The organism is Mesorhizobium sp. M8A.F.Ca.ET.218.01.1.1 (assembly GCF_004791165.1).
GTDB lineage: Bacteria > Pseudomonadota > Alphaproteobacteria > Rhizobiales > Rhizobiaceae > Mesorhizobium.
In genome coordinates this window covers 44382-158559 of sequence record NZ_SRUZ01000001.1, presented here as the reverse complement: position 1 = coordinate 158559, position 114178 = coordinate 44382, and the positions used below count along the sequence as shown (strand labels likewise).

109 protein-coding genes and 3 pseudogenes (1 of these 112 running past the window's edge) are annotated in these 114178 nt (G+C 64.0%); 53 read left to right on the top strand and 59 right to left on the bottom strand.

Annotation, left to right across the window (positions count from 1 at the left end; genetic code table 11):
* Both EN861_RS00810 and EN861_RS00805 read right to left on the bottom strand, forming a co-directional pair.
* Positions 1-262 carry the 5' end (the start) of an SDR family oxidoreductase gene (locus EN861_RS00810; RefSeq protein WP_135861855.1) on the bottom strand. Its footprint begins 524 nt before the window's first position, so only the first 262 of its 786 coding nucleotides appear in the window; the start codon lies at positions 260-262; the stop codon falls past the left edge of the window.
* Entirely contained in the window at positions 255-1043 is a 789-nt protein-coding gene (locus EN861_RS00805) for an FCD domain-containing protein (RefSeq protein WP_245511974.1), read from the bottom strand. Before EN861_RS00805 ends, EN861_RS00810 begins: the two co-directional genes overlap by 8 nt.
* 135 nt (positions 1044-1178) lie before the next feature.
* Here EN861_RS00805 and uxuA point away from each other — a divergent pair, with 135 nt between their 5' ends.
* From uxuA to EN861_RS00735, 14 genes are all read left to right on the top strand, one after another.
* The gene (gene uxuA / locus EN861_RS00800; RefSeq protein WP_135861853.1) at positions 1179-2363 is read left to right on the top strand and encodes a mannonate dehydratase; all 1185 of its coding nucleotides are present in this window, start codon (positions 1179-1181) and stop codon (positions 2361-2363) included.
* 118 nt (positions 2364-2481) lie between these two features.
* On the top strand, positions 2482-3624 hold the full coding sequence (locus EN861_RS00795; protein ID WP_135861851.1) for an extracellular solute-binding protein: 1143 nt from the start codon (positions 2482-2484) through the stop codon (positions 3622-3624).
* Positions 3624-4475 (top strand): IclR family transcriptional regulator, encoded by an 852-nt coding sequence (locus EN861_RS00790; protein WP_127278949.1) that lies wholly within the window; start codon positions 3624-3626, stop codon positions 4473-4475. Before EN861_RS00795 ends, EN861_RS00790 begins: the two co-directional genes overlap by 1 nt.
* A gap of 27 nt (positions 4476-4502) precedes the next feature.
* A complete protein-coding gene (locus tag EN861_RS00785) occupies positions 4503-5534 on the top strand; it encodes a sugar ABC transporter substrate-binding protein (protein ID WP_127278950.1) in 1032 nt (343 codons plus the stop codon).
* A 69-nt stretch (positions 5535-5603) separates the two neighbouring features.
* The gene (locus tag EN861_RS00780; RefSeq protein WP_135861849.1) at positions 5604-6587 is read left to right on the top strand and encodes an ABC transporter permease; all 984 of its coding nucleotides are present in this window, start codon (positions 5604-5606) and stop codon (positions 6585-6587) included.
* Positions 6577-8109 carry a sugar ABC transporter ATP-binding protein gene (locus EN861_RS00775; RefSeq protein ID WP_135861847.1) on the top strand — a complete coding sequence of 511 codons (1533 nt, stop codon included), beginning with the start codon at positions 6577-6579 and terminating at the stop codon, positions 8107-8109. Before EN861_RS00780 ends, EN861_RS00775 begins: the two co-directional genes overlap by 11 nt.
* Before the next feature lie 4 nt (positions 8110-8113).
* Complete coding sequence (locus EN861_RS00770; RefSeq protein WP_135861845.1) at positions 8114-9109, top strand: ABC transporter permease; 996 nt, start codon at positions 8114-8116, stop codon at positions 9107-9109.
* 1 nt (position 9110) lies between these two features.
* Positions 9111-9896 carry an SDR family oxidoreductase gene (locus EN861_RS00765; protein WP_135861842.1) on the top strand — a complete coding sequence of 262 codons (786 nt, stop codon included), beginning with the start codon at positions 9111-9113 and terminating at the stop codon, positions 9894-9896.
* Positions 9897-9914: 18 nt separating this feature from the next.
* Positions 9915-11120, top strand: coding sequence for a CaiB/BaiF CoA-transferase family protein (locus tag EN861_RS00760; protein ID WP_135861840.1), 1206 nt, complete (start codon positions 9915-9917; stop codon positions 11118-11120).
* A 2-nt stretch (positions 11121-11122) separates the two neighbouring features.
* The gene (locus EN861_RS00755) at positions 11123-11911 is read left to right on the top strand and encodes an enoyl-CoA hydratase/isomerase family protein (protein ID WP_135861837.1); all 789 of its coding nucleotides are present in this window, start codon (positions 11123-11125) and stop codon (positions 11909-11911) included.
* Positions 11908-12924, top strand: coding sequence for a hypothetical protein (locus EN861_RS00750; protein ID WP_135861835.1), 1017 nt, complete (start codon positions 11908-11910; stop codon positions 12922-12924). The genes EN861_RS00755 and EN861_RS00750 overlap by 4 nt, the downstream gene beginning before the upstream one ends.
* Complete coding sequence (locus EN861_RS00745) at positions 12921-14714, top strand: CoA-transferase (protein WP_245511973.1); 1794 nt, start codon at positions 12921-12923, stop codon at positions 14712-14714. Before EN861_RS00750 ends, EN861_RS00745 begins: the two co-directional genes overlap by 4 nt.
* A 3-nt stretch (positions 14715-14717) precedes the next feature.
* Positions 14718-15563, top strand: a complete 846-nt coding sequence (locus tag EN861_RS00740) for an SMP-30/gluconolactonase/LRE family protein (protein WP_127275906.1) — start codon at positions 14718-14720, stop codon at positions 15561-15563.
* A gap of 237 nt (positions 15564-15800) precedes the next feature.
* Entirely contained in the window at positions 15801-17147 is a 1347-nt protein-coding gene (locus tag EN861_RS00735) for an FAD-binding oxidoreductase (protein ID WP_135861833.1), read from the top strand.
* Between the two features lie 50 nt (positions 17148-17197).
* Here the strand turns inward: EN861_RS00735 and nanR are convergent, their stop codons facing one another.
* Entirely contained in the window at positions 17198-17899 is a 702-nt protein-coding gene (gene nanR / locus EN861_RS00730; protein ID WP_272483020.1) for a transcriptional regulator NanR, read from the bottom strand.
* A gap of 219 nt (positions 17900-18118) precedes the next feature.
* On the opposite strand from nanR, the gene EN861_RS00725 reads away from it, so the two are divergent.
* The 5 genes from EN861_RS00725 (at position 18119) to EN861_RS00705 (ending at position 24649) form a co-directional block, all read left to right on the top strand.
* Positions 18119-19720 carry an ABC transporter substrate-binding protein gene (locus EN861_RS00725; RefSeq protein WP_167531256.1) on the top strand — a complete coding sequence of 534 codons (1602 nt, stop codon included), beginning with the start codon at positions 18119-18121 and terminating at the stop codon, positions 19718-19720.
* Positions 19721-19806: 86 nt separating this feature from the next.
* Positions 19807-20763, top strand: a complete 957-nt coding sequence (locus EN861_RS00720) for an ABC transporter permease (RefSeq protein ID WP_127275910.1) — start codon at positions 19807-19809, stop codon at positions 20761-20763.
* Positions 20756-21655, top strand: coding sequence for an oligopeptide ABC transporter permease (opp4C, locus tag EN861_RS00715; RefSeq protein WP_127275911.1), 900 nt, complete (start codon positions 20756-20758; stop codon positions 21653-21655). Before EN861_RS00720 ends, opp4C begins: the two co-directional genes overlap by 8 nt.
* Complete coding sequence (locus EN861_RS00710; RefSeq protein ID WP_127870910.1) at positions 21652-23727, top strand: ABC transporter ATP-binding protein; 2076 nt, start codon at positions 21652-21654, stop codon at positions 23725-23727. The genes opp4C and EN861_RS00710 overlap by 4 nt, the downstream gene beginning before the upstream one ends.
* 25 nt (positions 23728-23752) lie before the next feature.
* Positions 23753-24649, top strand: a complete 897-nt coding sequence (locus EN861_RS00705; RefSeq protein WP_189343528.1) for a dihydrodipicolinate synthase family protein — start codon at positions 23753-23755, stop codon at positions 24647-24649.
* A gap of 13 nt (positions 24650-24662) precedes the next feature.
* Here the strand turns inward: EN861_RS00705 and EN861_RS00700 are convergent, their stop codons facing one another.
* Genes EN861_RS00700 through EN861_RS00685 form a run of 4 tightly spaced genes read right to left on the bottom strand, consistent with a single transcriptional unit; the run spans position 24663 to position 28370 of the window.
* On the bottom strand, positions 24663-25448 hold the full coding sequence (locus EN861_RS00700) for an N-formylglutamate amidohydrolase (RefSeq protein ID WP_127275913.1): 786 nt from the start codon (positions 25446-25448) through the stop codon (positions 24663-24665).
* A complete protein-coding gene (locus EN861_RS00695) occupies positions 25448-26770 on the bottom strand; it encodes a glutamine synthetase (RefSeq protein WP_127275914.1) in 1323 nt (440 codons plus the stop codon). The genes EN861_RS00700 and EN861_RS00695 overlap by 1 nt, the downstream gene beginning before the upstream one ends.
* Entirely contained in the window at positions 26767-27429 is a 663-nt protein-coding gene (locus EN861_RS00690; protein ID WP_127275915.1) for an isochorismatase family cysteine hydrolase, read from the bottom strand. Before EN861_RS00690 ends, EN861_RS00695 begins: the two co-directional genes overlap by 4 nt.
* Positions 27426-28370: a MurR/RpiR family transcriptional regulator gene (locus EN861_RS00685; protein WP_127275916.1), complete on the bottom strand. Its 945-nt coding sequence runs from the start codon at positions 28368-28370 to the stop codon at positions 27426-27428. The genes EN861_RS00690 and EN861_RS00685 overlap by 4 nt, the downstream gene beginning before the upstream one ends.
* Before the next feature lie 73 nt (positions 28371-28443).
* On the opposite strand from EN861_RS00685, the pseudogene EN861_RS36015 reads away from it, so the two are divergent.
* A pseudogene (locus tag EN861_RS36015) lies at positions 28444-28750 on the top strand (hypothetical protein); the annotation flags it as partial.
* Between the two features lie 55 nt (positions 28751-28805).
* On the opposite strand, the gene EN861_RS00675 reads toward EN861_RS36015, so the two are convergent.
* The 12 genes from EN861_RS00675 to EN861_RS36005 all read right to left on the bottom strand — a co-directional run bounded on the left by EN861_RS00675 (position 28806) and on the right by EN861_RS36005 (position 40007).
* The gene (locus EN861_RS00675; RefSeq protein WP_127275917.1) at positions 28806-29294 is read right to left on the bottom strand and encodes a helix-turn-helix transcriptional regulator; all 489 of its coding nucleotides are present in this window, start codon (positions 29292-29294) and stop codon (positions 28806-28808) included.
* Positions 29295-29472: 178 nt separating this feature from the next.
* Positions 29473-30288, bottom strand: a complete 816-nt coding sequence (locus tag EN861_RS00670; protein WP_127870912.1) for a serine protease — start codon at positions 30286-30288, stop codon at positions 29473-29475.
* Positions 30285-30635 (bottom strand): hypothetical protein, encoded by a 351-nt coding sequence (locus tag EN861_RS36010; protein ID WP_245511642.1) that lies wholly within the window; start codon positions 30633-30635, stop codon positions 30285-30287. Before EN861_RS36010 ends, EN861_RS00670 begins: the two co-directional genes overlap by 4 nt.
* A 16-nt stretch (positions 30636-30651) precedes the next feature.
* Positions 30652-31356 carry a hypothetical protein gene (locus EN861_RS00660; RefSeq protein ID WP_127870913.1) on the bottom strand — a complete coding sequence of 235 codons (705 nt, stop codon included), beginning with the start codon at positions 31354-31356 and terminating at the stop codon, positions 30652-30654.
* Between the two features lie 47 nt (positions 31357-31403).
* Positions 31404-32438, bottom strand: coding sequence for a DUF4438 domain-containing protein (locus EN861_RS00655; RefSeq protein WP_127870914.1), 1035 nt, complete (start codon positions 32436-32438; stop codon positions 31404-31406).
* Entirely contained in the window at positions 32435-33268 is an 834-nt protein-coding gene (locus tag EN861_RS00650; protein WP_127280028.1) for a hypothetical protein, read from the bottom strand. Before EN861_RS00650 ends, EN861_RS00655 begins: the two co-directional genes overlap by 4 nt.
* 73 nt (positions 33269-33341) lie before the next feature.
* Positions 33342-34445 carry a hypothetical protein gene (locus EN861_RS00645; protein WP_127870915.1) on the bottom strand — a complete coding sequence of 368 codons (1104 nt, stop codon included), beginning with the start codon at positions 34443-34445 and terminating at the stop codon, positions 33342-33344.
* 38 nt (positions 34446-34483) lie between these two features.
* The gene (locus EN861_RS00640; protein WP_135861829.1) at positions 34484-35158 is read right to left on the bottom strand and encodes a hypothetical protein; all 675 of its coding nucleotides are present in this window, start codon (positions 35156-35158) and stop codon (positions 34484-34486) included.
* Positions 35159-35181: 23 nt separating this feature from the next.
* Complete coding sequence (locus EN861_RS00635) at positions 35182-36942, bottom strand: hypothetical protein (protein WP_245511643.1); 1761 nt, start codon at positions 36940-36942, stop codon at positions 35182-35184.
* 11 nt (positions 36943-36953) lie between these two features.
* Positions 36954-38246, bottom strand: a complete 1293-nt coding sequence (locus EN861_RS00630) for a hypothetical protein (protein ID WP_135861826.1) — start codon at positions 38244-38246, stop codon at positions 36954-36956.
* 33 nt (positions 38247-38279) lie between these two features.
* Entirely contained in the window at positions 38280-39341 is a 1062-nt protein-coding gene (locus tag EN861_RS00625) for a hypothetical protein (protein WP_135861824.1), read from the bottom strand.
* Positions 39342-39530: 189 nt separating this feature from the next.
* Positions 39531-40007: a hypothetical protein gene (locus EN861_RS36005; protein ID WP_245512002.1), complete on the bottom strand. Its 477-nt coding sequence runs from the start codon at positions 40005-40007 to the stop codon at positions 39531-39533.
* Here EN861_RS36005 and EN861_RS00615 point away from each other — a divergent pair.
* Positions 39900-40901 (top strand): isopenicillin N synthase family oxygenase, encoded by a 1002-nt coding sequence (locus tag EN861_RS00615; RefSeq protein ID WP_245464414.1) that lies wholly within the window; start codon positions 39900-39902, stop codon positions 40899-40901. The genes EN861_RS36005 and EN861_RS00615 overlap by 108 nt on opposite strands.
* A gap of 84 nt (positions 40902-40985) precedes the next feature.
* On the opposite strand, the gene EN861_RS35270 is transcribed toward EN861_RS00615, so the two are convergent.
* On the bottom strand, positions 40986-41153 hold the full coding sequence (locus EN861_RS35270; RefSeq protein ID WP_167531258.1) for a hypothetical protein: 168 nt from the start codon (positions 41151-41153) through the stop codon (positions 40986-40988).
* Between the two features lie 32 nt (positions 41154-41185).
* On the opposite strand from EN861_RS35270, the gene EN861_RS00610 reads away from it, so the two are divergent.
* On the top strand, positions 41186-41875 hold the full coding sequence (locus EN861_RS00610) for an SDR family NAD(P)-dependent oxidoreductase (protein ID WP_135861819.1): 690 nt from the start codon (positions 41186-41188) through the stop codon (positions 41873-41875).
* Positions 41876-42275: 400 nt separating this feature from the next.
* Positions 42276-42527 carry a DUF768 domain-containing protein gene (locus EN861_RS00605; RefSeq protein ID WP_015316487.1) on the top strand — a complete coding sequence of 84 codons (252 nt, stop codon included), beginning with the start codon at positions 42276-42278 and terminating at the stop codon, positions 42525-42527.
* A gap of 55 nt (positions 42528-42582) precedes the next feature.
* On the opposite strand, the gene EN861_RS00600 is transcribed toward EN861_RS00605, so the two are convergent.
* The 3 genes from EN861_RS00600 to EN861_RS00590 all read right to left on the bottom strand — a co-directional run bounded on the left by EN861_RS00600 (position 42583) and on the right by EN861_RS00590 (position 46380).
* A complete protein-coding gene (locus EN861_RS00600) occupies positions 42583-43701 on the bottom strand; it encodes a P1 family peptidase (RefSeq protein ID WP_127279163.1) in 1119 nt (372 codons plus the stop codon).
* A 4-nt stretch (positions 43702-43705) separates the two neighbouring features.
* Positions 43706-45352 carry an exodeoxyribonuclease VII large subunit gene (gene xseA, locus EN861_RS00595; RefSeq protein WP_127870920.1) on the bottom strand — a complete coding sequence of 549 codons (1647 nt, stop codon included), beginning with the start codon at positions 45350-45352 and terminating at the stop codon, positions 43706-43708.
* 71 nt (positions 45353-45423) lie between these two features.
* A complete protein-coding gene (locus tag EN861_RS00590; RefSeq protein WP_127280522.1) occupies positions 45424-46380 on the bottom strand; it encodes a LysR substrate-binding domain-containing protein in 957 nt (318 codons plus the stop codon).
* 177 nt (positions 46381-46557) lie between these two features.
* On the opposite strand from EN861_RS00590, the gene EN861_RS00585 reads away from it, so the two are divergent.
* The gene (locus tag EN861_RS00585; protein ID WP_127280520.1) at positions 46558-46848 is read left to right on the top strand and encodes a DUF1127 domain-containing protein; all 291 of its coding nucleotides are present in this window, start codon (positions 46558-46560) and stop codon (positions 46846-46848) included.
* 171 nt (positions 46849-47019) lie between these two features.
* Here EN861_RS00585 and EN861_RS00580 read toward each other — a convergent pair whose 3' ends face one another.
* From EN861_RS00580 to EN861_RS00565, 4 genes are all read right to left on the bottom strand, one after another.
* Positions 47020-48051: a DUF937 domain-containing protein gene (locus EN861_RS00580; RefSeq protein ID WP_127280519.1), complete on the bottom strand. Its 1032-nt coding sequence runs from the start codon at positions 48049-48051 to the stop codon at positions 47020-47022.
* An 89-nt stretch (positions 48052-48140) separates the two neighbouring features.
* A complete protein-coding gene (locus EN861_RS00575; protein ID WP_135861816.1) occupies positions 48141-49514 on the bottom strand; it encodes a glutamate--cysteine ligase in 1374 nt (457 codons plus the stop codon).
* 145 nt (positions 49515-49659) lie between these two features.
* A complete protein-coding gene (locus tag EN861_RS00570) occupies positions 49660-50394 on the bottom strand; it encodes a 16S rRNA (uracil(1498)-N(3))-methyltransferase (RefSeq protein WP_135861814.1) in 735 nt (244 codons plus the stop codon).
* A 31-nt stretch (positions 50395-50425) separates the two neighbouring features.
* A complete protein-coding gene (locus EN861_RS00565; protein ID WP_127279733.1) occupies positions 50426-51073 on the bottom strand; it encodes a hypothetical protein in 648 nt (215 codons plus the stop codon).
* Positions 51074-51161: 88 nt separating this feature from the next.
* On the opposite strand from EN861_RS00565, the gene EN861_RS00560 reads away from it, so the two are divergent.
* Both EN861_RS00560 and EN861_RS00550 read left to right on the top strand, forming a co-directional pair.
* On the top strand, positions 51162-51860 hold the full coding sequence (locus EN861_RS00560) for a type 1 glutamine amidotransferase (protein ID WP_127279734.1): 699 nt from the start codon (positions 51162-51164) through the stop codon (positions 51858-51860).
* Positions 51861-52264: 404 nt separating this feature from the next.
* Positions 52265-52405, top strand: coding sequence for a hypothetical protein (locus tag EN861_RS00550; protein WP_023782442.1), 141 nt, complete (start codon positions 52265-52267; stop codon positions 52403-52405).
* A 52-nt stretch (positions 52406-52457) separates the two neighbouring features.
* Here EN861_RS00550 and EN861_RS00545 read toward each other — a convergent pair whose 3' ends face one another.
* From EN861_RS00545 to EN861_RS00535, 3 genes are read right to left on the bottom strand one after another with little or no spacing between them, the layout of a single operon-like run.
* The gene (locus EN861_RS00545) at positions 52458-53231 is read right to left on the bottom strand and encodes a metallophosphoesterase (protein WP_127279736.1); all 774 of its coding nucleotides are present in this window, start codon (positions 53229-53231) and stop codon (positions 52458-52460) included.
* 34 nt (positions 53232-53265) lie between these two features.
* Positions 53266-54402 (bottom strand): alpha-hydroxy acid oxidase, encoded by a 1137-nt coding sequence (locus EN861_RS00540; protein WP_127279737.1) that lies wholly within the window; start codon positions 54400-54402, stop codon positions 53266-53268.
* A 25-nt stretch (positions 54403-54427) separates the two neighbouring features.
* On the bottom strand, positions 54428-55231 hold the full coding sequence (locus tag EN861_RS00535) for an FCD domain-containing protein (protein ID WP_127279738.1): 804 nt from the start codon (positions 55229-55231) through the stop codon (positions 54428-54430).
* 207 nt (positions 55232-55438) lie between these two features.
* Between EN861_RS00535 and EN861_RS00530 the strand changes: the two genes are divergently transcribed.
* The 4 genes from EN861_RS00530 to glcF all read left to right on the top strand — a co-directional run bounded on the left by EN861_RS00530 (position 55439) and on the right by glcF (position 61195).
* Positions 55439-56761, top strand: a complete 1323-nt coding sequence (locus tag EN861_RS00530) for a DUF3422 family protein (RefSeq protein ID WP_135861811.1) — start codon at positions 55439-55441, stop codon at positions 56759-56761.
* A gap of 156 nt (positions 56762-56917) precedes the next feature.
* A complete protein-coding gene (locus EN861_RS00525) occupies positions 56918-58414 on the top strand; it encodes an FAD-linked oxidase C-terminal domain-containing protein (RefSeq protein WP_135861808.1) in 1497 nt (498 codons plus the stop codon).
* Between the two features lie 239 nt (positions 58415-58653).
* Complete coding sequence (locus EN861_RS00515; protein ID WP_127278589.1) at positions 58654-59859, top strand: FAD-binding protein; 1206 nt, start codon at positions 58654-58656, stop codon at positions 59857-59859.
* A 10-nt stretch (positions 59860-59869) separates the two neighbouring features.
* Entirely contained in the window at positions 59870-61195 is a 1326-nt protein-coding gene (gene glcF / locus EN861_RS00510) for a glycolate oxidase subunit GlcF (protein ID WP_135861806.1), read from the top strand.
* A gap of 176 nt (positions 61196-61371) precedes the next feature.
* Here the strand turns inward: glcF and EN861_RS00505 are convergent, their stop codons facing one another.
* On the bottom strand, positions 61372-62292 hold the full coding sequence (locus EN861_RS00505) for a bifunctional 5,10-methylenetetrahydrofolate dehydrogenase/5,10-methenyltetrahydrofolate cyclohydrolase (protein WP_127278591.1): 921 nt from the start codon (positions 62290-62292) through the stop codon (positions 61372-61374).
* 289 nt (positions 62293-62581) lie between these two features.
* On the bottom strand, positions 62582-63310 hold the full coding sequence (locus EN861_RS00500; RefSeq protein ID WP_127278592.1) for a L,D-transpeptidase: 729 nt from the start codon (positions 63308-63310) through the stop codon (positions 62582-62584).
* Between the two features lie 212 nt (positions 63311-63522).
* Here EN861_RS00500 and EN861_RS00495 point away from each other — a divergent pair, with 212 nt between their 5' ends.
* Complete coding sequence (locus tag EN861_RS00495) at positions 63523-64161, top strand: DNA-3-methyladenine glycosylase I (RefSeq protein WP_127278593.1); 639 nt, start codon at positions 63523-63525, stop codon at positions 64159-64161.
* Between the two features lie 89 nt (positions 64162-64250).
* On the opposite strand, the gene EN861_RS00490 is transcribed toward EN861_RS00495, so the two are convergent.
* Positions 64251-64640 (bottom strand): hypothetical protein, encoded by a 390-nt coding sequence (locus tag EN861_RS00490; protein WP_127278594.1) that lies wholly within the window; start codon positions 64638-64640, stop codon positions 64251-64253.
* A 51-nt stretch (positions 64641-64691) separates the two neighbouring features.
* Positions 64692-64943 (bottom strand): hypothetical protein, encoded by a 252-nt coding sequence (locus EN861_RS00485; RefSeq protein WP_127278595.1) that lies wholly within the window; start codon positions 64941-64943, stop codon positions 64692-64694.
* A 251-nt stretch (positions 64944-65194) separates the two neighbouring features.
* On the opposite strand from EN861_RS00485, the gene hisS reads away from it, so the two are divergent.
* From hisS to EN861_RS00465, 4 genes are all read left to right on the top strand, one after another.
* Entirely contained in the window at positions 65195-66691 is a 1497-nt protein-coding gene (hisS, locus tag EN861_RS00480) for a histidine--tRNA ligase (RefSeq protein ID WP_127278596.1), read from the top strand.
* Between the two features lie 181 nt (positions 66692-66872).
* Complete coding sequence (locus tag EN861_RS00475) at positions 66873-67994, top strand: ATP phosphoribosyltransferase regulatory subunit (protein ID WP_135861804.1); 1122 nt, start codon at positions 66873-66875, stop codon at positions 67992-67994.
* Positions 67991-68689 (top strand): ATP phosphoribosyltransferase, encoded by a 699-nt coding sequence (gene hisG / locus EN861_RS00470; RefSeq protein WP_127280715.1) that lies wholly within the window; start codon positions 67991-67993, stop codon positions 68687-68689. Before EN861_RS00475 ends, hisG begins: the two co-directional genes overlap by 4 nt.
* Positions 68690-68786: 97 nt before the next feature.
* Positions 68787-70559: an AMP-binding protein gene (locus EN861_RS00465; protein ID WP_127280716.1), complete on the top strand. Its 1773-nt coding sequence runs from the start codon at positions 68787-68789 to the stop codon at positions 70557-70559.
* A 7-nt stretch (positions 70560-70566) separates the two neighbouring features.
* Here the strand turns inward: EN861_RS00465 and EN861_RS00460 are convergent, their stop codons facing one another.
* On the bottom strand, positions 70567-72129 hold the full coding sequence (locus tag EN861_RS00460; protein WP_245511971.1) for an alpha/beta hydrolase: 1563 nt from the start codon (positions 72127-72129) through the stop codon (positions 70567-70569).
* A 192-nt stretch (positions 72130-72321) separates the two neighbouring features.
* On the opposite strand from EN861_RS00460, the gene EN861_RS00455 reads away from it, so the two are divergent.
* Positions 72322-72963 carry a class I SAM-dependent methyltransferase gene (locus tag EN861_RS00455; protein ID WP_127280896.1) on the top strand — a complete coding sequence of 214 codons (642 nt, stop codon included), beginning with the start codon at positions 72322-72324 and terminating at the stop codon, positions 72961-72963.
* 15 nt (positions 72964-72978) lie between these two features.
* Here EN861_RS00455 and EN861_RS00450 read toward each other — a convergent pair whose 3' ends face one another.
* Together EN861_RS00450 and EN861_RS00445 are read right to left on the bottom strand one after the other, a co-directional pair.
* The gene (locus EN861_RS00450) at positions 72979-73653 is read right to left on the bottom strand and encodes a TetR/AcrR family transcriptional regulator (protein WP_127280897.1); all 675 of its coding nucleotides are present in this window, start codon (positions 73651-73653) and stop codon (positions 72979-72981) included.
* A gap of 103 nt (positions 73654-73756) precedes the next feature.
* Positions 73757-74701 carry a nucleoside hydrolase gene (locus EN861_RS00445; RefSeq protein ID WP_135861801.1) on the bottom strand — a complete coding sequence of 315 codons (945 nt, stop codon included), beginning with the start codon at positions 74699-74701 and terminating at the stop codon, positions 73757-73759.
* A gap of 103 nt (positions 74702-74804) precedes the next feature.
* Between EN861_RS00445 and EN861_RS00440 the strand changes: the two genes are divergently transcribed.
* The 4 genes from EN861_RS00440 to EN861_RS00425 all read left to right on the top strand — a co-directional run bounded on the left by EN861_RS00440 (position 74805) and on the right by EN861_RS00425 (position 78574).
* Entirely contained in the window at positions 74805-75818 is a 1014-nt protein-coding gene (locus EN861_RS00440; RefSeq protein WP_127277883.1) for a 2OG-Fe(II) oxygenase family protein, read from the top strand.
* 96 nt (positions 75819-75914) lie between these two features.
* The gene (locus EN861_RS00435) at positions 75915-76772 is read left to right on the top strand and encodes an ABC transporter substrate-binding protein (protein WP_127277882.1); all 858 of its coding nucleotides are present in this window, start codon (positions 75915-75917) and stop codon (positions 76770-76772) included.
* 57 nt (positions 76773-76829) lie between these two features.
* Complete coding sequence (locus EN861_RS00430) at positions 76830-77771, top strand: amino acid ABC transporter permease (protein ID WP_127277881.1); 942 nt, start codon at positions 76830-76832, stop codon at positions 77769-77771.
* A complete protein-coding gene (locus EN861_RS00425) occupies positions 77768-78574 on the top strand; it encodes an amino acid ABC transporter ATP-binding protein (protein ID WP_127870945.1) in 807 nt (268 codons plus the stop codon). Before EN861_RS00430 ends, EN861_RS00425 begins: the two co-directional genes overlap by 4 nt.
* 18 nt (positions 78575-78592) lie before the next feature.
* Here EN861_RS00425 and EN861_RS00420 read toward each other — a convergent pair whose 3' ends face one another.
* Positions 78593-79501 carry a hydrogen peroxide-inducible genes activator gene (locus EN861_RS00420; protein ID WP_135861799.1) on the bottom strand — a complete coding sequence of 303 codons (909 nt, stop codon included), beginning with the start codon at positions 79499-79501 and terminating at the stop codon, positions 78593-78595.
* A 179-nt stretch (positions 79502-79680) separates the two neighbouring features.
* On the opposite strand from EN861_RS00420, the gene katG reads away from it, so the two are divergent.
* Positions 79681-81882 (top strand): catalase/peroxidase HPI, encoded by a 2202-nt coding sequence (gene katG, locus EN861_RS00415; protein WP_135861797.1) that lies wholly within the window; start codon positions 79681-79683, stop codon positions 81880-81882.
* Positions 81883-81951: 69 nt separating this feature from the next.
* Here katG and EN861_RS00410 read toward each other — a convergent pair whose 3' ends face one another.
* Positions 81952-82629 carry an MIP family channel protein gene (locus EN861_RS00410; RefSeq protein ID WP_135861795.1) on the bottom strand — a complete coding sequence of 226 codons (678 nt, stop codon included), beginning with the start codon at positions 82627-82629 and terminating at the stop codon, positions 81952-81954.
* Between the two features lie 323 nt (positions 82630-82952).
* On the opposite strand from EN861_RS00410, the gene EN861_RS00405 reads away from it, so the two are divergent.
* Together EN861_RS00405 and EN861_RS00400 are read left to right on the top strand one after the other, a co-directional pair.
* Entirely contained in the window at positions 82953-84242 is a 1290-nt protein-coding gene (locus EN861_RS00405) for an RsmB/NOP family class I SAM-dependent RNA methyltransferase (protein ID WP_135861792.1), read from the top strand.
* 77 nt (positions 84243-84319) lie between these two features.
* Positions 84320-84415 (top strand): annotated as a pseudogene (locus EN861_RS00400) (tryptophan-rich sensory protein); the annotation flags it as partial.
* Here the strand turns inward: EN861_RS00400 and EN861_RS00395 are convergent.
* Together EN861_RS00395 and EN861_RS35265 are read right to left on the bottom strand one after the other, a co-directional pair.
* Positions 84412-84702 carry a GFA family protein gene (locus tag EN861_RS00395; RefSeq protein WP_245511970.1) on the bottom strand — a complete coding sequence of 97 codons (291 nt, stop codon included), beginning with the start codon at positions 84700-84702 and terminating at the stop codon, positions 84412-84414. The pseudogene EN861_RS00400 and the gene EN861_RS00395 overlap by 4 nt on opposite strands.
* Positions 84699-84956 (bottom strand): hypothetical protein, encoded by a 258-nt coding sequence (locus EN861_RS35265; protein ID WP_189343575.1) that lies wholly within the window; start codon positions 84954-84956, stop codon positions 84699-84701. Before EN861_RS35265 ends, EN861_RS00395 begins: the two co-directional genes overlap by 4 nt.
* A gap of 135 nt (positions 84957-85091) precedes the next feature.
* Here EN861_RS35265 and EN861_RS00390 point away from each other — a divergent pair, with 135 nt between their 5' ends.
* Genes EN861_RS00390 through guaA form a run of 3 tightly spaced genes read left to right on the top strand, consistent with a single transcriptional unit; the run spans position 85092 to position 87838 of the window.
* Positions 85092-85550 carry a PaaI family thioesterase gene (locus tag EN861_RS00390; RefSeq protein WP_023686843.1) on the top strand — a complete coding sequence of 153 codons (459 nt, stop codon included), beginning with the start codon at positions 85092-85094 and terminating at the stop codon, positions 85548-85550.
* Positions 85551-85554: 4 nt separating this feature from the next.
* Positions 85555-86220: a 5'-methylthioadenosine/S-adenosylhomocysteine nucleosidase gene (locus EN861_RS00385; RefSeq protein ID WP_135861788.1), complete on the top strand. Its 666-nt coding sequence runs from the start codon at positions 85555-85557 to the stop codon at positions 86218-86220.
* A gap of 55 nt (positions 86221-86275) precedes the next feature.
* A complete protein-coding gene (gene guaA, locus EN861_RS00380; protein WP_127278505.1) occupies positions 86276-87838 on the top strand; it encodes a glutamine-hydrolyzing GMP synthase in 1563 nt (520 codons plus the stop codon).
* Between the two features lie 1186 nt (positions 87839-89024).
* On the opposite strand, the gene EN861_RS00370 is transcribed toward guaA, so the two are convergent.
* The 3 genes from EN861_RS00370 to EN861_RS00360 form a co-directional block, all read right to left on the bottom strand.
* Positions 89025-89831, bottom strand: a complete 807-nt coding sequence (locus EN861_RS00370; protein WP_127277859.1) for an aspartate/glutamate racemase family protein — start codon at positions 89829-89831, stop codon at positions 89025-89027.
* A gap of 65 nt (positions 89832-89896) precedes the next feature.
* Positions 89897-90868: an oligopeptide/dipeptide ABC transporter ATP-binding protein gene (locus EN861_RS00365; protein WP_135861786.1), complete on the bottom strand. Its 972-nt coding sequence runs from the start codon at positions 90866-90868 to the stop codon at positions 89897-89899.
* Positions 90865-91719 (bottom strand): oligopeptide/dipeptide ABC transporter ATP-binding protein, encoded by an 855-nt coding sequence (locus EN861_RS00360; protein ID WP_135861784.1) that lies wholly within the window; start codon positions 91717-91719, stop codon positions 90865-90867. The genes EN861_RS00365 and EN861_RS00360 overlap by 4 nt, the downstream gene beginning before the upstream one ends.
* A 420-nt stretch (positions 91720-92139) precedes the next feature.
* Here EN861_RS00360 and EN861_RS00355 point away from each other — a divergent pair, with 420 nt between their 5' ends.
* Both EN861_RS00355 and EN861_RS00350 read left to right on the top strand, forming a co-directional pair.
* Positions 92140-94563 carry a phosphoketolase family protein gene (locus EN861_RS00355; RefSeq protein WP_135861782.1) on the top strand — a complete coding sequence of 808 codons (2424 nt, stop codon included), beginning with the start codon at positions 92140-92142 and terminating at the stop codon, positions 94561-94563.
* 51 nt (positions 94564-94614) lie between these two features.
* Positions 94615-95781, top strand: coding sequence for an acetate/propionate family kinase (locus EN861_RS00350; protein WP_127277198.1), 1167 nt, complete (start codon positions 94615-94617; stop codon positions 95779-95781).
* A 39-nt stretch (positions 95782-95820) separates the two neighbouring features.
* On the opposite strand, the gene EN861_RS00345 is transcribed toward EN861_RS00350, so the two are convergent.
* Together EN861_RS00345 and EN861_RS00340 are read right to left on the bottom strand one after the other, a co-directional pair.
* Positions 95821-96336: a GNAT family N-acetyltransferase gene (locus EN861_RS00345; RefSeq protein WP_127277196.1), complete on the bottom strand. Its 516-nt coding sequence runs from the start codon at positions 96334-96336 to the stop codon at positions 95821-95823.
* Positions 96337-96388: 52 nt separating this feature from the next.
* Positions 96389-97036: a helix-turn-helix domain-containing protein gene (locus EN861_RS00340; RefSeq protein ID WP_127277193.1), complete on the bottom strand. Its 648-nt coding sequence runs from the start codon at positions 97034-97036 to the stop codon at positions 96389-96391.
* Between the two features lie 331 nt (positions 97037-97367).
* On the opposite strand from EN861_RS00340, the gene EN861_RS00335 reads away from it, so the two are divergent.
* A complete protein-coding gene (locus EN861_RS00335) occupies positions 97368-97796 on the top strand; it encodes a plastocyanin/azurin family copper-binding protein (RefSeq protein ID WP_245464307.1) in 429 nt (142 codons plus the stop codon).
* 123 nt (positions 97797-97919) lie between these two features.
* Here EN861_RS00335 and EN861_RS00330 read toward each other — a convergent pair whose 3' ends face one another.
* Complete coding sequence (locus EN861_RS00330) at positions 97920-98450, bottom strand: cytochrome b/b6 domain-containing protein (protein WP_127277208.1); 531 nt, start codon at positions 98448-98450, stop codon at positions 97920-97922.
* Between the two features lie 43 nt (positions 98451-98493).
* Positions 98494-98772, bottom strand: coding sequence for a PepSY domain-containing protein (locus EN861_RS00325; protein WP_189343527.1), 279 nt, complete (start codon positions 98770-98772; stop codon positions 98494-98496).
* Between the two features lie 255 nt (positions 98773-99027).
* Between EN861_RS00325 and EN861_RS00320 the strand changes: the two genes are divergently transcribed.
* Together EN861_RS00320 and EN861_RS00315 are read left to right on the top strand one after the other, a co-directional pair.
* Complete coding sequence (locus EN861_RS00320; protein ID WP_127277185.1) at positions 99028-99525, top strand: sulfocyanin-like copper-binding protein; 498 nt, start codon at positions 99028-99030, stop codon at positions 99523-99525.
* Between the two features lie 151 nt (positions 99526-99676).
* Positions 99677-100660 carry a zinc-dependent alcohol dehydrogenase family protein gene (locus EN861_RS00315; protein WP_135861778.1) on the top strand — a complete coding sequence of 328 codons (984 nt, stop codon included), beginning with the start codon at positions 99677-99679 and terminating at the stop codon, positions 100658-100660.
* A gap of 30 nt (positions 100661-100690) precedes the next feature.
* On the opposite strand, the gene EN861_RS00310 is transcribed toward EN861_RS00315, so the two are convergent.
* The 5 genes and pseudogenes from EN861_RS00310 to EN861_RS00290 all read right to left on the bottom strand — a co-directional run bounded on the left by EN861_RS00310 (position 100691) and on the right by EN861_RS00290 (position 105383).
* A complete protein-coding gene (locus EN861_RS00310) occupies positions 100691-101281 on the bottom strand; it encodes an NAD(P)H-dependent oxidoreductase (protein ID WP_135861776.1) in 591 nt (196 codons plus the stop codon).
* A gap of 32 nt (positions 101282-101313) precedes the next feature.
* A complete protein-coding gene (locus tag EN861_RS00305) occupies positions 101314-101700 on the bottom strand; it encodes a hypothetical protein (protein WP_127277177.1) in 387 nt (128 codons plus the stop codon).
* Positions 101701-101785: 85 nt separating this feature from the next.
* Positions 101786-103038 (bottom strand): annotated as a pseudogene (locus EN861_RS00300) (MgtC/SapB family protein).
* Positions 103039-103051: 13 nt separating this feature from the next.
* On the bottom strand, positions 103052-103501 hold the full coding sequence (gene trxC / locus EN861_RS00295; protein ID WP_135861773.1) for a thioredoxin TrxC: 450 nt from the start codon (positions 103499-103501) through the stop codon (positions 103052-103054).
* Positions 103502-103529: 28 nt separating this feature from the next.
* Positions 103530-105383, bottom strand: coding sequence for a heavy metal translocating P-type ATPase (locus EN861_RS00290; RefSeq protein ID WP_135861770.1), 1854 nt, complete (start codon positions 105381-105383; stop codon positions 103530-103532).
* Between the two features lie 165 nt (positions 105384-105548).
* On the opposite strand from EN861_RS00290, the gene EN861_RS00285 reads away from it, so the two are divergent.
* Complete coding sequence (locus EN861_RS00285; RefSeq protein WP_135861768.1) at positions 105549-108230, top strand: bifunctional acetate--CoA ligase family protein/GNAT family N-acetyltransferase; 2682 nt, start codon at positions 105549-105551, stop codon at positions 108228-108230.
* 19 nt (positions 108231-108249) lie between these two features.
* On the opposite strand, the gene EN861_RS00280 is transcribed toward EN861_RS00285, so the two are convergent.
* Positions 108250-109743 carry a bifunctional aminoglycoside phosphotransferase/ATP-binding protein gene (locus tag EN861_RS00280; protein ID WP_245511997.1) on the bottom strand — a complete coding sequence of 498 codons (1494 nt, stop codon included), beginning with the start codon at positions 109741-109743 and terminating at the stop codon, positions 108250-108252.
* Between the two features lie 113 nt (positions 109744-109856).
* Complete coding sequence (locus EN861_RS00275) at positions 109857-110255, bottom strand: cytochrome c (RefSeq protein ID WP_127280173.1); 399 nt, start codon at positions 110253-110255, stop codon at positions 109857-109859.
* A gap of 175 nt (positions 110256-110430) precedes the next feature.
* Here EN861_RS00275 and EN861_RS00270 point away from each other — a divergent pair, with 175 nt between their 5' ends.
* A complete protein-coding gene (locus EN861_RS00270) occupies positions 110431-111267 on the top strand; it encodes a universal stress protein (RefSeq protein ID WP_135861764.1) in 837 nt (278 codons plus the stop codon).
* A 74-nt stretch (positions 111268-111341) separates the two neighbouring features.
* Here EN861_RS00270 and EN861_RS00265 read toward each other — a convergent pair whose 3' ends face one another.
* The 4 genes from EN861_RS00265 to hemA all read right to left on the bottom strand — a co-directional run.
* A complete protein-coding gene (locus tag EN861_RS00265) occupies positions 111342-111788 on the bottom strand; it encodes a pyridoxamine 5'-phosphate oxidase family protein (protein WP_135861761.1) in 447 nt (148 codons plus the stop codon).
* On the bottom strand, positions 111788-112486 hold the full coding sequence (locus tag EN861_RS00260) for a phosphoribosyltransferase (RefSeq protein WP_127871024.1): 699 nt from the start codon (positions 112484-112486) through the stop codon (positions 111788-111790). Before EN861_RS00260 ends, EN861_RS00265 begins: the two co-directional genes overlap by 1 nt.
* Before the next feature lie 3 nt (positions 112487-112489).
* Complete coding sequence (locus EN861_RS00255) at positions 112490-112924, bottom strand: DUF2267 domain-containing protein (RefSeq protein ID WP_127280177.1); 435 nt, start codon at positions 112922-112924, stop codon at positions 112490-112492.
* 184 nt (positions 112925-113108) lie between these two features.
* The coding region (gene hemA / locus EN861_RS00250) for a 5-aminolevulinate synthase (protein WP_135928186.1) at positions 113109-114178 on the bottom strand (1070 nt) is incomplete at its 5' end.

The following is a 114178-nucleotide window of genomic DNA, read 5'->3' as shown; positions in this document are numbered from 1 at the left end:
TGACGATGACATCGATGCCGCCGAATTTCGCGACGCCGGCCGCGACCGCCTCGCGCACCTCGTCGGCAACGGAGACGTCTACGGTTTGCACCAAAGCGCTCGCCCCGGCCTTGGCGAGGCTTTCCTGCATGGCGGCGTTGGCTGCCCTGTCGATGCCGCAAGCGACGATCGAGGCACCACCTTGGGCCAGGCGCCTGGCGGTGGCCAGCGCGATGCCGGTCGTGCCGGTGATCAGCGCAACCTTGTTCTCGAAATCAAGCATGGGGCAAATCCTTGGGAAGTGTTCTGTCTGGCGACGGGGTCACCGGCGCGGTTCGGGCGTTTTCGAGATCGTCGGGAACGAAGCGCAGGCCGAAGTCGAGGTGCCGGCTCATCAGGTAGCTATAGGCGATGCGGTCGCGCGCACGCAGCGCCGCGATGATCTCGCCATGGGCGTGGCGTGTTTCGCTCAGCACCGGCCGGATGGATTTGCCGACGGTCATGATGTGGAGGATGACCGGCGACAGGAACTGGTAGGTCTGCACCAGCATGCGGTTGCCGGCGAGCTTCATCAGCGCCAGGTGGAAATCGAAATCGCGCTGCGCCGCCTCCTGCACATCCCTGGCGGTTTCGATCAGGCCATTGACCTCGTCCAGGGCGTCGAGTTCGGCGATGCCGGCATTGAGGATGATGTGATCGCCGACGCTCACCTCGATGATGCGGCGAAATCCCTGTATGTCGTGAAAGGACGTCTTCGATATGTCCATTTGCGCGGCAAAGAAATTCTGGATCGCGACGCTCTGCCTGTCGGCCAGCACCGCGCCGACACGCGGCTTGGGGTCGATCAGGCCATAGGTGCGGATGGTGCGCAGCGCCTCGCGAATCGTGTTGCGGCTGGCGCCGAACAATTCGCCGAGCTCCCGTTCCGTAGGCAGGACGTCGCCGACGGACAAGGCCCGATTGCGAATGAGGTCGAGGATCTGCCGCACCGTCTGGTCGACGGCCGAACTGCTGATTCCTGCTTCTTCAGACGCTTCCATCGGCTCGCGGCTCGCCTGTTCCAACAGCTAGTTCCTTGCGATTTGTTGGACCAGATTAGAGTTCTGTCGATCAAAAATCAACCTTGAGCGGCAATAAAGGTTCTGTTGACAGGATGGTGGTCCAACAATATGGTCGCCGCCAAACAGTGAGGAGACTTCATGGAACAGTGTTGGCGCTGGTACGGTCCCGATGATCCGGTGACGCTCGAGCATGTCAAACAGGCTGGCGCCACCGGCGTGGTTTCGGCGCTCCACCAGATTTATGACGGCAGGGCCTGGCCCGAGGCCGATGTGCTCGAGCGCAAGCGCATCATCGAGGCCGCTGGGCTGACCTGGTCGGTTGTCGAGAGCATCCCGGTCCACAATTCGTTCAAGATCGGCGCGCCGGAGCGCGAGCGCTATGCCGGCTATTATCGCGACAGCATCCGCGCGCTCGCCAAGGCCGGCATCGCGACGATCTGCTACAATTTCATGCCGGTGGTCGACTGGACCCGTACCGATCTGGCCTACCGGCTGCCGACGACGGGCTACGCCTTGCGTTTCGACGCCATCGACTTTGCCGCCTATGATCTCTTTGTCCTGCAGCGCAAGAATGGCGCGGCAAGCTACACGCCGGCGCGTATCGCCGAGGCCGAGCAACGCCTGAAGGCGCTGACGCCGGAGCAGATCGACCAGATCGAGCGCAACCTGATCGCCGGCCTGCCGGCAACGGAGCGCAGCTATAACAGGGACAGTTTCCGCGAGGCCCTGGCGGAATACGATGCGATCGGGCCGAAGGAACTGCGCGACAACCTCGCCTGGTTCCTGCGCGAGATCATTCCGGCGGCTGAAGAGGCGGGGGTGCGCATGTGCATCCACCCCGACGATCCGCCATTCTCGCTCTATGGCCTGCCGCGCGTCGTTTCCACGGCCGAGGATGCGCGTTTCATCCTCAACGCTGTCGACAGCCCCGCCAATGGCTTGACCTTCTGCACTGGTTCCTACGGCACGCGCGCCGACAACGACATCGTCGCCATGGTCAAGGAATTCGCCGACCGCATCCATTTCGTCCATCTGCGCAACATCACCATCGAGGACGACGGCTCGTTCTATGAGGCCGAGCATCTCGAGGGTGGCACTGACATGGCGCATGTCATCCTCGCTTTGATGCAGGAAGAGGCGCGCCGCCGCGCACAAGGCCGCGCCGACTGGCGAATCCCGATGCGGCCGGATCATGGCCACCTGCTCGCAGACGACATCGGCAAGAAAAAGATCAATCCCGGCTACTCGCTGATCGGTCGGCTGAAGGGCCTCGCCGAGCTGCGCGGCATCATGCGCGCCGTCGAGCGGTTCGGCCTGGCCTGAGGCCATCGGAAGGCGAACTGCCGTTTGCATATGTAAAAGTTACTTGTCTATGTGAAAATACCTGCTACTAGTCGGCGGGCCGGGCAGTCATGCCCGGCTCCAGGGAGGAATGCCTGAAATGACAAGGCTGCGCGGTCTTGCGTGGGATCATCGACGTTGCTGGGGTCCGCTGGACGCCAGCGTCGCGCCCTATTGCGCTGGCAATACCGGCCTCGAAATCGAATGGGACCGCCGCAGCCTGTATGAATTCGGCGAGGGCGCGCTCGGTCCGGTGCTCGGCACTTACGATCTGGTCGTGTTCGACCATCCCTTCATAGGCGACATCGCGCAGGATGAGCTGATGGTGCCGTTCGACGCGCATCTGTCGGCGGAGCAAATACGGTTCTTCGAACACGATTCAGTCGGCGGGTCCTGGCGCTCCTACGAAAGGAACGGACGTCAATGGGCACTGCCGATCGATGCCGCCTGCCAGGTCGCGTCCTATCGCCCTGACCTGCTGGAGCGCTACGGGCCGGTGCCGCGCACGCATGACGAGGTGCTGGAACTCGGCCGGCTTGCGCGCAAGGACGGCAAATGGCTCGGTCTGCCCTCGGTCCCGACGGATGCCATGTGCATGCTTCTGACGCTCGGCCATCCGCAGGAGGCCGGTGAGCAATTCATCGCCAGGCAAAGGGTCGAGCAGGCCATCGCGCAGTTGCGGGAGCTGGCGGCGCTTTCGCATCCGGACTCGTCGAAATGGAACCCGATCCGCTGCTATGACCACATGATCGCGCATGACGACGTGGTCTATGTGCCGTTCGCCTTCGGCTATGTGAATTACGCGGCGAAAACCGACGGGCCATATCTGCGCTTTGCCGACGTGCCGACGCCGGGCTCCGCCGGCGCCTTGCTCGGCGGCGCCGGCATCGGCGTCAGCGCCCAGTCGAAACACAAACAGGCGGCGATCGACTATGCGCTCTTCCTGTGTTCGCCCGACTACCAGCGCGGCGATTATGTGAAGGCGGGCGGACAGCCGGGATCGCTCGCCGCCTGGAAAGACGCCGAGGTCAACGCGCTTTCAGGCGGTTTCTTCAGCGCCACGCTTCGGACCATCACGTCGTCCTATCTGCGTCCGACGCATCCGGGCTTCATCGCCTTCTTCCGCGAATGCGCGCCGCATGCGGCGGCCGCCATCGCCGGCGAGGTATCGGCGGCCGACCTTACTGACCTCGTCAATCGCCTCTACCGCGAAACCAGGCAACCGGAAGGCAGCATTGCGTGATGGCCGCCAGCGTTGCCGATACACTCGACGACGGCGAAGCCGGCCGCAACGGCTATCGCGTGCCGGCGGTGGACAAGGCGCTCGACGTTCTGGAGTTCATGGCCTCGAGTGCCGAGACGCTGACCCAGACCGAGATCGCGGCCGGCTTGGGACGCTCCATCCACGAGATCTACCGCATTCTGCTTCTCCTGGAGAAGCGCGGCTACATCTTCCGCACCCAGTCGGACCGTTTCCGTCTGTCGCTGAAGCTGTTCGAACTGGCGCATATGCATCCGCCGGTAAACCGGCTGGTCGAATGCGCACTGCCGGCAATGCGCGAACTGACCGCCAATGCCGACCAAAGCTGCCACTTGGTGGTGCGCGAAGGACAAAACGCGCTGGTGGTGCTGCAGATCGATTCCCCGCTGCCGATGCGTTACTCGGTGGCGCTGGGGTCGCATTTCCCGATCCTCGAAACCAGTTCGGGCGCCGTGCTGCTTGCCCATTCGAACCGGGCCGAGCGCGACCGGATCGTCGAGCGCATCGTGGCCGCCGGCGAAGGCCAGGGCAGTCGGGCTGAAATCGAGGCGCGGCTGAACGAGGTCGCGAGGCTCGGCTACGAGATGCGCGCCTCGCTGGCGGTCGAAGGCTGCACCAACATCTCGATGCCGGTGCGCGACCACACCGGTGCCGTCATCGCCGCGCTCACCGTTCCGCTGCTGCCGCAAAAGGCGGCGCGGTTCGGCCGCGAAGCCGTTTTCGAACGTACCCAGGCCGCCGCCGAAAAGATATCGGCGGCACTCGGCTGGTCCGACTCCGCCTCTTCTTTACGTGCCGACCCGGAACGGCGGGACTACCCGTTCAGCGACTAACAAAAGCGATAAATCTGGGAGAAGAAAATGCTCTGGTCCAAGTCAATCCTGTTTGCGTCAGCCGCCATGCTGGCGCTCGGCGCCGCCACCGCGCATGCCGAGAACATGCCCAAGCGCATCGGCTACGTCACCAACTACGCCACCCACGAGTGGTATCAGAACGTCATCAAGGGCATGAAGGCTCACGGCAAGGAACTCGGCATCGAAGTCGAGGTGCAGGACGCCAATCTCGACATCGCCAAGCAGGTCGCCGCGGCCGAAGACTTCATCGCCAAGGGTGTCGACGTGCTGATCATCACCCCGGTCAACGAGGAAGGCGTGGTGCCGCTGTTGCGACAGGCCAAGGCAGCCAACGTCCCGGTGGTGCTGGAAGGCAACCCGGTCAAGGGCATGACCACGATGGTCGCCATCTGCGACTACGATACGGGCTACATGTCCGGGGTAGAAGCCGGCAAATACGCCAAGGAAAAGCTTGGCGGCACTGCCAAGGTGATGAATGTCGGCCTGCCGCTGCTGTCGGCCACGGTGCTGCGCTCGCACGGCTTCATGGACGGGCTGAAGACCGTCATTCCTGATGCGGTCATGGTCCACGACCTCGACGGCGGCGGCAACCCCGACCGTGCGCTCGAAGTCTCCTCGGCGGCGCTCGCCAAGAATGCCGACATCAACATCATCTACGGCATCAACGACTCGTCCTCGCTTGGCGGCCTGCAAGCCTGGAAGGCGGCAGGGAAGTCGCAAGACGGCCTGTTGACGGTCGGCACCGGCGGCGAGGGCCTCGCCTTCATCAACGCCATGCAGAACGAACCATCGTACCGCATCGAGGCCGCGATGTTCCCGGAAAAGGAAGGGTTCACCGCCATCGACGCGGCGGTCAAGCTCTTCAACAACGAGGAAGTGCCCGAGCACATCGTCAGCCCGACGGCGCCTATGAACGGCGACGACTGGAAGAAGTACTATGATTATGACGGCACCACCCGCACCATCAAATGGGATGCCGTCAACGCGCTCCAGCCGCCGGCAAAGTGCATGAAGACCTCCGCCGACCTGAAGCAATAAGCCTGATGACGCTGCCCTTCCCTGACGCGGGAAGGGCAGTGTCAGGCAAGTGGTCTGGAATGGACTGAAATGAGCGAGCTTACACACGCCTCCGCACCGAAGCGTTTCATCGGCGGCCAGCTGCTGGGCAGCAGCCAGCTCGTGCTGGGCGTCATCCTGGCTGTGCTGTGCATCGCCATCTCGATCGCGGCGCCGCAATTCCATTCGGAAGCCAACATCATCGCCATCCTGCGCCAATGCGCGCTGGTGCTGGTCGTTGCCTCGGGCATGACCATGCTCATCATCACCGCCGAGGTCGACCTGTCGGTCGGCGCCTCGCTCGCTTTCGTCGGCTGCATCGGCATGGCGGTGCTGAATTCCACCCACAGCCTGGCGCTCGGCATGCTGGCGGCGCTCGCCTTTGCCGGCGGGGTCGGACTGTTCAACGGCCTGGTCGTCACCAGGCTGAGAGTGAACTCGCTGATCGCCACCATCGGCACGATGATGATGCTGCAGGGCGGCGTCTATCTGTTCACGCGCGAGGCGGTGCAGAACCACAATCAGCTGGCAAGCTTCACCGACCTCGGCGCCGGCTATGTCGGGCCTGTGCCTGTGCCTGTCATCCTGGCCGCGCTGATCTTCGTGGTCGCCTATGTCACGCTGCGCTTCACCACGCTCGGCCGCTACCTCTACGCGGTGGGCGCCAATGAAAAGGCGGTGCGCCTGTCCGGCGTACGTTCCGAACGCCTCAAGCTGTTTGCCTTCGTCGTCACCGGCCTATGCGTCGGCGTTGCCGGCATGATCCTTTCGTCGCTGATGAATGCTGGCCAGCCGACCGCCGGCCGTGGTTTCGAACTGACCGTCATCGCCGCCGTCATCCTCGGCGGCACCAGCCTGCTCGGCGGGCGCGGCTCGCTGTTCGGCACCTTGCTCGGCGTGCTGGTGCTGAAGGTGATCGACAACGGCATCATCATCCTCGGCTGGAACCAGGATCTGCAGATGGTGGTGCCGGGCGTCGTCATCATCCTGGCCACCTATCTCGACATCATCCGGAACAGAGCCAATGTCCGTTGATTTTCTGCACCCCGGCGAGGGCGCGGCCATCGATACCGATGTGCCGGCACTGGAATTGCGCGGCATCGACAAGCGCTTCCCGGGTGTCGTGGCGCTCGACAATGTCGACTTCACCCTGAAGCCCGGCAAGATCCATGCCCTGATGGGCGAGAACGGCGCCGGCAAGTCGACGCTGATCAAGATCATGGCCGGCGTCTACGGCAAGGATGCCGGTACCATTCGCATGCGCGGACGCGAGGTCGATATCCAGTCGCCGCGCGACAGCCTGAAAGAGGGCATCAAGGTCGTCTTCCAGGAGATTGCGTTGATCTCCGAATTCACGGTTGCCGAGAACATCTTCCTCGAGGGCTACCCGACCGGCAGGACGGGCTCGATCGACTGGAAGAAAATCCGCGCCGATTCAGCCGCCCTGTTCAACCGTATCGGTTTCAATGTCGATCCGGCTGCGCGCACGGGTTCGCTGCCGGTCAGCCAGCAGCAGATGGTCGAAATCGCCCGCGCGCTCGCTCATGAGGCCCGCGTCGTGGTGATGGACGAGCCGACGTCCTCGCTGACGCCGAACGAGGTGTCGCTGCTGTTCACCGTCATCCGCCGTCTGGCCAGCCTCGGCATCGCGGTGGTCTATGTCAGCCACAAGCTCGACGAGGTGTTCGAGATCGCCGACACGGTGACGGTGCTGCGCGACGGGCGCCACATCTCGACCAAACCGATCGGCGAGCACAGCAACGACACGCTGATCCAGGACATGATCGGACGTCGCATCGACAATCTGTTTCCGCGCCAGCGCGGCGCGGCAGGCGGCAAGGTTGCCTTGTCGGTGGAGAAGCTCAGCACGGCGAGGAAGCTCGACGAGGTGTCTTTCGAGGCACGCACCGGCGAGGTGCTCGGCTTCTTCGGCTTGATGGGCGCGGGCCGCACCGAACTCGCCAAGGCGATCGTCGGCTATGATCCGATCACCGCGGGCACGATCAGCGTCGACGGTCAGCGCCTCACGCCACATGACACGCGCACCGGTGTCAGGCTCGGCATCGGCCTGCTCACCGAGGATCGCAAGAGCGAAGGGCTGATGGGCGAGCTGCCCGTCTACCAGAATGCCAGCCTCGCCTCGCTTGGCGCCTTCGCACGCATGGGCTTCATCGATACGGCGAAGGAGCACCGGGCGGTGCAGGACTATGTCGACCGCTTCCGCATCAAGACCCCCAGCCTGTTCCAGCAGGTGAAGAATCTGTCGGGCGGCAATCAGCAGAAGGTGCTGATCTCGCGCTGGCTGATGCGAGGCCTGAAGGTGATCGTCGTCGACGAGCCGACGCGCGGCATCGATGTCGGCGCCAAGTCGGAGATCTTCGCGCTGATCGACCGGCTCGCCGGCGAAGGCCTGGCGGTCGTCATGATGACATCGGAAATGCCGGAGCTGCTCGGTCTCGCCGACCGGATCGCCGTGATGTGCGAGGGCCGTCTGACCGCGATCATGTCGCGCGATGAAGCCACGCAGGAAAAGATCCTCAATGCGGCGATCGGATAAGACCATGAGCCTTGCCAATATAGCTTCCGCAAAAGCTCAACCCTCCCTGCTGGCGCGGCTCTTTGCCCGGCAGGAACTGGCATTGTTCGTCTGCCTCATCCTGGTACTGGTCTTCTTTTCCGTCACGGTCGAGAATTTCTTCTCCGTGCGCAACATGACCAACGTGCTCGGCCAGGCTTCGCTCGCGCTCACCGCCGGCATTGGCTGCGCCATCGTCTTCATCTCCGGTGAGGTCGATATCTCGATCGGATCGTTGCTCGCGACCATAGCGTTGCCGCTGATCATCATCATGAACGACACCAACTCGCTGCTGCTCGGCGTCAGCGCAGCACTGCTGTTCGGCCTGATCATCGGTGTGGTGAACGGCTATCTCACCGCCTATGCCGGCATCAACTCGCTGATCGTGACCTTGGGCACGATGTTCATCATGCGCGGCGGCGTCTATCTCTACACCGGCCAGCGCGCGATCCCGGACAATGCCAGCCTCGACAGCTTCATCGCGCTCTCGGATGGCCGCCTGTTCAACATCATCCCGTATTCGGCGGTCATTGCGATCGTCCTGCTTGCCGCCTTCGGCTACATGATGCAGCACCGGCCGTTCGGACGGCAGATCTATGCCGTCGGCGGCAATCAGGAAGTGGCGCGGCTTGCCGGCTATGATGTCCGGCGGGTGAAGTTCATCTGCTTTATCATCAGTTCGCTGCTGGCGACGGTTGCCGGCATCATCCTGGCCGCGCGCGTCGGCTCGGCGCAGCACACGGCCGGACTCAATTTCGAATTCCAGGTCGTCGCGGCAACGGTGCTCGGCGGGGTCAGCCTCGCCGGCGGCATCGGCAGCCTGACCGGCATGGCGCTCGGCGTGCTGATCCTCCAGTTTCTGTCCAATGGCCTGCGCGGGCTTGGCCTGCCGACCGAGTGGCAGCTGGTCATCACCGGCATGATCATCATCGCCGCGGTCGCCTTCGACGAGGCGAAGCGCCGGCGCGCGAACGGAGGCTGACATGGCTCGTCTCGAAGCAAAAACCGCCGTCATCACCGGTGCGGCCGACGGCATAGGCCACGCGATTGCCGAGGCGATGGCGCGCGAAGGCGCGCATGTCTTCATCGGTGACATCGCCGACAAAGCAGGCGAGGATTTCGCCGCCGCGCTGCGCGCGGCCGGCCGCCGTGCCGATTATGTGCATTGCGATGTGTCGCAGGAGGCCGATATCTCGGGGCTCATCGACAGTGCCGTCAAGAAGACCGGGCACCTCGACATTCTGGTCAACAATGCCGCCATCGCCATTGGCGGCATGCCGGTGCATGAGATGACCGACGAACAATGGCACCGGCTGATGTCGGTCAACCTGACCAGCGTGTTTCGCGGCTGCAAACACGCGCTGCCGCACATGATCGCGCAGAAATCAGGCTCGATCATCAACATGGCCTCGGCCCAGGGCCATATCGGGCTGGATGGCTGGACCGCCTATGCCGGCGCCAAGGGCGCGGTGATGGCGATGACGCGCCAGATGGCGGTCGAGTTCGGCCCGATGAACATCCGCGTCAATTCGATCTCGCCGGGCACCATCAACACGCCGATGAACGACAAGCTGATCAAGGAGATCGGCGGCAACCTCGCCAAGGCCTGGGTCAAGATGCATCCGCTCGGCCGCATAGGCGAGCCGTCCGAGGTTGCCGAAGCCGCCGTCTATCTCGCCTCCGATGCAGCCGGCTTCACCACCGGCACCGACCTGCGCGTCGATGGCGGCCTGACCGCCGCCGCGCGCTACGTTCCCGAACTGCTTTGAAACACAAAGAGACATGACATGAACAAGGCTCTCGAAGGCGTCCGCATCCTCGACTTCAGCCATCTGCTGCAGGGGCCGTTCGCAACGCAACTGCTGGGCGACATGGGCGCCGATGTCATCAAGATCGAGCGCGCAGGCGCCGGCGACATGTTCCGTGGCATGACATTCTTCGCCAAATGGGTTGGCGGCTCGGAGAGCCCGAACTTCCTCGCGTGGAACCGCAACAAGCGCTCGATCGCGCTGAACCTGAAGAGCCGCAAGGTACATGCCATCATCATGGAGATGGCGAAGAGCGCCGACGTCGTCGTGCAGAATTTCCGTCCCGGCGTGCTGGCCAAGCTCGGCTACGGCTATGAGGACTTCAAGGCTGTCAATCCGCGCGTCATCTACTGCTCCGGGTCGGGCTATGGCGAGGAGGGACCCTATGTCGAGCGCCCCGGTCAGGACATGCTGATCCAGGGGTTGGCAGGGCTGATCGCCAACACCGGCCGCGGCGACCAGGCTCCGGTTCCCGCCGGCGCGGGCCTCGCCGACCAGATCGGCGCCATGAACATGGTCTATGGCATCCTGTCGGCGCTCTATTATCGCGAGAAGACCGGCAAGGGCCAGAAGATCGAGGTCAATCTGCTGGCCGGTCTTTTGGCGCATCTCAACCAGGAATATGTCGCCGTGCTCAATCTCGGCGAGGATTTCGTGCGGCCGAATTCCGGCATCGGCCATCCCGGCATGCAGGCGCCGTTCGGCATCTACGAGACCAGCGACGGCGGCTACATCTCGATCGCCATGAGCCCGTTCAAGACGCTGTACGAGGTGCTGCGGGCGCCACAGCTTGCCGTCTACGACGATCTCAAGACCCTGTTCGACAAGCGCGACGAGGTGTTCGAAAAGGTCAATGCCGAGACCAAAAAGTTTGGCACGCAGGATCTGTTGGCGCGGCTGCTGGCAGCCGACATCTGGTGCGCGGAGGTGAAGGACATCCGCCGCGCGGCCGAGGATCCGCAGGTCACGCATATGGGCATGATCACCAGCTACGATCATCCGCGCGGCGGCAAGGTGCGGGTGGTGGCACCGGCGGTGAAGATGAGCGAGACGCCGGCGACCATCGAGCGGCCCGCGCCGCTGGTCGGCCAGCATGGCCGCGAGATCCTGGCCGAGTTCGGTCTCTCGAAGGATGAGATCGCAGCGCTGGAAGCATCCGGCGACATGACCGTGGATGCGGCCTGACGATGCGCGCCTACCAGACACTCACGGTTGAAATATCAAGCCGCGTCGCGGTCGTCACTTTCCGCCGGGCCGACCAGCTCAACGCCATGAACCGGCTGATGCAAGGTGAGATCACCGAAGCCTTCGAGGCGCTGTCCGGCGACGAGGGCGTCGGTGCGATCGTGGTGACCGGCGAGGGGCGCGGCTTCATGGCCGGCGCCGACATCAAGGAATATGCCGCGCAGACCGGCCCGGAGTTCGACATTTTCCAGGCCGCCGGCACGCGCATGTACGCGGCGATCGAGAACAATGCAAAGCCGGTGATCGCGGCGGTCAACGGCTTCGCGCTGGGCGGCGGCATGGAACTGGTGCTGTGCTGCGACATCGTCATCGCCAACCAGTTCGCCAAGCTCGGCCTGCCGGAGATCAAGCTCGGGCTGATCCCCGGCGGCGGCGGCACGCAGCGCAGCGTCGCCAAGCTCGGCCGCAACCGCGCCAATTTTCTGCTGATGACCGGCGCGATCGTGCCGGCGTCCGAATTCGTCACTGCCGGCCTGGTCAACGAGATCGTCGACGTCGACAGGTTGATGCCGCGCGCGCTGGAACTGGCCGGAATGATCGCCGCCGAACCCGCCGCCGCGATCGAAGGGTTGAAGAGGCTGACGGCGCATGCCGTGGCGGGCGATCTGGCTGCCGGTCTCGCCATGGAGCGCGACATATTAGGCGACCTCTACCGCGGCGAGATCGGCCAGCGGCGCGTCAGGGAGTTCGCCGAGAGGAGCATCGCGAAGGTGAAGAAGGCCGGGCCGTGAAGGGCGGCGACGACTATCGCGGACTGGGTTGGGCGCACGGCGCGCTGACCGTGCAGCGGCTCGGCGCCATGCTGGCGCCGGTTACTTTCATTCTGCAGGACGGCAGGCAGGTCTCGCCGATGCACATCGCGCCGTGGTCGAACGAACCGGACACGGAGGCACTGCCGGGCATCCTGCGCAAGCTGCGCGGCGAATGGCCCTGCGTGCCCTTCGGTTATTCGGTGCCTGCCGAGGGATGGCCCGGGAACTGGGCGGGTGTCATGGGGCCGCCGGCTCCGGACGAGGAAGTCCACGGCCACAGTTCCAACCATGACTGGACCTGGTGCGAGAGCGAGAACGGGTCACTGTCGCTGGCTCTCAACTACCCGCAGGCAAGCCCGGTCGCGCGCGTCGAACGGACGATAATGCCCGAACCATCGGCGCCGGCCATCGACATTGAGTTCAGGATCGTCGTCCGCCGTGCCTGCCGCCTGCCGATCGGCCTGCATCCGGTTTTCCGGCTGCCGTTCGAGACAGGCGCCGCGACGCTGGAGCTCGGCCGCTTCGATGAAGGCCGCACTTACCCGCATGACGTCGAACCCGGGGCGGAACTCTTTGCCCGCGGCAAATCCTTCACCGACCTCACCAGCGTGCCCGCGCGCGCCGGCGGCACGGCCGACGCCTCGCGATTGCCGCTCACCGCCGATACCGAGGAATTGCTGCAGATCGAAGGGCTAGACGGCACCGCGGCGCTTGCCAACCACGCGGAGGGCTATCGCGTAAAACTCTCCTGGCAAAAGGCGCATTTCCCGAGCCTCCTGCTGTGGTACTCCAATCGCGGCCGCAAGGCCGCCCCTTGGAATGGGCGTCATGTCGCCATCGGCTTCGAGCCGATCTGCTCGCCCTTCGGCCTCGGCCCGGCAACCGCCCTGGCCGACAATCCGATCGCGCAATCCGGCATTGCGACGGCGCTGGAATTCTCGCCCGAAAACCCGTTCGTGACCCGCTACCGTATCGAGGCATCCGCGCTGTGAGGAACAGTTCCGAGACGTCCCTAGTCAAACCGAACCGGCCGCACTTCACCAATATCGAGGGATTGGCCGCGATGGTCGGCCATGGCGACTCGCTTGGCGTCGGCGGCCACCATTTCGCCCGGCTGCCGATCGCCTTGCTGCGCGCTGTCGCGCGTTCCGGCGTCAAGGACTTGCACTACGTCTGCTGGGCTGGCGGCTTGCCGCTTGAACTGCTGCTCGAAGCAAATGCCGTTGCGAAAATCGATCTCTGTTTTTCCAGTCTCGACATATTTGGGTTGCCGCCGAGGTTCCGCGCGGCTGCCGAGGCCGGCGCAATCCCTGTTCGCGACTGGACGGCACTCGCCATGATCCAGGCGCTGCGGGCGGCGCAGCAGAACCTGCCGTCGATGCCGTTCCAACTGCCACTGGGATCGGACATGCTGGCGCGTGTGCCGGGCGCGAGCGCCAGGCCTGACCCGGTGACCGGAACAGATACGGGATTTATCCCGCCGCTGCGGCTCGATACGTTCGTCGTCCATGCTCAGCGCGCCGACGAAAGCGGCAATGTGCAGATTATCGGGCCACGTGCCCTGGACTTCGCCATGGCCGGTGCTGCTCGCAAAGTGCTGGTCACGGTCGAGGAAATTGTCCCGGTCGGGGCGCTGCGGCAGGACGGCCGCCAGAGCATCCTCACCCGTAATCAGGTCTCGGCTATAGCGCTCGCGCCAGGCAGCGCTTATCCGGCATCCTGCCTGCCATTCTACGTCACGGACTACCCGGCATTGTCGAAGGCGTTCGCGGCCAAGGACGCAGCCCTGGCGGACAATCTGCGCATGCCTCCGGAAGGCGTGCCGGAGCCGCTCCAACAGGCTGCGAAAGTCAGCGCCGAGACTGTCCTCGCGATGCCTGGTCTCGTGCATGGCGACAGGAAAGCATCCGTCGACGAGATTATCGCCGCAAGAATCGCGGCCGAACTCGACAATGAAAGCTTCGCCAGTGCCGGCGCCGTCTCGCCGCTCGCCAATGTCGCCTACCGGCTGGCCAAGGCAGCGCACGCGCCGGACATGATCATCGCGACGATGAGTTGCGGCCATCTCGACATCGCGCCGAGCCCGATGATCCTGTCGCTGATCGAAAGCCTTGATTGCGAGACGGCGGCGGCGCATGCAGGCGGCGACGATACTTATTCGACCTACTACCAGGCCGGTGCCGTGACGCATGAGATCGTCGGCGCAGCCCAGGTCGACCGGCGCGGCCGCGTCAACACCATCGCGCTGCGCAAGCCAAGCGGCGGACTGATCCGGCTGCCGGGGCAGGGCGGCATGGCCGATGTCGCCAACATGCATCGCGACTATTTGCTCTACGTTCCCCGCCATTCGGCCCAGTCGCTGGTCGAGGGGGTCGAGATCGCCAGTTCCGCACGCGGGCTGCTGACGCCGGCCGAGCGCGAGCCGATGGGCTATCGCACCGGCAAGGCGCTGGTCTTCACCGACCTCTGCATCTTCCGGCTCGACCAGATATCCCGGGAATTGATCGTCATCGAGACAATGCCTGGTACCACGCAGCCGCAGATCCGCGACGCCACCGGATTTGCGGTGACCTTCGATGCCGATTGCCGCGAGGTCCCGCTGCCTTCCAGCGATACGCTCGCCGTCCTGCGCAATCGCATCGATCCGCTCGGCTTGCGCCGCCTGGAATTCGTCAGTGCCAAGGAGCGCGGCGCGCTGATCGCGGAAATCCTCGCCGCGGACCGCGTCATGGTCGAGCGCTGTATAGCAGCAGAGCAGAGGTCGTTCACCGCAAGGAGCTGATTCATGCCAAAGCCGTTGCTCGACATGTCGGCCGCGCGCGTCTTCTTCGACGGCATCTTCACCAGCCCGCGCGTCGCGCATCCTGAGGGCGTGGCGGTCCACCGGGATGGCTCGATCTGGTGCGGCACCGAGACAGGTGACCTCCTGCGGCTGGCCGCCGACGGCGGTTCGGTCGAGCGCATGGGCGGCACGGATGGCTTTCTGCTCGGCATCGCCTTCGATAGCGCGGGCAACTGCTTTGCCTGCGATCTCAGGCATGCCGCGATCTTCCGCCGGGACGCCGCGACAGGTCGCATGGAGCGCTTCGCGCCGTCCGGCATCCGCGTGCCGAACTATCCGATCGTCGATGAGGCCAGGGGCTGGCTCTACGTGTCTGACAGCGTCGGCGAAGACAGTCGTTCGGGCATCTTCCGCTACGACCTCAAGACCGGCGAGGGTGGCCTGTGGTGCCGGGAGGCGATGTCCTTCGCCAACGGCATGGCCATGGCGCCTGATGGTAACGGCCTCTATGTCGTGGAGAGCGACGCGCCCTGCATCAGCCATGTGCCGATCCTCGCCGACGGCACGGCAGGGCCGCGAAAAGTCGTCGTCGAAGGCGTGCACAATGTTCCCGATGGGCTCGCCTTCGCCTCTGACGGCGCGCTGTTCATCTCGTGCTACGAGCCAAGCCGCATCTATCGCTGGCGGCCGGACCGAGGCCTCGAAGTGCTGATCGAGGACCCGGCGGCCACCACACTGGCGCATCCCACCAACATCGCCTTCAAGGGCGACAAACTCTACACGGCGAATCTCGGCCGCTGGCACATCACCGAGATCGATCTGACGGCGCTTCGAGAGTTGGAAAGCTGAACCATCATCCAATTTCGCCACGGCATGGACTGGCGGCCGCGGCTCAGTTCTCGAAGCCTGGCCGCGGCGACGAGAAGCGGCCTCGACGGGTGGTCAACAATTTCATCGAGCTGGCATGCAAATTTTCGAGACCGGTCGTGTAGTGCTCGTTGACGCACGTCGTGCTTGGCTTGCGACTTTCGCGCCACCATGACCAGCCATCGGCGTCGGGCCACGCTTATGAACAAGGATAATCCTTTGACGATCTTCCCTTTGACCGAGGCCAGTCCGGTCCAGTTTCAGGCGCCGCTGCCGAAGACGTCGGATGTGGTCATTGTCGGCGGTGGCATCATCGGCGTGACCGCGGCCTTGTTCCTGGCCCGGCGCAACATACCGGTGACTTTGCTGGAGAAGGGGCGCATCGCCGCGGAACAGTCCTCGCGCAATTGGGGCTGGATCCGCCAGCAGGGCCGCGACGCGGACGAACTGCCCATCGTCATCGAAGCGCAGCGTCTCTGGCGCCAACTGGCCGAGGAGTGCGGCGAGGACATAGGCCTGACGCAGACCGGCGTGACCTATCTTGCGCGCACCGACAAGGAAATGGCTGATTTCGCCAAGTTCCTGAAGGTCGCAGAGGCCCATGGCGTCGACACGCGTCTCCTCGACCAAGGCGAGACCGCCAAGCTGATCCCAGCCATGTCTCGCTCCTTCAAGGGTGCCATGACCACGCCGTCGGACATGCGCGCCGAGCCCTGGGTCGCCGTGCCGGCCCTTGCCCGCCTGGCCGCTCGCCAGGGTGTCACCATCATCGAGAACTGTGCGGCACGCATGCTCGATATCTCCGCGGGGCGTATCAGCGGGGTCTGGACCGAAAAAGGCCGCATCGCCACGTCGAACGTGCTTGTCGCCAGCGGTGCCTGGACGTCGCTGTTCCTGCGCGCGCATGGCGTCTCGATCCCGCAGCTCAGTGTCCGCACGACCGTCGCGGCGACCGCGCCGATGCCGGAAATCCATGCTGGCGCCGCCGCGGACGAACGCATCGCCTTCCGGCGTAGAAAGGACGGTGGATACACGCTGGCGGCGGGAGGCAGCCACCTGCTCTATGTCGGGCCGGATGCATTGCGTCACGCACCGAAATATCTGCCCGCCCTGAAGGCGAACCCTTTCGGTACGCGCTACCTGCCGGCGGCGCCTCGTGCATATCCCGACAGCTGGTCTACCCCGCGCAAATGGGATGCCGACAAGCAAAGCCCGTTCGAACGGATGCGCGTTCTCAATCCTGTGCCGGAGCCCAGGGCGCTTCACGCCATCGATCGTGGGTTCAAGGAGCTCTTCCCGCAATTCGAGGCGGTGCCGCTCAGGGCAAGCTGGGCCGGCATGATCGATGCGATGCCGGATGTCGTGCCGGTGGTCGATCGCGCCGCAGCGGTTCCGGGTCTCGTCATCGCGACCGGGATGAGTGGCCATGGCTTCGGCATAGGGCCCGGCATGGGCCGCGTCCTGTCCGACTTGATCCAGGGCAACGAGGCTGGACACAACCTTCACAGGTTCCGTCTATCCCGGTTCAGCGACGGCAGCCGTATCCTGATGGGGCCATCGCTCTAGACGAGATGGCCCCGACGTTTCACGCGGCGTAGATAGCCGCGATCTTTCTATTAGTCGGGTTTCGACTGGCCCGGATTGAACTTGCGCCGGGCGTTTTCCAGATGCTCCCGCATCGCTTGGCCAGCGGCTTCGGGATCGTGCCGTTCGATAGCTTCGAACACGTTTTTGTGCCCGGCGAAGCTGATGCGGTTTTCGAGCTCGGTATTGGCCATGTGGATGCGCTGGTTGATCAGCCATTCCACCAGCGCCTCGTGCGCGGCGAGAAAAATCGGATTGCCGGGGATCGCGGTCAGCACGCGGTGAAAGGCGACGTCGGTGAGGGCGAAAGCGCGGGCGCGTGAAATGGCGCGTTCATTTTCGGCAAGCGCCGCCGCCAGCGCGTCGATCTGTGAACGTGTCGCCACCTCCGCGGCATGGCGCGCGATCGAGACTTCGAGAAACAGCCGCAACTGCTCGAAATGACCGATGCCGTCCGGCTGGTCCATCAAAAGATGCGCGGTGCCCGTCAGCTGCTCCAGCATGTTCTTCGGCGTCGGTCGCGTCACCTTGGGCCGCTCGCCGCTGTTGATGCGCACGAGGCCCATCTTTTCCAGCGCAAACAACGCCTCGCGCACCGAGGGGCGCCCGACATCGAACATCGACATCAACTCGCGCTCGGACGGCAGCGAAGCGCCGACCGGATAGACCTCGTCCCGGATCATCGCCTCCAGGCGGAGGCGGACTTCATCGGACAATTTTTTTCGAACCGGCATATTGTGCATGGTGTACCTTTTAAGCTATTAGACCAGTCACCGCAAGCGAGCACAGGGCAAGGAGTTGTGGATCGCTGGGGCTTGGCGCGACCGAAGGGTAGGAGGAGGTCGCTGCTTGCAATGAGCGACCGGACGCCAAACCGCGACCAAACGACCGCGAGAAAGCGCGCTCAGACGTCAGCCACGACCGGCCGAGACAATCCAAGGGAGGAGAATTCCATGAGACGATTTCTGATCAGCCTTTTGCCGGCGCTGGCGCTCATGCTTGCTGCGGGTGCCGTGAAGGCCGAAGGAGGCGGCACGTTCCGCTCCGCCATGCGTACCGGCTGCATCGAGATGGGCACGCTGCACACCACCTGCGGCCATCGGCTCGACGAGACCGTGCTGCAGGGCCTCGTCCACATCAAATGGACGGGCGACGGCGTGCAGCCGATGCTGGCCGAGAGCTGGAAGACGGCGGACGGCGGCAAGACCTATGTCTTCAACCTGCGCCATGGTGTCAAATGGCATGACGGCACGCCTTTCACCGCCAAGGACGTGGTGTTCAGCCTCAATCTCTACGCCAATCCGAAGGTTGGTTCGCCCTGGGCGCAGAAGCTTTCCGCCGTGGCCGGATACAAGGCCTTCCAGGATGGCTCGGCCACCTCGCTTGCCGGGGTGAAGGCGTTGGACGACGCGACCGTGCAGATCGAACTCGACAGCGCCAAGCCGCTCTGGGTCGAGCTGCAGCTCATCGCCATCAGCATCTTTCCCGAGCACATCCTGGGCAAGGTCGCGCCCGCCGACGTCAAGGGCAATGCGTTCTGGGTCAATCGGGTCGGCACCGGCCCGTTTATCTGGAAGAAGTATGAGAGCGACCAGTATGTCGAGGTCGACCGCAATCCCGACTATTTCCTCGGCGCGCCCAAGCTCGACCGCATCATCTACCAGATCTACAAGGACGTGCCGCCGATTATCGCCGCGCTCGAGACGCAGGAGGTCGACGCCATGTCCTATGAGGGCGGCGGCGTGCCGATCTCCGAACTGCCCCGCCTGCAGAAGCTCGACTATCTGACGGTGCTGCCGAAATTCTCCGCCGGCTTGCCGACCTATCTGCAGTTCAATCTGGAGAACAAGCGCTTCGCCGATGTGCGCGTGCGCCAGGCGATGCTCTATGCCATCGACCGCAAGGCGATCATCGACACCGTCAAGCAGGGCGCCGGCGAACTGTTGAACACGCTGTTCCCGCAGGATTGGGCGCGCGCCAAGGACCTCGAACCCTACGACTACAATCCCGACAAGGCCAAGCAGTTGCTTACCGACGCGGGCTGGGATGCGAGCCAGCCGGTCGATTTCATCTACTACTATTCCGACCAGATGAACGTCGACACCGTCACCGCCATCCAGAGTTATCTGGCCGCCGTCGGCGTCAACATCCAGCCGCGCCTGCTCGATCCGGCGGCGATCAACCAGGTCTATGCCGACGGCAGCTTCCAGATGGGCTTCTTCGCGCAAGGCATGGGGCTCGACCCCTCGCTCGGCTCGCCCCTGGTGGTCTGCGGCGCCAAGCCGCTCGCCATGGGCTACTGCAACCCCAAGGTCGATGAGCTGTTCAACAAGGGTCTGGAGTCAAACGACCGCGCCACACGCGCCGCGAGCTATCAGGAGGCCTCGCGCATCCTCAACCAGGACCTGCCCAAGGCCTGGCTTTGGAACGAGGTGCGGCCGCTCGCCTTCAACAACCGCATCGTCGGCCTCGCCCAGCACTTCAAGCAACAGCCGCTCGTGATCTTCAACCACCCCGTCTACAACGAAGTCGAGAAATGGGAGGTGGCGAAATAGCCGCGGATAGCCTTGCCGGTCGTGGGGCTCTGACCGAGCCTCCCGATCCGTTGTCTCAAAACCGCCTTCAGCCATAGGAGAGGCCGGTGCTCAGCTATCTCCTGCGCAAACTCTTGCTCAGCATCCCGGTGCTGTTCGGCGTCACCGTGATCGTCTTCGCCATCGCGCATGCCATGCCGGGTGACGCGGTGCTGGCGATGATCACGGCGGAGGCGCCGTCGAGCGAGGAACTGATTGCCATGCGGCGCGGCGAACTCGGCCTCGACCAGCCGGTCTACATCCAGTACCTCCACTGGATCGGCCAGATCCTGCACGGCAATCTCGGCCGCTCCTTCGTCAATGGCCGCAGTGTCGGCGACATCATCGTCGAGCGGTTGCCGATGACGCTGGAACTGATGGGCGTCGCACTGCTCGTCGCTTTCGTCATCGGCACCACGCTGGGCGTGATCTCGGCGCTCAGGCAATACAAGCTCACCGACTATTCGCTGACGCTTGCCGGCTTTGTCGGCGTCTCGATCCCGGACTTCTTCATGGGACTGCTGCTCGTCTACGTCTTTGCCCTGGAGCTGCGCTGGCTGCCGTCGTCGGGCATTTCCACGGCTGGTGAAAACTTCTCGCTCCTCGACAATCTCAGGCACCTCGTCCTGCCCGCAGCCGCACTTGCGTTGTTCCGTGCCGCGATCTTCATGCGCTATGCCCGCGCCGGCATGCTCGAAGTGCTGAACCAGAGCTATATGCGCACCGCCAAGGCCAAGGGCCTCAAGCCCCGCACCATCACGTTGCGCCACGGCCTGCGCAACGCGCTGATCCCGCTGGTTACCGTCTTCGGCCTGGCGCTGCCGACGCTGTTCGGCGGCTCGGTGGTGATCGAGACCATTTTCCAGTGGCCAGGCATCGGCCTGATGTTCATCGATTCCGTGGTGAACAGGGATAGTCCCGTGATCATGGGCTACGTGCTGATCACCGCCATCATCGTCATGCTGGCCAATCTCGGCACCGACCTCGCCTACAGCGTGCTCGACCCCAGGGTGAGCTATGACTGACGCCGCCCTCGACATGACGATCGCCGCCGGCGCATCGCGCGGCCTGTGGGGCGAGGCGGCGCGCCGCTTCCTCAACCACCGCCTGGCAACGCTCGGCCTGATCATGCTCGCCATTATCGTGCTCGCCTGCGTGCTGGCGCCGCTGATCGCCCATTACGGCCCCAACGAAATCGATCTCAGAGGTCACAACCAGCCGCCTGGCGGCATGCACTGGCTGGGCACGGACGGCACCGGCCGCGACATCTTCGCCCGCATCCTCTATGGCGGCCGCATATCGCTGACGGTCGGCTTCGTCGCCGTGGCGATCTCGGCGGCGATCGGCATCTTCATCGGCTGCGTCGCCGGCTATTTCGGCGGCAAGGTGGACCTCCTGCTGATGGGCCTGATCGACATGGTGCTGACCTTCCCGCGCCTGGTCATCATCATTGCCTTCGTCGCGGTCGTCGGGCCCAGCATCTTCAACACCATGGTGGTGATCGGACTGCTCAGCTGGCCTTCCATCGCCCGCCTGACGCGTGGTGAGATCCTGGCCTTGCGCAACCAGGAATTCATCCTGGCCGCGCGCTCGCTCGGCACCTCGCCCCCGGTCATCATCCTAGAACACATCCTGCCCAATATGCTCAGCCCAATCCTGGTGGCGATCACGCTCGACGTGGCGACCGTCATACTGCTCGAAGCTTCGCTCTCCTTCCTCGGCCTTGGCGCGCAGGCGCCGGCCGCCAGTTGGGGCAACATGCTGCGCGACGCCCGCACGCTGTCGATCCTGGAGAGCCAGCCCTGGATGTGGATCCCGCCCGGCGCGATGATCGCCATGGCCGTACTCAGCATCAACTTCGTCGGCGACGGCCTGCGCGATGCGCTCGACCCGCAGCACATCATGGGTGGCAAATGATCGGCGCCGACACGCTTGCCGTCGGCAGGGCCGCGAAGGGGATCGGGCAGCAGGCGGTGCTTTCGGTGCAGGGGCTGAGCGTCGAATTTGGCCCGAGCGGCAATTCCGTCTATGCCGTCAACGACGTCTCCTTCGACCTTGCCGAGGGCGAGTCGCTGGCGATCGTCGGCGAGAGCGGCTCCGGTAAATCGGTCACCGTGCAGACGCTGATGGGCCTGATCCGCAAGCCGCCCGGCCGCGTCACCGCGGGCCGGGCGCTGTTTCGTGGCCGCGATCTCCTGGCCATGCCCGATAGAGAGCTGCGCCAGATACGCGGCCGCGACATCGCCATGATCTTCCAGGATCCGATGTCGTCGCTGAATCCGGTGCTGACCATCGGCCTGCAACTGACCGAGGCGCTGCGCGAGCACCAGGGCCTGAACGACGCCGAGGCCGAACGCCAGGCTCTCGACATGCTGGCGCTGGTCGGCATCGCCAACGCGCCGCAGCGCATGCGCGCCTTTCCGCACCAGTTCTCGGGCGGCCAGTTGCAGCGCATCGGCATCGCCATGGCGCTGGTGTGCAAACCGTCGATCCTGATCGCCGACGAGCCGACGACCGCGCTCGACGTCACCATCCAGGCGCAGATCGTCGAGTTGGTCGTGCGCCTGCAGAAGCAGCTCGGCATGGCAATCATCTGGATCAGCCACGACCTCAGCCTCGTCGCCGGCTTCGTCGATCGCGTCGCGGTGATGTATGCCGGCTCGATCGTCGAAAGCGCGCCGGTCGGCGATTTGTTTTCGGCAACCAAGCATCCCTATACGATCGGCCTGTTGAACTCGATCCCGTCGCTGACGGCGGCCAACACCAGGCTGGTGCCGATCAAGGGCGCGCCGCCCAATGTCACGCTGGCGCCGACCTTCTGCGCCTTCGCGCCGCGCTGCGACCATGCCGAGGCGCGCTGCCGCCAGGCAAGGCCGCCGCTGGAAGCTGCCGGTGCCGATCAGACCGTCGCCTGCTGGCGCTGGCGGGAGGTGGAACGGGGGCCGCGCACGGGCGCCGGCGCCGCTGACAAGCCGGCCGTGACGGCACCGAAGCAGGAAGCGCTGCTCACCGTCACCGATCTCAAGGTGCATTTTCCGATCCGGCGCGGCGTGCTCAGGCGGCAGGTCGGCGCGGTGCATGCCGTCGACGGCGTCAGCTTCGAGGTGATGCGCGGCGAGACGCTGGCGCTGGTCGGCGAAAGCGGCTGCGGCAAATCGACGACCGGCCGCGCCGTGCTGGGCCTTGAGCGCCCCAGCGCCGGCAGCATTGTCTTCGAGGGCAGGAATTATGCGGGCGCGACAGGCGAGGAGCTGAAGCAGCGCCGCCGCGACATGCAGATGGTTTTCCAGAACCCGTTCGGTTCGCTCAACCCGCGCATGACCGTCGGCCGCATTATCGGCGAAGGGTTGCGTGCGCAGAAGATCGGCACCCGCGCCTCGCGCGATGCCCGTGTCAGCGAATTGCTGGCGCTGGTGGGTCTCCGGGAAGCGCTGCGCAACCGCTATCCGTTCGAACTCTCCGGCGGCCAGCGCCAGCGCGTCGGCATTGCCCGCGCGCTTGCCGCCAATCCGAAATTCATCATCGCCGACGAGCCGATCTCGGCACTCGACGTCTCGATCCAGGCGCAGATCGTCAATTTGCTCGACGACCTCAAGCCGCGCCTCGGCCTGACCTATCTGTTCGTCGGGCACGATCTGTCGATGATCCGCTATCTCAGCGACCGCGTCGCGGTGATGTATCTCGGCCGCATCGTCGAGATCGGCACCACGAAAGCGGTGTTCGGCGCACCACTGCATCCCTATACGCGCGCGCTGTTGTCGGCGATCCCGGAGCCCGATCCCAAGGCGGGGGGCACACGCCGCCGCATCGTGCTCGGCGGTGGCGTGCCGGATCCGTCGAAGCCGCCGCCCGGCTGCCATTTCCATCCGCGCTGCCCCCTGGCGACCGAGATCTGCACCAAGGTCGATCCGGCACGGCGCGATTTCGGCTCCGCCGGCACCGGCCAGCATCTCGTCGCCTGCCACCACGCTGGCGAAGCCACATCATGACAAATCTGGAAAACCGAGGATCCCAATGACCAAGCAATTGGCGGGTATGTATGCCGCCCTGATGACCGGACTGAGCGATGCCGGCGAGTTCGATCCGCAACGGCAGCGCAACATCAACGATTATGTGCTGCGCCAGGGTCTGGCAGGCCTCTATGTCGGTGGCAGCAGCGGCGAATCCGGCCTGCTGACGGTGGACGAATTGTTGGCGCAGCAAGAGGTGGTCTTCGCCGGCGCGGTCTCAAGTGGCGTCAAGCTGATCGCCCATGTCGGCATGCCGAACCTGCGTGATTCCATCTGTCTGGCGCGGCAGGCGCGCAAGCTCGGCTATCACGCGCTGTCGGCGTTGCCGCCGCATTCCTACCCGTTCTCCGACGAAGAAGTCTTCGGCTACTACCAGGCGCTGGCGGCGGCGACCGACCTGCCGCTTATCGTCTATGAAATCCCCTTGCGCACCGGCCGGCCGCTGCCGCTTCCCCTGCTGGTCCGGCTGCTCGATCTCAGCAATGTCGTCGGCATCAAGTTCACCTCCACCGACCTGTTCAAATATTCCCTGCTGCGCAAGCGGCAGCCGCAGAAGCTGTTCTACTACGGCTTCGATGAGATCTATGCCGCCGCCGGCATGCTCGGCACCGAGGGTGGTATCGGAACTACCTACAATCTGCTCGGCAGGCTCTACGTGGCGATTGATCAGGCCGTTCGCGGCGGCGATCTGCGCCAGGCGAAGGCGCTGCAGATGGTGTCGCAGGATTTCGTCGAGGCACTGCTGGAAACCGGTGTGCTGCCGGGCATGAAGGCGGCGTTCCGCGTCATCGGCGTCGATTGCGGTCCGACCCGTGCCCCGATGACACTGGCTGTCGCCGACGCCGAGGACCGCATGCGTGCCGTTCTCGCTCGCCCGGCGATCAAGGAGTGGCTGGCGTGAGCCGCGAGATTCTTCACGAAGTTGTCTCCGTCTCGCGGGCGGGCAGCGCCGCCGCCAGCCGGTCCGCCCATTCCTCGATGCCGGACCGTGTCGACAGCAGGTCCTGCCTTATCTCGATGAGGACAGCAGGGATGCCGCGATCATCGCCATGGATGGGCACGGCGTAGTCGGCGTCGCGGCTGATCACATAGGGCACGTTGGCCGCGACGTTGAGCGACGCGTCGGCGCGCAGGCCCGAAAGGATCGCTGCGGCGAGATCGGCGGCATGGTCATGCAGCACGCCCGCATGCCATGGTCTTGCGACGCCAAGGAAGACCGGCGTGAAGGAATGGATCGTCACGATTCGCGTCGGCCTGCCCTCGGCCGCCCGTCGGTCGAGATGTGCGGTCACCCGGTCATGGAACGGCGAAAACATGATCTTGGCGCGTCGGTCCCGTTCCGCCGCGTCGATACCGGCATTACCGGGAATGTCGGTGTCCTCCGACAGCAGGGGGATGCTGCCCGGGCTGTCCAGCGGCCGGTTGAGGTCGATCAGCAGCCGGGAATAGCCGCTGAGGAAGGCCGGCGCATCGAGCCGCGCCGACAACAGGCGCGTCACCTCCGAGGCGCCGATGTCCCAGGCGATGTGGCGCCGCAGGTGGCTGGCATCGAGCCCCAGCTGCCGATATTCGGCCGGCATGTGGTTGGACGCATGCTCGCACAGCAGCACGATGTCGCAGCGGCCGTGCTCGTTGAGAACCTCGACGGCGTCGGGCCAGTCTCCTTGAGCGGGCGTGTTCCTTTCACTCCGTGCGGTCATCAATAGAGCGTCCGGTAGAGATCGCAGATGGCGGCCGGATCGAGGCCGGCCAGGCGCTCGGCTTCATGCTGCTTCAGCCCGACGAAGGTCTCGATGAAGATCGGGGCGAACCATCCCGTGACGGTCTTGTCGGCCAGAAGCGCGTCCAGCGCCGCCGGCAAGGTTTCGGGCAGCCGCACCAGGCCAAGCTTTGCCCGTTCCGCCTCGCTCATCAGCGTCGGGTCGCCGGTGACCAGCGGCGGCGAGGGAAGATCCGCCTTCAGCCCTTCCAGCCCGGCGCGGATGATCGCGGCCAGCGACAAATAAGGATTGCCGGTGGCGTCGGCCGCCCGGTACTCGACATTGTACTGCCGTGCCGGATCGCGTCCGCCGATCGTCACCGTCGGGCAAATGCGCAGCGACGCCTCGCGGTCACGGTCGGCGAGCCAGGTGTAGGACGAACTCCAGCTGTGCGGCTTGAGGCGATAGAAGGATGATACGCTCGACGCCGTCATGGCGGTCATCCCAGGCAGATGGCGCAGCACGCCGGCACAGAAGGCGCCGGCCTTGGCGGAGAGGCCGCCGGGCCGCGCCGCATCGTAAGTCGCCGGCTTGCCGTCTTCGTCGACGAAGCTGAAATGAATGTGCACGCCGTTGCCGACGGCATTGGGGGCGATCTTGGGCGCGAAGCTCGCGCGCCAGCCGGCATTGCGCGCCACTTCGCGCGTGATTTCGCGGATGGCGACGGCGCGATCGGCTGCCGTCAGCGCATCGGCCGGCTCGTGCGTCACTTCGAATTGTTCATTGCCGAATTCGGCGATGACGACTTCGGGGCCGACGCCTGCCTCCTCCAGCGCCGCCATCAGATTGGGGGCGAACGGGTCGGTGCGGCGCAGCGCCGCAAAGGACATCGAATGCGCCGGCGCGAAGCTGCCATCGGCAATGTGGAATTCGTGCTCGAAGGCGGCGATGACGGAAAGGCCGGTCGCAGCCTTCAATTCCGCCAGCGCGTCCCGGAGCATGGTCCGCGTGCAGCCGAGCCACGGGCTGCCGTCGAGCTCGACGATGTCGCCGGCCACCATGTCGAACGGGGTCGCCGATCCCGTCCGTTCGGTGCGGAAGCGTGCCTTGAGATCGGGGATCAGCCGAAGGTCCCCCGACGAGCCCCAGGGGTTGGGATCGACGATCGAATTGAACGGCGTCATCGACAGATTGGCCTGCAGCCAGCCGACACCGGTCGCGGCGGTTTTTTGCAACTTGCCTTCAGTAACGAAGCGGCCCCGCGTAATGGCGGAGAGGTCTGTCGTGACGACGGCAACGAGGGGCTCGACGGTCGATGTCATGCCGTTTTTCCCAGGGCGTTGAAGCGGTCGACGACGGTGTCGGTGTCCGTGACCCAGCAATAGCCGCCGAAGGCCTTCAGCGCGATGTCGTGACGTTGCTGGGTGATGGTGGCGCAGGCATCCGACACGCAGGTGACGAGATAGCCACGGTCGGCTCCGTCGCGCACCGTCATGTCGACGCACTGGTCGGTCAGCACGCCGACCACGACGAGGTAGCGGATGCCAAGGTTTTTCAGGAGGTAGTCGACATTGGTCGAGTTGAAGATGCCGGACGAGGTCTTCGGGAGCATGATCTCGTCGCCGACCGGCGCCAGCGATGCAACCGGCAGGCCTTCGGGCAGCCTGGGCGCGACATGGATCGGCGTCAGCTTGTGGTCGAGCGAACGGTCGCGGCCATCTTCGGTCAGGCTCTGTATGATGGTGTGCAGCACCTCGACGCCATTGGCCCGCGCCGCCGCCAGCAGGCGCTCCTGGTTGGGGATCGTCTGCAAGGCTGTCTGCCGGTAGAAATAATGGTCTGGGCCGCGCTCCGGATGCGAGGGGTCTGCGCCCGGCTCCAGCCAGATGCGCTGCATGTCGACGAGCAGCAGCGCCGTCTCGCCGGCACGGAAGGCTTCGTCTCGCTTGGGTAGGGCCAGCTTGGATAAGGTTTGGGTCATGCCTTGTCGTCCTGCTTTGCTGCTTTGGGTCCAGGTGTCTTGCGTGGTCCAGCTGTTTTTCGGGGGCCAACCGTCTGGCCTTCCGCATCGCTGTCGAGCGTCACCGCATTGGCGTGCCGCACTTTCTCGATTCTCTCGATACGGGCCCGGGCGTCATCGCCCAGCGTCGAAACGATCTGGGCGGTCAACGCCTCCATCTGTGCGATCGCCGGCGCCAGCGTGTCATAGGGTGAGGCGACTTCGAGTGGGCTGACGATCGTGACTTCGGCGAGGTCTGATATCGGCGACAGCCATTGGTCGGTGAACAGAAGAATGCGCACATCGAGCGCGGCCGCCTGGCTTGCATAGGCCATCACGTCGAGCTGATAGCGGCGATAGTCGAAGACGACGAGCACGTCGCGGCGGCCGAGATCGGCCAGCGTGTCGAATGTCTGGGGGGAGAGCACGCCGAGATCGCGGACTCCGCTGCGGAACTGCGCGAGATATCCGGCCAGCATGCCGGCGATGTGGCGGCTGAACCGGCCGCCGACCAGAACGATCTCGCCCTTGGCCTCCATCAAAAGGCGGGCGGCCCGCTCGTAGGTCTGGACCGGTGTCGCGGCGGTGGCTTTCTGCAGGGCCGCGGTGACGGAATCGAGATAGGCGAGCACCGCGCTGTCGCTGGAACCGCTTTGCCGCTTGGTCTCCATCATCAACAGAGGCGAATGCAGCCTGGCCTCGACCTCGGCGAGCAGCTTTGCCTGAAAATCCGGAAACCCCTCATAGCCGAGCTTGACCACCAGCCGGACCACGGTGGGATCGCTGACGCCGGCGCGCCGCGCGAGCGACGAGGCGGTGCCAAGGCCGGAGGTCGGATAGTCCGTCAACAGCAGCCGGACGATCTTTTCCTCCGACGGCGTCAGCGCTAGATCCCCGCGCATCAGAACATCGCGTATCGCCATTGGCCTCCCCGAAATCCACGGTCTCTTGTTTTGTAAAAACTATTACAGATACTTTAAATAGTGTCAAGAATGAAGGGATGTTGACATCGGGCGATCGCCGGCCTTCGGCATCTTCGTCGAATATCCCCAGCAGACCCCCATCGAAGGCGAGATCCAGCAGCATGTGCCCGATAACCTGTGGCAGGTCATATCAGGCGACCAAGGGCCGGCGCGATGCCGCCCAGATCACGCTGTTCGATTCCGTAGGCTTCGCCATAGAGGACTTTTCGGCGCTGGGTTATGTCAGGGATCAGCTGAAGTCGACCAGCCTCTACCAGGAACTCGACATGCTGGCCGACCCCGACGAGCCGCGCGAACTCTTCGGCATGCTGCTCAGGGCTGACCCTTCAGGCAAGGCATCGGCTGACCCATGCTGGTCGCAGGCAGCGCCTCGATCTATCGGACATCATGGCGAAAATCCGTCCATCCGGGCAGCACGCAAGATGCGATTGCCGAGCGGCGGCCGATATTCAGCTTGGCGAAGATCCGCCTGATGTGTTCGCGCACCGTGTAGCCGCTGATGCCGAGCTGGCGTGCGATTTCCTTGTCGAGCTTGCCTTCGGCGATCAGCAGCGCGATCTGCAGCTCGCGCCGCGTCAGTATATCGGCGGCCGTGAGCGGTGTGTCGGCGGTTGCCGGAACATAGACTGCGTCATAGATCAGATAGTGAGTGCCGGCGCATACGATGCGGCCCACGGGGCGCTGATCGCCATGGCCGCTCGGGCCGCCAGGCTCCTCATCTTCGAGATGCCGGATGGCGACCAGCGAATGGCCGTTCACCACAAAACTCGATGTGTCCGTATCGGTGTTCCGCTCATTCCGTGACGCGGAGAGTTCTTCGGCGAACTCCGAAAGCCTCTGCAAGTTCTCGGCATGCCCAATCATGACCGAACGCCTTAGTTGGCAGGAAACTCATTACAATCACAAGCCCTGGCGCCTTAGCAAACGGCCACGCCACCGGACCACGGCGCAACCCGTATGAATGCTGCATTGATGGCCCGAACTATAACACTTCCCGGAATATTAGCATTCCCAAAATCATTTGGGGCCATCAATTTTCAGGTCAGGGTGCGAATCCGGAGTTGATAGAGCGCAACAGGTCCGGCGTTATCCTGACACCGCGGTTGAACAGCCCGGCCGGCGCCAGCGGCACACCCGGCCGGCAGCCCCAGGCGCCGCCCGAATGCGGGCGCGGACCGGCGGTGTGAACGGCGATGATGACCGGCGGGCCGGCTTGCTGGCGCTGGATCCAGACGGGCGCACCGCTGTGCCCCGGGCAGGTGTCGACGCTGTAGAAAAGCTGCCGCTCGGTGATCCGGTCGAGACGCTCGGCATGCTCCCACTGCGTGCCCTCCGGCTTGTCGGCCGGATAGCCTGAAATGTGCAGCAGACGCGAGGCCCGGAGCCTGTCGAGATCCTGCCGGCTCGGCGACCACAGCCGGAAAAAACCCGGCGCCGGCGAGAACGGCCGCTCGAGTTCGATCAGCCCGACATCGTGCAGCGCGGATGGCCGACGGCGGTAGGGCGGATTGACGTGCCAGCGTTTCGCCCATTGCCAGCCGAAGGGGCGCGCGTCGCGGGACGCACGGCCCGGCGTGACCCGGATGCGCACGGCAAGGTTGGGCAGGCCAAGCCGCTGCCGGATCGGGCTGGTGATGCAGTGTGCGGCGGTCAGCAGGCGCGTCGGCGAGATCAGGAAAGCGGTGCAGCCGGTCAGCCTGCCGTCGCCGAAGTCGCGCTCGATATGGCAGACCGCGCTGTGCGGAAAGCGGTTGGTGTGCGCGACTCTGGCGCGGCCGTCGGTCGGCCCGACCACCGCATAATCCGCTTCGTCGGCCAGACGGTCGAGTTCGAAGGGCGCTGGCGAGAACAGCGTCATGTGTCTTGCTCGGCTTGTGGTGGCTCGGCTTGCGGCGGCGCGACATCCGGCGGAGCGACATCGTAGATCCCGCCTCCGCTTTCCACCTCCCGTGGGACGTCGGTCGCGGCCATGTCCGCGTCCGCTGCCGGGCCGAGCATGTCGCGCAGGCGGTCCACTAGAAGATGGGCCTCTTCGCCCCGGCCCTCAAGGTAGGCCGTCGCGCGATCCATGAACTCCTCGTCGGAACCAAATTGTGGTTCCGCCGGGCGCGGCGGGACCGAGCGCAGCGCCTTGACCTCCTGGAGAACGATGGCATCGAGGTCGGCCCATACCGACCTTGCATGAGGTGCGACTTGCCCGTGCATGGAGATCTCCCTTGGTTCAGTTGGTGTACATCAACCCCGCTTCATCGAATGTGGTGCTGTTGGGGTCATAGAGCAGTGGCCGCTCCCGGTCCTGCAGCCAGCCCTCATAGTTCCGGGCCCGCCTTGGATGCATCGCCTGGCGGGTCAGGCGAGCCGCCTGGACCAGGACCTGGCCCGGTTGCAGGTTGCGGATCGCGGTGTTGACCCGGGGGTCGGCGCGGCTCGGCTGCCGGTAATGTTCGACAATCCTCTGCGCGATCGAATTGGTCCCCTTGGTCATGCCGATGCTGAGCGGACGGTCGCGGTCTATGCCGGCGCGGGTGATGCGATAGACCTGCGGCCCCGGCGCCAGGAACGGCCGCAGCAATGGATCGACGGCCTGGCCCCTGCCGGCGGCGGTGCGCGCCGCATCGATGGCGGCCAGCGACACCGGCGGCGTCCAGCCGCGCCAGCCCGGCAGTTGCGAACCCCGAGCCCGTGCCGAGGTCTGGCCGCGCGCCGGCCGCGGAGCACGTCCCCGCCGCACGGTGGCTTCGTCGAAGGAGGTGTCGCCGCCGCAACCGCAGCCGCAGCCACCGCTTGGAAAATGCCGGCGCCTGACCTCCACGGCGCGAAAGCCCTGTTGCCGGCGGCATTGTGCGCAGCCGCATGGCCGGCGGTGGCCGACTGTTTGCGCTGCCTCGTCAACCAGCGCGTCGAGTTGTTCGTCGAGATATGACATGCCGGCTCCCTTTCCTGCGTCCTGTTCAATGCCTGCCCGTTGCCGGGCTACCCCGGACCGGCCGCCACTTTTGCGTCCGCCGCCGTAGCCCGCCGGCGCAGCCGCGCCACGGTTCTTTCCCGCTGTTCGACCGTCGGCAGCGGAAAGGATGGCCGCGCCGGCTGTGGCGGCCTGATATCGAGATAGCTGGCGATGTTGGCGCTCGGATCGAGCTCAAGCTGCAATAGCGAAGCCGGTGCCGAAAGCAGCGAGACGACACCCGGGCCATGACCCGCCACGGTGCTGTCCGAGTGCACAATCACACCCACCGATACATGTCCGCCCAGCCGCGAGCGGCCATAGCGGTTGTCTGCGTCCATGATGCCGACAATGTCGCCGAAACGCAGCGAGCCGAGCTTGTAGCGACGCACCATGCCCGGATCGGACATCTGGATGTCGTAGTCGCCGCGCAGCACATTGTTGCGGCCCAGCCCCGAACCCATGACGCGGGCGGGAATGCGATGCGTGACCTTGACGTGGATCCTGCCGTTGCGCTCCACCGGCCGCCAGCGCGCGAGCAGCCGTGGCGAGCAGTTCCAGATCGCAACGTCGGGATAGTCGGTCAGGCGCAGGCCAAGTCCATAGGCCCAGACCTGGATGCGGTCGCCGATCGCCATCTGCCGCATCGCCGGCAGCGGAAAGTCGATCAGCACCGTGTCGACGCCGCCATGCTTGCCGGTCACCACGCCGCGCGCGCCGGCGGCGCGCCCCGTCGTGACGATGGCGTGATTGCCGACGCAGGAATAGCTCTGCAGCGCCTGGTTGGCGGCATCAGGGCTGCCGCCGGCCGCGCGCGCCTCGTTGCGGATCGACACCGCCGGTTCGACATGATCGCCGGCGAGCCCGACGCAAGGGTCGCCGACGCGATGGTTGAGCACGATGCCGCCGGTGCCCGGCAGCGAGCGCGGCCTGCCGTCGTAGCCGATGCGCCACGGCGTTCCCTTCTCTGTCGGCGAAGCCACTTGCCCGGCGACGCTGATCATCACCAGGTCGCGCGCATTGGTGCGCAGGCCGTGGACCGGGTGGAGGCGGGCCGGTTTCATGCCGCCGCCTCCACTGGTGCCAGCTCGTACCAGAGCGCGCAAGCATTGCGCCAGGGATCGTCCGGCGTCTCGTCATGGTCGGCTGGATCCTCCAGCGCCCAGTCGGTTTCGCTCCAGCCGTCCGGCAGCGCCAGGATGACCGGCGCGACGACCTGCACGATGGCGGCGCTGCGGCCGCTCGCGGCGATCGGGGCGGCGGCGGGCCAGAAGGCCGGACCAGACCAACCCGGGATCGCGCCCGGATGACGTGTGGCCGGAAACGCGAGCCGCTCCAGATAGTCGCATAGCGGCGGCCGGGCACCGGCGCTGCCGGCGATGGTCAGGATGTAGGTGCTCTCGGGCTGCAGCGCGGCCGACAGGGCAATGACGTCGCGCGCGCATTCGTCGAGCGGTGCTGCGGTGCCGGCGAGGTCGCCAAGCCGCGCTTCAAGCGCGGCACAACAGCCTTCGAAGCGCGGCAGCAGGGCAGTGCCTTCGCGCTCGGGCAGCGCGCTCTCATATTGCGCATCGCCGACCCAGTGTACGCGTGACGACAGCCGGCCGTTCTGCCAGGCGCGGCGCCACGGCTCGAGCTCAAGCACCAATTCCCTGAGCGTCGCGTCCCGCGCATCGGGATGCAGCCAGCCGCCGCCCATCTGGTCCGGCCGGTGGCGGTAGTACTCGTCATTGTCGAGCAAGGTGTAGAAGCCGCGCGGCAGCCACACCCGAGCCGACTGCGACAGCGTCACCGTGACGAGCAGCCCCATCGGCGACAGCGCCAGCGGCGCATCGATGACGATGTTCGGGGGCTTGGGCGAAAAGCGCCCGGGAAGAGCCAGATGGTGGTCCATCGCGGACACCCTTCAGAAATAGAGAGTTGGAGCTGTCCGGCGACTCCACCGGATGCTGAACAGCTGCAACGGTTTAGGCGGCGATGCGCGAGGCGGTGTTGCGGTTGAGCCCGTACGACCAGTGCACACGATCGCCATCGAGGCCGGGGAAGCGGCGCCCTTCGCGCGTCAGCCGGTAGGCGGCGAGCCACGCGTCGGCCTGCGAGCCCATCTTCTTGGCGTCGGCGTCGAACTCGGCCGGCGTGATCGTCGTGCGGAAATCGTTCTCGGCGATGTATTGCAGCGTCCTGCGCCCCGCATCCGCCATCTTGGCGCGCTGCGACATCTCGGCCGCGCCGCCCAAGTGCCGGTTGGCGACGGCTTCGATGACATCCCATTTGGTGTTGGCGTCGAAGGACTTCTTGATGTCGGGCGCGTCGAACAGTTCGAAGATTTGCTGCACGTACTGGCCGGTTTCACGGGTCAGCGCCAGGATGTTGCCATAGCTTGAACGGTCGAGATGGTAGCGCAGGTCGGTACCGACACGCTGCACCGTGGCGAGCGCCGCGAACGGCCGGTCATTGATGGTCGAGCTGCCGCGGATGACCTGGCCGATGGTCAGATCCTGGAAGTATTGCGACATCGCGTTCATGAAGGCGACCAGCATGAAGTGGAAGCTGCGGTTGACGATCGCCCCCGACGGCACCGGCGCGCGGCCATAGTTGAAGACGCGGCGATAGGCGATCAGCCGGTCGCGGCGCTTGTAGCGGATCGGCCGCCACTTCTCGAGGATGTAGAGCCCGCGCGCGCCGGGGCCGCGCTGGATGCGGATCTGGCCGTTCTGGAACAGCCGGCGCAGCACATCGACGACCTGGAACAGCTTCATGCGGTCCATCTGGTAGATGTAATAGAGTTCTGCCGAGGCCTGCAGCTGCGGCGGAATGATGGATTCGTCGAAGTCGTTGCGCAGCAACGGCATCTGCAGCGCGTCGAACGGCTTGAGCGGCCCGTCGCCGAAGCCCACCAGATCCGCGAAGCTCGTTGTCGTCGCACTGGACGAGCGATCGAGCAGTTCACCGTAGCGGCCCTCGAACTCGCTCTCGAAAGCGGCGCGGTCCGCCGGCGACAATCCGGGCAGCTCGTCCCTGAAGAAGCGCTGGAACAGCCTTTGGATGACCTCATTGGATTCGCTAGCCATAACAGACCTCATGTTGCTCGAATTGGCGGCTCACGGTTTCAGGCTTTGGGCGGCTCGCTGGAGCCAGTGTCCTGACTGGCATTGATGGCGCTGATCACGGCCGGCACCAGATCGAAGAAGCGCGCCAGCTCGCTGTCGGTGATCGTCGCGGGAAGGCCTGGTGGGACGGGCTCGACAGCGCGCACGCGCTTGACGAACTCGCTGCGCCGTTCGTCCTGCGGCTTGGTCTTCTGAAACTTGACGATGGCCTGCAGCGACGGGAATTCCGCCCGGATGAGCCATTGGCCCGCATTCGTGCGGCCAACGATGTCGCCGGTCGTGTCGACCGCCGCCGCGTAGAGTGCCGTGACATTGTCCCTGTCGCGCAGGCCAAACGACCGCACCGTTTCGTCAAACCTGTCGATCGCCTTGCCGATGTCGCCAAGCTTCTTGTCGATCTCGCTACCCTTGGGCTGGTTCTGCAGCGCGGTGGCGATGGTCTCCATCGCGGCGGTCAGCCGTTCGAAGGTCTTCGACTGGTCTCCGTCGGGATATCTCCTGATCGCCTTGGCAACGTCGCCGATGGCCTTCTGGGTTCCCTGGCTGCCGGTATCGACCTGTTTGGTCAACAGGTCGATCGATTGCGGCGTCTGGGCCTCCACTTCGAAGCGGGCCTTGACCCCGGCGTGGAACTTGTTGGCCGGATGATAGGGAAACGGAATTTTCGCAGCCATTGTCCTGCTCCTCTCATGCCTGCTCACGCCGACCAGTAGTCGGGACGGTTCTGACCCATGCTAGCCATCGAGCTCGCGATAGGCGACGGCATCTGGACCGGGCTCGGCAGGTTGGTGCCCTGGTTGAACGTGTTCTGCAGGATCGTGCGGATCATCCAGCGGATCAGCGACTGGTTGTTGCGGAAGTTGAAAACGTTGAAGTCGCATTGCTGGGTCAGCGACCGCACCAGGCGCTCGGTCTGCTCCTCGGCCTGGTAGAAGGTTCGCAGCTCACGCACCATCAGCCCCTTGAGACCGGGGTCCCAGGCGCCAGCGCCACCGAACGGGTCGAGCAACTCGCCGGAGATGGTGGCGAGCTTGGTCTTCAGCTTGTCGCTGAATTCGCACAGCAGCACGCCGGGGTTCGCCACCTGGTCGGTCAGGTCCAGCACCGCGCCGACGGCGAGGCCGACGGCGGTCGCGCGTCTCTCCTGTTCACCGAGGCCGTCCGGATCGATGCCGACCGCATAGAGATCGATCGCCCGGTCGAGCAGGAACAGCATGTAATCCAGGAGCACCTGGCAGCTGATCTCGTCGTCGTCGCAGCCGCAGCCGGCGAAGCAGTCGACCTGCTCGAGCAGGAAACCGCGCGCGATGGTGAGGTTCATCAATCGGACGGCGCCCTGGTCGGGACCGCCGGCGCCATAGAGGCCGTAGACGATGATCGGCGGGCGCGCGACATAGAGCAGCCGCGAGCTGCCTTTGGCGACGAAGGCATCGACGAAGAGCTGCAGGCTGGAGACGAACGCCACCAGCGGCGGCGATTCCGGTGGTCCCGATGTGATCGGCACGTCGATCGGAACCGGAATGCTCTGGCCGAACTGGATCAGGCGCTGGAAGCGGTGAACCAGCATCGCCGACGCGGTCGACAGTTCACGCAGGCTCTCGACGCTTGCCCCGGTCGAGAGGTCGACCAGGTCGTCCATCGCCTGCGACAGCGCGTTCTCTTCCAGAAGGGCACGCAGGTCCGCCTGGCCCCCGGCTTCCAGTTGCAGGACCAGATTGCGGTAGGCTTCGATGCCGCGCGGCCAGTCCTCCTGGCCAAGCGCGCTTTCGACCGAGCCGGTCAGGCTGCGCAGCGCCATGATGACAGCATTGCGGCGCGCCTGCAGTTCGCCGGCGGCCGAGCGCACGATCGAGGTGCTGCGTGTGATGCCGTTGGACGCCAGCCCCTCGCCGATGGCGACGAGGATCAGCCCCGCCAGTACATCGCAGCTCTGGGCAAAGCGCCGGAACAGGATGGCGCTGCCATCGGTCAGCGTGCCGACATAGCGTGCCAGGCGCGAATATTCGCCGAGCTGGCGGCGCGCCGACATGGCGCGGTCGTGGTTGACCGAATCCAGCGAAAGACGCGCGGCGGCCAGCCCGTCATTGGCGAGCTGCCGGATGGAGCGACCCCAGCCAATCATCTCGATGCGGATGTCCTTCAGCGGCGAGGAGGTCGAAAGCGTCTGCAGGTCGCGTTCGAGATCGTCCTGCGCCTGCGCCATCTCGACCGAGGACGGGCCGGTGTTCCGCACCTGCGGCACATAATCGGGCACGCTTGAATAGGGCAGGCCGGCGCGTTCGCGGCGGTCCCTGTCCGCTTCCTGCGGGTAGAAGTTCAGCAGCGCGTTGGCCATCTGGTCGGGATCGCGCGGATCACTGACGCGCAGCGTCTTGCGCAGCAGATTGTCGACGGCGACCGTGGCGGGCGACCGAAATTTCGAGACCGGGCTGGCGGCGGTTGTAAACAGGTCGGCCATGACATCTCACCTCATGCAACGAGTGCGGCTGGGGACGGTTGCTCGGCGGGCCGTCGGCTTGCCTGGCGCTGGGCCAGGTTCCTGATGACGAGCTTGGCAATGGCGTCCGGTTCGGCGCCGGCCTCCAGCGCGAAACGGCTGGCCGACACAAGAAAGCGTGGCGGCAGGTCGGGTACGTGCCCCGCCGCGATCTGGATTCCGCCGCGCCGGATGCGGGCTTCGTCGGCGCGCGTGAATGGAATGGCATCGGCCAGCGCGTGCTGGCCCAGCCCCCGCCGAGGCTGGTAGGCGATTTCGTCGACCACCGCCGGGATGAGGCGCGGCACCGACGCAAGCAGCACCGGAGGCAGCCTGTGGCCGCGCGACGGATTATAGAGCGCGCGCCAGACGCGTTCGGCGCGCGCCGCCTCGGCGGCGAAGCCCATGCGGCGCAGCATTTCGGTCAGGATCAGGACCCGGATCCAGCCGGTCGGATGGGCGCCGCCGGGGCGATAGGTCAAGGCGCGCGCGCCGGGGTGGGCGAGGAACTCCATCATGCCCCAGACCGACGCCGTGCCGCCGAGCAGCAGCGCCGCGAGGTCCGCGAAGATCTCCTTGTGCCAGCGGCGCAGAATGGTCACCACGAGCGGATCGAAGCGCATCGAGGCCAGCCGGTTACCGACCGCCTGCGCGTTTTCCTGCCACAGGCCCATATCGGCCTGCAGATTGTGCGCGACCTCGTGCAGGAACACCGATTGCCAGGGATTGTCGCGGTCCCAGGGGACGCGGATCACCGGGAACGGATTGCTGTCGCCAAGCAGCCGGGCCAGCGCCACGCCACGGCGCTGCGTGGCCGGCGAATAGCCGTGTTCCATATAGGTCAGCGGCTTCAAGAGCGGTCCGGCGAACACACCCGGCAGGGCGGCACGCACGACCGTGTAGCAGTCGAGCGCGATCGCGTCATGGGCGGCGAGCGCCGGCGCGAAACCCGAACCGCGCTGCGACATCACCTCGAAGAACATGCCGAAGCTGCGGCGCAGCCGGTCGATGCTGCGGTCGAGCAACGCCATCTGGGTGAGTGCCGCCTGCGCCGTCGCCGGCGGCCAGTTGCGCTCGATGATGGCGATCTGCCTGTTGATGGCGTTGCCGATGGTGGCCAGCCGCTTGTTGGCGGCGTGGAAATGGGCCCGCGACGGGGCATAGGGCAGGTCTTCGGGACGCAGCCCGATGCGCCGCGGCGTCAGCCGGTTCAGGCGCTGCGCGCGCGCCTTCAGCGCCCGCAGCTTGGTGTCCAGGAACCGCCTGGTCGAAGAACCCGTGCGCATCGCCACGATCCTTCTGGTTGCACCGAGAGGGTTTCAGTTGGGCCGGATGGTGATGCTGACCGGACCACGGATGACGATACGCCGCCGGCGCCCGGACCCCTGGCCATGGCCATAGCCCGGTGCATACCCACCGGTCCAACCGCCGATGCCGCCCATTCCCCCGAGCGCCCGCCCGGCGGCGCGCGCCAGGTTGCGTGCCGGAGACATGCCGGAGCGGACCGCCGCGGCCGTGCGGCGCACGATCCGCCGCCCTCTCTGCAAGGGCTGCGTCAGCTGCCGGCGCAGGCCATGCCCGCGTGCCGCGACACGGCGCGCGGTACGCGCCAGCACCATTGGCCGGACGGAAGCCGGGGTGCGGCGGGTGACCGCGGTGCGGCGCACGCTGTTGGCAATGCGCGGCAAGGCGCGGATCGCGGTCGGCCCGCCACGGTTGACGAGCTGGGTGGCGGCGCGGCGCACGGTGCGCACCGCCTGGACGCGGGCGGCCGCCGGCATGCGGGCGGCGGCGGGGCCGAGCACGCGTCTGGCGGCGAGCCCCGCGACCAGCGGGATGGCGGCGCGATTGCGCACCGCGAGCTCGGCGAAGGCGTCGAGCGCTTCGTCCTCGGAGGCTTCGTCCGCCATCAGCTGGCCGATGACATTGGCAACGCCGCCAATTGCGGTGCCGTAGCCTGGGATGAGGCTGGCGACCGGCGCCACGGCGCGGGCGATGCGGCCGATGGTGGGAGCGGCACGCCGCACGGTGCGCACGGCGCCGCGTATGCCGCGGGCGATGCGCCGGAAGAACTCGTCGCTGTCTTCAGCCGCGAGCGCGAAGCCCAGCGCCTGGTCCCAGCCGTCATCATCGCCCTCGTCGAAATCGTCGCCTTCGTCGAAGTCGTCGCCTTCATCGAATTCGTCGCCGGCGTCCATCTCGTCGAAGCTCGAAGCCTCGTACTCGTCGCCCGCGTCATACTCGTCGCCTTCGTCGCCTTCATCGGCACCTTCGAAGCCGTCGCCTTCGTCCATTTCGTCGAATTCGTCATAGCTGTCGGCGGGGCCTTCCGCTTCATCAAAGGCTAGGTCGTCGAACATCGATTCGTCATACCCGTCCATCTCGAGATCTCCTCTTGAGCGATCGGCCCCTCAGGAGAGCGGGACCAAAGCGATTAACGCTGGTCGGGATAGTCCCTCCTGAAGTGATCGCCCTCAAGTCGGCAGGACTGGGTAGCTCGAAGATGGTCGTCAGTATCGGCGACTATTCAGGTACGGAATTTTGTGCTTAAAACAAATATATTGCGAGTATTATTTTACTATAATTTTATTATAAACGGATTTACGGCTGATATCTGACGTGAAGCGCCAAAAATTGGAGAAAGGCCCATAAATACTTCGCGGCTTGCTGAAAGCCGCCGTCGCCGGCCAGGCTCGCCATAAGGTTGGGAAGTCTTCCTCGTCTTTACCGCAACGCAACACCCTTCTCAGTTCGGCCATATCTCCTGCCGTGATCACGATCATCATCATATCGCCTGCGCGGCGTGGAAAATTATTCGTCGCGATGGCTTTTGAAGGGCCAATCGTTTCTTTCCGGGCAAGGGGGAGTCGATGAGACTTGTAGGCATTGGCGGCGGAAGGAAACCGGTAAAGGAGCCTGATATGCCCAGAATAGTACCCGTGCTCGATTTGAGCCGCTTTGAGCAAGGCGCATCGGAACGTCGGACATTTCTGGCGGATCTCCGCTCCGCCTCGCGTGACATCGGCTTTTTCTACCTGGCCGGACACGGGATCTCCTGGGCCGAGATCAGCGAGGTGCTCACCGCGTCCCGCCGCTTCTTTGCCTTGGCCGAGGCCGACAAGCTCGCGATCGAGATGGTCAAGTCCTCGCAGTTCCGCGGCTATACGCGCGCCGGCGGCGAGCTGACCAAGGGCAAGGCCGACTGGCGCGAACAGCTCGATATCGGCGTCGAGCGCCAGCCCATAGCGCAAGGCCCCGGAATTCCCGCCTGGACGCGGCTGCAGGGGCCGAACCAGTGGCCGGCTGCGTTGCCAGAACTCAAACCCGCCCTGCTGGCATGGCAGGCCAAGGCGACAGGGGTGGCCATCAGGCTCTTGAAAGCCTTCGCGCTGTCGCTCGACCAGCCAGAGGATGCCTTCGACCCGATCTACCGTGAGCAGCCAAACCACCGCATGAAGATCGTGCGCTATCCGGGCCGTGAGGCGACCGGCGGTGATCAAGGTGTCGGCGCGCACAAGGATGGCGGTTTCCTGACGCTGTTGCTTCAGGATGACAATAAGGGGCTGCAGGTCGACTATGATGGCAGCTGGGTGGATGTGGATCCCATTCCCGGCACGCTCGTCGTCAACATCGGTGAATTGCTCGAGCTGGCCTCGAACGGCTATTTGCGTGCGACCGTGCATCGCGTCGTGACGCCGCCCGCCGGCATTGAACGCATTTCGGTGCCGTTCTTCTTCAGCGCCAAACTCGATGCGACGATACCGCTGCTCGAACTCCCCGAGGAATTGGCGACGCAGGCGCGCGGGCCGGCCAGCGATCCGGACAATCCGCTGTTTCGCGATGTCGGAACCAATGTGCTGAAAAGCCGGCTGCGCTCGCATCCCGACGTCGCGCGCCGCCATTACGCCGACCTGCTTGAGCCGGAAACCGGAGCGGGTTGAGCCTGTTGCCACAAGAACGAATGGATTTTTTGCAGTCCCGGCTGATTTTGGAAAATCGTTCGTCGCATCTGCGTGAAGATCGGTTCAAAAGAGAAAAATCCGTTCGGTGTTCTCCTCCCATTTCGCTGAACGGTGTTCCCCTCTGAAGGTTGTGACCTTCTTTTGGCCGGGCGTTTCGCGCCCGGCCATTTTTCTTTCCGCCTTGCGCGTTGCCGGTGCGGCGTTGATCCGGCAGACTTCGGCATGCGCCAACCGTTGCAATCAGTGGAAGAAGGAGAGGTCACATGACATCCAATGTCGCCGTCATTGCCGGAGCGGGTTCTGGATTGAGCGCATCGCTGGCGCGTCTTCTCGCCAGGGAAGGGTTCCAAATCGTCCTGGCCGCTCGAAATATCGAGAAGCTCGGTGCATTGCAGGCGCAAGCCGGCGCGCAAGCCGTGGCGACGGATGTCTCGGATCCGGCCTCGGTGGAGCAGCTGTTTGATGTCGCCGACAAGGCTGGCCCGCTTTCCCTCGTGATTTTCAACGCCAGCGGCCGCGCTCGCGGCCCGATAGCAGAGCTCGATCCCGAGGCGGTCCGTCAGGCGCTATTGGTCGGGGCCTATGGTGGGTTCTTGGTGGCTCAGCAGGCGGCCCGCCGGATGCTGGCCTTGGGCTCGGGGTCGATCCTTTTCACCGGCGCGACGGCAAGCGTGAAGGGGTTCGCCGGGTCTGCCGGCTTTGCCATGCCCAAATTCGGATTGCGCGGGCTGGCGCAATCCATGGCCCGTGAACTGGCGCCCAAGAACATTCACGTCGCGCATTTCATCATCGACGGGGCCATCGCCTCGGCCGCGTCTGGACAGGAGTCCGAGCTGCAGGACCGCCGGCTGTCGCCGGATGCGATCGCCGCGGCCTATCTCTCCATCCACCGCCAGCACCGCAGCGCCTGGACCTGGGAAATGGAGCTCAGGCCATGGGTCGAAAACTTCTGACCGCATCAGCGATCCATGCGACCTTTGCATGGCTCGTGTGCACAGGCCTTGAGGAGAGTCGACATCGCATGAGGATGTCACTATATAGCGGCGGCTTCGATGGCTCGCGCCTTGAAGCGTAACGTCATAAGGCGGCTGCAGCGACAGCCATTGAGATACGAAACGGACTGGAAGCCGTAAAAGGTAGAAGCAATTGCTCGGAGCGGGCAGATCCCGCCAACGGTACAGTCCTTCAGAATCAGAAAATGTTCTTCACCCCTCGATTTCCTTCGGCTCTGTGGACCCTGGACGGCATTGGCTTGCCGGCTGGCCGCGACTCGGCTGGAATGGGAGCATGCATCCTTTGCGGGATGCCGACGTTTATGATTACCAACCGGCTTTGCCGCCAGGGAAAAGCAGTATGAGTGAACATGCGATCGAGTTCTTGCGGGGATGGATCGGTGAAAAGGTCCATTGCCAGTCCCACGCCAGGATCGAGAAACAGGCCGAGACATTGGCCCGCGAATGCGCCGCCAAGGCAGCCGAGGTCGGCATACCGCTGGAGGACATCCAGGAGGAAGTCGGCGACATCCAGGAATTGATCGCTTCCCGGCTCGAGGAAGCTGCCGAGGCGGACGAAAACCAGCAGGCTTCCAGCAAGGCCGCGGAATAGATTTTCAGGGACAATCCTGTCTGAAAGCGCGGGCCGTTCGGCCCGCGTTTTCGTCTCAGCCGAACTTTTCTTTCAACCACGTCTTTGGCAGCGCCGGCACGAAATTGCCGTCGCGGCCGGTCATGTCGTCATTGGCGACCAGGGCGTTGAGGATCGATTCCTCCACCGCCTGGATCACCGCGTCGAAGAACGGGTCGATGTCTGCGTCGGGAATGAAATCGGCGCTGGCGATGCGGCCAGACAGCCCCAGCGCCGCGGCGGGATTGGCCGTCGAGAAGGCGAGGAAGATGTCGCCCGAACTGTGATAGCCGAAGCCGCCGGTCATGGCGACGCCGAGCGGCACACGCCGTGCCAGCCGCTTCATCTGGTGCGGCAGGAACGGCGCGTCGGTGGCGATGACGGCGATGATCGAACCCTTTTCCGCGCGCGACGTGGCTTCGCGGATCGCTGGTTCGGTGAGTTCGGGATCGGCGCGCCGGCCACGCATCGTGAAATTGTGCCGCTTGCCGAAATTCGACTGCACGAAAGCGCCGGCCGTGTAGGTGCGCCCCTGCCATGCGACGATGCGCGATGCCGTGCCCGAGCCTGCCTTGAAGCCGAAGGTGATCATGCCGGTGCCGCCGCCGACGCTGCCTTCCTCGACCGGTCCGCCGGCCGCGCCGTCGAGCGCCTCGGTGACATGCTCCGATGTCAGATGGTGGCCGTTTATGTCGTTGAGAAACCCGTCATAGGTCTCCGCCGCCACCGGCAAACCCCAGGCGCTGTCGATCGCGGCCGGCAGCACCCGGTTCATCCAGCGCAGCGTGCCGTCACGCGAAACACCGCAGGAATGCGTGTTGGTGATGGTGATCGGGAAGTTGAAAGCACCGGTTTCCTCGATGATGTGCGAGCCGGTCAGCTCGCCATTGCCGTTTTGGCTGAAGATGCCGGCGAAGACCGGCGTCGCCAGCTCGGCGCGAGGCCTGGGCAGGATGGCGGTCACGCCGGTGCGCACCGGTCCCTTGCCGACGACAAGCGCACCATCGCCTGAAATCAGCGTCGTATAGCCGACCGCGACCCCTGGCACGTCGGTGATCGCATTGAACGGCCCAGGCGTGCCGTCGAAGTCGATATTGAAGCTTCGCGCGCGCGGCTTGCCCGACGGTGTTGCCAGATGGTGCGGATTGTCGGTCATGCTCTTAGAACAAGGATCCCTGATTGCCGGGTTCTCTCGTCTTGGCAACTGGGGCCTTGGCCGCGGGCCTGGCGGCGGGCTTTGGCCGCGCCGCGCCGCTGGTTGCCACCGCATCGGCAGTGCCGTCGGCGAACTCCAGCGAAAGCGCCATACCCGACGCCACGTCCGCGGCCTGCTTGATGACGGCGCCGTCGGCATCCTTCACCAGCACGAAGCCGCGCGCCAGGACGGCCTTGTGCGACAACGTCGCCATCAGCCGGTCGGCCTGGATGATGCGGCCGCGCAACCGCTCCAGCCTAAGCAGCATCGCCTGGCCGCCGCGTCGCGTCAAAGCGGTCAGCAAATCTCTATGAACACGTTGCCGCCGTGCTGTCGGCTCGATCGTGATGCGGCCCTGCAGCAAAGCCAGTTGCTGCCTGTGCCGTTGCAGCGATGCCTTGGCGCATTTTGGCAACTGATCCGCTGCACGATTGAGTTCCGCCCGCCGGCTTCTCGCCAGAGTACGCAGCGCCCGTTGCGCACGCAAAAGATTACGGTCGTTGGTGCGCCGCGCCTCGGCAATCCGCTGCGACAGCATCGCCGGCGTCAATTTTACGGCGAAGAATCGTGCCCGCTTGCGCTCGGTGGAAACCATCAGGCCACGGCCGAGCCTCGACGTCGCTTCGTCGAGGCGCCGGCGCGGCAGCGCCAGCAATTGATCGGGCGAAGGCAGCGCACGCGCTGCTGCACGTGTTGCTTGCCGCTTGCGCTCGAAATTGCGCAGGACGGCTGCCTTGAGCCGTGCGCCGAGGCTGGCCAGCGTCGCTTCGAGGTCCGCCTTCACCGGTACGGCGATTTCGGCCGCGCCTGTCGGTGTTGGCGCCCGCACATCGGCGACGAGGTCGATCAGCGTCCAATCGGTCTCGTGGCCGACCGCCGAGATCACCGGAATGCCCGAGGCGGCGACGGCGCGGGCGAGTGCCTCGTCGTTGAAGCCCCACAGATCTTCCAGGCTGCCGCCACCGCGCGCGACGATCAAGAGATCGGGACGCTGGATAGGGCTGTCCCATGCCAGCGCGTTGAAACCGGTCACGGCATTGGTCACTTCCGCACTCGCCGTGTCGCCCTGCACGCGCACCGGCCAGACCAGCACATGCAGCGGAAAGCGGTCCTTGATGCGGTGGATGATGTCGCGGATGACCGAGCCGGTCGGCGAGGTGACGACGCCGATGACGCGGGGCATGAACGGCAGCCGGCGTTTGCGGCCCGCATCGAAAAGCCCTTCCGCCTGCAGTCGGCGCTTGCGCTCCTCGAGCAGCGCCATCAGCGCCCCGGCGCCGGCCGGCTCCAGATTGTCGATGACGATCTGGTAGTTGGACTTGCCGGGATAGGTGGTGAGTTTGCCGGTGGCGATCACCTCCATCCCTTCCTCGGGACGGAATTTCAGCCGGCTCATCGTGCCTTTCCACACCACGGCGTCGAGCCGGGCGCGGTCGTCCTTCAGCGCGAAATAGGCGTGACCCGAGGAATGCGGCCCGCGATAGCCCGAAATTTCGCCGCGCACCCGCACATTGCCGAAGACGTCCTCGACCGTGCGCTTCAGCGCGCCCGATATCTCGCTCACCGTGTATTCGGTGGCGTTGGTGCGTGATTCGGATGCTGCTTCGCTCATTGGCCGATTGGGGGCTGGTTGAGCGCCGACGTCAAGGCGGCCATGTCAGCCCCGATATTGATGATCCGCATCTACCAGCCCGGCAGGATCTGGTTCGGCTTGCTCCGCTTCATCTTGGCGAAGGCGAGGGCCGCGAAGTCGAACGTTCCCGTTTCCTCGCCAAGCGGGATCGAGATGTTGTCCAGGCTTTCCGAAATATGGCGGGCAAGCGCATCGACAATCTCCGGCCGCGAGGTCTGGCCGCGCATGATGCCGATGCGGCAGTCCGGCAGGGCGCCGAAGCCATCGGCTTCGCCCAGCACCCGCATGCCAGGCCTGAGCGCGCATTCCGGCAGCACCGAGACCGCCAGGCCGGACAGCACGGCCGCGGTGATCACGGTCGCCGAGAAGCTGGTGAACAGGATGCGGTAGTCGCGGTTCTGCTGGTCCAGCACGTCGACGGCGGCGCGCCGCCAGATGCAGTTCGGCCGGCCGAAGGCCATCGGCAGGATTTCCTGCTCGTGCGTCGCGTGGTTGGCCGAGGATACCCACAGCAGCGGCTCACGTCGCACGACTTCCGACTGGCCGCGCACATCATTGTGCGTCACCAGCGCCAGGTCGAGATTGCCGCGCTTGATGTGTTCGACCAGTCCCGGCGTCGGCTCGCAGATGACGGTCAGTTCGACGCGCGGATTGGAGCGGGTGAAACGTGCCATGATTTCCGGCAGGAAACGATCTGCATAGTCGTCCGGCGTGCCGATGCGGATCGTGCCTTCGAGCCGCTGGTCGTCGAAGGCGGCGAGCGTCTCGCGGTTGAGATAGAGCAGCCGCCTTGCATAGGAGAGCAGCTTGTCGCCTTCCTCCGTCAGCCGGTTGGTGCGCCCCTCCTTCTCGAACAGCGGCTTGCCGATCCGCTCCTCCAGCCGGCGCATCTGCATCGACACCGCCGACTGGGTTCGGTGCACTTCTTCCGCTGCGCGCGTGAAGCTGCCAGTGTCGGCGATCGAGATGAAGGTCTGCAATTGATCGAGATCGAGCGGCGCTTTCATCGACATGATCCATCACTAGTGTTGATGCCAAAGATTAAAAACATTCGTTGGATTAATCAATCGGTCGATGGCAAATTCGCATTGTCCACATGAAGGCATGTGAATCGAAGCCGGAACGGCCGCTGTCGCCAGCGCCGATCGTCGGGTTTCGTCTGTTCGAGTCTGAAGGAGACCGACATGACCACGATCGATTTCGCCACCGAGACCTCGCGCATCACTTCGCGTCCGTCCGTTGCGGCGCGCGTGGTCAACACGGCCTTCAATATCTACCGCGCCTGGAAAAACCGCCGTGCTTTCTACCGCCTGGGCGAGATGTCGGATGCCGAGCTTGCCGATATCGGCCTGACGCGCGCCGACCTGCATGTCGCGATCGACGTGCCGTTCGGCCGCGATCCGACGGCAATCCTGCGTGAGATCGCCAGCGACCGCGTGGAAACGATCGAGGATATCGCCCGCAAGGTAGCCTGATTGGTTCAGTTTCGGTCTTGTTGAACCTTTCTGCGGTTCAGCGCGACCAAGGTTCATGCAGGCTCCCCACTCCCTGCCGGTTCCCCGCCGGCCTGCCTGCACGCTGCCCGGTCCTCCCAAGGACCGGGCTTTTCTTTTCTAGCTTGCCGGGAAATGGCTTTGGCCTGACGCCTATCGCCGGTCCATGTCTCGCTTGAACTGGTCGAAGATCGTTTCCACGCCCTTCTGGTAGTCGTCACGCTGCTGGGCGCCGGTCTCGAACATCTTGCCGAAAATGTCGTCGAACGGGTTCCGAGGCCGGCCGCTTGGATTGACCTGCGGCTGTGGTGCCTGGCGCGGCTGCGGCTGCGGCGCTTCAGGCTGTGGCCCCGGCTGCCCGCCGGGCAGGCCGAAGCCTCCGCCTCCGCCTTGCCGCAGCATCTCCTCGAAGATTTTCCCAAGCGGGTTGTCGCCGTATGGGCTCTGCGTCTGCTGGGGCTGGGGTCGGCTTTGTGGTTGCTGTGGCGCGCCGCCGCCGAACATATCCTGCAGCACCTTGCCGAGCGGATTGTCGCCATAGGGATTTGGCGCCGGCTGCGGCTGGCTTTGTGGTTGCGGTGAGCCGCCGCCGAACATGTCCTGCAAGACCTTGCCGAGCGGGTTGTCCATGGGGTTCTGAGGCGACGGCGCCTGGCGCTGTTGTGGCGCCGGCGCCTGCATGCCGCCCTGCCGCATCATCTGCTCGATGATCTCGCCCAGTGGATTGTTGCCGCCGCCACCCAGACCAGCCGCTGCCTGCATCTGGCTTGTCGTCTGCTTGAACAGTCCGCCCATTACCATCGACGCGATCGCGGGCAGCATCTGTTGCAGCACTTGCTGGCTGACGCCGCTCGCCTGCGCCGCCTGGCTGGCCACGGCACGCGACAAATCCTTCGACCCGAACAGATGGCCCAGAATGCCGTTGCCCTCGTCGACGCCTTGCGGTGAGAAGGCGCGCGTCGCGTCCTCGAAATACTTGGCGTGCTGGCCGCTTGCCATCGCCGTCATGAAGGCGCCGAGCCCATAGGGATCGGCGGTGTTGCGCTGCAACCCTTGTGAAAAGGCCGGCAGCAGTGCGGCGACCGCCGCCTGTGTCTGCTGCAGCGAAAGCCCGTATTGTTGGGCAAGCGCCTGCATGCCGTTGCCGTTCTGGGCCTGCGTCAGCATGTCGAACAAGGTAGGCATCGGCTTCTCCTCCGGGAAATCCTCGAAGAGAGCCTAATTCGTTTCAACGCCCGATTGAAGCGGCTTTTGCCGCCCGTCAGCGCGCGGGGTTAATAGGCATATTCCATGAATACAGGCTCGATCGAGCCACCCCAGCGCGTGTGATAGGCCGACAGCATCTCCTCGGCGCTGGTGGTGCCGCGCGCCACGACCTCGTCGAGCGTGTTCAGGAACGAGGTTTCGTCGTAGCCGTCGCGGTTCTTCTTGCCGCGGTTCTTCAGCCCGGTGCGCGAAATGGTCATGACGTCGCGGGCGACCTCGCGCAGCGTGGTGTTGCGGAAGGGTGCGGAAATGCCGAGTTCAGGCACGGCATTGCGCATCGCCAGCACTTCCTTGTAGGTCCAGCTCGACGTCAACGCCTCGGCGGCATCGAGCGCCGCCTCGTCGTAAAGCAGGCCGACCCAGAAAGCCGGCAGCGCGCAGATGCGCCGCCAGGGGCCGCCATCGGCGCCGCGCATTTCCAGGAAACGCTTCAGCCGCACGTCGGGGAACAAGGTCGACAGGTGGTTCGCCCAGTCGCCCATCGTCGGCAGCCCGTCCGGCACTTCGTTGCGCGCGGCCCCGGCCATGAACTGGCGGAAGGTGATATGCGTCATGTCGTGATAGTGGCCGTCGCGGATGACGAAATACATCGGCACGTCGAGCGCCCATTCGACATAGTCGGCGAAGCCGAAATCGGGCGAGAAGCAGAATTCGAGCAGGCCGGAGCGTTGGTTGTCGGTGTCGCGCCAGATGTCGCCGCGCCAGCTCTGCAGCCCGTTCGGCCGGCTGTCGGTGAAGGGCGAGTTGGCGAACAGCGCCGTCGACAGCGGCTGCAGCTTCAGCGACACCTGCATCTTGCGGCGCATGTCGGCTTCGCTCTCGAAGTCGAGGTTAACCTGGATCGTACAGGTGCGATACATCATGTCGAGACCCTTGGTGCCGACCTTGGGCATGTAACGCGTCATGATTTCATAACGCGACTTCGGCATTTTCGGCGTTTCGGCCAGCGACCATTTCGGGCTGCCGCCGAGGCCGAGGAAGCGGATGCCCATCGGCTCGGCGATCTCGCGCACCTGCGCCAGGTGGGCATTGCCCTCGCGGCAGGTCTGGTGGATCGTTTCCAGCGGCGCGCCGGAGAGTTCGAACTGGCCGCCAGGCTCAAGCGAGATCGCGCCCTGGCCTGTCGGCTCGACCAGGCCGATGATGCGGCCGTCATCGATGATGGGATCCCAGCCCAGCTTGTTCTGCATGCCTTCGAGGATGGCGCGGATGCCGCGCTCGCCGCCGTAAGGCACCGGTGCGTTGCCATCGACATAGAACGGGAATTTCTCGTGCTCGGTGCCGATGCGCCATTTTTCGCGCGGCTTGTTGCCTTCGGCTAGATGCTCGACAAGCTCGTCTACGCCTTCGATTGGCCGGAAATCGGTTGTGTCGCGCGCCATTTTCAAGCCCTCAAAGGCGGTTGGACCCACCGCCGGCGCTAAATGGACGAAATGTCAGTAGCCGATCAAGCGAAAAATCCTGAGCCACAGGTCAAGAGGAATTGAAGACCTCGGCCCGCGAGCACCTCTTGCAACAGACAACGTCCTACCAGTCGCCAATTGTCGCCTGCATCGCCGCGAGCGCGGCCACGGCCGCGGTGTCGGCGCGCAGGATGCGCGGCCCGAGCGGAATGGCGGTTACGAAGGGGAGGGCGCGGAGCATCTTGCGCTCCTCGTCGGAAAAGCCGCCCTCGGGCCCGACCAGCAAAGCGAGCTTCTTCTCCCTTACTGCCTGCAAGGCAGGCAGTGGGTTGTTGGTCGAGGCGTCCTCGTCGCAGAAGATCAGCCGCCTTTCCTTGTCCCAGCCGGTCAGCAGGCGCTCGAATTTTTCCGCCTCGCGAACTTCCGGCACAGCCAGGATGCCGCATTGCTCGGCGGCCTCGACGACATTGGCGCGCAGGCGATCGATGGAAGGCTTTGCCACCTGCGTGTGCTGGGTGATGACCGGTTGCAGGATGCCGGCGCCCATCTCGACCGCCTTTTGCACCAGATAGTCGAGCCGGCCCTGCTTCAGCGGCGCGAAGCAATAGATGAGGTCGGGCAAGGGCGGTTGCGGTCTTTGCGGCGCCAGTACTTTCAGCCGCACCGACCGCTTGGATTTCGCTGATATCGCCGCCGACCACTCGCCGTCGCGGCCATTGAAGACAAGGATCTCGGCGCCTTCGGCGAGCCGCAGCACATGCAGGAGATAATGGCTCTGCTGCTGGCCGGGTTCGAACTCGATGTCTGGTCCGAGGTCGTCGGGCACGAACAGACGTTGCATCTTGTAGTTGGCGCGCATGGCCGAGGAATGAGCGAGACGGCCGCCTGCGTCAAGCCTTGGCGGAAGGATGCCACACGGGTTGAAAGCCATGGCGCAGCACGGCAAGCGTCGTTTCCGGGGTCAGCAGCACAAGCGTCTCGTCCCCGAAATGATCAGGGCTGGTTGGCGGGCCGTATCCGGCAAAAGTCCATGGCAATATCTTGCCGTGGCGCAAGGCACAGGCGCTGCCGCCAGCTGCGATCATCGCGCCGTCGGGCAGGCCGGCAAGCGCATCCATCGCGACCGCAGACCGCTTGCCGCCCGACGCCAGCCGCTCCTTATGCAGCCGCTTGTCGACCTGTGGCGCGCGCGGCTCGGCAATACCGAAGGCTTGGCCGAAGCGATGGACAAAATCCTTGGCCCGTTCACGTTGGCAAAAGAAACAGGGGCGATGTCCGGCGGCGAGCGCCGTCACCTCGTCGAGGAAGAACAATTCGGTCCAGCCGGCCTTGCCACCGGGCCGGTTGCGGCCCATCGGCTCGCGCTGCACATTGCGGAATTGGCACACGCAGATGATCCAGGCCGGAAGCGCCCAGCGCTTTTTCAGGAGCGTCTTTGTCGCGGGGGCGTGGATGATGCCGCGATTGCCGGTGAACAGGCCGCGCTCCGGCACGGCGTGAATGGCGCCGAACGGATCGACCCGGTTCTGCAGTGGCATAGTTTTCTCCTGGGATACGCATCTTGGCTGAAACGCCGGCGCCATGATATCGCTCGCGACAGCATTTTCATGTCAGCAGGGTTTTTCGATGCGGGTGCTGGTAGTCCAGAACTACGACAATACCGGGCTCGGCCAAGTCGGTGCGGCACTGGCCGAAGCGGGTGCCGATCTTGATGTGCGGCTTCCCTATAAGGGTGATGCGCTGCCACGGGACGCAACCGGCCACGATGCCATGGTGGTGCTCGGCGGCGGCCAGAACGCGCTGGCCGACGAAGAATATCCCTATTTCCCGGCGCTGCTCGAACTGACCCGCGATTTCGCTGGCAAGGACCGCGCCGTGCTCGGTATCTGTCTCGGCAGTCAACTCGTCGCTCGCGCCTTTGGCGGCGCGAACCGCATCGGCGGGGCCAACGAATTCGGCTGGCGCGGCGTGTCGCTGACGGCCGATGCCAAGGCCGATCCGGTGTTGGCTGAGCTGCCGGAAAAGTTCCCGATCTTCCAGTGGCACGACGACACGTTCGAGCTGCCGGAGGACGCCGTGCGGCTCGCCGGCAACGATGTCGCCGAAAACCAGGCGTTTCGCGTCGGCCGCGCCGTCTACGGCTTCCAGTTCCATTTCGAGGCCGACCGGCCGATGGTGAAGGACTGGAGCTCCTCCTTCGCGCCGACCATCGCCGCGCGCCATCCCGACTGGGCCGGCAAGCTCGACGGTGAAATGGCCAGCAACGGCCCTGACGCCGATGCCGCTGGTCTGGCCATCGCCCGTGCCTGGGTGGCGACGATCTAGAGCAATTCCAGGAAAAGTGTGTAGCGGTTTTCCCGGGAGAAGCGCGCAGCGCTTCCCCTTGGGAATTGCGTAAAAACAAGAAGTTAGAGCGGGTCAGAGATTCTATCAAACTCTGATCCGCTCTAAACGTCCGTTCATGCTCCGCGTGACATAATTGGCACGCGGCCGTGAAACCGTTTGGGGAAAACCCCTTTCATCCTTGGCTTGTGTCCGCCCGCCATCCTAGAAGGCGCGCGCCCTATGTCGGCTGTGCAACCGGGATGAACCTTTTGTGTGACCCGTGCGACACACCATCGATACAGAACACACCTAGAAGCGCGAAATCGTCGAAACTTTGACACGTATTTTCCGTTTCAACGCATTGGTAACCGCCTCGTGCACAGATGCAGGAAGCTCAACAAGAGATGACCTCCGTGAAAGCAGCGCTTCTGTCCTTTGCCATGCTGTCCGCCATCGTACTTTGCGGTCTTGGTATTTATGCCGCCGATGCCGCCAACAACCACAATGCGGTTGACGGCTACGGCGTCACCGCCTCCCTGCGCTAAGCCAGGGCATCCCTCGCGCCCGGATCCCTCGCGCCCTTGGGCACCGGGGCCGTTAAGGCTCCCTTATCGATATTTCCAGGATGCGTTTGTCCGCGCCGTCAACGACGAGCGCGGTAAGCATGCCTGACTGCCAGGCAAGCGTGTCGACATTGACGCGGTTGGCCATCACTTCCGCCTCGGGGACCGGTGTGTGGCCGTGCACCACGATCTTCGGGAAGAGGCCGGTGTGATCGTGGAAAACGTCACGGATCCAGATCAGGTCCTGCGGGCTTTGCTTTTCCAGGGGAATACCCGGCCTGATGCCGGCATGGCAGAAGAAGAAGTCGCCTGATGTCACCGAGAGTGGCAGCGACCGCAGGAAGTCGACATGGCTTTGCGGCACCGCTTCGAGCAGGGCTTGATGACCCTTGCGCATGGCTGATTCCGCCTTGCCGAACCAGGCGCCGTTGCCGCTGTTGATCGTCACTCCGTAGGATTGCGCGGTCTGGATGCCGCCAAAACGGATGAAGAGCCCTTCCGGGTCGGGTGTCTTGAGAAAGTCGAGAAAGCCGATGTCGTGATTGCCGGCCAGCATCAGGTTTCGCGGATCGCGTTCGCGTGCCTCGATCAGGAAGTCGACGACGCCCTTGGAGTCCGGTCCGCGATCGACATAGTCGCCAAGATGGATGATGCGCCAGTCGGCGACCCTGTCCCTCGCAATCTCGGCCTCGATCTGGCCATGCATGGCGGCCAGCAGGTCGACCCGGCCATGCACGTCGCCGATCGCGTACAGACGCACGCCGTCCGGCCCGTGTGCGTCGAGGAAATGGATGCCGGGTTCCGCCAAGGTCTGGGTATCTCCGTGGTCAGATGTCACTGACTTAGCGTCGGAGCTGCTCCTTGCCCATGTCGGTGACCAGACGCTTTCCGCACAGCGCCAGCGTGATGTCCATCTCCTTGCGGATGATTTCCAACGCTTTGGTAACCCCTTCCTTGCCGAGCGCGCCCAGGCCGTAAAGAAATGGCCGGCCGATATAGGTGCCCTTGGCGCCCAGGCAGAGCGCTTTCAACACGTCCTGGCCGGAGCGGATGCCGCCGTCCATATGCACTTCTATTCTGTCGCCGACCGCATCGGCGATTTCTTCCAGAACCATGATCGACGACGACGCGCCATCGAGCTGGCGCCCGCCATGGTTGGAAACGATGATGGCATCGGCGCCGGTCTTGGCCGCCATCAGCGCATCTTCCTTGTCGAGGATGCCCTTGAGGATCAGCTTGCCGCCCCAGCGCTCCTTGATCCAGGCGACGTCCTTCCACGACAGCTGCGGATCGAACTGCTCCGTCGTCCAGGACGACAGCGAAGAGACGTCGCCGACGCCCTTGGCGTGGCCGACGATGTTGCGGAAGGTGCGGCGCTTGGTGCCGGCTATGCCCAGGCACCAGCGCGGCTTTGAGGCCAGGTCGATGATGTTGGCCAACGTCATCTTGGGCGGCGCCGAAAGCCCGTTGCGGACATCCTTGTGGCGCTGGCCGAGGACCTGCAGGTCGAGCGTCAGCACCAGCGCCGAGCACTTCGCCGCCTTCGCCCGGTCGATCAAATCGAGCACGAAATCCTTGTCGCGCAGCACATAGAGCTGGAACCAGAACGGTTTCTTCGTCACCGAGGCGACATCCTCGATCGAACAGATGCTCATCGTCGAGAGCGTGAACGGCACGCCGAATTCCTCTGCCGCCTGCGCTGCCAGCATCTCGCCGTCGGCATGCTGCATGCCGGTCATGCCGGTCGGCGCCAGCGCCACCGGCATCGACACTTTCTGGCCGATCATGGTCGATTCCAGCGAGCGGTTGCTCATGTCGACCAGCACGCGCTGGCGGAACTTGATCTTCTGAAAGTCTTCCTCGTTCGCCCGGTAGGTGCTCTCGGTCCAGGCGCCCGAGTCGGCATAGTCGAAGAACATCTTGGGCACGCGCCGGCGCGCGAGATCCTTGAGGTCTGCGATGGTCAGAATGTCGCTCATGGTGGTCCCCGCTTGATCGAATTGATTAGGAGCGTCTGCGCGCTGGTTCGCCGTCGCCGGCTTCCGAACGCTGCCTCAGCCTCAGCCGCGACACGCGTTGCCAGTCGCCGCTGCGTTCGGCTTCCGCCATCGAACGCTCGACATAGGTCATGTGGTCCATCGCCGCCTGGCGGGCGCCGGCCGGATCGCCGGCCTTGACCGCGGTGTGGATCGCCCGGTGCTGCGCCAGCAGCGCCTCGCGCGCGCCGGGCACGGTGAACACCAGGAGCCGGTTCTGGAACACGCCTTCCGACAGCAGCCGGTAGCAGGAGCGCAGTGTGTGCAGAAGCAGGATGTTGTGCGCGCATTCGCAGATCGCATGATGGAATTCGACGTCGATCTCGGCCTCGTCGTCGAAATCGCCGGTACGATGCGCCTCGTCCATGCGCGCCATGATGCGATCGAGCAAGGCAAGGTCCTCCGGTGTGGCGCGCCGCGCCGCGTATTCGGCGGCTATGCCTTCGATCTCGCGGCGGTATTCCAGATAGTCGGTCACCGCCTTGCGATGCGTCGAGATCAGGTCCGCCACCGGCTTGGTGAACAACTGGCCGATAATGTCGGCGACGTGCGTGCCGCCGCCCGGACGGGTCGACAGCAGGCCGCGCGCTTCGAGCGCCTTCAGCGCGTCGCGCAGGATGGGCCGCGACACATCGAACTGGCGTGCCAGTTCGCGCTCGCCCGGCAGCCGGTCGCCGGTGCGCAGCACGCCTTCGAGGATGAGGCTTTCGATCTGCTGCACCACCTCGTCGGCGGTGCGCGAATGCTCGATCCTGGAGAAAATGTCGCTCAAAGGAAGCGCCTGGAGAAGGGAATGATGTCGCGCAGATTAGAGCCTCTGTCGCCAACTGGTCAAATTATTTATCCAATTCGTCTCGTTCGGTCGATTTTCGCGCCGCGCCGGCATATCGCCTCGCGCTAAATTTTGCTGTTTACGTCCCTTGCCGATTGCCGCAAGACGACGCCATTGCACGAAGGGTCGAAACCAGGGGGACCAGACGTGTCGGACGAGACGTCCAATCTTGAATTCCAGCCGCGCAGCCAGGGCAGCGTCATGGGCTTTCCGGCGCATGAAGGCCGGCCCGGCGCGCTCGGCGAGGTTCACGCCCGCCCCCATCCGCTGGTCGAGAAGCCGCGCGTGCTTGTCCAACTCTCCTTCATGACCGAAGGCGGCTCAGCGGTCGACCACGCCGTGCTTTCGGAACTGTCGCGCCGTCTCGGCATCGCCGCTCCCGAGCGTCACGCCCGCCACCACGCCATGAAATGGGGCAAGGGGACGCTGCGCTGGGAGCGGCACACGGAATTCTCGACCTATCTCTGGGAAGGGCCGCTGGCCGAGAATGGCCGGGGGCAAGAGGATTCGCCCTTTGGCAATGGCTTTTCGCCGCCGGGAACCGTCATCTCGGGCATCCGGCTCGAGATCCGCAAATGGACGCAGGCGAGCGAGAGGCAGGTCGCCGGCTTCGACCCGACCAGCCTCTGTTACTCGCTTGTCGAGCGTGGCAGCGCGGCCATCGTCACCGACTTCCGCCAGGACGGCGACGGCATGACCCGCATGCTGGTGCTCGACCGCGGCCTGACCCCGGCCAGCACCGGCGCGCTGTCGCAGCGGCTGATCGACATCGAGACCTACCGCACGCTTGCCATGCTCGGCCTGCCGCTGGCGCTCACCTTGTCCGGCCGCGCCCGCCGCATCGAGGACCGCTTGGCGCAGACGACGCTGGAAATGAAGGTCGCCGAGACCCGCGACAACCAGACGCTGCTCGCCGGTCTGACGGAGCTTGCCGCCGAACTGGAGGCCGATGCCGCTTCCAGCCTCTACCGCTTCGGCGCCAGCCGCGCCTATGACGGCATCGTCACGGAAAGACTGGAGGCGCTGGATGAGGAGCCCGTGCAGGGCTACGACACCTGGGCGGGCTTTCTGCTGCGGCGCATGGCGCCAGCCATGCGCACCTGCCGCTCGGTCGAGGAGCGCCAGGCCAATTTGTCGCGCAAGCTGACCCGTGCCACCACGCTGCTGCGGACCTGGGTCGACGTCGAGGTCGAGAAGCAGAACCGCGACCTGCTCGCCTCGATGAACAACCGCGCCCGCCTGCAACTGCGGCTGCAGCAGACCGTCGAAGGCCTTTCGGTCGCCGCCGTCTCCTATTACGTTGTCGGCCTCATCGGCTATGTCGCCAAGGGCGCGTCGGTCTTTGGCCACGCCTTCGCGCCCGAGGTCGTCACCGCCGCCTCGGTGCCGTTCGCCATCCTGCTGGTCTGGTGGGGCGTGCGCCGCGTGCGACGGATGCATTCCGAGCCGGCGAAACATCCGGGCGAATAGTCCGCGCCATGCTTCGGACGCAACGGATGTGCAGCGGCAGATTGCCGCTGCGGAAGCTTTGCCTGCATCCGCCGCCCTGACGCCACCAAAGCAAGATTTGCAACAAATGCCGCTAGCTGGTAAATCATTTTTACCAGTCGAGTGGAGGAAGCGCCGATGTCCGGCCTTGCCATGCCCAAGCCAGACGCCGAGACGCTGCGCCGGCGCAGCGAAATCGTCGCCGACATGCGCATCATCGTGCCGGGCGAGGGCGTGGTCGACGCGGCCAATGAAATGCGTGCCTTCGAAAGCGATGGCCTGACCGCCTACCGGCAACTGCCGCTGGTCGTGGTGCTGCCCGAGACGGTGGCGCAGGTTTCGCGCGTGCTGAAATACTGCGTCGACCGCAACATCCGCGTCGTGCCGCGCGGATCGGGCACCTCGCTGTCGGGCGGCGCGCTGCCGCTGGAGGACGCGGTGCTGCTCGTCATGAGCCGGTTCAACCGCATTCTCGAGATCGATTTTCCCGACCGCATCGTCGTCGCCCAGCCCGGCGTCACCAATCTCGGCATCACGTCAGCCGTCGAGCAGGAGGGGTTTTACTACGCCCCCGATCCATCCTCCCAGATCGCCTGCTCGATCGGTGGCAACGTGGCGGAGAACTCCGGCGGCGTGCACTGCCTGAAATACGGCCTCACCGCCAACAATGTGCTCGGCATCGAGATGGTTCTGATGAATGGCGAGGTGGTGCGGCTCGGCGGCGGTCACCTCGACGCCGAGGGCTATGACCTGCTCGGCGTCATGACCGGTTCGGAAGGCCTGCTCGGCGTCGTCACCGAGGTCACCGTGCGCATCCTGAAGAAGCCGGAGACGGCGCGCGCCCTGCTGATCGGCTTTCCGACCAGCGAGCAGGGGGGCCAGTGCGTCGCCGACATCATCGGCGCCGGCATCATTCCGGGCGGCATGGAAATGATGGACCGGCCGGCGATCCATGCCGCCGAGGATTTCGTCCATGCCGGCTATCCCCTCGACGTCGAGGCGCTGCTGATCGTCGAGCTCGATGGCCCCGGCGTCGAGGTCGATCATCTGATCACGGCGGTCGAGGCGATCGCCATCGCCAACGGCTCGACCACGTGCCGCATCTCGCAGTCCGAGCAGGAGCGGCTGAGTTTCTGGGCCGGTCGCAAGGCGGCCTTCCCCGCCGTTGGCCGCGTCTCGCCCGATTACTACTGCATGGACGGCACCATCCCGCGCAAGGAACTGCCGCGCGTGTTGGCCGGCATGCGCGAGCTGTCGGAAAAATACGGTCTCGGCGTCGCCAACGTTTTCCACGCCGGCGACGGCAATCTGCATCCGCTCATTCTCTACGATGCCAACGTGCCGGGCGAACTCGACAAGGCCGAAAGCTTCGGCGCCGACATTTTGCGGCTCTGCGTCAAGGTCGGTGGCGTGCTCACCGGCGAGCATGGCGTGGGGGTCGAGAAGCGCGACCTGATGCCGGAAATGTTCAACCAGGTCGACCTCGACCAGCAAATGCGCGTCAAATGCGCTTTCGACCCCAACCATCTTCTCAATCCCGGCAAGGTCTTCCCGCAGCTGCGCCGCTGCGCCGAACTGGGCCGCATGCACGTGCATCGGGGCCAAGTGGCGTTCCCGGACATTCCGAGGTTTTGAGCGGATATGTCGGCGCGCGAACACCCCCCTCTGTCCTGCCGGACATCTCGCCCTCAAGGGGGGAGATTGGCTGTTTGTGCGCTTCGGCTTTTCTTCAACGCAGAAGATTGGCGAAACCCTGCGCGACATCTGATCGCCCCCCTTGAGGGGGAGATGTCCGGCAGGACAGAGGGGGGCGCGACGGAACTCGGCCTATCCTGTCTCCCCCACTTCGCGGGGGCGAGGAAAGGCGCGAACTCATGACCACCTTCACCCCACTTACCCCAGCCGAAGTCCTCTCCACCGTTGCCTGGGCGGCGGCGGAGGAAACATCGCTCGAAATCCTCGGCCACGGCTCCAAGCGCGGCATCGGTCGTCCGTTGCAGACCGAGCATACACTCGACCTGTCGAAACTCTCAGGCGTGACCCTCTACGAACCCGCCGAACTGGTGCTGTCGGCAAAGGCCGGCACGCCGCTGGCCGATATCGAAAGGCTGCTGGCGGACAACGGTCAGCAGTTCGCCTTCGAGCCGATGGATTACGGCCCGCTGCTCGGCGGCGAGCCGGGAAAAGGCACCATTGGCGGCGTGCTCGGCGCCAACCTGTCCGGTCCGCGCCGGCTGAAGGCGGGCGCCGCGCGCGATCATATTCTCGGCATCAACGTCGTCTCCGGTCGGGGCGAAGCGTTCAAGTCGGGCGGCCGCGTGGTCAAGAACGTCACCGGCTACGATCTGTCGAAGCTGATGGCCAACAGCTGGGGTACATTGGCCGTCTTCACCGACCTCACCTTCAAGGTGCTGCCAGCCGCCGAGACCGAAGTCACGCTCGCCGTCCGTGGCCTGCTCGACGATGCCGCCTGCGCCGCCATGGCCCTGGCGCTCGGCTCCAGCGCCGAAGTGTCGAGTGCCGCCCATTTGCCGGAGCGCATTGCCGCGCGCGTCGCGGGCGGAGCGCTCGGCACTGAAGCCGCCACGCTGCTGCGCGTCGAAGGCTTTGGCCCGTCCGTTGACTATCGCATTGCAGCGCTGAAAACACTGCTCGGCAAGGCCGGCCCGCTGGACGAGATTACCAGCGAGACCTCCAAGGCAATCTGGCGTGATATCAGGGATATCAGGCCCTTCGCGGACGGCAGCGGGAAGCCGGTCTGGCGGGTCTCTATGACGCCTGCGCAGGGCCACCAGATGGTCCTGACGCTGCGCATGCAGGCCGCCGTCAGCGCCTTCTATGACTGGCAGGGTGGGCTGGTGTGGCTGCGTATGGAAGAGGGGGATCCGGAAGCCGCTTTGCTGCGCGGTCTCTTGAGAAAACACGGCGGCGGCCACGCGACGCTGGTGCGCGCCGCGCCTGCCCACCGCGCTGCCTTGCCGGTGTTCGAACCGCAGGCGCCGGCGCTGGCGGCACTCAGCCAGCGGCTGAAGCAGGAATTCGATCCGAAGAACATCCTCAATCCCGGCCGCATGGCCTAGGACATCAGAGATGCAGACCAATTTTTCGCCCGCACAGCTAGCTAATCCGCATGTCGCCGAGTCCGAAAAAATCCTGCGCAAATGTGTCCATTGCGGCTTCTGCACCGCCACCTGCCCGACCTATGTGACGCTTGGCAACGAGCTCGATTCGCCGCGCGGGCGCATCTACCTGATCAAGGACATGCTGGAGAACGGCCGTCCCGCCGACAAGGAAATCGTCACCCATATCGATCGTTGCCTGTCCTGCCTCGCCTGCATGACGACATGCCCCTCAGGCGTGAACTACATGCATCTGGTCGACCATGCCCGCGCCCATATCCAGCAAACCTACAAGCGGCCGCTGCTCGACCGGTTGACCCGCGCCATGCTCGCCTTCGTACTGCCCTATCCCCGTCGCTTCCGCGCCGCGCTCAAACTAGCGAAGCTCGGCAAGCCGTTCATCGGCCTGTTCGAAAAAATCCCGGCGCTGAAGCCGCTCGGCGCGATGCTCAAGCTCGCGCCGGCATCAATCCCGGCAGCCTCGCCGATGGCCTTGCCGGGCATCCATGCCGGACAGTTAGCGAAAAGAGGACGCGTGGCCATCCTGACCGGCTGCGCGCAATCGGTGCTGGATCCCGGCATCAACGATACGGCCATCTCGCTGCTGACACGGCTCGGCGTCGAGGTTGTGGTGCCGCCGGGCGAGGGCTGCTGCGGCGCACTGGTTCATCATATGGGACGGGAGGAAGCCGCTCTTGCTTCGGCCAGGCAGAATGTCGATGCCTGGACCCGTGCCATCGATAAGGGCGGGCTCGACGCCATCATCATCACCGCGTCGGGCTGCGGCACGACGATCAAGGATTACGGCTTCATGCTGCGGCTCGATCCGGCCTATGCCGACAAGGCCGCGCGCGTGTCGGCGCTTGCCAAGGACATCACCGAGTATCTGTCCGCCATCGATCTGCCCGAACCGGTGCGCAAGCCGGGCGCGGTCGTCGCCTATCACTCGGCCTGCTCGATGCAGCACGGCCAGAAGATCACGCGTCAGCCGAAGGAACTGCTCGCCAGGGCCGGTTTCATCGTGCGCGAGCCGCGCGAGGGCCATCTCTGTTGTGGCTCGGCCGGCACCTACAACATTCTGCAGCCCGAGATTTCGGCCAGGCTGCGCGACCGCAAGGTGAAAAACATCGAGGCGACGGGCGCCGCGATCGTCGCCACGGGCAATATCGGCTGCATCACGCAGATCGCGTCCGCTGCCAGGATGCCGGTGGTGCACACGGTCAAGCTGCTCGACTGGGCCTATGGCGGGCCGCGACCGGAAGGCGTCTCCGAGGAAAGGCTGGTTGCGGCTGAGTAGCGCGGCGTTGCCCCTGTCAGAGTTACGGCAAATCCCCCTCATCCGGCCGCTTCGCGGCCACCTTCTCCCCGTCGGGGAGAAGAGGTTGACGCCGGCGGTGATAGTCTCCTCTCCCCTCGGGGAGAGGTCAGCCGAGCAAAGCGGAGGCTGGGTGAGGGGGGTGACGCCGCCCTGTCTTATTCCGCCGCCAGCCTGTCGGCCGTGCCGTAGGTCGCCTCGTAGAGCGCGCGCTGGCGGCTGAGCGCGACCATCGTGTTGCGCAGCAAGATGGCCACCGTGATCGGGCCGACGCCGCCTGGAACCGGGGTGATCCAGGAGGCCACGTGCTTGACGCTGTCGGTGTCGACGTCGCCGACGACGCGGCTGGTGCCATCAGGCCCGATTTCGGAATTGATGCCGATGTCGATGACGGCCGCACCTGGCTTCACCATGTCGGCCTTGATCAGCCTTGGCTTGCCGACGGCGACGAACAGCGCGTCGGCGCGCCGCGCATGGGCGGCGACCGACCGGGTCATGTGATGGCAGACCGTCACGGTCGCGCCTTCGCTCATCAACAGGAAGGCGATCGGCTTGCCGACGATTTCCGAATGGCCGACGACGACCACTTCCAGTCCCTTGAGGTCGAGGCCGGTTTCCTTGAGCAGTTCGACCGAGGCCGCGGCCGTGCAGGGCGCGAGGTCGAGCTGGTTGTAGACGATGTTGCCGATCGAGGCCGGGTGCATGCCCTCGACATCCTTCAGCGGATGCACCGCTGCCTGCAGCGTCTTGACCGGGATATGCGCGGGAACCGGCCGCTGGATGATGATGCCGGTGACGCGCGGATCGGCGTTCAGCCCGTGGATGGCTGCTTCCAGCTCACCCGAGGTGATGGTGGCGGGAAAGCGCCGCTCCTCGAAATCGATGCCGGCGAGCTGAGCCTTGGCGCGCTGGTTGCGTACATAGACATCGACCGCGTCGGTATCGCCGACGGTGATCGAGATCAGCTTGGGCGGGAAACCCTCGGCTTTGGCAATGGCCGCGTCCTCGCGCACGGCGGCGATGATGCGCTGGGCGACCGGGCCGCCCTTGAGATAGCGGCTGTCGTCGGAGAGGGACATAGCTCGAACCTTTGGTGGGAAGATTGTGCACTGCAATAGCAGAGCATGGCCCGGAAATCAGCCCTGAAAGCGAAACACCGTGCCTCCGGGGCGACCTGTCGCACCGTGAAACGAAAAGGGCAGCCCGGTTACCCGTGCTGCCCTCTCGTGACTGGCCGTATCCCCACACGGCCCGTCCCCCGTTAACTCGCCGCCAGTCTAAGCACGTCTTCCAGAAGCGCGCTATGGCTTGAGGGCAACAGCGCGCAAAAACCTGCTCAGCACTGCTTAACCGGCTGATTCGCTATCATTATATCACCTCGACCGTGGTTCCGACATTGACCCGCTCATAAAGGTCGACCACGTCCTCGTTGCGCATGCGGATGCAGCCCGACGACACCGCGCCGCCGATCGTCCAGGGCTGGTTGGTGCCGTGGATGCGGTACTCCGTCGTGCCGATATAGAGCGCGCGCGCGCCGAGCGGGTTTTCCATCCCGCCGGCCAGATAAGTCGGCAGGTAGCGGCCCTTGGCCGCCTCGCGCTTGATCATCTCCGCAGGCGGACGCCAGTCCGGCCAGACGCGCTTGTTGGTGATCTTGTGGGTGCCCGACCATTCGAAGCCGGGCTTGCCGGTGCCGACGCCGTAACGCCGCGCCTTGCCGTTCTTCTCGACCAGATAGAGGAAATTCTGCGTGGTATCGATGACGATGGTGCCTGGCTTCTGGCCTCCGTCATAAGCGACTTCCTGCGGCAGGTAGACCGGGTTGATCTGCGGGCGCATGACCATGCGCTTGGCCGGCGCCTGCACGCCCGCCGTCTGCACACGGTCGGGCTGCGCGGTGCGCTGGCGCGGCTGCTGCACGGCCTGTCGGTTCTGCCGCACGATGCCCGGCGCATGGCCAAGCTGCAGCACCCAGGGCGCGGAAAGGTCGGGGCTCACCATCACCGGCGGCCTGTCGGCATAGCGGTCGTCGGCAAGGGAGGGCATGACGCTTGCGGCAAGCACCGCCGCGCTGAACAACGGAAGCAGGAATTTCATCGGGAACGCACCTTGATAGCCTGATACGCCGGGCAAGAACGCTCCCGGTTTGCGCGATCATTGGCGGCGAGCAGCAACCGAAACATGAATCGGAATGCGTAAAATGCGGTTCTGTCAGTAAACCTTTTGGTGTGGTTACCGCCGGGTTCAGGAATCTGGTAAAGCCACGGTAAAAGCAGCGCGGAAGCGCGTTAACGGATGGATCTCTTGAGATGAGCAATGAAAACACCGGCCTGCTTGCCGGTCCTGACGGTGTCGTGCGCTGCTTCTGGCATGGCAATCTGCCCGACTATCTGCACTACCACGACCATGAATGGGGCCGGCCGGTGGCCGACGACCGTAGGCTGTTCGAGAAGATCTGCCTCGAAGGGTTTCAGTCGGGCCTCTCATGGCTGACCATTTTGCGCAAGCGGGAGAATTTTCGCGAGGCCTTCGCCGGCTTCGACTTCGACAAGGTCGCCGCCTTCACCGACAAGGATGTGGAACGCCTGCTCGGCAATGCCGGTATCATCCGCCATCGCGGCAAGATCGTCTCGACCATCAACAACGCCAAACGCGCCCGCGAAATGGTCGACGAGTTCGGCTCGCTGGCCGCCTGGTTCTGGAGGTTCGAACCCGGCAAGGAGGAACGGCCGCAAACCGTCGATCTCGCCCATCTGCGCGCCAACCCGACCACCGCGGTTTCCGTGCGGATTTCGAAGGACCTGAAGAAGCGAGGCTGGAGCTTCGTCGGCCCGACCACGGTCTACGCCTTCATGCAGGCCATGGGGCTGGTCAACGACCATCTCGAAGGCTGTGTATGCCGCAAGCAGGTCGAGAAGCAGCGGAAGGCTTTCAAGCGGCCGAAATAGCTGCTTTTTCCTTCTCCCCGTTCACGGGGAGAAGGTGGCCGAAGGCCGGATGAGGGGCGGCGCCGACCTTGCCAGGTGTCGCGCTGCCCTCACTTCTCGAACCGTCCCTTGTGTCCGCTGCCATTGATGTCCCACACCAGGCTGCGGCCTGAAATGCTCAGCACAAGGCCGCTGAAACCGCTGTCGTCGGGCGTATGATGCGTCGATGCCGAACTGCGTCCGGCGGGGATGACCTCGACCGTCGAGCCCTTTTTCACCCAACAGCCCTTACCGTACTGGTCATTGGCGCCATAGGCGAGCATGAACTCGAAGCTGCCGTCCTTCTTCAGCAGCAGTTCGGAGCCGACCTCCATGACGCCGCGCAGGTAGTAATGGCCGGCAAGGCCCGCGTCCCCCGGCTTGCAGCCTGCGGCGCTGGCCGGATTGGCCGCCCCAAGTAAAAACGCGCAGCCAAGCGCGTATGCGTAGCCCAGTCGCATGCTCAATCCCCTGATCAAGAATGAAAATCGCATCCAGCGAAACGGACGGTTTCAGGTGCCGTTGGCGCCGGCCAGGAACAGCCCGGCGACGATTGCCGCCACGGTGGCCACTGTCGGATAGATCACCAGCAGGCCGGTCACCAGGGCGTCGCGCAGGGAAGATCCCTTGCCGGTGTCGGCGGGTACATCGAACGGCCCGGCCGCCTGGCCAGCCATTTTCGGTGCATGGGTGCCCGCAGGGCGCAAGCGTGTGGGCAGTTCACCGGCCTCGCCGTTGGCCTGGAATTCCGTTGCACTGGTCATGTCCTGAACCCCTTCGTTTCGATGCGCTGTATCGGCCGCGATTGTGTCGGCACGATGCCGCGCTCATGGCGGCATTGTTTCACTTCTGGCGTGTTTTTGTTTCAGAGGGTTTCGATTTTTCCTGATCTCGTCGGGTGCGCCGCGGGGCGCCAACCCTTGCCGCTCCCGGCTTCATCGGTTAGGAAACGCGCGCTGTGGAACGCGGTAGATTTACCGCGCCACGAAGTCATGAACCATCGGGTGCCCAGATTATGGCCGACAAATCGGAAAAGACGAAAGCGCGGCTGCCGCGCGGGTTTGCCGACCGCGGCGCCGAGGACATCCGCGCCGTCGAGAAGATGATGGCGACGATCCGCTCGGTCTATGAGCTCTATGGCTTCGAGCCGGCCGACCAGCCGCTGATCGAATACACCGATGCGCTCGGCAAATTCCTGCCCGACCAGGACCGGCCGAACGAAGGCGTGTTCTCCTTCCAGGACGATGACGACCAGTGGCTGTCGCTGCGCTACGACCTAACAGCGCCGACGGCACGCTTCGTCGCCGAGAATTTCGAACGCCTGCCCAAGCCATACCGCAGCTACCGGTCCGGCTGGGTGTTCCGCAACGAAAAGCCCGGCCCCGGCCGCTTCCGCCAGTTCATGCAGTTCGACGCCGATACGATCGGCACGCCGGGCGTTGCGGCGGATGCAGAGATGGCGATGATGATGGCCGACGTCATGGAAGCGCTCGGCATCAAGCGCGGCGACTATGTCATCCGCGTCAACAACCGCAAGGTGCTGGACGGCGTGCTGGAAGCAATCGGCCTTGGCGGCGAGGAGAATGCCGGTCGTCGGCTGACCGTGCTGCGTGCCATCGACAAGCTGGACAAGCTCGGCGCGGAAGGTGTCCGGCTTCTGCTTGGCCCAGGGCGTTGGGATGGCGGCAAGGAAGGCGAGGGCGACTTCGCCAAGGGCGCCGGGCTGAACGATACTCAAGCCCAAGCCGTCCTTCTGGCGACGGCGCGCAATGCGCAGGCCGGCCAGGATGCCAGCGTCAGCGGCAACACGGTCTACCAGGAGGGCGTCGGCGAACTCGCGACGATCGAAGCCTTGGTCAGGGCCGCCGGATACGGCGAGGACCGCATCGCCATGGACCGTTCCGTCGTGCGCGGCCTGGAATATTACACGGGTCCCGTCTTCGAGGCCGAACTGCTGGCCGAGATCCCCAATGAGGACGGCCAGATCGTACGCTTCGGCTCGGTCGGTGGCGGCGGCCGCTATGACGGATTGGTCTCACGCTTCCGCGGTGAGCCGGTGCCGGCGACGGGCTTTTCCATCGGCGTCTCCAGGCTGATGACGGCGCTGAAGAACCTTGGCAAGCTCGGAAGCGCCGACGTGATCGCGCCGGTTGTCGTGCTGGTCATGGACAAGGACACGGAAAGCCTCGGCCGCTACCAGAAGATGGTGGCGGAACTGCGCGCCGCCGGCATCCGCTCCGAAATGTACCTCGGCGGCGCCGGCATGAAGGCGCAGCTCAAATATGCCGACCGTCGCGGCTGTCCGGTCGCCATCATTCAGGGCGGCGACGAGCGCGCCAAGGGTGAACTGCAGATCAAGGACCTGATCGAAGGCGCGCGCATGTCCGCCGAAATCACCGACAATGCCGAATGGCGCGCCGCGCGCCCGGCGCAGGTGACGGTGGCGGAAAGCGAGCTGGTCGCCGAAGTGAAGAAGATCTTGGCGGCGCAGGCCCAGGAGCGGACCAAGTGACGAGCGCCGCGCGCTCTTGTCCTTCTCCCCTTGTGGGAGAAGGTGGCCTCGCGAAGCGAGGTCGGATGAGGGGTGTTCCAGGGAACGCAAACGCTTCATTCCGACACGCACCCCTCAACCGTCTCGGCGCTGCGCGCCGATCCACCTTCTCCCACAGGGGGAGAAGGGAAGGGCGCGGCATATGACCTCCCGCTACCCCGCCATATCAGCCGACATCATCGCGCTCTTCGCAACCCGCAACACGCATGCGGTGGAAGTTGCCGTGCTGCAGCCGGCCGATCCGTTCCTCGACATGGCCGGCGAGGATCTGCGCCGGCGCATTTTCCTTACGGAGAGCGAGACTGGGCAGACGCTCTGCCTGCGGCCCGAATTCACCATTCCGGTCTGTCTCGACCACATAACCAGCCAGGCCGGCACGCCGCGCCGCTATTCCTATCTCGGCGAGGTGTTTCGCCAGCGCCGCGAGGGCGGCAACGAGTTCTTTCAGGCCGGCATCGAGGATCTCGGCGACCGCGACACGGCTGAAGCGGATGCCCGCTCTGTCGCTGACGCGCACGCACTGCTTTCGCTGGTGCTGCCCGGCAGGCCGCTGGTGGTCACGCTCGGTGATCAGGGCATCTTCGAGGCGGTGCTGGCGGCACTCGGCCTGCCGCGCGGCTGGCGCATGCGGCTGGCGCGCGCCTTCGGCTCGGCGCCGATGCTGGAGGCGGCACTCGCCGATCTCGCCAACCCGCCGCGCAACGGCCAGCTCTCCGGCCCGGTCGCAGCGCTTGTCCTCGACGGTGATCTGGACGGCCTTTCCCAGCACATTGCCGGCGGCATGGAGGAGGCCGGCCTCTCGGCATCGGCCGGCCGCGCGCCGTCGGACATCGCGCGGCGGCTCATCGAGAAGGCCGAGTTGCGCAGCGTGCGGCTGTCGAACGAGGCCTTCGCGGCGCTGAAAGGTTTTCTGGCCATCGACGTGCCGCTCGATGGCGCGGCCCAGGCATTGGAAACCTTCGCCGCCGGCGCCGGACTTTCATTGGGTGCGGCGCTGGAAAAATTCGCGGCCCGCGCCAAGGCGATCGAGGCGCATGGCTTGCCGTCGGGAAAAATCCGCTACGACGCCGCCTTCGGCCGTCCGCTCGATTATTACACCGGTGTGGTCTTCGAAGTCGCGGCCGCAAGTGGCGAGCGTCCCCTGGCCGGTGGCGGCCGCTATGACAGATTGCTGACGCTGCTCGGCGCCAAGACCGCGATCCCCGGTGTCGGCTTCTCGGTGTGGCTCGACCGCATCGAGGCGTTGCGGGAGACGGCACCATGATCACGCTGGCGATCCCGTCCAAGGGCCGGCTCAAGGAGCAGGCGCTGGAGGTGCTGGCCAAGGCCGGCCTCGCCGTCAGCCTGCCCGGCGACGAGCGCAAATATCACGCCCGCGTCGAGGGCCTGGACAATGTCGAAGTGGTCTTCCTGTCGGCTTCCGAAATATCGGGCGAAATAGGGCAGGGCGCGGTCGATCTCGGCATCACCGGCGAGGACCTTGTGCGGGAAAATCTCGCCGACTGGGAAGCGCGGGCCGAGATCGTCGCCCGTCTCGGCTTCGGCCATGCCGATGTCGTGGTCGCGGTGCCCGAGATCTGGCTCGATGTCGACACCATGGCCGATCTCGATGACGTCGCCGCAGATTTCCGCCAGCGCCATGGCCGGCGGCTCAGGATCGCCACCAAATACTGGCGGCTGACGCAGCAGTTCTTTTCGCTCAAGCACGGCATCCAGGTCTATCGCATCGTCGAAAGCCTCGGCGCCACCGAAGGCGCGCCGGCGGCCGGCCTTGCCGACGTCATCGTCGACATAACCACCACGGGCTCGACGCTGCGCGCCAACCATCTCAAGGTGCTGGGCGATGGCGTCCTGCTGAAGTCGCAGGCCTGCCTGGTGGCCTCGAAGAAAGATCGTTCCGCCGCCGATGAGGCCATCTTCCGGGATATAGCCGCGAAAATGACGGCGACGGTCGGATAGCCTGCTTTCCCTGGCGGGAGGGGTGTCACTACCATCGGCGGGATTTCCACCGTTCCGGCAGGCTGATAGGCTCGGTCCGTGCTGGGAGGAGAGAGCGATGCCGGTCAATCTCGACGAGCTGAAGAACGCCACCAATCTGCGCGGACGCGGCGCGCGCTCCGGCATTGTCTTTGTCGCGCCCGTCGACGGCAAGGCGCATGTCTCGGGCGAGCGCAAGGTGCCGTTGCTGGAGGAGACCATTCCGGCCCTGTTCTCCGATACCGTCAGCAAATACGGCACGCTCGATGCCGCAATCTTCGTCGGCCAGGACAAGCGCTTCACCTGGAGCGAACTGTCGGACACCGTCGATGCGCTGGCCGCCGGCTTCCTGGCGCTCGGCCTGCGCAAGGGCGATCGCGTCGGCATCTGGTCGCCCAACCGCTGGGAATGGCTGGTGACGCAATTCGCCACCGCCCGCATCGGCCTGATTCTGGTCAACATCAACCCGGCCTATCGGCTGACCGAGCTGGAATATGCCCTGAACAAGGTCAGCTGCAAGGCTCTGGTGACGGCGGCGAGCTTCAAGACCTCGGACTATCTCGGCATGATCGAGACGCTGGCGCCGGAAATCGCCACGGCGACGCCGGGCAAGCTGAAGGCCGCCAAATTGCCGGCGCTGAGGATCGTCATCCGCATGGGCGAGGAGAACTCGCCAGGCATGTTCAATTTCGGCGACGTGCTGGCCATGGCCGGCCGCGACGAGCATGACAGCCTCGACCGCATCTCCGAGGGTCTGAAGCCGGGCGACGCGATCAACATCCAGTTCACCTCAGGCACGACAGGCGCTCCCAAGGGCGCGACGCTCACTCATCTGAACATCGTCAACAACGGCAACTTCGTCACTTCGGCCATCAAGCTCACTGTCGACGACCGGCTCTGCATCCCGGTGCCGCTCTATCATTGCTTCGGCATGTCGATGGGCACGATGGGTTGTGTGTCGAAAGGCGCGACCATGGTTTTCCCTTGCGAGGGTTTTGATCCCGGCCTGACGCTGAAAGCGATCGCGCAGGAGCGCTGCACGGGCCTCTACGGCGTTCCGACCATGTTCGTCGGCATGCTCGACCATCCGGATTTCTCATCCTTCGATCTCTCCAGCCTGCGCACCGGCATCATGGCCGGCTCGCCATGCCCGATCGAGGTGATGAAGAAAGTGGTGTCGCTGATGCATATGTCGGAGGTGACCATCGCCTACGGCATGACCGAGACCAGTCCGGTCTCGTTCCAGAGCAGCACCGACGATCCGCTGGAAAAGCGCGTGTCGACCGTCGGGCGCATCCATCCGCATGTCGAGGTCAAGGCGGTCGATGCCGATGGCGCCACCGTTGCCGTCGGCGCGCCGGGCGAGCTTTGCACGCGCGGCTACTCGGTGATGAAAGGCTATTGGGACGACGACGAAAAGACCCGTGAGGCAATCGACACCGACGGCTGGATGCACACTGGCGACCTCGCCACCATCGACGCCGAGGGCTATTGCAACATTGTCGGCCGCGTCAAGGACATGGTCATCCGCGGCGGTGAGAACGTCTATCCCAGGGAGGTCGAGGAATTCCTCTACCGTCATCCCAAGGTGCGGGAAGTGCAGGTCTTCGGCATCCCGGATGCCAAATATGGCGAGGAGTTGTGCGCCTGGATCGTGCTCAAACCCGGCCAGGTCGCCACCGAACAGGAAATCAAGGCCTTCTGTGCGGGCCAGATCGCCCATTACAAGATACCGCGCCACATTCGCTTCCGCACCGAATTGCCGATGACGGTGACCGGCAAGCCGCAGAAATTCCTGATGCGTCAGGCGATGGTGGAAGAGTTGGGGCTGGAGGCGCAGAAAACGGCGTGAGGCGGGATCAGCCGCGTCGTACGAAGGCACTGATGCTGTCGAGCAGGGACTGCCGGTCGCCGACCCAGAACCAGTGGTCGTCGCCGTCGACCTCGATGAACCGGGCGCCCGGAATCCTGGACGCGAGGAACCGCCCGGCCTCGATGCGCACGGCGCGGTCGCCTGAACGGTGGAGGACCATCGTCGGGGCGGAGACTTTTGCCAGGAGGTGACGGACATCTGCATCCCGTAATGCCTCGAGCAGGCCCGCGACCGCGCCCGGGCTGGAGGCTGCCCTGAGCAATCCGGCCCACCAGGTCCTCGCCTGACGGTCGCCAGTGAGGCTTGGGGCGAAGGTTTCGATTTCCGCTGGGCCACCCCAACCCGCGAGCAGGCGTTGCTTCCACAGATCATACTGCGCGACGGTCAAGGCGTAGGGATAGTCGGGGGCGCGGCTGCCCTTCGCCAGCGAGCCCCAGAGAACAAGGCCGCTCAGCCGGTCGCTATGCTCGACTGCAAAACGGATGCAGCCCGGCCCGCCCTCCGACGCACCGACCAGCAAGGCCCGGCCGCTGCCGGCCGCGTTCATGACCGCCAGAATATCCTGCGCCGTCGCCTCGACCGTGGGGCGGGCGCCGACGCGGTCTGAAAGCCCCATGCCGCGCCGGTCGAAGAGGATCAGGCGACCCAGGCGCGAAACCGCGGTCAGCCAGGCGCGGCAGCCCGGGTCTTCCCAGATACGCTCGACATGCGAAATGAAGCCGGGAACAAGCACGATGTCCGTCGGGCCGCTACCGACGATCTGGTACGCGATGTGAATGCCGTCCACTGCGACGTAGCACGTCCTGGGCACGTCCACGGTAGCGTCCTGAGTTGGCTCGCGCAGCATGGCTAGCGTGGCGGGGTCCGGCGCTACGCCGAGTTCGTCCCGCAAGAGCCGGATGCACGTCTCAATCTTGCGCTCGGCCGCGGCCCTGTCCCCGGCGGCCAGGTGGACATGGATCAGGTGGCGGTGCGCGCTTTCGCTCAAAGGGTCGAGCGCCGTCAACCGTGTCGCATGAACGACCGCGCCGCGCGGCTCGCCGCCGGCGATCTTGGCTTCGACGAGCCGCTCCAGCGCCTGCACCAGCCGGCCGCGCAAGGTCTCTCGCCGGAAGAAGATCCATTCCTCGAATTCCGGACTGTCCGGCAGCGAGAAGCCGGCGAGATAATCGTCGTTGTAGATGTCGGCTGCCTCGTCGAGAGAGCGGGAATTGCAGGCCTGCTCGAAAACCCTGGTGTCGATCTCGGCGGACAAGGCCGGGTGCAGGCTCAGCGAGGCGCCTGTGGCGGCGATGATCTCTCTGTCGAACGCGATGCGGATTTTATAGAGTGTCCGCCGAAGGCGGGCGCGAGCGAGCTGTTCGTCGGTCTCGGGCCACAGAAGCGTGGCGACGACATCGCGCGCCACCGGTCCGCCGGCCTCGGCCAGGTAGATGAGGAGCGCCGCCGCCTTGCGCAAGGCAAGTTCCACCCGCCGGCCGCTCAAGCGGAACTCCGGAAAACCCAGAAATCGGAATTCCAATCGCTCCATCGATCCGACCACGGCCATGCGGGGACGCTGAGGGGACGCCGGCCTTCTATCCATTCCCACGACATCGGGCCGATCGGGCCCGATCATGAGACTCCCTTGGAGCGAGAAATGTCACTGGTCAATACTCTCATCCACCATTGCACAGCAGGGCCTGTTGCCGGCGGTGGCGCCCCTGTTGGCGCTGCCGGCGCAGGGCAGGGAGGCTGAGACATGTGCCAATCCTGTCTCTCCTGGTACGCGCGCTGCATGGCTCCCTACTTCGTCCACGTCGGCTGTTCAGCCCGCACTTTCACGCATATGCGACGGCGCCTGATCCCACGGGCAGATGGCGTTGTCGTCGAGGTCGGTTTCGGGTCCGGCCTGAACCTTCCCTATTACGACGCCGGCAGGGTGAAGCGGCTGGTCGGCGTCGATCCCGACGGCACGATGCTCGGCCTGGCCGAACCGAAGAGCCGTTCCTTGCCATTCAAGGTCGACTGTATCCGGGCCAGCGGTGAAAGACTGCCGTTGATCGACAGCTTCGCCGACACGGTCGTCGTCACCTACGCCTTCTGCACCATTCCGGATCCCGAGGCGGCGCTGACCGAGATCCGGCGCATCCTGAAGCCCACGGGCCGGCTGATCTTCATAGAGCATGGCCAGGCCGAGGGGCCGCGCTGCCGCAAATGGCAGGAGCGTCTGAACCGGTCCTGGGGCCGACTCGCCGGCGGCTGCCACCTCAACCGCGATCCATTGCACCTGATCCGGGCGGCGGGCTTCCATGTCGTCGAAGCGGAGCGTGAACGGTTCCGGCTACCCTTCTGGCAGTTGGGAAGTCACCATGCCGGCATCGCGATACCCCCAACGGGCTGATGCGCCTTCGCCCTGCTATCGCCGCCCACCACGTATTTCCACCGGCCTCGGCGCCGAACCCGGCTCCTGGACCAGCGGGCCGAGCAGCACTTCGCCGAACAGCGGCTGGTAGCTCCGGCGCACCGCCGGGTCCTCCTTGAAGGACAGAGCGTATTGGCCGATCTGGTGGAAATAGGTGATGCGGGCCCTGACCAGGCTCTCATCCTCGGGATAACCCATGGCGCGGAAGGAACGGATTAGGAGCTCGATGCGCAGGTCGTCGATATCCTTGACTTCCCGCGCCAGCTTTTTCGAAGTTCGCGACCAGTCGCGCACGGCGAGGTCGAGCAGGGGACTGAACGGGGCCTCGTCGACCCAGACATGCACGATGTCGGTGAAGAACTGCAGGCCGTCTATATCTAGTATCTCGCGCATCGCCCAGAAGGGCTCGCAATTGATGTCCCGCCATTCCTGCAGCAGTCCGTCACGAAGATCGGCCAGGCTGGTGAAATGGAAATAAAAGCTGCCGCGCGTCACCTTGAACTGCTTGGCGAGGCGGTCGATCTTGACCTCGCCGATGCCGTGTTTCTCCAGCACCTTGCGCGCCGCCGATATCCAGGCCTCGCGGCTCAGCGTCTGCCGCGCCGCCTTCGCGGGCGCGGCGGCTTTGGGCGGTCTCTTGCCTCTGCCAGGGGCGCTGTCGGCTTTCATGTGGTCAAGACCTTCATCGCCATGCTCAACGCCTGCAATCCGTTTGCCGGCTCCGATGCGCTTCGCGACTCATCAAGTGCCCATCTATCGCGGAAGGCGCAACTCAGGGCAATGCGCTTATCCGCTCCAGCATGAGTTCGAAGAACGGCGCCGGATCGATGCGCCGCAGCACATTGCAGTTCTTGCGCCGACCGGTGACATGCCACCAGTCGACGACCGTCATGCCGATCGTCTCCGGCGAGACAATGTCGACCGTCACCGCGCACTGGCGCTGTTCATAGATTTGCGGCGCCAGGAGATAACCTGTCACGCAGGCATCGTGGATGGGGCGCGCCGGCGTCTCGAATTTGTGGGTGCCGTACTGGCGGTAGAAGTCGGCCAGGTTCGCGGCCTCGATCGCGGCGCGGCTGCCGGTGGCGCGCAGGCGGTCCAGCCATTCGGGCGTCATCAGTGCGGTGTAGGTGCAGTCGATACCCGCCATGGTCACCGGCACGCCGCTGTCGAACACCTTGTGCGCGGCGTGCGGGTCGACGAAGATGTTGAACTCGGCGGCCGGCGTGGCGTTGCCGCCCTGGAAGAAGCCGCCGCCCATCAGCACCACTTCGCGCAGGCGAGGCACGATCCTCGGCTCCATGGTCATGGCCATGGCCAGATTGGTCATCGGCCCGAGCGTGCAGACGGTCAATTCGCCTTCAGGCGCGTCCATGATCGCGCGCACCAGGTGGTTGACCGCGTGTTCGTCCTGTAGCGGCGTCACCGGTTCGGCAAGGTCGGCGCCGTCGAGGCCGGTTTCGCCATGGACGTATTCGGCGGTGATCAGCGTGCGCACCATCGGCGCCGGGCAGCCGGCATAAACAGGCACATCCGGCCGCCCTGCAAGCTCCACGACCTTGAGCGCATTCTTCGAGGTCAGTGCAAGCGGCACGTTACCGCCGACCGTAGTGATGCCGACCACGTCGAGTTCATCGGGCGACCCCAGTGCGAAGAGGATGGCGAAGGCGTCATCCTGGCCGGGATCGGTGTCGATGATGATCTTGCGTGGTGCCATGATGCCGCGTCCTTCGTTTTGCGATCGAAAGCCTATTGATGAGGCCGTTCGGATGTGTAGAAATACAGTACTGTATCTTATGTTCAAGACAGGGTGTTCGAAAATGGATGGACAAGAGCGCGGCGATTTTTCCGAAATTCCGATCCTCGACGTCTCGGCGCTCTATGGCGACGACGAAGCGGCGATCCGGGCGACGGCAGCGACACTGCGCCGCTATCTCGAGACGATCGGCTTCCTCTATGTCACCGGCCACCCCATTCCGCGCGCCGATGTCGAAGCGGTCCGCGAGGCCTCCAAGCGTTTCTTCGCCTTGCCCGAGGAGGAGAAGGCCAAGCTGAAGATCGACAAGAATTTCCGCGGCTTCCTGCCCTTTGCCGGCTCGACCATCGTGACCTCGTCCGTGGCGGCGGTCAGCAAGCCGAACCAGAGCGAATCGATCTTCTTCATGCACGAGGTCGGCGCCGACGATCCCCGGGCTTTGGCCGGCAAGCCGCTGCAAGGCCCCAACCAGTGGCCTGACGAGGCCGCTCTTGCCGGCTTCAGGGAGACCATCGAGCGCTATGTCAAGGAGATGGGCACGCTCGCCCGCAAGATGGTGCGTGCCATCGCGCTCTCGCTCGGGCTGCCCTCCGACAGCCTCGACCGCTATTTCGAGCAGCCGACGACCTTCCTGCGGCTGCTGCACTATCCGACGCAGCCCCAGGAAGAGGGCCTGTTCGGCTCGGCCCCCCACACCGACTATGGCTTCATCACCCTGTTGGCGCAGGACAATGTCGGCGGCCTCGAGGTCAAGAACAAGGCCGGTAACTGGGTTCCAGCACCTCCGGTTCCGGATTCCTTCGTCATGAATGTCGGCGACATCCTGGCGCGCTGGTCCAACGACCAGTTCGTCTCGACGCCGCACCGCGTCATCAACCGCTCCGGACGCGAGCGCTATTCGCAGCCCTTCTTCTTCGATCCGTCCATGGATGAAACGATCGCCGCACTTCCGGTCTGCGTGCCGGCCGGCACACGGCCGAAATACGAGCCGGTGCTCTATGGCGATTACCTGATGGAGCGCATCGACAAGAATTATCACTACCGCAAGAAGAAGGCGGCCGAAGCCGCTGCTTCGTAAGGAATGCCGAGCCCGCGCCGGCCACCGGCTCGGGCTCTGCCACAAAGATCGTAAACAGGACAAGAATCGTAAACAGGACAAGAAAGGGGAACAGCAATGAACAGATATCTGCGAATGACCAGTCTCGCGCTGGCGGTCTCCGCCACCGTCTGGGGCGGGGTTTCCAAAGCCGCCGATGTGCCGAAATCGGCTGAGGTGAAGCAGAGCGGAACGCTCGCCGTCGCCAACACGCTGGACTTCGCGCCGTTCGAATATCTCGACGCCGACGGCAAGCAGACCGGCATCATCATCGAACTCGCCGGCGAGGTGGCCAAGCTCGTCGACGCCAGGCTCGATATCCAGCGCACGCCGTTCCCGTCGATGATCCCGGGCCTCGCGGCCGGCCGCTTCAAGATCGCCTGGGAGACCTTTTCGGCCACGCCGGAGCGCCTGAAGCAGGTCGATTTCGTCATGTTCCTGAAAGCGGGCCTCGCCGTATCGACGTCACCCGACAAGAAGGCGAGCTTCAGCGGCGACACGCCGCTCTGTGGCAAGCGCATAGGCGTCTCGGCCGGCAGTGCTTCGGATTTCCTGGTCGACAAGCTCGGCAAGGAATGCACCGACAAGGGCCAGAAGGCGATCGAAAAGTCGGTGTTCAATTCCTCTACCGATATCGTCCAGGCCGTGCTTTCGGACCGCGTCGACGGGCGTATGGACGATGCCACGGCATCGAGCTATTTCGAGGTGACGAGCAAAGGGCAACTGGTGGTCCTGCCGACGCTTTATGAAGTCGCGCCACTCGGCATGGCGATCGCCAAGGACGACAAGGAGACCGCCGGCATGATGGTGGCGGCACTTGCCGAGCTGTTCAAGAACGGCACGTACAAGGCTATCCTGGAGAAGTACGGCATGGGTGCCTACGCGATCAAGGAACCGTATTTCGTTGGCTCCATGGACGCGCTTCGCGCCGAATAGAGACTATCCGGCGCCTGATGCTTCATCGGGCGCCGGCCCGCAACCTGGAGGCATCTGATGGGCGTGGCCCACCCGACCGAGATCGACATCGAGCCGGGCGCCGCCGCGGCGGTGTCACGACTGATCGTCGTGCCGCAGCGCCGCTATGGCATCTGGATCGGCACGGCGTTCGCCCTGCTGCTGGCCTTCCTGATCATTCGCGCTTTCGCCAGCAACCCGGCCTTTGCCTGGGGCACGGCAGCCGGCTACCTGTTCCATCCCTCGATCATGCGCGGCCTCGGCAACACGCTGATGCTTACCGTCATCATCATGGTGCTGGCGATCGTGGTCGGCACCGTCATCGCCATCATGCGGGTGTCGCCGAGCCCGGTGCTGCGCGCCTTTTCCGGCGTCTATGTCTGGTTCTTCCGCGGCGTGCCCGCGCTGATCCAGCTGATCTTCTGGTTCAACCTGTCGCTGCTGGTGCGCGAGATCTCGCTGACGCTGCCGTTCCTGGGCACGCTGTTTTCCGTGCGCACCAATGATTTCATGACCCCGTTCTTCTCTGCCGTCGTCGCGCTTTCGCTGTGCGAGGCCGGCTACATGGCCGAGATCATCCGCGCCGGCATCAAGTCGGTGCCGTCCGGCCAGTCGGAAGCGGCGAGCGCGCTCGGCATGCCTTATCGCATGATCCTGAAGCGCATCACCTTGCCGCAAGCCATGCGCTTCGTGCTGCCGCCGACCGGCAATGAGGCGATCAACCTCCTGAAGATGACCTCGCTGGTAACGTTCATCGCCGTCGATGACCTGTTCTACACCGCGCAGAGCATCTACGCGCGCACCTTCGAGACGATCCCGCTGCTGATCGTGGTCGCCTTCTGGTATCTCGCCGTGGTCAGCATCATGTCGGTCGGGCAGCATTTCCTGGAGCGCCATTTCGGCCGCAGCGATATCCGCCGCGACCCCCTGACGATGCGCGCCTTGCGCAACGCCATCAGCCTGCGCGGCCTTGCCCGATGAGCGATGTGAAATCCGAAAATCGTGCCCGCTTCGGCGTGCCGGCCGATTCCATGGTGTTCGCGCGCGGCGTGCGCAAAACCTATGGCCAGCTTGAAGTTCTCAAAGGCGTCGACCTCGATGTGCCGGAGGGATCGGTCGCCTGCATCATTGGTCCGTCCGGATCCGGCAAGAGCACGTTCCTGCGCTGCATCAACCATTTGGAAAAGCTCAGCGGCGGCATCCTGCTCGTCGACAGCCAGTTCGTCGGCTACGACCTCCAGGGCGACAAGCTCTATGAGGTGAAGGACGATCTTCTGTGCCGGCGCCGCGCCGAGATCGGCATGCTGTTCCAGTCGTTCAACCTGTTCTCGCACATGACCGTGATGGAGAACCTGATCGAGGCGCCGACGCAGGTGCGGCGAATCCCGCTGGACCAGGCGAAGGCCGAGGCGGAGGTGCTGCTGCGGCGTGTCGGCCTCGCCGACAAGGTCGACCGCTATCCGCGCGAACTGTCCGGCGGTCAGCAGCAGCGTGTCGCGATCGCGCGCGCCATGGCGATGAAGCCCAAGGTGCTGCTCTTCGACGAGCCGACCTCGGCGCTCGATCCGGAACTGGTCGGCGAAGTTCTGCAGGTCATGCGCGACCTTGCCGAGAGCGGCATGACGATGGTCGTCGTCACCCATGAGATCGGCTTCGCCCGTGAGATCGGCGACCAGCTCGTTTTCATGGACGGCGGCGTGATCGTCGAACGCGGTACCCCGCGCGAGATGATCGCCAATCCGACATCGCCGCGCACCCGCGAGTTCCTGTCCAGGGTTCTGTAGCGCCGGTTAGACCGGCTCTCAGCCAGCCAGCACCGCCGCGCCGAGGCCCCGGATGATCTTCGCCAGCTCGACGCATTCGCCATGCCGCGCATTGTTGCGCCGCCAGGCAAGGCAGATCATGCGCTGCGGCATCGGCTCCTGGAACGGCACGATCTTGAGGTCGGGGATAGTGCCGGCGGGGCCGACCGCCATTTCGGGGATGAGTGTGACGCCGAGCCCGTGCGCCACCATCTGCAGGAGCGTCGTCAGGCTGGTGGCGCCGTAGCTTGCCATCGCCACCGGCCGCACATTGCCGCAGACGGCCAGCGCCTGTTCGCGCAGGCAATGGCCTTCTTCCAGCAGCATCAGTCTCTCCAGCGCCGGGCTCTCGGGTGGAACCGGCGGCGATGCAAAGGCCGGATCGCCTGATGGCACGGCCAGGAAGAACCGGTCGGGAAACAGCGCCTCGGTGATCAGCCCGGGATGGTCGAGCGGAAGTGCGGCGATGAAGGCATCGAGTTTTCGCGATGCGGTGTCCTCGACCAGGGAGGTGGTGACCGCCTCGCGCAATTCGAGCCGCAAGGCCGGGAAATGTTTCTTCAGTTCGGGCAGGGCGCGCGGCAGAAGATAGGGCGCGACGGTCGGGATGATGCCCAGCCGGAAGCGTCCCTCCATCGCCGTGCGGCCGCGCCGGGCCGTCGTTTCCACGTCACGTATGTCAGCCAGGATGCGCTCGATGCGCGGCAACAGAGTAATCGCTTCGTCCGTCATGCGCACCGACCTGCCCCCGCGTTCGAACAGCCGGCAGTTCAGCCGTTGCTCCATTTCGGCGATCTGGGAAGACAGCGCCGGCTGGCTGACGCCGGCAAGTTTCGCCGCGCGCCCGAAATGCAGCGTTTGCGCCAGCGCGTCGAAATAGTGCATCTGGCGAACTGTCAATCCGATCATGCAGTCAAGCCTGTCATAAGAAAATCCTATCGAAATAAACAGGAAAGGCAATTTGTTTTTATCGCCAGTGTGGCCTAGTCTCGAACCGTTCCAGATTGGCGCGGGCCGCCGGCCGCCCCCAAAATCTCGGCAAAAATCAACCTCGGCAAAATCAAACCTCGGCAAAATTGGAGTGAGAGATGGACGCGAAAACCGACGATAACAGCGCGGGCAAATGCCCCGTGGCGCATGGATCCGCCGGCCGGACCAACCGTGACTGGTGGCCGAACCAGCTTGACCTCGGCGTTCTCCACCAGCAGTCGAACCTGTCCGACCCGATGGGCGAGGACTTCGACTATGCCAAGGAATTCGCAAGCCTCGATCTCGATGCGGTCATCAAGGATCTGCACCATGTGATGACGGACTCGCAGGATTGGTGGCCGGCTGACTTTGGCCATTACGGGCCGCTGTTCATCCGCATGGCCTGGCACAGCGCCGGAACCTACCGCATTGGCGACGGCCGCGGCGGCGCCGGAGCGGGCCAGCAGCGTTTCGCGCCGCTCAACAGCTGGCCGGATAATGCCAATCTCGACAAGGCGCGCCGCCTGCTCTGGCCGGTCAAGCAGAAATATGGCCGCAAGATTTCCTGGGCCGACCTGTTGATCCTCACCGGCAACGTCGCCCTGGAATCGATGGGCTTCAAGACCTTCGGCTTCGCCGGCGGCCGCGCCGATGTCTGGGAGCCAGAGCAGGACGTGGACTGGGGTTCCGAAACCAAGTGGCTCGGCGACGAGCGCTATTCGGGCGACCGTGAGCTTCGCGGCCATCTCGGCGCCGTGCAGATGGGCCTGATCTACGTCAATCCGGAAGGCCCGAACGGCAAGCCCGATCCGCTTGCCTCGGCCCGCGACATCCGGGAAACCTTCGCGCGCATGGCCATGAACGACGAGGAAACCGTGGCGCTGATCGCCGGCGGTCACACTTTCGGCAAGACCCATGGCGCCGGCGACGCCTCGCTGGTCGGTGCCGAACCCGAAGGCGCCGGCATCGAGGCGCAGGGTCTCGGCTGGTCGAGCAAGCATGCCTCAGGCATTGCCGGCGACGCCATCACCTCGGGCCTCGAAGTCACCTGGACGACGACGCCGACCAAGTGGAGCAACAACTTCTTCGACAATTTGTTCAACTATGAATGGGAACTGACCAAGAGTCCGGCCGGCGCCCATCAGTGGACGCCGAAGGCTGGCGCCGGTGCCGGCACGGTGCCGGATGCGCACAATCCCTCGAAGCGTCACGCGCCGGCCATGCTGACCACCGACCTCGCGCTGCGGGCGGACCCGGCCTACGAGAAGATCTCGCGTCGTTTCCACGAGCATCCGGACCAGTTCGCCGATGCCTTCGCCCGCGCCTGGTTCAAGCTGACCCACCGCGACATGGGTCCGGTCGTGCGCTATCTCGGCCCGTTGGTGCCGAAGGAAGAGCTGATCTGGCAGGACCCGATCCCCGCGATCGATCATGAACTGGTCAGCGACCAGGACATCGCATCGCTGAAGGCCAAGATCCTGGCCTCCGGCCTGTCGGTTTCCGAACTGGTCTCGACAGCCTGGGCCTCGGCTTCGACCTTCCGCAACTCCGACAAGCGCGGCGGCGCCAACGGCGCCCGCATCCGGTTGGCACCGCAGAAGGACTGGGCCGTCAATGAGCCGGCCCAATTGTCGAAGGTGCTGGCCAAGCTCGAAGCCATCCAGAAGGAGTTCAATACCGGTGGCAAGAAGGTCTCGCTGGCCGACCTGATAGTGCTCGGTGGCGTTGCCGCGGTCGAGAAGGCGGCGAAGGATGGCGGCAACGACGTGAAGGTGCCGTTCACGCCAGGCCGCATGGATGCCTCGCAGGAGCAGACGGACGTCCACTCCTTTGCCCCGCTCGAGCCGAAAGTCGACGGCTTCCGCAACTATGTCAGGGGCAAGCAGCCCATGTCGGTCGAAGCCATGCTGGTCGACCGGGCGCAGTTGCTGGGCCTGACGGCGCCGGAGCTGACGGTGCTTGTCGGCGGTCTGAGGGTGCTTGGTGCCAACACCGGGCAGTCAAAGCACGGCGTGTTCACCGACAGGCCGGGTACGCTGACCAACGACTTCTTCGTCAACCTGCTCAGCATGAGCACGGTGTGGGATCCGGCTGCCGGCTCCGAGCCGGGCTCGGAAGAGGTCTACGAGGCGCGCGACCGCAAGACCAAGGCGGTCAGGTGGACCGGCACCCGTGCCGATCTGATCTTCGGCTCGCACGCACAATTGCGTGCATTGGCCGAAGTCTATGGATCCGGGGATGCCGGGCAGAAATTCGCCCGGGATTTCGTTGCGGCATGGACCAAGGTGATGAACGCCGATCGCTTTGATATCGCTGCCTGATCCGAACTTAAGGACCTACAAAAAAGGCGCGGGCCATGGCCCGCGCCTTTTGCATTCGGGCTTTGGAAATCAATCCTTCTCGAAGACACGCGCCTTGGCGACGACGCCGGCAATGGCGCCGCCGATCAACGGCGCGACGATGAACAGCCAGAGCTGGCTGAGCGCGGCACCGCCGGTAAACAGCGCCGGACCGATGGAGCGCGCCGGATTGACCGAGGTGCCGGTGACCGGGATCATGGCGAAGTGAATGCCCGCCAGCGTCAGGCCGATGACCAGACCGGCAAAAGCCGTCGAGTGCTTTTCAGCGGTAACGCCGAGGATCACCGTGACGAAGGTGAAGGTGCCGATCAGCTCCCACAGGAACGCCGAGCTCATGCCCCATTTCGTCTCGTCCCAGCCATTGGCGCCGAAGCCGCCGGTGTGGCCGCCGGTCTGGCCGGAAACGATGATCCACAACGCCAGCGAGGCGATGATGGCCCCGATGATCTGCGCGATCCAATAGGGGATGACGTCCTTGGCGGGCAGCCGGCCGGCAAGGAAGACGCCGAGCGTCACCGCCGGATTGAGATGCGCGCCCGAAATCGGGCCGATCGCATAGGCCGCTGCGATGAGGCCGATGCCGAATGCCAGGCCGATGCCCTCCTGACCAAGCGGCAGCGCGCCGCCGAAGCCGCCCGTCACCACGGACGCCGTACCGATGAACACCAACAGAAATGTGCCTAGAACTTCCGCCAGATAAGTCTTCATTGCCCTCTCCTCGTGACGATCCGCCGGTCCACGGTTTCCGCGCCGCGAATCATGGCGGCAAGAGTATTCCCAACCGAAAAACTTGGAAAGCAGAGCGGTTGCGCCACAAGCCGTGCTTGCAGTCGCCAGTTGCGAACATTAGAGACCTTTCATCTATTGATCGATCTGCTTTCGCGGGCCGGGGAGATTTATTGGTCGGCTAGATCCGCTGGGCCTGGTCGGCAGTGTCTCGGCGGTGCTCGATGGAGCGGGGTTCAATCCGGGCGTGAAAGGCTCTAAGAGCAGGCCCTGGGATTCATGTGCTCGATTTGATGGAATGACGAATGCGACTGGGCGGACGGCTGGCTGCGGCCATCGAAGTGCTGGAGGACATTGGGCGGCGTCACCGGCCGGTGGCCGATGCGCTGAAGGATTGGGGCCTGTCACATCGCTTCGCCGGCGGTGGTGATCGCGCCGCGATCGGCAACATCGTCTACGACGCGCTGCGCCACAAACGCTCCGCCGGCTGGTTGCTGGGCGAAGACACGCCGCGCGCCATCGGCTTCGGCGCGCTGCTGCTCGAATGGAGCCAGACGGGGCAGTCGCTCAACGCTGCGCTCGAAGGTGACAAGTTCGCGCCGCCGCTGCTCAGCGCAACGGAACTCCAGGCCATCGCCGACCGTCGGCTGGCTGACGCGCCGCCTGCGGTTCGCGCCGACATACCCGACTGGTGCGAACCGCTATTCGAACGGGCCTTTGGCGGGACATGGGTCGAGGAGGGCGCAGCACTTGCCACGCGTCCGCCGCTCGACATCCGGGTCAACACCCTGCAGGCCGATCGCGCCAAGGTCTTGGCCGAACTGGAGCAGACCGGTGCCAGCGCCGCACGGATCGCACCCTACGGCATCCGCATCCCGCCGATCGACGGTGACGGCCGACACCCGAACGTGCAGGCCGAGCCGGCCTTCCAGAAAGGCTGGTTCGAGGTCCAGGACGAGGGGTCGCAGATTGCGGCGGCGCTTGCCGGCGCGACGGCCGGCATGCAGGTGCTCGACTTTTGCGCCGGCGCCGGCGGCAAGACGCTGGCGCTGTCGGCTGCGATGGGCAATCACGGTCAGATCTTCGCTCACGATGCCGAAAAGGCACGGCTGGCGCCGATCTTCGACCGCATCCGCCGTTCGGAAAACCGCAATGTGCAGGTCGCCACCAAGCCGGCCGAGCTTGCCCCGCTCGCCAATCATATGGACATCGTTCTGGTCGACGCGCCCTGCACCGGCAGCGGCACCTGGCGGCGGCGTCCCGACGCCAAATGGCGGCTGACGCAGAGACAGCTCGACGCTCGCAAGGGCGAGCAGTCGACGATCCTCGATGCCGCCAGAACCTACGTCAAACCCGGCGGCTTGCTGGTCTACATCACCTGCTCCGTGTTCGACGAGGAAAATGGCGAACAGGTCGCCGCATTTCGCGAGCGGCACGGCGGCTTTGCCCCGGTCGATCATCGCCAGCTTTGGGACAGCCACTTTCCCGGCCATGCCACCGCGATGCGGATTGGTGCCCTGGGTGGCATTTCGCTCTCGCCGGCGCTGAGTGGCACTGACGGGTTTTACTTCTGCGCCATGCGCCGGGCGAACTGACGCCGTTGACAGGTGCCGGCAACGCCCATGGTTGCTTGACCCGGCGGCCACCGCGATGAAAATCTGGGGCACCCAGCAACCGCGATCGGCTTTCCGGCCGGCTGTTCGCGCCCTATGCGGCATGGGTGGTGTTCGCCACTCCGCTCAACGCTTCGCTTCTCTGGTTGAACTAGTTTTTCGTATAGTCAGGCCCAAACCGTGTCGGCAGGCCGTCGGCGAGTTTCAACCAAGGCAGCTTCTCCTCAAAAGCGACGTGCAGCGTTGGTGCGAATTTTTCCGGCTCCTCCATCGCTGCCGAGAAAAAATGCATGACGTTGGACATCTTCTTTGAGCGGAAGGACAGCGGCGTGCCACAGTGATCGCAAAATGTTCTTTCCACACCGGCAGAAGAGTTGAACACCTTTGGCGGCTTGCTTAGCCATCGCCATTGGCCGTTCAGGACGCCAATATAGGCGGTCATCGGCGCGGAACATTGCCGCCGACAGCTTTCACAATGACAGACCACGCATGCTTGTGCCGGGCCGTCGACTTCAAAAGCAATAGCGCCACATAAGCAATGACCACGCATGCAAGGTCTCCCTGCCAACTGACCTGACTAATAATTTGTACCGGGCGTAGCGAAAGGTCGCCATGAGATGCGCCGAGCTGGCGCTCAATTGCGACATCGGCGTTAGCGATTGTGCTCGCGTGCGCGAGCATGGCGTTGGCAGCCATCAGATTGTCGCTTCGCTTTTATGAGTCCGCGGCCCAGGACGCCTCGATGTCGTTTTGTTGCAGTGCAGCAAAAGCATTTGCCTGCCGCCCATGCCTCTGCGATAAGCTTTCCCGGCAAACGTGAAGGCAATGGCGATGGCAGCGAAGATCGTACCGGCTCCGGACTATGAGGATCGCGTCAGGGCGTCCTTCGCGCGCCAGCAGGCGATGGCGACGATCGGCGCCGAACTGACATTGGTGACGCCCGGCATCATCGAGATCGAGATGCCCTATTCGGCGGCGCTGACCCAGCAGCATGGCTTCCTGCATGCGGGGGTCATCTCGACGGCGCTGGACTCGGCTTGCGGCTATGCGGCGTTCTCGCTGATGCCGGAAAATTCCGGCGTGCTGACCATCGAGTTCAAGGTCAACCTTTTGGCACCGGGCCGGGGCGAGCGCTTTCTGTTCCGCGGGTCGGTGACCAAACCCGGCCGCACCATCATCGTTGCCGACGGCCAGGCCTATGCCTTCGCCGCCGACGGCGAGGCCAAGCTGATCGCAACCATGACCGGGACGATGATGACGGTGGTTGGGCGTGACGGGATAGCTGGCTGATCCGATGAGCAACGTCGTGCGAATTGGTGGCAAGGATGTCCTCTTCGTCATGGCGGCGAAGGCCGAATACGGCCCGCATTTGCAGCGGCTGTTCACCCCGCTGATGACGGGTGTCGGGCCGGTCGAAGCCGGCGTACGGCTGGGTGCCGAGCTTTCCTGGTTGAAATCCGCAAAAGCATTGCCGGACCTTGTCGTATCGCTCGGCTCGGCCGGCAGCCGGACCCTGGAACAGACGGAAATCTACCAGGCGGTCTCGGCCGCCTATCGCGACATCGATGCCTCGCCGCTGGGCTTCGAGAAGGGCGCCACGCCGTTTCTCGACCTGCCGGTGACCGTACCGCTGCCGCTGCGTATTCCCGAAATCAAGGAGGCGACACTGTCGACCGGCGGCGCCATCATTACCGGCTCGGCGTACGAAGCGATCGCCGCCGACATGGTCGACATGGAAACCTTCGCCTGCTTGCGTGCCTGCCAGCTGTTCGACATCCCTCTCATCGGGCTGCGCGGCATTTCCGACGGTGCGGCTGATCTGAGGCACGTCGGCGACTGGACCGAATATCTCCATGTCATCGACGAGAAGCTGGCCGACGCCGTCATGCGCCTCGAACAGGCGATCGGTTCGGGTTTGCTGCGGGCGGCTTCATCCGACGATCAGCGCAGACCAGTCTGAAAGTCAGGCTACGCAACCCATTGCGCAGACTCGTTTCTTTCTCTAAACGCTCGCCATGACAACAGCCAATCACCCCGACACCGTCCTGATTGTCGATTTCGGCAGCCAGTTTACGCAGCTCATCGCACGCCGCATCCGTGAGGCCGGCGTGTTTTCCGAGATCGTGCCGTTCCAGTCGGCCGAGGCGGCATTCAAGCGCATCAATCCGAAAGCGGTGATCCTGTCCGGCGGGCCGGCCTCGACATCCGATATCGGCAGCCCGCGCGCGCCCCAGATCGTCTTCGATGCCGGCGTGCCGGTGCTTGGCATCTGCTATGGCCAGATGGCCATGTGCGTGCAGATGGGCGGCGTCGCCGAAAGCTCCAACCATCGCGAATTCGGCCGCGCCTTCGTCGAGATCGAGAAGGACAGCCCGCTGTTCGAGGGCCTGTGGGCGACCGGCCAGCGCCATCAGGTGTGGATGAGCCATGGTGACCGCGTCATCGCCCTGCCACCGGGCTTCGAGGTGTTCGGCAAATCGGAAAGCTCGCCCTTCGCCATCTTCGGCAATGTCGAGCGCAGGATGTACGGCATCATGTTCCATCCGGAGGTGGTGCACACGCCGGACGGCGCGAGGCTGCTGAGGAATTTCGTCCACAACATCGCCGGCATCGAAGGCGACTGGACGATGCGCGCCTACCGCGAGCACGCGGTCGAGGCGATCCGCAAGCAGGTCGGCAAGGGCAAGGTCATCTGCGCGCTCTCGGGCGGCGTGGATTCCTCGGTCGCCGCCCTTCTGATCCACGAGGCGGTCGGCGATCAGCTCACCTGCATCCTCGTCGACCACGGCCTGATGCGCAAGGACGAGGCCGCCGGTGTGGTGGCGATGTTCCGCCAGCACTATAATCTGCCGCTGATCCTGGTCGATGCTTCGGAAAAGTTCATCACCGCGCTGGAAGGCGAGTCGGACCCGGAAAAGAAGCGCAAGACGATCGGCCGGCTGTTCATCGAGGTGTTCGAGGAAGAGGCGAAAAAGCTCGGCGGTGCCGATTTCCTGGCGCAGGGCACGCTCTATCCAGACGTCATCGAGAGCGTCTCCTTCACCGGCGGCCCGTCGGTGACGATCAAGTCGCACCACAATGTCGGCGGTCTGCCGGAGCGCATGAACATGCAGCTGGTCGAGCCGCTGCGCGAACTGTTCAAGGACGAGGTGAGGGCGCTGGGCAAGGAGCTCGGCCTGCCCGAAAGCTTCATAGGCCGCCATCCGTTTCCAGGCCCCGGTCTTGCCATACGCTGTCCCGGTGGCATCACGCGCGAGAAGCTGGAGATCCTGCGCGAGGCCGACGCCATCTATCTCGACGAGATCCGCAAGGCCGGCCTCTATGACGCCATCTGGCAAGCCTTCGCCGTGTTGTTGCCGGTGCAGACCGTCGGCGTGATGGGCGACGGCCGCACCTACGAATTCGTCTGTGCGCTGCGCGCCGTCACCTCGGTCGACGGCATGACGGCCGATTTCTACCACTACGACATGGCCTTCCTAGGTGCCGCCGCAACCCGCATCATCAACGAAGTGCGCGGCATTAACCGCGTGGTCTATGACGTCACCTCGAAGCCGCCTGGGACAATCGAGTGGGAGTAGGGGTTAGGCGGAATAGCGTGGTTTGCCGAACCATTTCCGGCGCGATCGCCTCTTTCGCTGTTTGGTTTAGATAGACCTCTTTCGATCTCCTGGCAAAACACAGGATTGATCTGAACGAAGTTGGGAACGGTTGTAAGTGCAGTCGGCGCGTCGGAGAGTTGCGGCGTGCAACGGCGTGCAAATAGGCGGGTTCCTTTGCGCTCAGAGACCGTCGTTCAAGGGCAGCTTAGTCCCTGGGCACTTGGTTAGGCTGACCAAAATCGTCACCCTCTACGCTTGGCCATGATCCTGTTGCATCAGCATTATGTGGCCCGATCCGCCTCCGGATTTCGCACGCTCGTCCTTCTTGCAAATGATCACGCGGATGGCTACTTCGACTGACGTATTTCTGGCGGTTTCAGTCAGCGGGCGTTCGCCGTGCGCCCTTCATTGGTTCGTGTCTGTGACTGTAATGCAGCGCGGTCCTTCCAAGCGAGAACGACCATTCAGACTGGCAACGGCGAGCGTCCTTCATTTGCTTGATCTCAAGCTGGAAATTATCACGGACACTTCAAAAAATTGACACGGTTCCCGGTCGAGCGGGAGCAGCACGCCATGACCCGGCATGGAATGGTCGAGCCTTCAGCCGCAGGCGCTTCGCCTCCGGCAACGGCCCCGCGCGCGCCCATGGTGACTATCGATGTCGACAGGGCCACACCCAACCGCATGCCGGGTCGGCAATACCGCGCGGAGGCGCAACGAAGCGGCCTGTCCGCATCCACCCCTGCGCTTCCCAGCGGCGGTCGCGCCATCGCCGACATCAGCCGCAGATCGAAATCCCCATAGCCATCGACTTGTGGCCCGCGGGTTCCTTCCTCGGGGACTTTCGTACGCCTGCCGGCGCCCGAAACTCTTCACGTAAGCTGACTTGCGGCTTCGAGGCTCGGAATGTCAGAAACGGACGTTCAGGCATCCCGCGTCTATTGACGCGGCTTGACCTATTTCTCGAAGCGGGTCGTCACCCGTGGAACCGCTTGAGCTCGGCGAGGCCGCATTCGACGGGATGATGCCAGGTAACATGGGAGCGCTGGCAGTCCGTATCGCACGATATGTCCAGGGCCGGTCAAGAGTATCGAGGAGGCAATGTATCGCCTGCTTTATGCCACCGAATGGTTGCACGGTTGGTCGACGGCAAACCGATTCTGAATCAACCGGAAGCGTTTCCCTTGGGGTAAAAGCCCGTCACACTGTTGAGGACGTGGTCAGTGTTCGCAGGTGCCAAAACTGCCGGAGCAAAGGATGCAAGCGCGCCAGCATAGGGTTTCGCCAAGGGATAGGCATATGCCCCCCGTTTTGACGTGCTTAACCCTTGCGCCACTAGCGCCTCGGCCTGTTTCACCGCAGCCGCCACGCCGTCGATCACGGGCACGCCGTATTCGCGGCGCAGCTCATCCATAAGGTCGGCCATGCCGGCGCAGCCGAGTACGATCGCCTCAGCGCGATCCTCAGAGAGTGCGCGGGCGATCTCGCTCCTGAGTTTTGATTTTGCGTCCGATGCTGGATCCTCAAGCGACAGTACCGGAATGTCGGCCGCGCGCACCTTCGCCTTGCTTTGCATCCCGTAGCGCTGCACCAGCGCTTCTAGCGGTACCCGGGAGCGATCCATGGTTGTCACCACGGTAAAACGCTGGGCGATGAAAGCTGCGGTCACCAAGGCGGCTTCGCAGATGCCGATAACGGGAATGGTGGCGAGTGCTCGTGCAGCATCAAGGCCGGTATCGTCGAAACAGGCGATCACCGCAGCGTCGGCCCCATTGCGCTCGCCGCCTGCGATTTCATCAAGCAGACCCGGTACCGCCAGTGCCTCGTCGTAATAACCTTCGATCGAAGCTGGGCCCATGCCGGATGTGGCGGCGAGTATCTCAGTCGAGCTCGCCGCGACCGCGGATGCAGCCCTGGCGATCGTCGCGGTCATGCTGGCGGTTGTGTTGGGATTGACGATGAGAATACGCAAGGCGTTACCTCACTTCCATGCGGCGATGATCCCGACTGCTTTGATCCTGCTCAACGCGCATCGCGCTAGAGGGTCGCATGATGGCAGCGCACCAACGTGCCGCCGACAGGGCGGGATTCGGGTGCGTCAGTCCGGCAGGTATCGGTGGCCAGCGGACAGCGCGGATTGTAGGCGCAGCCAGGCGGCGGATCGATCGGGCTCGGCAGGTCGACTGTCGCCGGCACGCGATCGCGGTTTGGGCGATCTAGATTGGGCACGGTATCGAGCAGGAAGCGCGTATAGGGATGTTGCGGCCGTTCGAAGATTTCATCGGTTGCGGCTTCCTCCACGATCCGGCCGAGATACATGACGGCGACACGGTCCGACACGTGCCTCACGGCCGCCAGATTGTGGCTGATGAACAAATAGGTGAGGCCGAGTTCACGCTGCAGGTCTTTGAGCAGATTGAGGATCTGCGCCTGCACCGACACATCGAGAGCCGAGGTCGGCTCGTCACAGACCAGAAACTCCGGTTCGGCAGCCAATGCCCGGGCGATAGAGATGCGCTGGCGCTGGCCACCGGAGAATTCGTGCGGATAGCGGTTGGAATCCTGACCGGAAAGGCCGACCGTCTCCAGCAATTGTCTGACGCGTGTCTGCGTCTCCGCGCCCGAGGGGCGCAAACCCATTTGTTTGATTGGCTCGGCGATGATGGCGCCGACGCGCCAACGCGGATTGAGGCTGGCGAAGGGATCCTGGAAGATCATCTGGGTGCGCACCAAACCATCGCGACCGCTGCCGTTCGCAAACGAAAGCCTGCCGCGCGTCGGCTGATACAGTCCGACCACCAGGCGCGCCAATGTCGATTTCCCACAGCCGGATTCGCCTACGATCGAAAACGTGGTGCCGCGCGGGATCACAAAACTCAGGCCGTCGACCGCCTTGAGCGTGCGTTGCGGTTTGCGCATCACCGTACGGTCGAACCACGACGGCGAAACGTCGAAGAAACAGGCGACATCGTCGACGCGCAGCGTCGGTTTGGCGAGCAAGTTTGTCATGCTGCCTCCACGGCATCGCCGGCGGCAAGGTTCCAGCAGGCTGCCGTGCCCGGGCCATTCGCCAGCAAGGGCGGCAGAGCGGTACGGCAGCGCGTATCCGCCAGAACGCAGCGCGGATGGAAAGCACAGCCGGGCGGCATGGAATTCAGACGCGGCATCGCGCCGTCAATCTGGACGAGACGCTCGTGACGCGTCACCAGGCTCGGGATCGAGCCGATCAATCCGCGCGTGTAGGGATGTTGCGGCCGGCGGATGATGTCATCGACCGGCCCGATTTCGACGATGCGCCCGGCATACATTACCGCCACGCGGTCGGCGGTTTCCGCGATCACGCCCATGTCGTGGGTAACCAGCATCACGGCGGTTCCCCTGTCGCGGCAGATGCGTTTCAGCAGCGCGGTGATCTGTGCCTGGATCGAAAGCGTCGGAATATCGATGCAATAGCCAGGTCCACTCGCACATATGGCCGGGATCCAGCCTTTCGGATTGGAATTTCGGGCCTCTTTCCCAAGCCGGCCCGAAGAATTCACACAAGGGACCCGCGCGCCGATTGTAAAACTGTTCGAGGAACAGCGTATAGAGCCCGTCCGGCGACGATGCGAAGCGTCCCGCGTTTTCGTTGCAAGCACCAGGCAGGCTTCGAACAGATGCATATGTGGATTTTGCCGCCGGGGCAACGTCCCATGCTCGTCCTCGGCCCAGCCGCCCGCCGGATCGGCGAGAGTCGTGTCGATGGCCGTGAGCAAAATTTCGATCTGCTTGCGATAGGCGATGCGGTCCGTGGCTGCGAAAAGGGCGGCGAGCGCTAATAGCACGCAGGCATTGTCGTAAAGGTCGCGGGTCTCGTCCACAGCCGAGCGGGCGACGCGATCAATCGTTCTGGCATAACCCGGCCGAGAGCCGCCGATCCAGGCCGCAGAATGAAGATTGGCGGCATCGCGCCGCGGGGCTGGACGTCGTTCGATCCTGGGCCGCCAACAGACACCTGGACAATCTTAGGCAGATGTCGTGACAGCGCAGATTTTGGCTGTGGGTTGCGTCGAACCGGCCGACCCCGCTCTCTCGCCTTTTTTGCGGTGGATCAAAGCGTGCGCGATCCAGCGCTACTACTGATGTCACGAACAGCAGTTATCGCAAGTCCTTAGGTGCCGGTGGCCGGTTGACTGTGAACCAAACAGCGCGGGAAGCGTTTGTGTCCATTCACTGCAGATCGATGGCACAGGCGCATGTCGCGGTACGGCGAGATGCACCAAGAGGCAATGGAGCCAGACATGACCCAACACACCTCTCTACTTGCCCAATCGAGCCAGCCTTCCGAGCATGAATTGCAGGACATCGATGCCTATTGGCGCGCTGCCAACTATCTGACGATTGGCCAGATCTACCTGCTCGACAATCCGCTGCTGCGCGAGCCGTTGCGGCTGGAGCACGTCAAGCCGCGTCTCCTCGGCCACTGGGGAACGTCGCCCGGCTTAAGCTTCATCTATGCGCACCTCAATCGCGCGATCCGGCTCAGGGACGCGAATGTGATCTATGTCTGCGGCCCCGGCCATGGCGGCCCGGCAATGGTGGCGAATACCTATCTGGAGGGCACCTACAGCGAGCTCAATCCCGACATCGCAATGGACGAGCAGGGGATGCGCAAGCTGTTCCGGCAGTTTTCGTTTCCCGGCGGTATCCCGAGCCATGCAGCACCAGATGTGCCCGGCTCGATCCATGAGGGTGGTGAGTTGGGCTATTCGCTGTCGCACGCCTATGGCGCCGCCTTTGACAATCCGGATCTCGTAGTCGCCTGCGTCGTCGGTGACGGCGAGGCTGAAACGGGACCACTGGCAGCCGCGTGGCATTCCAACAAATTCCTCAACCCTGCGCGCGACGGGGCGGTGCTGCCGATCCTGCATCTGAACGGCTACAAGATCGCCAATCCAACCATTCTGGCTCGCATTCCCGAAGACGAATTGCGCGCGCTGTTTGCTGGCTACGGCTATGAGCCGCTGTTCGTGGAAGGCGACGAGCCGGCTCTGATGCATGAGCGGATGGCGAGCGTTCTCGACGATGCGTTTGATCAGATCCAGGCTATCCAGCATGCCGCACGCAACGGACCTGCGGCGACCGCGTCACGACCAAAATGGCCGATGATCGTGTTGCGCAGCCCCAAGGGCTGGACCGGCCCGAAAGAGGTCGACGGCCTGAAGACCGAGGGCTTCTGGCGCTCGCATCAGGTTCCCTTGTCAGGCCTTGCGGAAAACCCCGCGCATCTCAAGCTGCTCGAGGAATGGCTGAAAAGCTACCGGCCCGAGGAGCTGTTCGACGCTGCCGGCGCTCCTGTCGCCGCGATCCGTGCCACGGCACCCCAGGCAACGAAACGAATGAGTGCAAACCCGCACGCCAATGGCGGCCTGCTGCGCAGGTCTCTCGAACTGCCCGGGTTGCATGACCACGCCATTGCGCTCGAGCGCCCCGGCGCCATCAAGGCCGAGTCGACGCGGGCCATGGGCAGTTTCTTGCGAGATGTCATGCAGTTGAACGAGGCTTCGAAGAACTTCCGGATCGTCGGCCCTGACGAGACTGCCTCGAACCGCCTTCAGGACGTGTTTGAGGTGACCGAACGTGGCTGGATGGAAAAGATCCTGCGCGAAGACGTTCATCTGGGACGCGATGGCCGGGTTCTCGAAATCCTCTCTGAGCACACCTGCCAAGGTTGGCTGGAAGGCTACCTGCTTACCGGGCGCCATGGCCTGTTTTCCTGCTACGAGGCGTTTATCCACATCGTCGATTCCATGTTCAACCAGCATGCGAAATGGCTCGATGCCTGCCGCGATATCCCATGGCGGCGGCCGGTCGCATCACTGAACTATCTGCTGTCGAGCCATGTCTGGCATCAGGAACACAACGGTTTCAGCCATCAGGATCCCGGATTCATCGACGTCGCCCTCAACAAGAAGGCGGACATCGTGCGAGTCTACCTGCCACCGGACGCCAACACTTTGCTGTGCGTGACCGACCATGTGCTGCAGACCTGGAACCGCATCAACATCATCGTCGCCGGCAAGCCGCCATCTTGGCAGTGGCTGTCGATGGACAAGGCAATCGTTCACTGCAGGGCGGGGATCGGCGTCTGGGACTGGGCGTCAACGGACGATGGAGCTGAGCCCGACGTCGTGATGGCTTGCGCTGGCGACGTCCCGACCCTCGAAACGCTGGCCGCAGTGCAGATCCTTAGGCAACAGGCTCCTGATCTCAGGATCAGGGTGGTCAATGTTGTCGACCTGATGACCCTTCAGCCTAAGGAATATCATCCGCACGGCCTGTCGGACCGCGAGTTCGATTCGCTGTTCACCGCCGACAAGCCGGTGATCTTCGCCTATCACGGCTATCCCTGGACCATCCATCGCCTGACCTATCGACGCACCAACCACGACAACATCCATGTGCGCGGCTACAATGAGGAGGGCACGACCACGACGCCCTTCGACATGACGGTGCTGAACGGCCTTGACCGCTTTCATATCGTCCAAGGCGTCGTAGATTGGGTTCCACGACTGAAGAGCATGCGGGTCGGGGTTAAGCAGGCGATGGACAGCAAGCTGCTTGAACATCGAGCCTATATTCGCGCCCAAGGGCAGGATATGCCGGAAATCCTTGAGTGGAAGTGGGAACAGGATGCCGATGCGGGGCCGAGGCGTCCAGATTGAGCGGATGCCCGTTCGCAAGCGCAAGGAAACGGCAACATATAGGATGGCTTCATGACCGATGCGATCCTTGTCCTGAACGGCGGTTCTTCGAGCCTGAAGTTCGCCGTTTTCGAGCGACGCGGTGAGCTCCCGCTGCTGCTGCGCGGCAATGTCTCCTCTCTCGGTCAACAACCGCGGCTGCGAGTCGAGGCTGCGGCCGGCAGGTCAAAGTTCGACAAGAGCTTGGGCGAAGCACCGATCGGTATGGGCAAGGCGTTCGCGGCGGTTGCATCCGTGCTCGCCGAAAACGATCTCCTGCGCCGCATCGACAGGGTAGGACACAGGATCGTTCACGGTGGGCGTGACTTCACCGAAGCGACGCTGCTCGACGAACGCACGCTCAAAGCACTGCGCCTGCTAGAGCCGCTGGCGCCCATCCACCAGCGGATCAATCTCGAGATTGTCGCGCTGGCCGCTGAAATCTTGCCGCAGGCCCTCCAGGTCGGTTGCTTTGACACGGCGTTTCATTCGACCAGACCGGAGCTCGCCAAAATCTACGGGCTGCCGTGCGCGATGACTGACGCGGGCATCGTTTCCTACGGCTTTCATGGGCTGTCCTACAGTCACATCGCTGCGAAGCTGCGTGACCGATACGGCGCGCACGCCGGCGGTCGGGCGATCGTTGCCCATCTCGGCAGTGGCGCCAGCCTGTGCGCGATGGCCGCCGGACGAAGCATCGCCACGACGATGGGGTTTTCGACGCTCGACGGCCTGGTGATGAGCACGCGCTGTGGCGCGCTCGACCCGGGGATTATCCTTCACTTGCTGCAGGAACGGCGACTGTCTGGAGACGAAATGGTCACGCTTCTCTACGAGCAATCGGGCCTGCTCGGAGTGTCTGGAATATCGGGTGATATGCGGACGTTGATCGCCTCGGACGATCCCGCCGCCGCCGAGGCTGTCGCGCTCTTCGTTTATCGGATCGGACGTGAGATTGGATCGCTGGCCGCTGCCATGGGAGGACTGGACACGCTGGTGTTCACGGCTGGCATCGGCGAAAACGCGCCGTTGGTCCGGGAGAGGATTTGCGGTGCCGCTGCCTGGCTTGGAGTCGATCTCGACGAGAAGCGAAACCGAGAGGGCGAGGAACTGGCCAGCAACGCGACTTCCCGCGTCGATGTCCTTGTCATTCCTGCGGATGAAGAATGCGCTGTGGCCGCGGACATGCTCGTCTTTTGACCTGCCGCGCCCACAACGGCCCGGAAGGGGCCAAGGCAGCTAAGCGGCTGATCGCGCCCCCAGCTCCCGTCGAACCAGGACCAGCGTCGCATCGTCGGGATCGGTCGTGACGGTGAAGCCCATGTCGCGCTCGACCTCGATCGCGGCACGGTTCTCGCGGCTCTCGATCGACTCGATCGCTTCCAGGCCGAGGTCTTCGGCATAGTTCGCGATATAAGCGAGCAACTCCCAACCAACGCCCAGATGCTTGCGATCCGCACGAATGCAGATCGCGACCTCACCGTTTCGATCGGCGGCATCGCTTGCCAGCGTTGCAACCGCGATCAGCATTCCGTCGGTGGAGAAGGCTAGAAAATTATGGATGTGGGCGTCGTCTGAACGCGTCATCGCGACCAGCCGTTCATGCGAGACCTCCTTCACAGCGCCGAGAAAGCGAAAGCGCAGGTCGTCCGGGGTCACATGGGTGAAGAACTCGGCCAGCGTTGGCTCATCCTCAGGGTACGCGCGGCGCACTTCGAAGCGAAATCCGGTGTGGGTGGTAAGTGTATGGTGCATGACAACAGGGTCCTGATCTGAGGCTGACGTTACGCTGTCTGCTTGGGAGGGCTCATACGCCCATGGTCTGCAACACATCCTGCTTGAGGATTTCGACGCTGCGCAGGTTGAGCAGGCGGATCACGCCCTTATCCTTCAGCCGGGTGAAAACCCGCGACACGGTCTCGATAGTGAGACCGAGATAGTCGCCGATGTCCATGCGCGACATCGGCAGCTCCACCTGCCGCAATCCACCTTGCCGCTCCATCATGTCGACCAGGAAGGCGGCGACACGTTCGATGGCGTTCTGACGACCGAGGACAAGGAGGTGCTCCTGTGCCCTCGTCAGGCCCTTGAGTGCCAGGGGAAGCAACTGATGGGACATGTCCGCTCCAGCGCTGAAGCGGAAGGCGCGTACCCCGGTGGCATTGATCGCTTCGGCGAAGAAATGATGCGTCGTGTCGCCTTCGAAGCCGAACGTCTCTCCGGCGAGGTGGAAGGCGCTAATCTGCCGGCGGCCGTCCGCGAGCAGGCGATAGATGCGTACGGCGCCGAATTCGACCTGGTAGAAAGCGCCGGCTTTCTCGCCTTGAGCATAAATCTCCGAACCGGCGGGAAAGAAGCTGACCGGCTGTTGCGTTTCCGAGTCGAGGGCCACTGGCAGGCTTGGCTGAGCAGAATGCGACGGCAATGAAATTCTGGAGGCGGTGTAAGCGTGCATGGCTGTTGTCCAGGTTGTTTCGCGACACAGCAATCGCGCGAATCCGCGGGTCGCGAAATTCGGTTTTGTCCCTACGGGAAACTACCTAGGCACGCGCCGGCCCGCTCATGTCCAGAGCAGATTCGATGCGCCGGCTTGGCGCGAGGGTGTCGCCTCTTCCGGCCCTGTCTCCATTGTCAGCCTGTTGTCAGCTTGGCCGCGCTAGCCCGGCGCTGCGACCGGAAATGATTCTTCAAAACCATCGGCTGCGGGGTCGCCGCACGCGATCAGGAGCAATTCTAACATGCAGTTTTTCAAGTCCGGACTGGTCTTGGTCCTCTTGACGGCGTCGGTGCCAGCCTTCGCCAACACGACCGTCAACGTAAAGCTTTGGGACAAGGACGGTGCCGTGAACCCGGACGCCAAGATGGGGATGGGCATGCCGGCAAACATGAGCATGGCGACGATGGCCATCAAGCTGGACAAGACCGTCGTACCCGCGGGCGAGGTTACCTTCAAAGTCAGCAATACGTCCAAGGACACGGTTCACGAAATGATCGTCGTGCCGGCCGCGGATGCGAAAAAGACCGCATTGCCGTATGTGAAAAATGAAAATCGCGTCAACGAGGACGCGGCCGGCCATCTCGGCGAGGTTTCCGAACTCGATCCAGGCAAAACCGGATCGCTGACCCTGGACCTCAAGCCGGGCAGCTATGCCGTTTTTTGCAATATCCCCGGTCATTTCATGAATGGAATGTGGGCAACGATCCTGGTCAAGTAGACGGTGATCCAACGCTGCAACCCGCCCGCCAAAAGGCGCGGCGGGTTGCTGTTCATTGCTTCCCCGATCGAGACCGCTACCGCTTGCGCCCGATACGGCGCCGGGTTGATGATTGGCCGATCGTCAAGCGATGTCCGCCGGTTCGGCGCTGCGTTTTCGTCCGGTGATCATGGCTCGGACCAGGTTTTCGCGGTGGCGAAAGCTTGCCAGGGCGACACCGCCAATATGAAGCAAGACGAGGAGCAACAGGCCGTGCGCCGCCAGGCTATGTGCGGCTTCGACCCAGGGCACACCGAAATAGGCGTCGGTCGTCATCAGCCAGCCGGTAAGAGCGGTTGAAGCCATCGCCGCGATCAAGACGATCACCATCGCGCCGCCAGCCGGATTGTGGCCGATATATCGGGCCTCGCGGCCGCTCAGTATTGCCGAGAGATAACGCGCGACAGTCGCCGGATCACGCACGAATTGGGAGAACCGCGCATAGCGGGTACCAAGAACACCCCACAGAAGCCTTATGCCGATGAGGGCGGCGGCGGCGTATCCGGCCCAGTGGTGGATACCCTCCGAGGAATGGGAGGTGAGCCAGGCCGTGACGAAGCTGAGCACCAATGCCCAATGGAAACTCCGCACGGCCCGATCCCAGACGCGCACCATCGGCGGCGATGGGTGCGCGCCTGCTGCTGCCGGAACGTTCTGATCAATTTTCGCCGGCTTCGGCATTGTCGAGCTTTTCAAGGGTCTCGGCATTGTAGGCCAGATTGACCTTTTTGCCCGCCTTGTCGACCGCGTAGACCTCATAGCAGCCCTTCTCGACCTTGATCTGCCGCACGGTGAGGCCTTCGCCAGTCAATTGTGCTTCCAGTGTTGCCTTGGGCTTGAATTGCGATTTTGGGGCGGTGCTGCAGCTGCCGCCGGCGGCGAGCGCCGGTCCCGCGATCATGCCAGCCAAAGCGGCGAAAACGAGTGTGCGATACATGATGACTCCATTCGGAAGGTTGGGCGCCGATGTTGCGCCCGCAGGTGGATCTTCGATCGTCCAGACGGCGATTCTCACCGCCATTGGAGCGAAATAATCAATTCAAGCTGACAACTGGCTGACAATTGTATCATCGGCACCGATCGGGGCCGCGCCGATCAATTTGATCTGGCGCAAGGACGGCGGGTGACGTCGTGAGCAGGATGACGGCCGGATGTAGAGCACTTCTGCTGCCCACCCGGAAAGAGGATCGCCATGAAAACCGTATTGAGGAAAGCAACATTTGGGCTTGCTGCTGCAATGCTCATGGCTAGCCATGCCGGCGCCGCCCAGGCTGACGCGCTCGTCCAGGTTTCGCTCTGGGACAAGGGCGCGAGCACGGAGATGCCGATGGGTCTTGCGTATGCAGCGCCGGGCCTCGATCTCGCCAAGGCGACCATGGGCATCAAGGCTTTGCCAAGTGTGGCAAAGGCCGGAGAGGTCACATTCAATGTGAAGAATGACTCCAAGGACACCGTCCACGAAATGATCGTGATGCACCTTGCCGATCCCGGCAAGCCGCTTCCTTACCTTGAAGCCGAGAACCGCGTCGACGAAGACAAGGCTGGCGACAAGGGCGAAGTTTCGGAGCTTGATCCGGGAAAATCAGGCACGTTGACCGTCGAGCTGAAGGCTGGAAAATACCTGCTTATCTGCAACGTGCCAGGTCACTATGGAGCCGGCATGTGGGCCGAATTCACCGTCGAGCCATAGATAATGAAGCAGGCAGCCGCCTGGCCGGAACCTGTGACTGCCGCAGTTTTCGAAAGCCTGCCGGGATCGCCGGCCTTGTCGGTTTGGCCGCGCCAAGGCGGAGGCTGGGCAGTCACGGCATTTGTTTTTCCGGGGCAACATGGAGCACGTCATGAGAGCGATGGTGCTCGAAAACATCGGCGTGCCATTGAAGCTGGTCGACAGGCCTGATCCCATAGCGAGACCCGGTGAGATCAGGTTGAGGATCGAGGCATGCGCTGTCTGCCGGACCGATCTGCATGTCATTGATGGCGATCTGCGTCATCCGAAACTGCCGCTCATTCCGGGTCACGAAATCGTCGGCACTATCGATTCCGTCGGCAAAGGCGTGGCGCGTTCCAGGATCGGGCGCAGGGTTGGCGTGCCTTGGCTTGGGCACACTTGCGGGCATTGTCCCTACTGTGTCGCGGAGAATGAAAATCTCTGCGATCAGCCAGATTTCACGGGTTATACACGCGATGGCGGCTTCGCCAGCCATGTCATTGCCGACGCGCAATTCGCCTTCGATCTGGACACGGATGCCGACCCCGTATCGCAGGCGCCGTTGCTTTGCGCTGGCCTGATCGGCTGGCGATGCCTGAAGAAGGCCGGTGACGGCAAGCGGCTCGGGATCTACGGCTTCGGTGCCGCTGCACATATCGTTGCGCAGATCGCAATCTGGCAGGGTCGTGACATCTTCGCTTTCACCCGGCCCGGCGACAGTGAAGCACAGGAATTCGCCCGCTCGCTCGGCGCGACGTGGGCGGGCGGGTCGGAGGAGCTTCCGCCCAGGCAGCTCGATGCCGCGATCATCTTCGCTCCTGTGGGTGACCTGGTGCCGATCGCACTTGGTGCCGTGCGCAAGGGCGGCCGGGTGGTTTGCGGCGGCATCCACATGAGCGACATTCCGGCGATGGCCTACGAGTTGCTCTGGGAAGAGCGTGAACTGGTGTCGGTTGCAAACCTGACGCGCCGCGACGCCGAAGAGTTCTTTCCCATTGCCAGGCGCGCTCGGGTGCACACATACACCAAGGTCTACCCGCTGGAACAGGCCAATCAGGCATTGGACGATGTGAGGCAAGGCAGATTGAGCGGCGCCGCCGTCCTGGTGCCGTGATCGGCATTCAACGAGCGTTATGTGGGAGCGTTATCTGGCCCGTCCACCCAGTTCGCGCATATGCCGGATCCACTTCGCACGGGTCGCATCGCTGGCTCCAGCGACCATGCCGAACAAGGTCTCGCGTACCGGACTGATGCCGACAAATTGCAGAATGCTTCGCTTCAGGCCGGCGATGCCGTGTCCGAGGAACCATAGCCGATACACGACGGAAGGCATGCCCATCGTCACCACGACGCGCGCCGAGCGGCCACGAAGCAATGTCTTGGTGAAGCCGCCGCCCTTGTCCGGATAGGCAAAGGCCGTTCCCGGCCGCATGACCTGTTCCAGAAATGCCTTGAGTATGGCCGGCATGGTTCCAAGCCACAGCGGAAAGACAAAGACGACATGCTCAGCCCACACGATCGCCTCGGCTGCTTCTTTCAACTCATCGGGAACCGCACCATGCTCGAACTCCTGCATCGTCCGAAGCATCGGAAAATCGATTGCCCCCAGATCGACCCGGCGGACACCATGCCCTGCCTTTCCCGCGCCCTCGCCATAGGCGTCGGCAAGACCGCGGCAGAGCCGATCCGGGGACGGGTCTGGATGGCCGACCACTATCAGGATGCGTCGCGACATGGTCTACTCCCAGGGAGCCAGGCGTTGCCGCGTCATGGCCGCTCGACCCTTGCCACCTGGTAGGTGTGCATGGTGCCGTTGCGCTCGATCGACACATATTCACCGGTCACGAACCGTTCGTCGCCGAGATGAAAGCCGATTTCGTCATCGCGGTCGCCTTCGGCGTAGTCGAAATACCACTGCCCGCCGGGCTTGCGTCTCAGCCGGCCGATCAGATCCTCCTCGCCAGTCCGAAAGCGGCGAACTCGACATGAGGCCCTGTGCGATTTCCATTCTTCGGCATCGATACGCCCTTCGCCGTTCAGCGGAGCCAGCACGTCGTAACCCTCTTCACGGTCTCCTCCCGGGTGATCCTTCTCGCGGGCTAGCAGCAGCCGGACATGGCGGAATTTCGGGGTAAGGTCCTTCAAACTGGTCATGGCGAACTCCTTTTAAGGAGTCCCATAGAGCCGTAGCTGGGCCTGCCCCTTGATCCGCATCAAAGATGGCTCAAGAACCGCGCTTCTATCCCGGGCCAGGCAACAACATGGCGCCATAGCCGGCGGTCGCAGCGGTCAGGGTTGCGCCGGCCAGCGGCACCCAGAACCTGATCGGACCGGCAAATACCGCCAGTGACAGGCGGCCGATCGCATTTGCCGCCAGTGCCGCCAGCACAGCCTGACCGACAGTCTCGACGGGGACCGAATACTTGACCAGCCGCAAGGCACTGAGCACCGAGACGTCGACATCGAACGTGCCTGCCAGCGCTGAGGTAACCAGCAAGCCGCGGCTGCCGAATTGAGCTGCCAATCCAGCGCTTGCGGTCGCGACAAGCGCGAAGAGCAGCGCGAACAGCAACAGCGGACCCAGCTCGAATGGATTGCGCGCAATAGCGCTGCGTTCCTCATTCCCGCTGTCGCGAGTCATCAGCAATGCGCCGCAGACAGCGAAGGCGAGCGCGGCTGCCATCGCCGCTATAGCGACCGAAGCGAACACGCCTGGCTCTATGATCAGAATCACGGCGCAGACGCGGAGCACCGAAACCATTGCAGCCAGGGATGCCGCCCCGGCGAGCGGCAGTGGATTGCCGCCCGACGCGGCATTGCGGGCAAGCGCCAAGGTCACCGCTGTGGAAGAGACGATCGCACCGACGAGCGAACTGACCGCAGCCCACGCGTATTTCCCAGAATGCGAACAGCCACGTAGCCGGCGAACGATATCGAGGCCATCAGCACCGTCAGGAACCAAACTTCCCAAGGATTGAAACCGCCCCACGGGTCCATCGTCCGGTTTGGCAACAGGGGTAAGACGATCGCCGTCATCACTGCCAGGATCAGCGCCGAACGCAGTTCGACCCAGGTCAGTCGCTTCAAAAGACCGTGCAGGACTTCTCGGCTGGCCAGGATTGCCGCCAGTGCCGCCCCGCCCGCAGCAGCAGCCCGATAATCGCCGGCTACGGAAAGCGCGCCAAGGGCGAAAACGCCCAGGCCTGCGATCACGCTCGTGACGCTGAAATCCTCGTCATGGGCAGCCTCACGCGCCTTGTACCAGGCAAAGATTGCCGCAAAGGCGATGAAGCCTCCGACGAGCACCGATACGGAGCCTAGTGCACTGGCCAGCGCCGCGAGCACGCCACCAAGCAGCCCGGATATGCCGAATGTCCGGATGCCAGCTGTGCGACTGCGGTCGGGCGCATCCCGCTCTTGCCAACCACGCTCCAAGCCGACAAGGAGACCTATTGCGAGGGCCAGTCCAAGCCGGGCGATGAGCGGATCCATTGGCGCGACGACTTCAGGCGGTCACCGTCGGCAGGCGGTCGCGAACCCACCTGACGATCTGGCCTGCCGTCATTGCGCCAGATGTGCGCGCGAGTTCGCGTCCGCCATGGAACAGAATCATGGTCGGGATGCCGCGAATGCCGAGCCTTGCCGCGACAGATTGCTCATTTTCGGAATTGAGTTTGATCAGGCGAACATGTGGCTCCAGTTCGATTGCCGCCGCTTCATAGGCCGGCGCCATCATCTTGCAGGGGCCGCACCAAGGTGCCCAGATGTCGACGACAACGGGAATACTGCTTCGCGTAATCTGGTGATCGAACGTCTTGGCGTCGACGTCCGGGGGGTGACCTGAAAACAGTCTGGTCCCGCACTTTCCACATTTTGCCTCACTGGCATTTCGTGACGGCGGCAGGCGATTGACTCCGCCGCATTTGCTGCAAACCACCAGATTTTGCTGTGCCATGGCCATTCACCGAACTTGTTCTCGACCACTATGCGCGCCACAGATGTCCATCGCCAAGGGTCCGCAAAGCATTCAGGATAACCGCCACGTCAATCCCTTCCTGAAGTAGCGCTCCGGCAACCGGCGTGATCTGCCCCATGGCCGCTGCGATCATTGCCAGCCCCGACAGCGCCAGTCCGGCAATGATGCTTTGCAAGGCGATCGATCGCGTTCGCCGTGCAATCCGGACGGCATCGGCGACAGGCAGCAGCCTGTCGGTCAGCACGATGACGTCCGCCGCCTCGGAAGAGGCCGTCGCCCCACGCGCGCCCATGGCGACGCCGACCGTCGCGGCGGCGAGGGCGGGTGCATCGTTGATGCCGTCGCCGACCATCATCGTCGGCGCCAAGGCTTTCTCGGCTGTGACCGTCGCGACTTTTTCGGCAGGGGTCGCATCGGCGACCAGGGCGTCGAGGTCGAGCCGGGCGGAGATGCGCTTGGCCGCCACGCCGTCGTCGCCTGTGAGCATGATCATGCGACCAATGCCAGCGGAGCGCAGCTTGCCGAGTGCATCATGCGCATCAACACGCAGGGCGTCGCCGAACGTGAAAACACCGGCAAGCTGCCCGCCGAGTGCTACAAAGACCCTGAGCACCGCCTCGTCCCGGTATTTTTCTTCGCCCCCTTTCGCCCAGTTGGGCAGGGGACTGTCGGCGAGCACAAGAGCCCGCGATCCGGAGGCGATCGCAATGTTCTCGACCCGGCCCTTCAGGCCTGCGCCGCGATGCTCGCGGACATCACGCGGATGCGAAAGCATCAGCTGTCTGCCGCGCGCCTCCCGGATGATCGAGTCGGCGAGCACATGGTGTGAGGCCTGTTCCAGGGATGCCAACAGCTGCAGCAGATGGTTCGCGTCACTGCCGGGTGCGGCTTCGATTTCGATGAGCTCGGCGCCACCGATGGTCAAGGTCCCCGTCTTGTCGAAGATCGCGGTTCGGACTTGCGCTAGAGCCTCCAGCGCCGTGCTGCCCTTCATAAGGATGCCGGCACGCGCGGCACGCGAGACGCCGCCGATGAATGCAACGGGGGCAGCAAGGATGAGCGGGCAGGGCGTTGCGACGACCAGCACCGCAAGCGCTCTGATTGGGTCGCCGGAAACATACCAGGCGGCGCCGGAAACCAGCAGTGTGGCTGGCAGAAGGAACAGGGCAAAGCGGTCGGCCATGCGAATGAATGGAGATTTCGCGGTCTGCGCTGCAGCGACCATGCGTACGATCGCGGCATAAGTGCTCTGTTCCGCGAGGGCAGAAGCCCGCATGCTCAAGGTCTCGCCCGCATTGACGGTGCCGCTGCGCAGCACATCCCCCGCGCTGCGCCGTTCCGGCAGGGGTTCTCCGCTCACTGCGGACTCGTCGAGAGAGGCCGAAGCATCAAGCAGGATGCCATCGACGGGGAGCAGTTCGCCGGCCCGGACCAGAATCTCGTCGCCGACATCAACGTCCTCGACGGAGATGGTTTCTGTCCCCAGCGTTGACGTTCGGTGGGCGATACGCGGCGATCGGTCGGTCAATGCCTTGAGGTTCCGTTCCGCGCGGCCGCGAGCGAAATCCTCAAGCACCGTGCCGCCGGCATACATAATCGCGACCACCACTGCCGCCAAGGGTTGGCCAAGAAACAGCGCGGCGGACATCGACACCAGCGCAATAGCATCGACACCGAAGCGGCCGATCCAGAAATCGCGCAGGATGGAGATGGCGAGAGCCGCTACCACGGGCAACGTCGCCACCGTCCAGATCGTGTCGGCCTCAAGGGGGCCGAGCCCGGTTCGCCACGCTCCGATCCCAACGGCGAGACCCAGGATGGCAATCACCAGCAATGCGCGTCGCAGGATGGACTCGTTCATGCGATGCCTTCCGATCTGATCGATGCTCGCCAATTGTCGTCAGCGCTGACGAGCGCGTCGAACTCGGGCAACAGCTAGTCGCGAGAACCACAGAACGCTTTGATCCAACGCAACGAACGGGCAAGATCGACCGGCGATTATCGCCGCTAACAGGAGACACAAGGGGTGACGATCCGAAATCTCGAACATGCGTTCGCCCCGAAGTCCGTTGCTGTCTTCGGTGCGTCGGTGCGCGAAGGCTCCGTCGGCCATGTCGTTTTCGACAACATCGTCAGCGGTGGCTTCGAGGGCGACATCTGGCCGGTCAACCCGAAATATTCGCAGATCGCCGATCGGCAATGCTATGCTGAAGCGGCGGATCTGCCTGACGTCCCAGACCTTGGTGTCATCGTTACGCCGCCTGAGACAGTTCCCGGCATCGTGCGCGACCTTGCTGAAAAGGGCACGCGGACGGCGGTCGTGATCACTGCCGGGCTTACGCGCGAGAATGGCCTGCGTCAGGCGATGCTGGACGCTGCCAAGCCCACGCTCTTCCGCATCATCGGGCCGAACACGGTCGGGCTGATGATCCCGCCGATGAAGCTAAATGCCGGATTTGCGCATATGGCCGCGAAGTCCGGCAACATCGCACTGCTGTCGCAATCCGGCGCCATTGCCACATCGCTGATCGACTGGGCGGCCGACAACAATGTCGGCTTCTCGCAGATCGTCTCCCTTGGCGACATGGCCGATGTCGATGTGGGGGACTGCCTCGACATGCTGGCGGGCGACATGCACACCCACGCCATCGTGATGTATCTCGAAACCATTCCCAATCCGCGCAAGTTCATGTCGGCGGCGCGCGCCGCCGCGCGCCTCAAGCCGGTGATCGTCATCAAGTCGGGTCGGCACGAGCAGGCGGCCAAAGCGGCCGCGACCCATACCGGCGCGCTGTCGGGCGCGGATCGTGTCGTCGATGCCGCATTGCGGCGCGCGGGCATCCTGCGCGTCGAAGGCCTGGCCGAGTTGTTCGACGCGGTTGAAACGACCGCCCGCTTTGCTCCGCTGGAGCGAGCCCGCGTCGGCATCGTCACCAATGGCGGTGGCGCCGGCGTGCTTGCCGTCGACCAACTTATCGACTGCAACGGGGAGTTGGCCGAACTCGCGCCGGGAACGATTGCCCGCCTGGATGCCGTCCTGCCGGCCACATGGTCGCATGCCAATCCGGTCGACATCATCGGCGACGCTCCGCCTGAGCGCTACCGGGTCGCGGTCGAGGCCATCGCGGCCGATGCCGGGACCGACGTTGTCCTGGTCATGAACTGCCCGACCGGGCTCGGCTCGCCGCTCGCCGCGGCAAGCGCGGTGGCAACGCTCGCGCAGGACGGTAAGATCGGCGGCAAACCGGTCCTGACCTGCTGGCTTGGCGAACACACGGCGCGCGAAGGGCGACGTATCCTTCAGGACGCGGGGATTGCCAGCCTCGAGACACCCGCCGATGCCGCGACGGCCGTATCCTACCTCGCCGACTGGTCGCGAGCCCAGCGGGCCCTGCTGCGTACGCCGTCGAGCCACGGCGAGGCCGCCACGAGCGGTCGAGAAGCGGTGCTTGCCCTATTCAGGCAGGTCGCCAGGGAAGGCCGGCGCATGCTGACCGAGCCCGAGGCCAAGGCGGCGATTTCCTCCTACGGCATCCCGGTGCCCGAAACGATCATCGCCAGATCCCCTGCCAAAGTGGGGCAGGCGGCCGGCCGGCTTCTCAAGACATCCGAGCAGGTCGTCGTCAAGCTGCTGTCAAAGGCGATCTCGCACAAGTCGGACATTGGCGGGGTGGTGCTCGGCATTGCAGCCGCGGCGGCAGCCGAGGAGGCAGCACGCGCAATCGAGGCCCGGTTGCATAAGCACGATCCTCAGGCCGATATCGAGGGTTATGCCGTACAGCCGATGGTGGTGCGAAAACAGGCTCAGGAACTGATCCTTGGTGTCAGCCATGATTCGATTTTCGGTCCGGTTCTCCTGTTCGGGGCGGGTGGCGTCGCCGTTGAGGTGATGGACGATACCGCGATCGCGTTGCCTCCGCTCGACGAAGTTCTTGCCGGTGACCTGATCGGGCAAACGCGGATCGGTCGGCTGCTCGACGGATTCCGCGATCGCAAACCCGCGGATCTGCAGGCGATCGTTGCGGCGCTCAACGGCCTATCGCAGATGGTTGTCGACTTTCCGTGCCTCGTATCAATGGACATCAATCCGTTGCTCGCGGACACCGCCGGCGTGATCGCGCTCGATGCACGCATCGAGATCGAACCGAAGCGGGTGGAGGAACCTGGGCCGAATCCTGCACTGTGCATCCGGCCCTACCCGTCAGGTTGGGAGAAGGAAACGTCGGCAGGTGGCGCGCATTATCACGTCCGGCCGATCAAGCCGACCGACATCGCGCTCTATCCCGAATTCCTGGCCAAAATTTCGTCTGACGATTTGCGCCTGCGTTTCCTTTCGCCGCGAAAAAGCTTCTCCGATCAGGTGTTGAAGCGGCTCACCCAGCTCGACTACGACCGCAATATGGCTTTCGTAGCATTGGACAAGAGCACTGGCGCGCTGGCGGGCATCAGCCGGTTGTCCTGCGATCCCGACCACGTCAGCGCCGAATACGCATTGCTGGTGCGGACGGACTTGCAGGGTCATGGCCTAAGTTGGGAGTTGCTCAGCCAGATCGTCGATTATGCAAAGGCCGATGGGATCCGCCGCATCGGAGGTATCGTGCTCAGTGAAAACAGCAAGATGCTGGCAATGTGCCGTGAATTCGGCTTCTCCTTGATGCATCTTCCGAACGAGCCAGGGCTTGTCGAGGCCAAGCTCGAACTCGGTTGAGGTCAATCATCCGCAACAGTCAGGAGGCCGTGCACAGGGTTTCGGAAGCATCGCGCTGCCAACATCTCCTCAGTTCCGCGGCAATGTCGACGGCCTTTCGATCGGAATCGGTCCTGCGCCAGCTGGCCTGGCCGGCTTTTCGCTGCAATTGACGCGAAAGGATATCGATCGTTGCATCCGAGGGACCGCCCTTGCGTTCGCTGACCCGTCGCCAAAGGACGAGTGGATCCGCCTCCAGCCAGAAACCGAAGAATGGAATACCCCGGTCTCGCGCCGCCTTCTCGATCCGCTCACGATCGGCCGGTCTGTCGAAAACCGCATCAGCTACAACCGAGCCACCCTCGGAGAGAATCAAGCCGGCGCGCCATGCCATTTCGTTGTAGACGCGATCGGACACATCAGGACGATAGGCCTTGTCCGGCAGCCTGGCCTCGGCGGGCACGCCGTGCATCGCTTTGCGGATGCGGTCGCTTTCGACTATGCGCGCACCGGGCGGCGCACCGATATGGGCGGCGAGCGCCTCGGCAATGGTCGTCTTGCCTGAACCACTGAGACCGCCGATGGCAACGAGCCTGGGCGGCGTTTGCTGCAGAAATGTTCGGGCCAGTTCGAAATAGGATCGGGCCTCGGCAGTCAATTTGCCGGAATCGGCGCTGCCTTCCTCGACCTGGGTGGCGGTGACATGCGCGCGCACAGCCGCCCGCACCGCCATGAAGAAAGGCAGCAGGACAAAGCCATCCTCGTCATCGGCCTCGTCGAGGTAGCGGTTCATCACGAGATTGGCGAGCTCTGGGAAACGGCGATGCCAAAGGTCCATCAGCAAGAAGGCAAGGTCGTACAGAACATCGATGCTGGCGATCTGGTCATTGAATTCGATGCAATCGAAGAGGCGAGGCTCGCCATCGAAAAGGCAGATGTTGCGCAGGTGCAGATCGCCATGACACTGGCGGATCTTGCCCGCGGCCTCCCGGCGATCCAGCAATCCGGAATGGCGCGCGAGTGCGGTGCGGAAAGCCCGGGCAAACGTCTCGATCTCTCGTTTTGTAAAAACGTGACTGGTGCCAAAGCCGGCCTCGTTGATGTCGAGCACGCCCATCAAATTGAATGAGCCGGTTCCGTTGTGGATCTTCGGCGCCGCACGGTGATGTCCCACGATCATGCGTGCGACCGCCGTCATCAGCGCTGGCGTCAGTTCTCCCGCGGTCGCCATCCGATCAAGGAGCCTCGACTGATCAAACCGGACCATCTCGATCACCGCATCGACCATTTGGCCAGCGCCATCGAAAACGAGTTTGCCGTCGACTTCGCGGGTAATGCGCCGCACGCCCAGATAGAGGCCGGGTGCGGTCCTGGCGTTGAGTTCCACCTCTTTTTCGCAAGCGGCCAGCCTTAGTGCTGGCGTCGAGAAATCGACATAGGGCAGCTTGACCGCCCGTTTCATCTTAAAGGCACGTCCATCGATCAAGAAAATTCGCGAGATATGAGTCTCGATCGCTTCGACCTGTCCGGCCATGCCATAGGAGGCGGGATCAAGCAGGAACGCCGTAGCGGATTGCTGCTCGTCAACGACCATGTCCGGCCTCATCGATGCCTGTGTCGTGCGGAGACTGTTTGCGCCCTCTGTTTTCATTGCTGCAACGTCTCGACATAACCGGCCAGATCATGGATCCGTTCCCTGGTGACGATTTCCCCGGCATTCGGGCCATATTTCTTCACGTCACCCGGAAGGAATTGCCGACCCCAGACCGGCATGTCGCGATTGCCATGCGCCGGCACCATGCCGCGGCCGTCGATGACGGCAAAGACGCGCCAATAAGGGAATTCGCCGCCATTGCGCCTGGAGAGGCGCGTCAGGTCGCTTGGCCGCTTCAACAACTCGTCGCCCAACGGGCCGTCCCCCTTGCCTTCAAGGCCATGGCAGACGGCGCATGAGTTCATGTATTCCGCCTTGCCGTTGCCGAGTTCCTGGGCGCCAGCTGCGTTGAGGGCCAATCCCGCCAAAATCGCCGCGATCAGGAATTTCATCTGCGTTTCCCCGACTGATCGACTGAAACCTACAGCCCTGGTTTGCTAGTGCGTTGATGCGGATCAAATGCCGCCGCGGTCACGGTATTTGATTCAGCGCAATGAACGCATCGGGCAGCCTCGCTAATGACTGAAACCACGACTGATCCTTCAATCGAAATCAGGAGTTGCCGCCGTGACTTTCAGGACCTTGCTTACGGTTACCGGGCCGAACCAGGGTGAAGGTGATCTCAAGCTAGCCGCCTCGCTGTGCGAACAGGTCGGCGCCCATCTCTCCGTGCTCGTTCTCGAGCTTGCCGCGCCGCCCTCAGGCGGCGAGTATGCCGCTGTCGTTTCGCCTGCCTGGCTGGAGGAACGCCAGGCCGAGCTGAAAAGGCTCGAGAAGAGAATTTCGGATGTCGCCGGCTTTCTCTCCCAGAGCGCCGTATCGGCCGATCTGAGCGACGACTATCCCGACACGGGGTGGGCGGACGACGTCATCGGAAGGCGTGCCCGCTACGCCGATCTGACCATTCTCGGGCCAGATTTGCTGGCAAGCCATACGCTGAAGGATAAAGTCATCGAGGGCACGCTGTTCTCGTCGGGAAAGCCTATTCTGCTCGTTCCCGAGGGCACGCGGCCGACGCTGAAGCCGAAACGCGTCCTCGTTGCATGGGACGCCCGCCTTGAGTCATCGCGCGCCGTCCGCGAGTCCCTCGATATGCTGAAGGGCGCCGAAGATGTGCGCCTTGTCATCGTCGATCCTATTGAAGATGAGTTCCATCATGGCGAGGAGCCGGGTGCAGATGCCGCGGCCTATCTTGCCCGGCATGGCGTGAAGGTTACGGTCGACCGGCTGCCGAGCGCGAACCATTCGGTTGCCGATGTGCTTCGCCAGCATGCCGGCGACGTTGCGGCTGAGCTGATGGTCACGGGCGCCTACGGTCATTGCCGGTTGCGCGAACGGATTTTCGGTGGGGTCACCAAGTCGATGCTTGAAGGTCAATCGTTGCCGGTCTTCATGGCGCGATAGCAATTCACAGGGAAGAGCGGGCCGGCGCAGTTTGCGCCGGCCCGCTCTCGTTCCTGTAGCGAAGGGTTGCGGACTTACTCGCTCGCCTCTCGACCGGACACCTGCTCGATCAGAATCCGGAAGAAAACATGCGGTGCATTGTCGGCCGCGGGAGGAGTGACCGGCTTGAGTGCGCCGGGCTCCCACCAGTCGGTGTGCTTGCTCAACACCGACCAGGCATGGTCCCTTTGAAGCTTGTGGCCGATCCGGTCGGGCAGCTCTTCATATCGGCCATCGACAATGACACTTCTCCATCCTCGGCCCTGGCCATGTTCGTCCACCTGGACGGACACCAGCGGATTGGACCGCATCCATTCGATCTTTTTGCCCGGCATGGAAAACGCGTAAAGATGAGCGTCCGAATGGGCGTAGTGGAAGGGCACGACATAGGGCTGCCCATCCTTAGCGCATGCCAGATGGCCAACACGATTGGCCGTCAGCAATTTGGTACATTCCAAAGCCGAAAGCGTGCGGATCTGCATTAGTGCGATCTCCTGTTCTTTACGGCTAGGCCGGAAACGTGCCGCTGGCCAGTTTTGTACAGTTGGGCAGCCTCGTCCATAGCGAAGACAACGTCGTTGTCAGAGAGCCGCGGGAACCGCAGATAGTGGTGGCCCAAGGCCCGGAACTGTCCTGGCTGACTAAGGCAAACCACACGGTCCGCTTCCTGTTCCAGTTCAACGACCGTCTCTTGCGGTGAAACAGGAATTGCCACGACGATTTCCCTCGGTGACCGGCGCTTGAGGGCGCGGATCGCGATTTTCATGGTCGTACCGGTCGCGGCCCCGTCATCGACGATGATCGCGGTCTTTCCCGCAATCGAGATCGGTCTGGTCTTCCAGCGATAGGCAGCGCGCCGGCGTTCGAGTTCTGGCCGCTCATTTGCAATCAAGACACGTAGCTCGCTTTCGTCGAGTGCATAGGTCTCGACAATCTCACGGTTCAGCACGACCTCCCCAGGGTCGCCATCGACGATTGCGGCAACAGCCAGCTCGGGATTGCCCGGGGCGCCCACCTTGCGGATGATAAGCAGATCAAGAGGAGCGTGGAGGGCTTTGGCCACTTCCACTGCGACGGGCACGCCGCCGCGCGGTAATGCCAGTACGATCGGGTGATGCAATTGAAGCCTGCTCAGTTCCAGGCCAAGCTTCGCTCCAGCGTCTTCCCGGTCGCGGAACATCGGTCAATCCACCGGCCACAGTTTTCGCAGCGACTTCTTCATCGAGTTTCTGACCTGTACGATCTCGCCATGCGAAATGTGACGGTCGAGAAGCTTGAAAACGGCACTGATCGCGACATCGAAATCGATCTCCTCATCGTAGCCGAAACTGTTTCTGACGCTGATAATAAAGTCGCGCTTGGTGCGCTCATGCGCAGGCACCGCGGGGTTCCAGCCTTCGAAATAGATGCCGCGGACCAAAACAGGCAGTTGCGCCGAGAGATCGGCCATTTCTGCTGGCGAAAGCCAATCCCGCACCGTGTGTAGAACGGATCTCAGGAGACGGCACGCGCTCGGTTCGCTCCAGCAGAGGTCCTTGGCGAGCTCCTTGACCCATTGTTGCGCCTGCTGGCCAGCGTGCGTGAAGTCAGCAAAGGACGTGTGGGAAATATGACCCATGGCGGATGCTCCTCGAAGATTTGAACTCCATTCTCAGGCATCGAAAGGCTTTGAGCATTGAGCAGGATCAAATCGTTCAAAAGTGCGTCGCCCCGATTGTTTTCTACAGCCGCCTCGACCAGTTCGAGGAGGCCGCGCACCAGCTGGCAAAGGGGACGAACACCGTTTGCGCAAGCGGCGGGTTTCAGCCGCCGGATTTTTGCACCAGCAGCGGAACGATCCGATCGCTCTTGGCCACGGCCGGCCGTCCCGCCGAACCGTAGGGGATGCCGAGCGCGTCCCAGGTCTCGACCAGCGCGTCCTGCAGTTCGGCGATCAGCGCATCGGAATGGAAGGGCGTCGGCGTGATGCGCAGCCGCTCGGTGCCGCGCGGCACGGTCGGGTAGTTGATCGGCTGGATGTAGAGGCCGTGCACGCCAAGCAGGCGGTCACTGGCCATCTTGCAGAGTTCCGGATCGCCGACCAGCACCGGCACGATGTGGGTCGGCGATTCCATCACCGGCAGGCCGGCGGCGGACAGGATCTGCTTGGTTCGGGTCGCCTGCTGCTGCTGGGCGTCGCGCTCGGCCTGTGAGCGCTTGAGATGACGGATCGACGTGGTGGCCGCGGCGGCGATCGCCGGCGGCAGCGCCGTGGTGAAGATGAAGCCCGGCGCATAGGAGCGCACCGCGTCGATGACGGCACTGGTGCCGGTGATGTAGCCGCCCAGCGTGCCGAAGGCCTTGGCCAGCGTGCCCTCGATGATGTCGATGCGGTCGGCGAGGCCCTCGCGCTCGGTGATGCCGCCGCCGCGCGGCCCGTACATGCCCACGGCATGGACCTCATCGATATAGGTCATGGCGTTGTAGCGCTCGGCCAACTCGACGATCTCCTTGATCGGCGCGATGTCGCCATCCATCGAATAGACGCTTTCGAAGACGATCAGCTTGGCACGTTCGCGCCCGGCCGTCTGCAAAAGGCTTTCCAGATGCGCGACGTCATTGTGTCGGAAGATCTTCTTCTCGGCACCTGAGCGCCGCACGCCTTCGATCATCGAGGCATGGTTCAGTTCGTCCGAGATGATCAGGCAATTGGGCAAAAGCCGTGCGATGGTCGAGATCGAGGCTTCGTTGGAGACGAAACCGGAGGTGAAGACCAGGGCGGCTTCCTTGCCGTGCAGGTCGGCCAGCTCATGCTCGAGTTCGACCAACGGGTTGGACGTGCCGGAAATGTTGCGGGTGCCGCCGGCGCCAGAGCCCATCTTGCCGGCCGCCC

Coding starts and splice junctions, on each gene's coding strand:
- EN861_RS00330 (WP_127277208.1), bottom strand. CDS start 98,450: ATGGTGCGCGTCTGGGATCGGGCCGTGCGGAGTTTCCATTGGGCATTG.
- EN861_RS00690 (WP_127275915.1), bottom strand. CDS start 27,429: ATGACCCAAACCTTATCCAAGCTGGCCCTACCCAAGCGAGACGAAGCC.
- EN861_RS00500 (WP_127278592.1), bottom strand. CDS start 63,310: ATGAAATTCCTGCTTCCGTTGTTCAGCGCGGCGGTGCTTGCCGCAAGC.
- EN861_RS00355 (WP_135861782.1), top strand. CDS start 92,140: ATGACCCAACACACCTCTCTACTTGCCCAATCGAGCCAGCCTTCCGAG.
- EN861_RS00625 (WP_135861824.1), bottom strand. CDS start 39,341: ATGGACGGGTATGACGAATCGATGTTCGACGACCTAGCCTTTGATGAA.
- EN861_RS00635 (WP_245511643.1), bottom strand. CDS start 36,942: ATGGCCGACCTGTTTACAACCGCCGCCAGCCCGGTCTCGAAATTTCGG.
- EN861_RS00540 (WP_127279737.1), bottom strand. CDS start 54,402: ATGAGCGACATTCTGACCATCGCAGACCTCAAGGATCTCGCGCGCCGG.
- hisG (WP_127280715.1), top strand. CDS start 67,991: ATGATCACGCTGGCGATCCCGTCCAAGGGCCGGCTCAAGGAGCAGGCG.
- EN861_RS00760 (WP_135861840.1), top strand. CDS start 9,915: ATGAACAAGGCTCTCGAAGGCGTCCGCATCCTCGACTTCAGCCATCTG.
- EN861_RS00460 (WP_245511971.1), bottom strand. CDS start 72,129: ATGGCCGTGGTCGGATCGATGGAGCGATTGGAATTCCGATTTCTGGGT.
- EN861_RS00305 (WP_127277177.1), bottom strand. CDS start 101,700: ATGACCAGTTTGAAGGACCTTACCCCGAAATTCCGCCATGTCCGGCTG.
- EN861_RS00700 (WP_127275913.1), bottom strand. CDS start 25,448: ATGACCGCACGGAGTGAAAGGAACACGCCCGCTCAAGGAGACTGGCCC.
- EN861_RS00410 (WP_135861795.1), bottom strand. CDS start 82,629: ATGAAGACTTATCTGGCGGAAGTTCTAGGCACATTTCTGTTGGTGTTC.
- EN861_RS00560 (WP_127279734.1), top strand. CDS start 51,162: ATGCGGGTGCTGGTAGTCCAGAACTACGACAATACCGGGCTCGGCCAA.
- EN861_RS00640 (WP_135861829.1), bottom strand. CDS start 35,158: ATGGCTGCGAAAATTCCGTTTCCCTATCATCCGGCCAACAAGTTCCAC.
- nanR (WP_272483020.1), bottom strand. CDS start 17,899: ATGCCGGTTCGAAAAAAATTGTCCGATGAAGTCCGCCTCCGCCTGGAG.
- EN861_RS00740 (WP_127275906.1), top strand. CDS start 14,718: ATGCCAAAGCCGTTGCTCGACATGTCGGCCGCGCGCGTCTTCTTCGAC.
- EN861_RS00725 (WP_167531256.1), top strand. CDS start 18,119: ATGAGACGATTTCTGATCAGCCTTTTGCCGGCGCTGGCGCTCATGCTT.
- EN861_RS00475 (WP_135861804.1), top strand. CDS start 66,873: ATGACCTCCCGCTACCCCGCCATATCAGCCGACATCATCGCGCTCTTC.
- guaA (WP_127278505.1), top strand. CDS start 86,276: ATGACAACAGCCAATCACCCCGACACCGTCCTGATTGTCGATTTCGGC.
- EN861_RS00485 (WP_127278595.1), bottom strand. CDS start 64,943: ATGACCAGTGCAACGGAATTCCAGGCCAACGGCGAGGCCGGTGAACTG.
- EN861_RS00575 (WP_135861816.1), bottom strand. CDS start 49,514: ATGGCGCGCGACACAACCGATTTCCGGCCAATCGAAGGCGTAGACGAG.
- EN861_RS00600 (WP_127279163.1), bottom strand. CDS start 43,701: ATGACCGACAATCCGCACCATCTGGCAACACCGTCGGGCAAGCCGCGC.
- EN861_RS00770 (WP_135861845.1), top strand. CDS start 8,114: ATGAGCCTTGCCAATATAGCTTCCGCAAAAGCTCAACCCTCCCTGCTG.
- trxC (WP_135861773.1), bottom strand. CDS start 103,501: ATGGCACAGCAAAATCTGGTGGTTTGCAGCAAATGCGGCGGAGTCAAT.
- EN861_RS00775 (WP_135861847.1), top strand. CDS start 6,577: ATGTCCGTTGATTTTCTGCACCCCGGCGAGGGCGCGGCCATCGATACC.
- EN861_RS00490 (WP_127278594.1), bottom strand. CDS start 64,640: ATGCGACTGGGCTACGCATACGCGCTTGGCTGCGCGTTTTTACTTGGG.
- opp4C (WP_127275911.1), top strand. CDS start 20,756: ATGACTGACGCCGCCCTCGACATGACGATCGCCGCCGGCGCATCGCGC.
- EN861_RS00260 (WP_127871024.1), bottom strand. CDS start 112,486: ATGTTCCGCGACCGGGAAGACGCTGGAGCGAAGCTTGGCCTGGAACTG.
- EN861_RS00605 (WP_015316487.1), top strand. CDS start 42,276: ATGAGTGAACATGCGATCGAGTTCTTGCGGGGATGGATCGGTGAAAAG.
- EN861_RS00320 (WP_127277185.1), top strand. CDS start 99,028: ATGAAAACCGTATTGAGGAAAGCAACATTTGGGCTTGCTGCTGCAATG.
- EN861_RS00495 (WP_127278593.1), top strand. CDS start 63,523: ATGAGCAATGAAAACACCGGCCTGCTTGCCGGTCCTGACGGTGTCGTG.
- EN861_RS00385 (WP_135861788.1), top strand. CDS start 85,555: ATGAGCAACGTCGTGCGAATTGGTGGCAAGGATGTCCTCTTCGTCATG.
- EN861_RS00660 (WP_127870913.1), bottom strand. CDS start 31,356: ATGTCATATCTCGACGAACAACTCGACGCGCTGGTTGACGAGGCAGCG.
- EN861_RS00395 (WP_245511970.1), bottom strand. CDS start 84,702: ATGACCGCCTATATTGGCGTCCTGAACGGCCAATGGCGATGGCTAAGC.
- EN861_RS00435 (WP_127277882.1), top strand. CDS start 75,915: ATGAACAGATATCTGCGAATGACCAGTCTCGCGCTGGCGGTCTCCGCC.
- EN861_RS00755 (WP_135861837.1), top strand. CDS start 11,123: ATGCGCGCCTACCAGACACTCACGGTTGAAATATCAAGCCGCGTCGCG.
- EN861_RS00310 (WP_135861776.1), bottom strand. CDS start 101,281: ATGTCGCGACGCATCCTGATAGTGGTCGGCCATCCAGACCCGTCCCCG.
- EN861_RS00345 (WP_127277196.1), bottom strand. CDS start 96,336: ATGCACCATACACTTACCACCCACACCGGATTTCGCTTCGAAGTGCGC.
- katG (WP_135861797.1), top strand. CDS start 79,681: ATGGACGCGAAAACCGACGATAACAGCGCGGGCAAATGCCCCGTGGCG.
- EN861_RS00590 (WP_127280522.1), bottom strand. CDS start 46,380: ATGAAAGCGCCGCTCGATCTCGATCAATTGCAGACCTTCATCTCGATC.
- EN861_RS00585 (WP_127280520.1), top strand. CDS start 46,558: ATGACCACGATCGATTTCGCCACCGAGACCTCGCGCATCACTTCGCGT.
- EN861_RS00290 (WP_135861770.1), bottom strand. CDS start 105,383: ATGAACGAGTCCATCCTGCGACGCGCATTGCTGGTGATTGCCATCCTG.
- EN861_RS00645 (WP_127870915.1), bottom strand. CDS start 34,445: ATGGCTAGCGAATCCAATGAGGTCATCCAAAGGCTGTTCCAGCGCTTC.
- EN861_RS00405 (WP_135861792.1), top strand. CDS start 82,953: ATGCGACTGGGCGGACGGCTGGCTGCGGCCATCGAAGTGCTGGAGGAC.
- EN861_RS00465 (WP_127280716.1), top strand. CDS start 68,787: ATGCCGGTCAATCTCGACGAGCTGAAGAACGCCACCAATCTGCGCGGA.
- EN861_RS00765 (WP_135861842.1), top strand. CDS start 9,111: ATGGCTCGTCTCGAAGCAAAAACCGCCGTCATCACCGGTGCGGCCGAC.
- EN861_RS00580 (WP_127280519.1), bottom strand. CDS start 48,051: ATGCCTACCTTGTTCGACATGCTGACGCAGGCCCAGAACGGCAACGGC.
- hisS (WP_127278596.1), top strand. CDS start 65,195: ATGGCCGACAAATCGGAAAAGACGAAAGCGCGGCTGCCGCGCGGGTTT.
- EN861_RS35265 (WP_189343575.1), bottom strand. CDS start 84,956: ATGGCTGCCAACGCCATGCTCGCGCACGCGAGCACAATCGCTAACGCC.
- EN861_RS00425 (WP_127870945.1), top strand. CDS start 77,768: ATGAGCGATGTGAAATCCGAAAATCGTGCCCGCTTCGGCGTGCCGGCC.
- EN861_RS00315 (WP_135861778.1), top strand. CDS start 99,677: ATGAGAGCGATGGTGCTCGAAAACATCGGCGTGCCATTGAAGCTGGTC.
- EN861_RS00265 (WP_135861761.1), bottom strand. CDS start 111,788: ATGCAGATCCGCACGCTTTCGGCTTTGGAATGTACCAAATTGCTGACG.
- EN861_RS00340 (WP_127277193.1), bottom strand. CDS start 97,036: ATGCACGCTTACACCGCCTCCAGAATTTCATTGCCGTCGCATTCTGCT.
- EN861_RS00570 (WP_135861814.1), bottom strand. CDS start 50,394: ATGCGCGCCAACTACAAGATGCAACGTCTGTTCGTGCCCGACGACCTC.
- EN861_RS00685 (WP_127275916.1), bottom strand. CDS start 28,370: ATGGCGATACGCGATGTTCTGATGCGCGGGGATCTAGCGCTGACGCCG.
- EN861_RS00280 (WP_245511997.1), bottom strand. CDS start 109,743: ATGGCCGGACAGGTCGAAGCGATCGAGACTCATATCTCGCGAATTTTC.
- EN861_RS00420 (WP_135861799.1), bottom strand. CDS start 79,501: ATGATCGGATTGACAGTTCGCCAGATGCACTATTTCGACGCGCTGGCG.
- xseA (WP_127870920.1), bottom strand. CDS start 45,352: ATGAGCGAAGCAGCATCCGAATCACGCACCAACGCCACCGAATACACG.
- EN861_RS00445 (WP_135861801.1), bottom strand. CDS start 74,701: ATGGCACCACGCAAGATCATCATCGACACCGATCCCGGCCAGGATGAC.
- EN861_RS00275 (WP_127280173.1), bottom strand. CDS start 110,255: ATGAAATTCCTGATCGCGGCGATTTTGGCGGGATTGGCCCTCAACGCA.
- EN861_RS00670 (WP_127870912.1), bottom strand. CDS start 30,288: ATGACGCTGTTCTCGCCAGCGCCCTTCGAACTCGACCGTCTGGCCGAC.
- EN861_RS00430 (WP_127277881.1), top strand. CDS start 76,830: ATGGGCGTGGCCCACCCGACCGAGATCGACATCGAGCCGGGCGCCGCC.
- EN861_RS00255 (WP_127280177.1), bottom strand. CDS start 112,924: ATGGGTCATATTTCCCACACGTCCTTTGCTGACTTCACGCACGCTGGC.
- EN861_RS00450 (WP_127280897.1), bottom strand. CDS start 73,653: ATGAAAGCCGACAGCGCCCCTGGCAGAGGCAAGAGACCGCCCAAAGCC.
- EN861_RS00630 (WP_135861826.1), bottom strand. CDS start 38,246: ATGCGCACGGGTTCTTCGACCAGGCGGTTCCTGGACACCAAGCTGCGG.
- EN861_RS00325 (WP_189343527.1), bottom strand. CDS start 98,772: ATGTATCGCACACTCGTTTTCGCCGCTTTGGCTGGCATGATCGCGGGA.
- EN861_RS00525 (WP_135861808.1), top strand. CDS start 56,918: ATGTCCGGCCTTGCCATGCCCAAGCCAGACGCCGAGACGCTGCGCCGG.
- EN861_RS00705 (WP_189343528.1), top strand. CDS start 23,753: ATGACCAAGCAATTGGCGGGTATGTATGCCGCCCTGATGACCGGACTG.
- EN861_RS00795 (WP_135861851.1), top strand. CDS start 2,482: ATGACAAGGCTGCGCGGTCTTGCGTGGGATCATCGACGTTGCTGGGGT.
- EN861_RS00785 (WP_127278950.1), top strand. CDS start 4,503: ATGCTCTGGTCCAAGTCAATCCTGTTTGCGTCAGCCGCCATGCTGGCG.
- EN861_RS00505 (WP_127278591.1), bottom strand. CDS start 62,292: ATGTCCCTCTCCGACGACAGCCGCTATCTCAAGGGCGGCCCGGTCGCC.
- EN861_RS00695 (WP_127275914.1), bottom strand. CDS start 26,770: ATGACATCGACCGTCGAGCCCCTCGTTGCCGTCGTCACGACAGACCTC.
- EN861_RS00440 (WP_127277883.1), top strand. CDS start 74,805: ATGGATGGACAAGAGCGCGGCGATTTTTCCGAAATTCCGATCCTCGAC.
- EN861_RS00515 (WP_127278589.1), top strand. CDS start 58,654: ATGACCACCTTCACCCCACTTACCCCAGCCGAAGTCCTCTCCACCGTT.
- EN861_RS00655 (WP_127870914.1), bottom strand. CDS start 32,438: ATGAAACCGGCCCGCCTCCACCCGGTCCACGGCCTGCGCACCAATGCG.
- EN861_RS00675 (WP_127275917.1), bottom strand. CDS start 29,294: ATGATTGGGCATGCCGAGAACTTGCAGAGGCTTTCGGAGTTCGCCGAA.
- EN861_RS00350 (WP_127277198.1), top strand. CDS start 94,615: ATGACCGATGCGATCCTTGTCCTGAACGGCGGTTCTTCGAGCCTGAAG.
- EN861_RS00550 (WP_023782442.1), top strand. CDS start 52,265: ATGACCTCCGTGAAAGCAGCGCTTCTGTCCTTTGCCATGCTGTCCGCC.
- EN861_RS00455 (WP_127280896.1), top strand. CDS start 72,322: ATGTGCCAATCCTGTCTCTCCTGGTACGCGCGCTGCATGGCTCCCTAC.
- glcF (WP_135861806.1), top strand. CDS start 59,870: ATGCAGACCAATTTTTCGCCCGCACAGCTAGCTAATCCGCATGTCGCC.
- EN861_RS00650 (WP_127280028.1), bottom strand. CDS start 33,268: ATGGACCACCATCTGGCTCTTCCCGGGCGCTTTTCGCCCAAGCCCCCG.
- EN861_RS00610 (WP_135861819.1), top strand. CDS start 41,186: ATGACATCCAATGTCGCCGTCATTGCCGGAGCGGGTTCTGGATTGAGC.
- EN861_RS36010 (WP_245511642.1), bottom strand. CDS start 30,635: ATGCACGGGCAAGTCGCACCTCATGCAAGGTCGGTATGGGCCGACCTC.
- EN861_RS00565 (WP_127279733.1), bottom strand. CDS start 51,073: ATGCCACTGCAGAACCGGGTCGATCCGTTCGGCGCCATTCACGCCGTG.
- uxuA (WP_135861853.1), top strand. CDS start 1,179: ATGGAACAGTGTTGGCGCTGGTACGGTCCCGATGATCCGGTGACGCTC.
- EN861_RS00790 (WP_127278949.1), top strand. CDS start 3,624: ATGGCCGCCAGCGTTGCCGATACACTCGACGACGGCGAAGCCGGCCGC.
- EN861_RS00710 (WP_127870910.1), top strand. CDS start 21,652: ATGATCGGCGCCGACACGCTTGCCGTCGGCAGGGCCGCGAAGGGGATC.
- EN861_RS00390 (WP_023686843.1), top strand. CDS start 85,092: ATGGCAGCGAAGATCGTACCGGCTCCGGACTATGAGGATCGCGTCAGG.
- EN861_RS00780 (WP_135861849.1), top strand. CDS start 5,604: ATGAGCGAGCTTACACACGCCTCCGCACCGAAGCGTTTCATCGGCGGC.
- EN861_RS00365 (WP_135861786.1), bottom strand. CDS start 90,868: ATGACAAACTTGCTCGCCAAACCGACGCTGCGCGTCGACGATGTCGCC.